This is a genomic window from Streptomyces californicus, assembly GCF_000717645.1.
Lineage (GTDB): Bacteria > Actinomycetota > Actinomycetes > Streptomycetales > Streptomycetaceae > Streptomyces > Streptomyces californicus.
In genome coordinates, this window is the sequence record NZ_JNZZ01000001.1 from 1 (window position 1) to 114,019 (window position 114,019).

At 73.5% G+C, this 114,019-nt stretch carries 100 protein-coding genes, 2 pseudogenes and 2 riboswitches (1 of these 104 cut by a window edge); of the genes and pseudogenes, 37 read left to right on the forward strand and 65 right to left on the reverse strand.

Annotation, left to right across the window (positions count from 1 at the left end; translation table 11 throughout):
• A pseudogene (locus IF19_RS1000000135780) lies at positions 1–114 on the forward strand (electron transfer flavoprotein subunit alpha); the annotation flags it as partial.
• 85 nt (positions 115–199) lie between these two features.
• On the opposite strand, the gene IF19_RS0100010 reads toward IF19_RS1000000135780, so the two are convergent.
• The 3 genes from IF19_RS0100010 to metE form a co-directional block, all read right to left on the reverse strand.
• A complete protein-coding gene (locus tag IF19_RS0100010) occupies positions 200–1,594 on the reverse strand; it encodes a lysine N(6)-hydroxylase/L-ornithine N(5)-oxygenase family protein (protein ID WP_030278063.1) in 1,395 nt (464 codons plus the stop codon).
• Between the two features lie 70 nt (positions 1,595–1,664).
• Positions 1,665–3,194 (reverse strand): pyridoxal phosphate-dependent decarboxylase family protein, encoded by a 1,530-nt coding sequence (locus IF19_RS0100015; protein WP_030278062.1) that lies wholly within the window; start codon positions 3,192–3,194, stop codon positions 1,665–1,667.
• A 318-nt stretch (positions 3,195–3,512) separates the two neighbouring features.
• Positions 3,513–5,837 carry a 5-methyltetrahydropteroyltriglutamate--homocysteine S-methyltransferase gene (metE, locus tag IF19_RS0100020; RefSeq protein WP_030278061.1) on the reverse strand — a complete coding sequence of 775 codons (2,325 nt, stop codon included), beginning with the start codon at positions 5,835–5,837 and terminating at the stop codon, positions 3,513–3,515.
• Positions 5,838–6,003: 166 nt separating this feature from the next.
• A riboswitch (cobalamin riboswitch) is annotated at positions 6,004–6,218 on the reverse strand.
• Between the two features lie 426 nt (positions 6,219–6,644).
• Between metE and IF19_RS0100025 the strand changes: the two genes are divergently transcribed.
• Complete coding sequence (locus tag IF19_RS0100025; RefSeq protein ID WP_030112460.1) at positions 6,645–6,842, forward strand: hypothetical protein; 198 nt, start codon at positions 6,645–6,647, stop codon at positions 6,840–6,842.
• 10 nt (positions 6,843–6,852) lie between these two features.
• Here the strand turns inward: IF19_RS0100025 and cobF are convergent, their stop codons facing one another.
• Positions 6,853–7,692, reverse strand: a complete 840-nt coding sequence (gene cobF / locus IF19_RS0100030) for a precorrin-6A synthase (deacetylating) (protein ID WP_030278059.1) — start codon at positions 7,690–7,692, stop codon at positions 6,853–6,855.
• Between the two features lie 135 nt (positions 7,693–7,827).
• Positions 7,828–8,006: riboswitch (cobalamin riboswitch) on the forward strand.
• 224 nt (positions 8,007–8,230) lie between these two features.
• On the opposite strand from cobF, the gene IF19_RS0100035 reads away from it, so the two are divergent.
• From IF19_RS0100035 to IF19_RS0100055, 5 genes are read left to right on the forward strand one after another with little or no spacing between them, the layout of a single operon-like run.
• The gene (locus IF19_RS0100035; protein WP_030112463.1) at positions 8,231–9,733 is read left to right on the forward strand and encodes a CoA-acylating methylmalonate-semialdehyde dehydrogenase; all 1,503 of its coding nucleotides are present in this window, start codon (positions 8,231–8,233) and stop codon (positions 9,731–9,733) included.
• Positions 9,730–10,884 (forward strand): acyl-CoA dehydrogenase family protein, encoded by a 1,155-nt coding sequence (locus IF19_RS0100040; protein ID WP_030112464.1) that lies wholly within the window; start codon positions 9,730–9,732, stop codon positions 10,882–10,884. The genes IF19_RS0100035 and IF19_RS0100040 overlap by 4 nt, the downstream gene beginning before the upstream one ends.
• A complete protein-coding gene (locus IF19_RS0100045) occupies positions 10,881–11,948 on the forward strand; it encodes an enoyl-CoA hydratase/isomerase family protein (RefSeq protein ID WP_030278058.1) in 1,068 nt (355 codons plus the stop codon). The genes IF19_RS0100040 and IF19_RS0100045 overlap by 4 nt, the downstream gene beginning before the upstream one ends.
• Positions 11,945–12,871, forward strand: coding sequence for a 3-hydroxyisobutyrate dehydrogenase (gene mmsB, locus IF19_RS0100050; protein WP_030112467.1), 927 nt, complete (start codon positions 11,945–11,947; stop codon positions 12,869–12,871). The genes IF19_RS0100045 and mmsB overlap by 4 nt, the downstream gene beginning before the upstream one ends.
• Positions 12,868–13,677, forward strand: a complete 810-nt coding sequence (locus tag IF19_RS0100055) for an enoyl-CoA hydratase (RefSeq protein WP_030112468.1) — start codon at positions 12,868–12,870, stop codon at positions 13,675–13,677. Before mmsB ends, IF19_RS0100055 begins: the two co-directional genes overlap by 4 nt.
• 70 nt (positions 13,678–13,747) lie before the next feature.
• Here the strand turns inward: IF19_RS0100055 and IF19_RS0100060 are convergent, their stop codons facing one another.
• Positions 13,748–14,659, reverse strand: coding sequence for a TIGR04222 domain-containing membrane protein (locus IF19_RS0100060; RefSeq protein WP_030278057.1), 912 nt, complete (start codon positions 14,657–14,659; stop codon positions 13,748–13,750).
• Positions 14,660–14,831: 172 nt separating this feature from the next.
• On the opposite strand from IF19_RS0100060, the gene lplAB reads away from it, so the two are divergent.
• Positions 14,832–15,896 (forward strand): lipoate-protein ligase LplAB, encoded by a 1,065-nt coding sequence (gene lplAB, locus IF19_RS0100065; RefSeq protein ID WP_030187895.1) that lies wholly within the window; start codon positions 14,832–14,834, stop codon positions 15,894–15,896.
• Positions 15,897–15,939: 43 nt separating this feature from the next.
• Complete coding sequence (locus IF19_RS0100070; RefSeq protein WP_030121843.1) at positions 15,940–16,815, forward strand: oxygenase MpaB family protein; 876 nt, start codon at positions 15,940–15,942, stop codon at positions 16,813–16,815.
• 69 nt (positions 16,816–16,884) lie between these two features.
• Here the strand turns inward: IF19_RS0100070 and IF19_RS0100075 are convergent, their stop codons facing one another.
• From IF19_RS0100075 to IF19_RS0100090, 4 genes are all read right to left on the reverse strand, one after another.
• Positions 16,885–18,462, reverse strand: coding sequence for a molybdopterin-dependent oxidoreductase (locus tag IF19_RS0100075; RefSeq protein ID WP_030278055.1), 1,578 nt, complete (start codon positions 18,460–18,462; stop codon positions 16,885–16,887).
• Between the two features lie 156 nt (positions 18,463–18,618).
• Positions 18,619–20,841 (reverse strand): NADP-dependent isocitrate dehydrogenase, encoded by a 2,223-nt coding sequence (locus tag IF19_RS0100080; RefSeq protein ID WP_030112475.1) that lies wholly within the window; start codon positions 20,839–20,841, stop codon positions 18,619–18,621.
• 129 nt (positions 20,842–20,970) lie between these two features.
• The gene (locus IF19_RS0100085; protein ID WP_234310426.1) at positions 20,971–22,632 is read right to left on the reverse strand and encodes an amidase; all 1,662 of its coding nucleotides are present in this window, start codon (positions 22,630–22,632) and stop codon (positions 20,971–20,973) included.
• A gap of 188 nt (positions 22,633–22,820) precedes the next feature.
• Positions 22,821–23,207 (reverse strand): hypothetical protein, encoded by a 387-nt coding sequence (locus IF19_RS0100090; RefSeq protein ID WP_030187884.1) that lies wholly within the window; start codon positions 23,205–23,207, stop codon positions 22,821–22,823.
• A gap of 199 nt (positions 23,208–23,406) precedes the next feature.
• On the opposite strand from IF19_RS0100090, the gene IF19_RS0100095 reads away from it, so the two are divergent.
• Together IF19_RS0100095 and IF19_RS0100100 are read left to right on the forward strand one after the other, a co-directional pair.
• Complete coding sequence (locus IF19_RS0100095) at positions 23,407–24,168, forward strand: hypothetical protein (RefSeq protein ID WP_030112480.1); 762 nt, start codon at positions 23,407–23,409, stop codon at positions 24,166–24,168.
• A 183-nt stretch (positions 24,169–24,351) separates the two neighbouring features.
• The gene (locus IF19_RS0100100) at positions 24,352–25,191 is read left to right on the forward strand and encodes a DUF3626 domain-containing protein (RefSeq protein ID WP_234313223.1); all 840 of its coding nucleotides are present in this window, start codon (positions 24,352–24,354) and stop codon (positions 25,189–25,191) included.
• 92 nt (positions 25,192–25,283) lie between these two features.
• Here the strand turns inward: IF19_RS0100100 and IF19_RS1000000136785 are convergent, their stop codons facing one another.
• The 10 genes from IF19_RS1000000136785 to IF19_RS0100150 form a co-directional block, all read right to left on the reverse strand.
• Positions 25,284–25,736: a hypothetical protein gene (locus tag IF19_RS1000000136785; protein ID WP_136975126.1), complete on the reverse strand. Its 453-nt coding sequence runs from the start codon at positions 25,734–25,736 to the stop codon at positions 25,284–25,286.
• A 191-nt stretch (positions 25,737–25,927) separates the two neighbouring features.
• Complete coding sequence (locus IF19_RS0100110) at positions 25,928–27,292, reverse strand: glycosyltransferase (RefSeq protein WP_030112483.1); 1,365 nt, start codon at positions 27,290–27,292, stop codon at positions 25,928–25,930.
• Complete coding sequence (locus IF19_RS1000000135640) at positions 27,289–29,172, reverse strand: ATP-binding cassette domain-containing protein (RefSeq protein WP_063752359.1); 1,884 nt, start codon at positions 29,170–29,172, stop codon at positions 27,289–27,291. Before IF19_RS1000000135640 ends, IF19_RS0100110 begins: the two co-directional genes overlap by 4 nt.
• Entirely contained in the window at positions 29,169–33,254 is a 4,086-nt protein-coding gene (locus IF19_RS1000000135300; protein ID WP_136975127.1) for a non-ribosomal peptide synthetase, read from the reverse strand. The genes IF19_RS1000000135640 and IF19_RS1000000135300 overlap by 4 nt, the downstream gene beginning before the upstream one ends.
• Before the next feature lie 59 nt (positions 33,255–33,313).
• A complete protein-coding gene (locus tag IF19_RS0100125) occupies positions 33,314–33,655 on the reverse strand; it encodes an acyl carrier protein (protein WP_030277427.1) in 342 nt (113 codons plus the stop codon).
• A complete protein-coding gene (locus tag IF19_RS0100130) occupies positions 33,648–34,658 on the reverse strand; it encodes an OsmC family protein (protein ID WP_030112490.1) in 1,011 nt (336 codons plus the stop codon). Before IF19_RS0100130 ends, IF19_RS0100125 begins: the two co-directional genes overlap by 8 nt.
• Complete coding sequence (locus IF19_RS0100135; RefSeq protein WP_063751371.1) at positions 34,643–36,031, reverse strand: trans-sulfuration enzyme family protein; 1,389 nt, start codon at positions 36,029–36,031, stop codon at positions 34,643–34,645. Before IF19_RS0100135 ends, IF19_RS0100130 begins: the two co-directional genes overlap by 16 nt.
• A gap of 59 nt (positions 36,032–36,090) precedes the next feature.
• Positions 36,091–36,558: an MmcQ/YjbR family DNA-binding protein gene (locus IF19_RS0100140; RefSeq protein ID WP_050493899.1), complete on the reverse strand. Its 468-nt coding sequence runs from the start codon at positions 36,556–36,558 to the stop codon at positions 36,091–36,093.
• A complete protein-coding gene (locus tag IF19_RS0100145) occupies positions 36,555–37,526 on the reverse strand; it encodes a transglutaminase-like domain-containing protein (RefSeq protein WP_030112493.1) in 972 nt (323 codons plus the stop codon). Before IF19_RS0100145 ends, IF19_RS0100140 begins: the two co-directional genes overlap by 4 nt.
• The gene (locus IF19_RS0100150) at positions 37,523–37,921 is read right to left on the reverse strand and encodes a hypothetical protein (protein ID WP_030112494.1); all 399 of its coding nucleotides are present in this window, start codon (positions 37,919–37,921) and stop codon (positions 37,523–37,525) included. The genes IF19_RS0100145 and IF19_RS0100150 overlap by 4 nt, the downstream gene beginning before the upstream one ends.
• A 127-nt stretch (positions 37,922–38,048) precedes the next feature.
• Here IF19_RS0100150 and IF19_RS0100155 point away from each other — a divergent pair, with 127 nt between their 5' ends.
• Complete coding sequence (locus IF19_RS0100155; RefSeq protein ID WP_030277425.1) at positions 38,049–39,254, forward strand: hypothetical protein; 1,206 nt, start codon at positions 38,049–38,051, stop codon at positions 39,252–39,254.
• A gap of 267 nt (positions 39,255–39,521) precedes the next feature.
• Positions 39,522–39,935 (forward strand): VOC family protein, encoded by a 414-nt coding sequence (locus IF19_RS0100160; RefSeq protein WP_199807154.1) that lies wholly within the window; start codon positions 39,522–39,524, stop codon positions 39,933–39,935.
• Between the two features lie 36 nt (positions 39,936–39,971).
• Here IF19_RS0100160 and IF19_RS0100165 read toward each other — a convergent pair whose 3' ends face one another.
• The 9 genes from IF19_RS0100165 to IF19_RS0100205 all read right to left on the reverse strand — a co-directional run bounded on the left by IF19_RS0100165 (position 39,972) and on the right by IF19_RS0100205 (position 50,275).
• Positions 39,972–40,820, reverse strand: a complete 849-nt coding sequence (locus IF19_RS0100165; protein WP_030277423.1) for a DUF4346 domain-containing protein — start codon at positions 40,818–40,820, stop codon at positions 39,972–39,974.
• On the reverse strand, positions 40,814–42,667 hold the full coding sequence (locus tag IF19_RS0100170) for a B12-binding domain-containing radical SAM protein (protein WP_050490802.1): 1,854 nt from the start codon (positions 42,665–42,667) through the stop codon (positions 40,814–40,816). Before IF19_RS0100170 ends, IF19_RS0100165 begins: the two co-directional genes overlap by 7 nt.
• A complete protein-coding gene (locus IF19_RS0100175; RefSeq protein ID WP_050493898.1) occupies positions 42,664–44,052 on the reverse strand; it encodes an alkaline phosphatase family protein in 1,389 nt (462 codons plus the stop codon). The genes IF19_RS0100170 and IF19_RS0100175 overlap by 4 nt, the downstream gene beginning before the upstream one ends.
• Complete coding sequence (locus tag IF19_RS1000000135305) at positions 44,049–45,383, reverse strand: GTP-binding protein (protein WP_050493897.1); 1,335 nt, start codon at positions 45,381–45,383, stop codon at positions 44,049–44,051. Before IF19_RS1000000135305 ends, IF19_RS0100175 begins: the two co-directional genes overlap by 4 nt.
• Positions 45,384–45,457: 74 nt before the next feature.
• Positions 45,458–46,264 (reverse strand): sulfate adenylyltransferase subunit CysD, encoded by an 807-nt coding sequence (gene cysD, locus IF19_RS0100185; protein ID WP_030112503.1) that lies wholly within the window; start codon positions 46,262–46,264, stop codon positions 45,458–45,460.
• Positions 46,245–46,955 carry a hypothetical protein gene (locus IF19_RS0100190; protein ID WP_136975128.1) on the reverse strand — a complete coding sequence of 237 codons (711 nt, stop codon included), beginning with the start codon at positions 46,953–46,955 and terminating at the stop codon, positions 46,245–46,247. Before IF19_RS0100190 ends, cysD begins: the two co-directional genes overlap by 20 nt.
• 152 nt (positions 46,956–47,107) lie before the next feature.
• On the reverse strand, positions 47,108–48,454 hold the full coding sequence (locus tag IF19_RS0100195) for an alkaline phosphatase family protein (protein ID WP_030277418.1): 1,347 nt from the start codon (positions 48,452–48,454) through the stop codon (positions 47,108–47,110).
• Complete coding sequence (locus tag IF19_RS0100200) at positions 48,451–48,741, reverse strand: acyl carrier protein (protein ID WP_030112506.1); 291 nt, start codon at positions 48,739–48,741, stop codon at positions 48,451–48,453. Before IF19_RS0100200 ends, IF19_RS0100195 begins: the two co-directional genes overlap by 4 nt.
• A gap of 13 nt (positions 48,742–48,754) precedes the next feature.
• On the reverse strand, positions 48,755–50,275 hold the full coding sequence (locus tag IF19_RS0100205) for an alkaline phosphatase family protein (RefSeq protein WP_030112507.1): 1,521 nt from the start codon (positions 50,273–50,275) through the stop codon (positions 48,755–48,757).
• Positions 50,276–50,448: 173 nt separating this feature from the next.
• On the opposite strand from IF19_RS0100205, the gene IF19_RS0100210 reads away from it, so the two are divergent.
• Genes IF19_RS0100210 through IF19_RS0100220 form a run of 3 tightly spaced genes read left to right on the forward strand, consistent with a single transcriptional unit; the run spans position 50,449 to position 52,446 of the window.
• On the forward strand, positions 50,449–51,156 hold the full coding sequence (locus IF19_RS0100210) for an HAD family hydrolase (protein WP_050493896.1): 708 nt from the start codon (positions 50,449–50,451) through the stop codon (positions 51,154–51,156).
• Positions 51,149–51,712 (forward strand): type II 3-dehydroquinate dehydratase, encoded by a 564-nt coding sequence (locus tag IF19_RS0100215; protein WP_063751372.1) that lies wholly within the window; start codon positions 51,149–51,151, stop codon positions 51,710–51,712. The genes IF19_RS0100210 and IF19_RS0100215 overlap by 8 nt, the downstream gene beginning before the upstream one ends.
• Positions 51,709–52,446, forward strand: a complete 738-nt coding sequence (locus tag IF19_RS0100220) for a PIG-L deacetylase family protein (RefSeq protein WP_030121821.1) — start codon at positions 51,709–51,711, stop codon at positions 52,444–52,446. The genes IF19_RS0100215 and IF19_RS0100220 overlap by 4 nt, the downstream gene beginning before the upstream one ends.
• Positions 52,447–52,507: 61 nt before the next feature.
• Here IF19_RS0100220 and IF19_RS0100225 read toward each other — a convergent pair whose 3' ends face one another.
• From IF19_RS0100225 to IF19_RS0100255, 7 genes are read right to left on the reverse strand one after another with little or no spacing between them, the layout of a single operon-like run.
• Positions 52,508–53,368: a glycosyltransferase family 2 protein gene (locus tag IF19_RS0100225; protein ID WP_030112512.1), complete on the reverse strand. Its 861-nt coding sequence runs from the start codon at positions 53,366–53,368 to the stop codon at positions 52,508–52,510.
• 2 nt (positions 53,369–53,370) lie between these two features.
• A complete protein-coding gene (locus IF19_RS0100230; protein ID WP_050490807.1) occupies positions 53,371–54,552 on the reverse strand; it encodes a Gfo/Idh/MocA family protein in 1,182 nt (393 codons plus the stop codon).
• Positions 54,549–55,769, reverse strand: coding sequence for a DegT/DnrJ/EryC1/StrS family aminotransferase (locus IF19_RS0100235; RefSeq protein WP_078580860.1), 1,221 nt, complete (start codon positions 55,767–55,769; stop codon positions 54,549–54,551). Before IF19_RS0100235 ends, IF19_RS0100230 begins: the two co-directional genes overlap by 4 nt.
• Positions 55,766–56,782: an ROK family protein gene (locus tag IF19_RS1000000135310; protein ID WP_050493895.1), complete on the reverse strand. Its 1,017-nt coding sequence runs from the start codon at positions 56,780–56,782 to the stop codon at positions 55,766–55,768. The genes IF19_RS0100235 and IF19_RS1000000135310 overlap by 4 nt, the downstream gene beginning before the upstream one ends.
• Complete coding sequence (locus IF19_RS0100245; RefSeq protein ID WP_050493894.1) at positions 56,776–57,639, reverse strand: SDR family NAD(P)-dependent oxidoreductase; 864 nt, start codon at positions 57,637–57,639, stop codon at positions 56,776–56,778. The genes IF19_RS1000000135310 and IF19_RS0100245 overlap by 7 nt, the downstream gene beginning before the upstream one ends.
• Positions 57,636–59,969 carry an AMP-binding protein gene (locus tag IF19_RS0100250; RefSeq protein ID WP_030277416.1) on the reverse strand — a complete coding sequence of 778 codons (2,334 nt, stop codon included), beginning with the start codon at positions 59,967–59,969 and terminating at the stop codon, positions 57,636–57,638. The genes IF19_RS0100245 and IF19_RS0100250 overlap by 4 nt, the downstream gene beginning before the upstream one ends.
• The gene (locus IF19_RS0100255) at positions 59,966–61,072 is read right to left on the reverse strand and encodes a radical SAM protein (protein WP_030112519.1); all 1,107 of its coding nucleotides are present in this window, start codon (positions 61,070–61,072) and stop codon (positions 59,966–59,968) included. Before IF19_RS0100255 ends, IF19_RS0100250 begins: the two co-directional genes overlap by 4 nt.
• A 223-nt stretch (positions 61,073–61,295) precedes the next feature.
• Here IF19_RS0100255 and IF19_RS0100260 point away from each other — a divergent pair, with 223 nt between their 5' ends.
• A complete protein-coding gene (locus IF19_RS0100260; RefSeq protein WP_158706249.1) occupies positions 61,296–62,675 on the forward strand; it encodes a helix-turn-helix domain-containing protein in 1,380 nt (459 codons plus the stop codon).
• A gap of 179 nt (positions 62,676–62,854) precedes the next feature.
• Here the strand turns inward: IF19_RS0100260 and IF19_RS0100265 are convergent, their stop codons facing one another.
• The gene (locus IF19_RS0100265; protein WP_030277412.1) at positions 62,855–63,295 is read right to left on the reverse strand and encodes a hypothetical protein; all 441 of its coding nucleotides are present in this window, start codon (positions 63,293–63,295) and stop codon (positions 62,855–62,857) included.
• Positions 63,296–63,453: 158 nt separating this feature from the next.
• On the opposite strand from IF19_RS0100265, the gene IF19_RS0100270 reads away from it, so the two are divergent.
• The 12 genes from IF19_RS0100270 (at position 63,454) to IF19_RS0100325 (ending at position 76,743) form a co-directional block, all read left to right on the forward strand.
• Entirely contained in the window at positions 63,454–64,458 is a 1,005-nt protein-coding gene (locus tag IF19_RS0100270; protein WP_030112523.1) for a class I SAM-dependent methyltransferase, read from the forward strand.
• Between the two features lie 3 nt (positions 64,459–64,461).
• Positions 64,462–65,523: a dTDP-glucose 4,6-dehydratase gene (gene rfbB / locus IF19_RS0100275; protein ID WP_078580853.1), complete on the forward strand. Its 1,062-nt coding sequence runs from the start codon at positions 64,462–64,464 to the stop codon at positions 65,521–65,523.
• A complete protein-coding gene (locus tag IF19_RS0100280) occupies positions 65,472–66,410 on the forward strand; it encodes a sugar nucleotidyltransferase (RefSeq protein WP_063755092.1) in 939 nt (312 codons plus the stop codon). Before rfbB ends, IF19_RS0100280 begins: the two co-directional genes overlap by 52 nt.
• Positions 66,411–66,427: 17 nt before the next feature.
• Positions 66,428–67,732, forward strand: a complete 1,305-nt coding sequence (gene rfbH / locus IF19_RS0100285) for a lipopolysaccharide biosynthesis protein RfbH (RefSeq protein ID WP_030277408.1) — start codon at positions 66,428–66,430, stop codon at positions 67,730–67,732.
• Positions 67,733–67,885: 153 nt separating this feature from the next.
• The gene (locus tag IF19_RS0100290) at positions 67,886–69,154 is read left to right on the forward strand and encodes a nucleotide disphospho-sugar-binding domain-containing protein (RefSeq protein ID WP_030277406.1); all 1,269 of its coding nucleotides are present in this window, start codon (positions 67,886–67,888) and stop codon (positions 69,152–69,154) included.
• Positions 69,151–70,572: an NDP-hexose 2,3-dehydratase family protein gene (locus IF19_RS0100295; RefSeq protein WP_078580851.1), complete on the forward strand. Its 1,422-nt coding sequence runs from the start codon at positions 69,151–69,153 to the stop codon at positions 70,570–70,572. The genes IF19_RS0100290 and IF19_RS0100295 overlap by 4 nt, the downstream gene beginning before the upstream one ends.
• A complete protein-coding gene (locus IF19_RS0100300; protein ID WP_234310423.1) occupies positions 70,569–71,678 on the forward strand; it encodes a Gfo/Idh/MocA family protein in 1,110 nt (369 codons plus the stop codon). Before IF19_RS0100295 ends, IF19_RS0100300 begins: the two co-directional genes overlap by 4 nt.
• On the forward strand, positions 71,675–73,030 hold the full coding sequence (locus IF19_RS1000000138020) for a DegT/DnrJ/EryC1/StrS family aminotransferase (RefSeq protein WP_030277402.1): 1,356 nt from the start codon (positions 71,675–71,677) through the stop codon (positions 73,028–73,030). The genes IF19_RS0100300 and IF19_RS1000000138020 overlap by 4 nt, the downstream gene beginning before the upstream one ends.
• Positions 73,027–73,824: a class I SAM-dependent methyltransferase gene (locus IF19_RS0100310; RefSeq protein WP_078580849.1), complete on the forward strand. Its 798-nt coding sequence runs from the start codon at positions 73,027–73,029 to the stop codon at positions 73,822–73,824. Before IF19_RS1000000138020 ends, IF19_RS0100310 begins: the two co-directional genes overlap by 4 nt.
• Positions 73,821–74,453: a dTDP-4-dehydrorhamnose 3,5-epimerase family protein gene (locus IF19_RS0100315; protein WP_234310422.1), complete on the forward strand. Its 633-nt coding sequence runs from the start codon at positions 73,821–73,823 to the stop codon at positions 74,451–74,453. Before IF19_RS0100310 ends, IF19_RS0100315 begins: the two co-directional genes overlap by 4 nt.
• Complete coding sequence (locus tag IF19_RS0100320) at positions 74,450–75,529, forward strand: NAD-dependent epimerase/dehydratase family protein (RefSeq protein WP_050493893.1); 1,080 nt, start codon at positions 74,450–74,452, stop codon at positions 75,527–75,529. Before IF19_RS0100315 ends, IF19_RS0100320 begins: the two co-directional genes overlap by 4 nt.
• Complete coding sequence (locus IF19_RS0100325; protein ID WP_030112537.1) at positions 75,526–76,743, forward strand: class I SAM-dependent methyltransferase; 1,218 nt, start codon at positions 75,526–75,528, stop codon at positions 76,741–76,743. Before IF19_RS0100320 ends, IF19_RS0100325 begins: the two co-directional genes overlap by 4 nt.
• 43 nt (positions 76,744–76,786) lie before the next feature.
• Here the strand turns inward: IF19_RS0100325 and IF19_RS0100330 are convergent, their stop codons facing one another.
• The 7 genes from IF19_RS0100330 to IF19_RS0100360 all read right to left on the reverse strand — a co-directional run bounded on the left by IF19_RS0100330 (position 76,787) and on the right by IF19_RS0100360 (position 83,631).
• On the reverse strand, positions 76,787–77,800 hold the full coding sequence (locus tag IF19_RS0100330) for a TIGR03842 family LLM class F420-dependent oxidoreductase (RefSeq protein ID WP_030121805.1): 1,014 nt from the start codon (positions 77,798–77,800) through the stop codon (positions 76,787–76,789).
• Positions 77,801–77,844: 44 nt separating this feature from the next.
• Positions 77,845–79,245: a dihydropyrimidinase gene (gene hydA / locus IF19_RS0100335; protein WP_030112540.1), complete on the reverse strand. Its 1,401-nt coding sequence runs from the start codon at positions 79,243–79,245 to the stop codon at positions 77,845–77,847.
• Between the two features lie 100 nt (positions 79,246–79,345).
• Entirely contained in the window at positions 79,346–80,629 is a 1,284-nt protein-coding gene (locus tag IF19_RS0100340) for an aspartate aminotransferase family protein (RefSeq protein WP_030112541.1), read from the reverse strand.
• Positions 80,626–81,468, reverse strand: coding sequence for a nitrilase-related carbon-nitrogen hydrolase (locus IF19_RS0100345; protein ID WP_030112542.1), 843 nt, complete (start codon positions 81,466–81,468; stop codon positions 80,626–80,628). Before IF19_RS0100345 ends, IF19_RS0100340 begins: the two co-directional genes overlap by 4 nt.
• Positions 81,469–81,694: 226 nt before the next feature.
• Entirely contained in the window at positions 81,695–82,075 is a 381-nt protein-coding gene (locus tag IF19_RS0100350; protein ID WP_030112543.1) for a PPOX class F420-dependent oxidoreductase, read from the reverse strand.
• A 9-nt stretch (positions 82,076–82,084) separates the two neighbouring features.
• Positions 82,085–83,308: an alginate lyase family protein gene (locus IF19_RS0100355; protein ID WP_030277398.1), complete on the reverse strand. Its 1,224-nt coding sequence runs from the start codon at positions 83,306–83,308 to the stop codon at positions 82,085–82,087.
• 56 nt (positions 83,309–83,364) lie between these two features.
• Positions 83,365–83,631: a helix-turn-helix domain-containing protein gene (locus tag IF19_RS0100360; protein ID WP_030112546.1), complete on the reverse strand. Its 267-nt coding sequence runs from the start codon at positions 83,629–83,631 to the stop codon at positions 83,365–83,367.
• A gap of 73 nt (positions 83,632–83,704) precedes the next feature.
• Here IF19_RS0100360 and map point away from each other — a divergent pair, with 73 nt between their 5' ends.
• Positions 83,705–84,472: a type I methionyl aminopeptidase gene (gene map, locus IF19_RS0100365; protein ID WP_030112547.1), complete on the forward strand. Its 768-nt coding sequence runs from the start codon at positions 83,705–83,707 to the stop codon at positions 84,470–84,472.
• Between the two features lie 61 nt (positions 84,473–84,533).
• On the opposite strand, the gene ggt is transcribed toward map, so the two are convergent.
• On the reverse strand, positions 84,534–86,351 hold the full coding sequence (gene ggt, locus IF19_RS0100370; protein ID WP_030277396.1) for a gamma-glutamyltransferase: 1,818 nt from the start codon (positions 86,349–86,351) through the stop codon (positions 84,534–84,536).
• 219 nt (positions 86,352–86,570) lie between these two features.
• Positions 86,571–87,149: an AMP-binding enzyme gene (locus tag IF19_RS0100375; RefSeq protein ID WP_078580847.1), complete on the reverse strand. Its 579-nt coding sequence runs from the start codon at positions 87,147–87,149 to the stop codon at positions 86,571–86,573.
• A gap of 20 nt (positions 87,150–87,169) precedes the next feature.
• Between IF19_RS0100375 and IF19_RS0100380 the strand changes: the two are divergent.
• The 5 genes and pseudogenes from IF19_RS0100380 to IF19_RS0100395 all read left to right on the forward strand — a co-directional run.
• Positions 87,170–88,246: pseudogene (locus IF19_RS0100380) on the forward strand (acetyl-CoA C-acetyltransferase); the annotation flags it as partial.
• Positions 88,247–88,282: 36 nt separating this feature from the next.
• The gene (locus IF19_RS0100385) at positions 88,283–90,433 is read left to right on the forward strand and encodes a 3-hydroxyacyl-CoA dehydrogenase NAD-binding domain-containing protein (protein WP_030112551.1); all 2,151 of its coding nucleotides are present in this window, start codon (positions 88,283–88,285) and stop codon (positions 90,431–90,433) included.
• Positions 90,426–90,968: an NAD(P)H-dependent flavin oxidoreductase gene (locus tag IF19_RS1000000138865; protein ID WP_275589762.1), complete on the forward strand. Its 543-nt coding sequence runs from the start codon at positions 90,426–90,428 to the stop codon at positions 90,966–90,968. Before IF19_RS0100385 ends, IF19_RS1000000138865 begins: the two co-directional genes overlap by 8 nt.
• Complete coding sequence (locus IF19_RS1000000138870; RefSeq protein ID WP_275589761.1) at positions 90,899–91,432, forward strand: NAD(P)H-dependent flavin oxidoreductase; 534 nt, start codon at positions 90,899–90,901, stop codon at positions 91,430–91,432. The genes IF19_RS1000000138865 and IF19_RS1000000138870 overlap by 70 nt, the downstream gene beginning before the upstream one ends.
• 178 nt (positions 91,433–91,610) lie before the next feature.
• Complete coding sequence (locus IF19_RS0100395; RefSeq protein ID WP_030277394.1) at positions 91,611–93,203, forward strand: CocE/NonD family hydrolase; 1,593 nt, start codon at positions 91,611–91,613, stop codon at positions 93,201–93,203.
• 32 nt (positions 93,204–93,235) lie between these two features.
• Here the strand turns inward: IF19_RS0100395 and IF19_RS0100400 are convergent, their stop codons facing one another.
• The 7 genes from IF19_RS0100400 to IF19_RS0100430 form a co-directional block, all read right to left on the reverse strand.
• A complete protein-coding gene (locus IF19_RS0100400; protein ID WP_030112553.1) occupies positions 93,236–94,123 on the reverse strand; it encodes an amino acid ABC transporter permease in 888 nt (295 codons plus the stop codon).
• Positions 94,120–94,764, reverse strand: coding sequence for an amino acid ABC transporter permease (locus IF19_RS0100405; protein ID WP_030112554.1), 645 nt, complete (start codon positions 94,762–94,764; stop codon positions 94,120–94,122). The genes IF19_RS0100400 and IF19_RS0100405 overlap by 4 nt, the downstream gene beginning before the upstream one ends.
• A gap of 14 nt (positions 94,765–94,778) precedes the next feature.
• Positions 94,779–95,708 carry a glutamate ABC transporter substrate-binding protein gene (locus IF19_RS0100410; RefSeq protein WP_030112555.1) on the reverse strand — a complete coding sequence of 310 codons (930 nt, stop codon included), beginning with the start codon at positions 95,706–95,708 and terminating at the stop codon, positions 94,779–94,781.
• A gap of 10 nt (positions 95,709–95,718) precedes the next feature.
• Positions 95,719–96,462 (reverse strand): amino acid ABC transporter ATP-binding protein, encoded by a 744-nt coding sequence (locus IF19_RS0100415; RefSeq protein WP_030112556.1) that lies wholly within the window; start codon positions 96,460–96,462, stop codon positions 95,719–95,721.
• Between the two features lie 149 nt (positions 96,463–96,611).
• Positions 96,612–97,052: a DUF6278 family protein gene (locus IF19_RS0100420; protein WP_030112557.1), complete on the reverse strand. Its 441-nt coding sequence runs from the start codon at positions 97,050–97,052 to the stop codon at positions 96,612–96,614.
• 174 nt (positions 97,053–97,226) lie between these two features.
• Positions 97,227–97,571 carry a hypothetical protein gene (locus IF19_RS0100425; protein WP_030112558.1) on the reverse strand — a complete coding sequence of 115 codons (345 nt, stop codon included), beginning with the start codon at positions 97,569–97,571 and terminating at the stop codon, positions 97,227–97,229.
• Between the two features lie 120 nt (positions 97,572–97,691).
• Positions 97,692–98,501, reverse strand: coding sequence for a hypothetical protein (locus IF19_RS0100430; RefSeq protein ID WP_128647556.1), 810 nt, complete (start codon positions 98,499–98,501; stop codon positions 97,692–97,694).
• A gap of 140 nt (positions 98,502–98,641) precedes the next feature.
• Between IF19_RS0100430 and IF19_RS0100435 the strand changes: the two genes are divergently transcribed.
• Positions 98,642–99,421, forward strand: a complete 780-nt coding sequence (locus IF19_RS0100435; RefSeq protein WP_030112560.1) for an SDR family NAD(P)-dependent oxidoreductase — start codon at positions 98,642–98,644, stop codon at positions 99,419–99,421.
• Positions 99,422–99,632: 211 nt separating this feature from the next.
• Here the strand turns inward: IF19_RS0100435 and IF19_RS0100440 are convergent, their stop codons facing one another.
• The 10 genes from IF19_RS0100440 to IF19_RS0100485 form a co-directional block, all read right to left on the reverse strand.
• Positions 99,633–100,370, reverse strand: a complete 738-nt coding sequence (locus IF19_RS0100440) for a Clp protease N-terminal domain-containing protein (RefSeq protein WP_030112561.1) — start codon at positions 100,368–100,370, stop codon at positions 99,633–99,635.
• 82 nt (positions 100,371–100,452) lie between these two features.
• Positions 100,453–101,232, reverse strand: coding sequence for an exodeoxyribonuclease III (locus IF19_RS0100445; protein WP_030112562.1), 780 nt, complete (start codon positions 101,230–101,232; stop codon positions 100,453–100,455).
• A gap of 63 nt (positions 101,233–101,295) precedes the next feature.
• Positions 101,296–101,949 carry an MBL fold metallo-hydrolase gene (locus IF19_RS0100450; protein ID WP_030112563.1) on the reverse strand — a complete coding sequence of 218 codons (654 nt, stop codon included), beginning with the start codon at positions 101,947–101,949 and terminating at the stop codon, positions 101,296–101,298.
• Between the two features lie 12 nt (positions 101,950–101,961).
• Positions 101,962–103,236 (reverse strand): bifunctional 3-oxoadipate enol-lactonase/4-carboxymuconolactone decarboxylase PcaDC, encoded by a 1,275-nt coding sequence (gene pcaDC / locus IF19_RS0100455; RefSeq protein ID WP_030112564.1) that lies wholly within the window; start codon positions 103,234–103,236, stop codon positions 101,962–101,964.
• A 625-nt stretch (positions 103,237–103,861) separates the two neighbouring features.
• The gene (locus IF19_RS0100460) at positions 103,862–104,458 is read right to left on the reverse strand and encodes a hypothetical protein (protein ID WP_030112565.1); all 597 of its coding nucleotides are present in this window, start codon (positions 104,456–104,458) and stop codon (positions 103,862–103,864) included.
• 71 nt (positions 104,459–104,529) lie between these two features.
• Positions 104,530–105,696 (reverse strand): ROK family glucokinase, encoded by a 1,167-nt coding sequence (locus IF19_RS0100465; RefSeq protein ID WP_030112566.1) that lies wholly within the window; start codon positions 105,694–105,696, stop codon positions 104,530–104,532.
• Positions 105,697–105,829: 133 nt separating this feature from the next.
• The gene (locus IF19_RS0100470) at positions 105,830–106,723 is read right to left on the reverse strand and encodes an ATP-binding cassette domain-containing protein (protein ID WP_030112567.1); all 894 of its coding nucleotides are present in this window, start codon (positions 106,721–106,723) and stop codon (positions 105,830–105,832) included.
• Positions 106,720–107,766: an ABC transporter permease gene (locus IF19_RS0100475; protein ID WP_030187718.1), complete on the reverse strand. Its 1,047-nt coding sequence runs from the start codon at positions 107,764–107,766 to the stop codon at positions 106,720–106,722. Before IF19_RS0100475 ends, IF19_RS0100470 begins: the two co-directional genes overlap by 4 nt.
• Complete coding sequence (locus IF19_RS0100480; protein WP_440211023.1) at positions 107,763–108,773, reverse strand: sugar ABC transporter substrate-binding protein; 1,011 nt, start codon at positions 108,771–108,773, stop codon at positions 107,763–107,765. The genes IF19_RS0100475 and IF19_RS0100480 overlap by 4 nt, the downstream gene beginning before the upstream one ends.
• Before the next feature lie 208 nt (positions 108,774–108,981).
• Entirely contained in the window at positions 108,982–109,740 is a 759-nt protein-coding gene (locus tag IF19_RS0100485) for a GntR family transcriptional regulator (RefSeq protein ID WP_030119921.1), read from the reverse strand.
• Positions 109,741–109,868: 128 nt separating this feature from the next.
• Between IF19_RS0100485 and IF19_RS0100490 the strand changes: the two genes are divergently transcribed.
• Positions 109,869–110,888: a Gfo/Idh/MocA family protein gene (locus IF19_RS0100490; protein WP_030277392.1), complete on the forward strand. Its 1,020-nt coding sequence runs from the start codon at positions 109,869–109,871 to the stop codon at positions 110,886–110,888.
• A 127-nt stretch (positions 110,889–111,015) separates the two neighbouring features.
• Here the strand turns inward: IF19_RS0100490 and IF19_RS0100495 are convergent, their stop codons facing one another.
• The 3 genes in view from IF19_RS0100495 to IF19_RS0100505 are tightly spaced (at most 52 nt apart) and all read right to left on the reverse strand, a layout consistent with a single transcriptional unit that may run on beyond the window.
• On the reverse strand, positions 111,016–112,215 hold the full coding sequence (locus tag IF19_RS0100495) for a cytochrome P450 family protein (protein WP_030112573.1): 1,200 nt from the start codon (positions 112,213–112,215) through the stop codon (positions 111,016–111,018).
• A 52-nt stretch (positions 112,216–112,267) separates the two neighbouring features.
• Positions 112,268–113,440 (reverse strand): cytochrome P450 family protein, encoded by a 1,173-nt coding sequence (locus tag IF19_RS0100500; RefSeq protein ID WP_030112574.1) that lies wholly within the window; start codon positions 113,438–113,440, stop codon positions 112,268–112,270.
• Between the two features lie 52 nt (positions 113,441–113,492).
• A protein-coding gene (locus IF19_RS0100505; RefSeq protein ID WP_030277391.1) for a response regulator transcription factor crosses the window boundary here: on the reverse strand, positions 113,493–114,019 show its 3' portion. 220 nt of this gene lie beyond the right edge of the window; 527 of the gene's 747 nt are visible here — the last part of the coding sequence; its start codon lies beyond the right edge, outside the window; its stop codon occupies positions 113,493–113,495.

Here is a 114,019-nt window from a genome sequence, read left to right on the forward strand (position 1 = left end):
ATCAACAAGGACCCCGAGGCCCCGATCTTCGAGCTCGTCGACTACGGCGTCGTGGGCGACCTCTTCACCGTCGTCCCCCAGCTCACCGAGGAGATCACCACCCGCAAGGGCTGACCCCTCGCTCCCTTCACCACCCGTCCCGGGCCGCACGGTGAACCCCACCGCGCGGCCCGGAGCCGTATCACCGTCGTGGCCGCGCTTACCGCCGCTCCTCGGCCGCGTCGAGCGCGGAGGAACGGTCCTCCTCCGCGTTCCGGGCACCGAGGCCGAACGTGGTGAACGCCGTACGCTCCGGCAGCGGGTAGAACTCCTTGCCCGTGAGCGCGTTCACGATGACGGCGGACCGCCAGGCGGCCAGGCCCAGATCGGGCGCGCCGACTCCGTGCGTGTGCCGTTCGGCGTTCTGTACGAAGACGGAACCGGTGATCTCGGGTGCCAGGACCAGCCGTTGGGCGGCGTCGACCTGGGGCCGCCCGGCCTCGTCGCGGACGATGTACGGGTCGAGCGCGGCGAGCAGCGTGTCGACGGGGCGCTCCCGGTATCCGGTGGCGAGGACGACCGCGTCGGTGGTCAGCCGGCCGCTCGTCTCCTGCTGGCCGTGCTCGACGCGCAGTTCCACGCGCCCCTCCGCCGTGGTGGCCGCGCCGGTGACCTCGATGCCGGGGGTGAGCGTCACGTCGGGCCAGCTGCCGCCGAGGCTGCGCCGGTACAGCTCGTCGTGGATGTCCCCGAGCGTGTCCCCGCTGACGCCCTTGTACAGCTGCCACTGCCGGGGCAGCAGCCGGTCCCGGGTGGCCTGCGGAAGCCCGTGGAAGTAGCGGGTGTAATCGGGGGTGAACTGCTCCAGCCCGATCTTGCTGTACTCCATGGGCGCGAAGGCCGGCGTCCGGGCCAGCCAGGTCAGCCCCTCCGCCCCCTCCGGCCGGGACCGGAGCAGGTCCAGCAGGACTTCGGCGCCCGACTGGCCCGAGCCGACGACCGTGATGTGGCGGGCGGCCAGCAGCCGGTCCCGCTGCGGGAGGTAGTCCGCGGAGTGCAGCACGAGGGCGGCCGGGTCATCCGCCAACCCCCGCAGCGCCGGGGGGACATGGGGCGAGGTGCCGACGCCGAGCGCGAGGTTGCGGGTGTCGGTGCGTACGGTCGCCAGCGCCTCGCCGTCCGGGCCCAGCCGGGTGGACTCGACCGCGAACACGCCGTGTTCCGCGTCCCAGGTCACGGTGTCGACCCGGTGGCCGAAGCGGGTGGAGGGGAGTTCGGTGCTCGCCCAGCGCAGGTAGTCGTCGAACTCCGAGCGGTGGATGTGGAACCGCTCGGCGAAGTAGAACGGGAAGAGCCTGCGGCGGATCTTGACGTAATTGAGGTAGGACCAGGGGCTCGTGGGCTCGACCAGGCTCACCAGGTCCGCCAGGAAGGGCACTTGGAGGGTGGCTCCCTCGATCAGCAGGCCCGGGTGCCAGCGGAAGGCGGGGCGCTGCTCGTGGAAGGCGGTGCGCAGCCCCGGTACGCCGTCGGCGAGCGCGGCGAGCGAGAGGTTGAAGGGCCCCACGCCCACCCCCAGCAGGTCGAGGGGCGGCGTGCGCGGTCCGGGTGTCATCGGGCTCCTCCCGCAAGGATCGCCGGAGCGGTGGGGGTTCGCCCCGGGCAGGTCGTACGCGTCGTCGGCGTCATGGCGACAGCCTTTCCGTCGCGGGGGCCCCGGTACCTTCGGCCGCCGAACTCCCCCGCGCGGCACGGTCGGCCGCCGTCGTGACGAGGTCGAGGAGCGGCAGCAGGTCGGCGGTCGCGGCGTTCGGGTGCAGCAGGGTGGCCTTCAGCCACAGCCGGGCGGGGCCGTCCCCGTCGTCCGCGACCGCGCGGCCGAGGACGGCGCGCCCCTCCGCGAGGAGGGTGCGGCGGACGGCGGCGACCACCGCGTCGCCCTGCTCGCCGGGCAGCGCGTCGGCGGCGGCGGGACGGAACAGGACCGTGCTGATCCCGATGTCGCCGGGGCGGCGGCGCAGCGCCGGGTGGTCGTCGACGGCCCGGCCGAACCCGTGGGCCGTACGGACGCAGTGCTCCACCAGCGCGCCGAGCCCCCGGCGTCCGAGCGCGCGGAAGGTGACGGCCATCTTCAGGGCGTCGGGGCGCCGGGTGGTGCGGATCGAGCGGCCCAGCAGGTCCGGGAGCCCGGCCTCGGTGTCGTCGTCGGCGTTGAGGTAGTCGGTGCGCAGGGCCAGCGGTGCGAGCGTCGCGGCGTCGGCGACGGCGAGCACCCCGGCGGCCACCGGCTGCCAGCCGAGCTTATGGAGGTCGAACGTGACGGTGTCGGCGCGCTCCAGGCCCGCGAGCCGCGGGGCCAGGTGCTCGCTGAACAGCAGCGGGCCGCCGTACGCGGCGTCCACGTGGAGCCGGGCGCCGTGCCGTGCGGCGATCCCGGCGATCTCCGGGAGCGGGTCGATGCGGCCCTCGTCGGTGGTGCCGGCGGTGGCGACGACCAGGAGCGGCGCTCCGGCGAGGGCGGTCAGGGCGCGGTCGAGGGCGGCCGGGTCGATCCGGCCGTCACGGCAGGCGACGACGACCGGGGCGGGCAGGCCGAGCATCCAGGCGGCACGGTGGACGCTGTGGTGGGCGTTGGCCCCGGTCACCACCCGGAGGGCGCCGGGTGACGCGCCTTCCCGGGCGAGGAGCAGGGCGACCAGGTTGGACTCGGTGCCGCCGCTGGTGATGAGCGCGTCCGGTTCGGGTGCGGCGGGGTGGACGAGCCGGGCCAGGGCGGCGGTGGTCAGTTCCTCGATCACCCCGGCGGCGGGGGCCTGGTCCCAGGAGTCCATGGAGGGGTTGAGGGCGGCCCCCGCCAGATCCGCCGCGACGGCCACGGCGAGCGGCGGGCAGTGCAGATGGGCCACACAGGCCGGGTCGGCCGGGTCGGCGGCCCCCTCCGCGACGGCCCGCACCACGTCCGCGAGCGCGACCTCGGGACCCACGCCCTCCTCCGGCAGGACCGGGGAGCAGAGGGCGCGGGTGCTCACGGCCACCGCCTCGGGCCCTCCGGCGGGCAGCGGTCCGCCCCGGGCCGGGACGGCGTCCTCCAGGGCGTCCAGGACGATCTCGGTGAGGGCCCTCAGGTGCTTCGGCCCGTGCGCACCGCCCGCCACGAGGCCGCCCCGTACGCCGCCCGCTTCCGTGCCGGGGCCCGACGCCTCTCCGGTGCTCACGCCCCACGCTCCGCGGAGAGTTCACCGGGGGGCGGAAGGGGCGCGACTGGCATGGCGAAGACCTTCGGTCGTGGTGCGGGCGGAACGCGCGGAAGCGCGCCCGCTCACCGGGCGACACCGGGAGCGGCATGATCCACCTCCGGGGATGTGCTGGTTAGGCTAACCTAACTCCGGAGGTGCGCACGACGCGCGACCCGCCAGGCCATGGAGGCTACTTCGCCTACCGGGCAACCGAGTTGCCGGGTCCCTTTCCCCCTGCGGGGCGCCCCGGGGCCCGGTGCGGGTGCGGGACCGGGCCGCTCCCGCACCGGGCTCGGATCATGCCGGGTCGGCGGGCAGTTCGGCGCGGATCTCCCGCGCGGCGGCGACCAGGTTCTCCAGGGAGGCCCGGGTCTCGGGCCAGCCGCGGGTCTTCAGGCCGCAGTCGGGGTTGACCCACAGGCGCGCGGCCGGGATGGCCTCAAGTCCCTTGCGCAGCAGGGACGCCGCCTCCCGCGCGCTCGGGACGCGCGGCGAGTGGATGTCGTAGACGCCGGGCCCCGCCTCGCGCGGGTAGCCGTGGGCGGCCAGTTCGCGGGCGACCTGCATGTGGGAGCGGGCGGCCTCCAGGCTGATGACGTCGGCGTCCAGGTCGTCGATGGCCTGGACGATGTCGCCGAACTCCGCATAGCACATGTGCGTGTGGATCTGGGTCTCCGGGCGGACCCCGGAGGTGGCCAGCCGGAAGGACTCCGTCGCCCACTCCAGGTACGCGGCCTGGTCGGCGGCGCGCAGGGGGAGCGTCTCGCGCAGCGCGGGCTCGTCGACCTGGATCACCGACGTGCCGTTCGCCTCCAGGTCGTTCACCTCGTCGCGCAGGGCGAGGGCGACCTGGCGGGCGGTCTCGCCGAGCGGCTGGTCGTCGCGGACGAAGGACCAGGCGAGCATGGTGACCGGGCCGGTGAGCATGCCCTTGACGGGGCGTTCGGTCAGCGACTGCGCGTACGCCGTCCAGCGCACGGTCATCGGCTCGGGGCGCGAGATGTCCCCGGCGAGAACCGGCGGGCGGACGTAGCGGGTGCCGTAGGACTGGACCCAGCCGTGCTGGGTGGCGAGGTAGCCGGTGAGCTGCTCGGCGAAGTACTGCACCATGTCGTTGCGTTCGGGCTCGCCGTGCACGAGCACGTCGATCCCGGCCTTCTCCTGGAAGGTGAGGACCTCGCGGATCTCGTCCTTGATCCGCTCCTCGTACCCGGCCCCGTCGATCCGGCCCGCCCGCAGGTCGGCGCGGGCGGTGCGGAGTTCGGTGGTCTGCGGGAACGAGCCGATGGTGGTGGTCGGCAGCGGCGGCAGCCCGAGGTGGGCGCGCTGGGCCGCGGTCCGCTCGGCGTAGGTCTGGGAGCGTCGGCCGTCGGCGTCGGTGACAGCCGCCGTACGGGCGCGGACGGCCGGGTCGCGGGTGAGGGCGGTGCCGGCCCGGGAGGCCAGATCGGCGCGGTTGGCGGCGAGTTCGCCCGCGATGGCGTCCGTGCCGCTGGACAGGCCCTTGGCCAGGGTGACCAGTTCGGCGGTCTTCTGGCGGGCGAAGGCGAGCCAGCGCAGGACCTGCGGGTCGAGGTCGCGCTCGGCGGCGGCGTCGAGCGGGACGTGCAGGAGGGAGCAGGAGGCGGAGACGTCGACCCGGTCGGCGAGGCCGAGGAGGGTGCCGAGGGTGGCGAGCGACTTCTCCAGGTCGTTGATCCAGATGTTGCGGCCGTTGACGACGCCGGCGACCAGGCGCTTGCCGGGCAGTCCGCCGGCGGCGGCGAGGTCGTCGAGGTTGCCCGCGCCGGTCTCGGTGAAGTCGAGTGCCAGCCCGTCGACGGGCGCCTTCGCCAGGACCGGCAGCGCCTCCCCGAGCCGCCCGAAGTACGAGGCGACCAGGAGCTTGGGCCGGTCGGTGAGGGCGCCGAGCCCGCGGTAGGCGCGGGCGGCGGCGTTCAGTTCGGCCGGGGTGCGGTCCTGGACGAGGGCGGGCTCGTCCAGTTGGACCCATTCGGCGCCCGCCGCGCGCAGGTCCGCGATGACCTCCGCGTACACCGGGAGCAGCCGGTCCAGCAGGGTCAGCGGATCGAAGTCGGCGGCGACGCCGGGGGCCGCCTTGGCGAGCAGGAGGTAGGTGACGGGGCCGACGAGGACCGGGCGCGGGGTGTGGCCGAGCGCGCGGGCCTCCCCGAACTCCGCGACCTGCTTGGCGGAGTCGGCGGAGAACACCGTGTCCGGGCCCAACTCGGGTACCAGGTAGTGGTAGTTGGTGTCGAACCACTTGGTCATCTCCAGCGGCGCGACGTCCTGCGTGCCGCGGGCCATGGCGAAGTAGCCGTCGAGGGCGTCGGCTTCCGCCGCTTCCCGGTGCCGTGCCGGGATCGCGCCGACCATGACCGAGGTGTCCAGGACGTGGTCGTAGTACGAGAAGTCACCGGTCGGCACCTCGTGGATCCCGGCGTCGGCGAGCTGCCGCCAGGTGGTGCGGCGCAGTTCGGCGGCGGTCTCCCGGAGGGCGTCCGCGGTGACGCGGCCCTTCCAGTAGCCCTCGACGGCCTTCTTCAGTTCACGGTTCCGACCCTGGCGGGGGTATCCGTACACGGTGGCCCGTGCTGCCGCGGCTGCGGGCTTCGCTGTCACGTGACTCTCCTTCGCGAGCGTGTCTGCGGTGCGGATCCCGGGACGGGACGCGGACGCGAAGGGATGACGCATCGGGCGGACACCGGGCCACGTCGAACCGTGCCCGTCCACCTGATGGTTCCGCCGACCCGCCCACGAGGTCACCGAGATCTCCGCACGCGAACGGGTCGCGTGCGGGCAACGGGCAGGTCTTCGGACTCGCGGGCACGTCTGCCGGGGCAGACACCTACTGGCCGTCGCTTCCCAGACCCGGCCGGGCCCAGTGCGTATGACGGCGGTCGTTCCCGCTCACCGCTGCGGGGCAGTCCCGGATTCCCACCGGGTTCCCTCTTGCGACGCCCTCTCCGGCTGACAGGGCGAACCAGCTGCACCGGTCACCCTACGGGGGCGGCCACCGTGCCGGACACCGTTGTTCACACTTCGGACGGTGAGGTGAGACACGGGGCTCCTTCTCCGGCCGTCGGCGACGCGTCCTGCGGTGGTCCGACGCGCCCTCGCGCTCCCGGCGGCATCGTCGCTGGGGCAGGCGCGAGGAACGCCGTCGCGAGAATTCCCGGCGCCTCGCCGTGGACACCGTCCGAGCGCGCGGCGGCCCGGCCCCGGCCGTTCCGCATCCGTTCGGCCGTTCGTCACGCTTCTCCTGACCTCCGGTCAGTTCGAGCGGCTCGACTGTGCGGTGACAGTGACCCAGATGTAACCGAATGGCGTAGGGACTGCGGAACCACAGAGCGTCACAAGCCGTTCTTCTTCCCACTACACGGCCCGCCGACCTCCGGCGGACCGCTTCGAGGAAACGGAAAACGCCCTATGAAGAAGACAGTCGGGTGGGCCCAGGACGGCGACGACTGGACGATCACCGTGAACGGCACGCAGTACCGCGCGGTCGAGCGGCCGGCCGACGGCCGGGTCCACGACTACCTGGTGCGCGGCGACGACCTGACGGCCGAGTGCCCGAGCCTCGGGCACGGGCTCGGCGTCATCCGGGCGCACGAGTCCCGCCGCTGACCCGGTCCGGTCAGCCGAGCGGGCCGTCCGCCGAGCCGTCCGCGCTTCCCGCCGGGCGGCTCGCCCCCTGCGGCCCGTCCCACCCCTGCCGCAGCAGGTAGGTGTCCATGATCCAGCCGTGCCGCTCGCGGGCCTCCGCGCGCAGCCGGCCGATCCGGTCCGCCACCTCGTCGAGCGGGCCGGAGACCAGGATCTCGTCCGGGGTGCCGATGTAGGCGCCCCAGTGGATCCACCAGCCCCCGCCCACCAGGTGGGTGAAGGTCTCGTGGCCGTCGAGCATGACGACGAGGTCGCAGTCCTCGGGATACCCCTGGGCGAGCCGCCGCCCGGGGGTGATGTGGACGGGGCGGCCGACCCGGTTCAGGGTCGTGCGGTGCCGGGCGGCGAGGGCCGAGACGCTGCTGACGCCGGGGATCACCTCGTGGTCGAAGGCGACCGTGTCCCGCTCGCGGATGTCGTCCAGGATCGCGAGCGTGCTGTCGTACAGGGACGGGTCGCCCCACACCAGGAAGGCGCCCGTCTCCCCCGGCGCCAGCTCGTCGGCGATCAGGCGTTCGCAGATGTCGGCCCGGCGGTGCCGCCAGTCGTGCACCGCCGAGGCGTAGCGGCCGCCGTCCCGCTGGGTGCGGTCGCGCCACGGGTCGTCGGCCTCGACGACGCGGTAGGGGCCGGTGAGGTGCTCGTCCAGGATGTCCCGCCGCAGCCGGGTCAGCGCGTCCTTCTCCGCTCCCTTGCCCAGGACGAAGAAGACGTCCGCCCGGCGCATGGCCTTCACCGCGGCGAGGGTCAGATGATCGGGATCACCGGCTCCGATGCCGATGACGAGGATGTGACGCGGCGCTTCGCTCATGTCTGCCGATCATGCCAGGGGCCGGGCATGTCCGGCCTGTCCGGTCCCGATCCGCAGGACGCGCCCGAGGCGGGGTGGACTTACTAGGACGTCCAACTATATGTTCGTGAGCAGAGGGACGACCGGGAGAATCCGGCCGTCCCGAAGGCCCGTGGTGTCAGGGAAGCCGGTGTGAATCCGGCACGGTCCCGCCACTGTGACCGGGGAGTTCGTCCTCGCAGGACACGCCACTGACGGTGAGACCGCCGTCGGGAAGGCAAGGGGACGCGCGCTGATCCGGGAGTCAGGATACCGGCCGCGGGATGTTCCGTGTTTCCACGAGGATGGAGCAGACACGCATGGCACCGGTCCGCCCGCACGGCCCCGGACGTCCGTCCCGACGAGCGGTTCTCCCCGCCCCCTGACGGCACTGGCCCTTCGCGTCCCCGTCGGCGCTTCCCTCCGCGACCGCATGCCCCCGAGCGTGCGACGCGGCGGGCGCCGCCGCGCGCCATCCCCGGATCTCACCTGACGATCTCACCGACGAGAGCAGGCTTCCATGGTCCGTGAACTCACCCATTTCGTCGCCGGCAAGCCCGTGCCCGGAACCTCGGGCGCGTACGGCGACGTGTACGACCCCAACACCGGCCGGGTCCAGGCCCGGGTCCCGCTGGCCGACCGCGCCGAGACCGAGGCGGCGATCGCGGACGCCGTCGAGGCGCAGCGCGCGTGGGGCGAGTGGAACCCGCAGCGCCGCGCCCGGGTGCTGCTGCGCTTCCTCCAGCTCGTCGAGCGGGAGAAGGACTCCCTGGCCAGGCTGCTCTCCGCCGAGCACGGCAAGACCGTGGCCGACGCGCACGGCGACATCGCGCGCGGGCTGGACGTGGTGGAGTTCGCCGCCGGCGTCCCGCATCTGCTGAAGGGCGAGTTCAGCGACAACGCGGGCGCCGGCATCGACGTCCACTCGCTGCGCAGGCCACTCGGGGTGGTCGCGGGCATCACCCCGTTCAACTTCCCCGCGATGATCCCGCTGTGGAAGGCCGCCCCCGCCCTGGCCTGCGGAAACGCCTTCATCCTCAAGCCGTCCGAGCGGGACCCCTCGGTGCCGCTGCGACTGGCGGAGCTGTTCCTGGAGGCGGGCCTGCCGCCCGGGGTCCTCAACGTCGTCAACGGCGGCAAGGAGGCCGTGGACACCCTGCTGGAGGACCCGCGCGTCAAGGCGCTCGGCTTCGTCGGCTCGACGCCGATCGCCGCGCACATCTACGCCACCGCCGCCGCGCACGGCAAGCGGGCGCAGTGCTTCGGCGGGGCGAAGAACCACATGATCGTGATGCCGGACGCCGACCTGGACCAGGCGGTGGACGCGCTGATCGGGGCGGGGTACGGCTCGGCGGGCGAGCGGTGCATGGCGATCTCGGTGGCCGTGCCGGTCGGCGAGGCCACCGCCGACGCGCTGGTCGCCCGGCTCACCGAGCGGATCGCGGAGCTGCGGATCGGCCGCTCGGACGACCCGGACGCCGACTTCGGGCCGCTGGTGGGCCGGGACGCGGTGGAGCGGGTCCGGGGCTATGTCGACCTCGGCGTCGAGGAGGGCGCCGAACTGGTCCTCGACGGGCGGGACTTCACGCTGGAGGGGCACGAGGACGGCTTCTTCGCGGGCGCCTCCCTCTTCGACCGGGTCACCCCGGACATGCGGATCTACCAGGAGGAGATCTTCGGCCCGGTGGTGTGCGTGGTCCGGGCGGCGGACTACGAGGAGGCGCTGCGGCTGCCCTCGGAGCACCCGTACGGCAACGGCGTCGCCCTGTTCACCCGGGACGGCGACACCGCCCGCGACTTCACCCGGCGGGTCGACACCGGCATGGTCGGCGTCAACGTCCCCATCCCGGTGCCGGTGGCGTACCACACGTTCGGCGGCTGGAAGCGGTCCGGCTTCGGGGACCTCAACCAGCACGGCCCGGACGCGATCCGCTTCTACACCCGGACGAAGACCGTCACCTCGCGCTGGCCCGCCTCCGGGATCCGGGACGGTGCGAGCTTCACGATCCCGACCATGGGGTGAGCGCCGTGACCACACTGCTCACCGACGACCAGATCGCGGTCGTGGAGACGACGCTCGACTTCGCGCAGGAGCACCTGGCCCCGCACGCCGTGGCCTGGGACCAGGACAAGCACTTCCCCGTCGACGTGCTGCGCAAGGCGGCGGGGCTCGGCCTCGGCGGGGTGTACGTACGGGAGGACGTCGGCGGGTCGGAGCTCTCGCGCACCGACGGGGTCCTCGTCTTCGAGGCCCTCGCCACCGGCTGCCCGTCGATCGCGGGCTACCTCTCCATCCACAACATGGTCGGCTGGATGGTCGACCGGTACGGCACCGAGGCGCAGCGCGAGCGGTACCTGCCCCGCCTGTGCGCCATGGAACTGCTGGGAAGCTACTGCCTGACGGAACCGGGCGCGGGCTCGGACGCCGCCGCGCTGCGCACCCGTGCGGTGCGCGACGGCGACGCGTACGTGCTGACGGGGACGAAGCAGTTCATCTCCGGGGCGGGCGCGTCGCACCTGTACATCGTGCTGGCGCGCACCGGTGGGGACGGGCCCCGGGGGATCTCCGCGTTCCTCGTCGAACGGGACGACCCCGGGCTGTCGTTCGGGCCGAACGAGAAGAAGATGGGGTGGAACGCCCAGCCCACCCGCCAGGTCGTGCTGGACGGGGTGCGCGTCCCGGCGGACCGGCTGCTCGGGGACGCGGGTGAGGGCTTCCGGATTGCGATGAGCGGCCTGAACGGCGGGCGGCTCGGCATCGCCGCCTGCTCGCTCGGCGGTGCGCAGAGCGCGCTGGACCGTTCGCTGGCCCATCTCGCGGACCGGGAGGCGTTCGGGGCGCGGCTGCTGGACGCGCAGGCGCTGCAGTTCCGCCTCGCCGACATGGCGACCGAACTGGCCGCCGCCCGCGCGCTGGTGCGCCAGGCCGCCGAGGCGCTGGACCGGAAGGCGGTCGGGGCACGGGAGTTGTGCGCGATGGCCAAGCGCTTCGCCACCGACACCGGCTACTCCGTCGCGGACCGCGCTCTCCAACTGCACGGCGGTTACGGCTATCTGGCCGAGTACGGCGTCGAGAAGATCGTCCGGGACCTGCGGGTCCACCAGATCCTGGAAGGGACCAACGAGATCATGCGCGTCATGGTGGCCCGGAGCCTGACGGGAGCCCTGCGATGAGCGAGGAGCTCGTACGGGTGCGCGTCGAGGGCCGTACCGGGGTGCTGACCCTGAACCGGCCGAAGGCGCTCAACGCCCTCACCCACTCGATGGTGGCGACGATCGCGGCGGCTCTCGACCGCTGGGAGCGCGATCCGGAGGTGGCGGCCGTCGTGCTCACCGGGGCCGGGGAGCGCGGCCTGTGCGCGGGCGGCGACATCCGGTCCATCCACGAGGACGCCCGTGCGGGCGGGCAGGCGTCGGCCGCGTTCTGGCGCGACGAGTACCGGCTCAACGCCCGGATCGCCCGCTATCCCAAGCCGTACGTGGCGATCATGGACGGCATCGTGATGGGCGGCGGCGTGGGCGTGGCGGCGCACGGCAGCGTCCGGATCGTCACCGAGGGCTCGAAGGTGGCGATGCCGGAGACCGGGATCGGCTTCGTGCCGGACGTCGGCGGCACCTATCTGCTGGCGCTGGCCCCCGGTGAGCTGGGCACCCATCTCGCCCTGACCGGTGCGGTCATGGGGCCCGGGGACGCGCTGCTGTGCGGCTTCGCGGACCATTTCGTGGAGCGGGCCCAGCTGCCGGCGCTCCTCGCGGCGCTGCGGACCGCGCCGCCCGGCGAGGTCCTGCACCGCCATGTACGGGACGCCCCGAGCGGGGGACTGCGGGCGAACCGGTCCTGGATCGACGCCTGTTACTCCGCCGACTCGGTCGAGGAGATCGTGGAGCGGCTGCTCGCCTGCGGCGTCCCGGCGGCCGGGGAGGCAGCCGCCACACTCCTCGCCCGGTCCCCCACCGCGCTGAAGGTCACCCTCGCCGCACTGCGGCGGGCCCGCGAACTCGGCCCGCTGGAAAGGGTGCTGGAGCAGGAGTACCGCGTCTCGTGCGCCGCCCTGTCCTCCACCGACCTGGTGGAGGGCATCCGGGCGCAGGTGATCGACAAGGACCGGGCGCCCCGCTGGTCGCCCGGCACGCTCGCGGAGGTGACGGACGCGGACGTGGCCCGGTACTTCGCACCGACCGGCGGCGAGGGGCTGTCCCTCGCCGCGTCCGCATCGTCCAAGGAGGTGCCGTGGTGACCACGACCGTCGCTTTCATCGGGCTGGGCCACATGGGCGGCCCGATGGCCGCCAACCTCGTCGCGGCCGGCCACCGGGTGCTCGGCCACGACCTGGTGGAGAGCTGTCTGGCGAAGGCCGTGGCGAGCGGCGTGGAGGCGGCCGGGTCCGCCGCCGAGGCCGCCGCCGTCGCGGACGTGGTGATCACCATGCTGCCCGCGGGCCGCCACGTCCTCTCCCTGTACGGCCGGGAGGGGCTGCTCGCCGCGGCCCGCCCCGGCACGCTGTTCGTCGACTGCTCGACCATCGACGTGGCCGACTCCCGGGCCGCCCACGCGGCGGCGGAGGCGGCCGGTCACCGCTCCCTGGACGCGCCGGTCTCCGGCGGGGTCGTGGGGGCCGAGGCGGGCACCCTGACCTTCATGGCCGGGGGCGAGGAGGCCGCGTTCGCGCGGGCCGAGCCGCTGCTCTCGGTGATGGGGAGGAAGGCGGTGCACTGCGGCGGGGCGGGGGCCGGCCAGGCGGCGAAGATCTGCAACAACATGATCCTGGGCGTCTCGATGATCGCCGTCAGCGAGGCGTTCGTCCTCGCGGAGAGCCTGGGCCTCTCCGACCAGGCGCTGTACGACGTGGCGTCGGCGGCCTCGGGCCAGTGCTGGGCGCTCACCGTCAACTGCCCGGTGCCCGGCCCGGTGCCGGCGAGCCCCGCCAACCGCGACTACCGGCCCGGCTTCGCCGCCCCCCTGATGGCGAAGGACCTCGCCCTGGCCGCCAACGCCCTGCGCTCGGGTGGCATCGACGCGCAACTGGGGCTCAAAGCCGCGGAGTTGTACGAACGGTTCGCGGAAGGGGCGGGCGCGGAGCAGGACTTCTCCGGCATCGTCCGCGCGATCCGCGCCGCCTCGTCGAAGACCACCGCCCCGCAGGAAGGCACCACCGCATGAGCGAGCACGAGAACACCGCGTCCGCCCCGGGCCCGTACCGCACGATCCTCGTCGAGCGCAGGGGCCGTACCGCCCTGCTGACCCTGAACCGTCCCGAGGCGCTCAACGCGCTGAGCCTGGAGGTGATGCGGGAGACCGTCGAGGCCGCCGAGGCGCTGGACCGGGACCCGGACGTCGGCTGTGTCGTCATCACCGGCAGCGGGGGGAAGGCGTTCGCGGCCGGGGCGGACATCAAGGAGATGCAGCCGCGCGACTACATGGACATGTACCTGAGCGACTGGTTCGCCGCCTGGGACAGGCTCGGCCGTCTCCGTACGCCCACGGTAGCCGCCGTACGGGGCTACGCCCTGGGCGGGGGCTGCGAGTTGGCGATGCTCTGCGACCTGGTCGTCGCGGCGGACACGGCCGTCTTCGGGCAGCCGGAGATCCGGCTCGGGGTGATCCCCGGCATCGGCGGATCGCAGCGGCTGACCCGGGCGGTCGGCAAGGCCAAGGCGATGGACCTCTGCCTGACCGGCCGGACCATGGACGCCCGGGAGGCCGAGCGGGCCGGTCTGGTCTCCCGGATCGTCCCCGACGCCGATGTGCTCACGGAGGCCCTGGCCGCGGCGGACACCATCGCCGGGATGTCGGCCCCCGTGGCGATGATGGCGAAGGAGGCCGTGAACCGGGCCTTCGAGACCACGCTCGCCGAGGGCGTCCTCTTCGAACGCCGCCTGTTCCACGCGGTGTTCGCGACGGCCGACCAGAAGGAGGGCATGCGGGCCTTCGCCGAGAAGCGACCGGCGGAGTTCAGGCACCGCTGACCTCGTCCGGGGCCGCCCGCACGATGAAGGGCTGTCGGCGACGGCCGGCACGGCCGGCCGCAGACGCCGGTCAGTCGCCGCCGCCGCAACCCGACCCGCATCCGCCGCTGCTCGTCCCGCATCCGCCGCCCCACGCACTCCCGCCGTGCCCGGACCCGCTGCCGCTGTTCCGCTCCCGGGGCGGCGGTGACGGCGGCGGGGCGAGCCGCGGGTAGCGGCGGTGGAGCACGGACGGTCCGTACAGGGCGATGCCCCGGGCGAACGCGTCGGCGTCGCCGGTGGCCTCGGAGCGGGAGACGGGATGCTCTTCAGCGGCCTCCCGGACCAGCCGCTCCGAGGTCCTGACCGCCGGCGGGACGAACGACACGGCCGCGATCGCGGCGGCCGTCGTGGCGAGCACCAGCGGGACCGGATCGCCGATGGGCACGATCGCGAGCACCGCCACGACTCCGGCCCCGGCCAGCGCGCGGAGCGGGAGCAGCCCCCTGCGGAACCGTGCCCGTACCGGCGGCCCGTCGAGCAGTCCTTCCTCGCTCAGCGCGTGGCGCATCCGCGCCAGCTCCGCCCGGACCGTACGCGTGTCGGCCAGCGCGCGGACCGACAGTCCCGGCCGGTCGTACCCCGGTCCGCGACGGCCCAGCCGGTGTGCCCGCGCCTCGGCCAGCACCACGCGGTCCAGCGGCTTCGGCGTCGCGTCGGGGTCCGGTTCCCGAGTGGTGAAGGCGCCGTCCCTGACGGTGAGGTCGTTGAAGGTGACGCCGCCCGGGACGGCCACCAGCTCCTCGCGCAGGAGCAGCCCGCCGACGCAGGCCGCCACCGCGTCCGTCCCCCGCCCGCGGCCGCGCAGCAGGGCCAGCTCGGGGGCGTCGAACGCGCGCTCCGGGACGGGCGGGTCCGCCACGGCGGCCCGCGCCCGCCACGCGATCCACCCCGCCCACACCACCGCGACGCAGTACCCACCGAAGACCAGCCAAGGGACCATGGTTACGGAGAGGCCGGAACGGTCCGTTCGGTTCCCCGAAGCCGCGCCGCCGGTGCTCCGGCGCCGGCGGCCCGGGATGATCTCGTCCCGGATGGGCGTTGTATCCGGTGGTGTCCGGCTCGTCCGTCGAGCGGGGCCCGGGCAACGGACTACAGGAGCTGGAGGCGGCGCGGTGCACGGTGAGTACAAGGTTCCCGGCGGCAAGCTGGTCGTGGTGGATCTGGACGTGGAGGGCGGGGCGCTGCGGAACGTCCGCGTCGCCGGGGACTTCTTCCTCGAACCCGACGAGGCGATCCTCGCGATCGACGCGGCGCTGGAGGGCGCGCCGGCCACCACCGACACGGCCGGGCTCGCGGCCCGGATCGAGGCGGCGCTGCCCGAGAGCACGGTGATGCTCGGGCTGAGCGCGGAGGGCGTCGCCGTCGCCGTACGCAGGGCGCTCGCGCAGGCCACGGAGTGGAGCGACTACGACTGGCAGCTGATCCACGACGCCCCGCAGTCGCCCGCGCTGCACATGGCGCTCGACGAGGTGATCACCGCCGAGGTCGCGGCGGGGCTGCGGCCGCCGACGCTGCGGGTCTGGGAGTGGGACTCCCCCGCCGTGATCATCGGCAGCTTCCAGTCGCTGCGCAACGAGGTGGACCCGGCGGGCGTCGAACGGCACGGCGTGAACGTCGTACGCCGCATCTCGGGCGGCGGCGCGATGTTCGCGGAACCCAGCTCCACCATCACCTACTCGCTGGCCGTCCCGCAGTCCCTGGTCTCCGGGCTGTCGTTCGCCGACAGCTATGCCTATCTGGACGACTGGGTGCTGGAGGCCCTCGCGGACATGGGCATCAAGGCGTGGTACCAGCCGCTCAACGACATCGCCACCGAGGTCGGCAAGATCGCCGGGGCGGCGCAGAAGCGGGTGGTGGGCCCGGACGGTGGGCCCGGGGCCGTCCTGCACCACGTGACGATGGCGTACGACATCGACGCCGACAAGATGCTGGAGGTGCTCCGCATCGGCAAGGAGAAGATGTCGGACAAGGGCACCCGGTCGGCGAAGAAGCGCGTCGACCCGCTGCGGCGGCAGACCGGCCTGCCCCGCCAGGTCGTGATCGAGCGCATGATCGACTCGTTCCGCAGGCGTCACGGGCTGACCGGGGGCAGCGTGACCCCCGAGGAGCTGGCGCGCGCCGAGGAACTCGTACGGACGAAGTTCGCGACGCCGGAGTGGACGGCCCGGGTGCCGTAGCGCGGGCCGGACCCGTGCGCCGTCGCCCCGGCATACTGGACGCATGGACAGGGCGACGGCGGGTTCCGGAGTACGAGAACGGCTGGGCCGGGGCCTGTTCGCCCGGGTGGCGGGGCCCTCGGGTCCGGAGAACCGGGCCCGTATCCACGACACCCCCGGCCCCCGCTGGTTCGGTCCGGACCGGCCGGTGCGCCGGGTCCACGGGGACGCGTCCATGTTCATCGGCGGTCTGCGGGCCCTGCTGCTCCAGTCCTTGCACCCGCTGGCCATGGCCGCCGTCGCGGGCCACTCCGGGTTCCGGGGCGATCCGTGGGGGCGGCTCCAGCGGACCAGTACGTTCCTGGCGGTCACCACGTTCGGCACGGCCGAGCACGCCCAGGAGGCGGTGGACCACGTGCGGGGCGTGCACGAGGGGGTCCGCGGGTTCGCCCCCTCCGGCGAGCCGTACCACGCGGCCGATCCGCACCTGCTGTGCTGGGTGCACGTCGCGGAGGTGGACAGCTTCCTGCGCGCCCATCAGCGGTACGGGCAAAGCCCGTTGGACGGGGCGGGGTGCGACGGCTACATCCACGACATGGCGACCGTCGCCCACGCGCTCGGCGTCCCCGACCCGCCGCACGACCGGGCGGAGCTGGCCGCCCGGATCGCCTCCTACCGGCCGGAGCTGCGCGCGACCCGGGAGGCCCTGGACGCCGCCCGCTTCATCCTGCTGCGCCCGCCGCTGCCCTGGCCGGCCCGTCCCCCGTACGCGGTGCTCGCCGCCAACGCCGTGTCCACGCTGCCCCCGTGGGCCAGGAAGCCGCTGCGGCTGCCCCGGGCGCCGGGGGTGGAGGAGGTCTGCGTACGACCGGCCGGCAAGGCGCTGACGGGGGCGATCCGGTGGGCGATGAGCCCGCCGTCGATCCGTACCCGCGCCTGACGCCTGCCGCGAACCTCCGCCGGCTCTCCTCCCTCGCGGGCGTCGGCCCGTACGCGCGCCTGCCGCCGGTCAGTCGACCGTGACGACCACCGAGTGCCATCCGCTGGCCCCGTCGGGGACGGTCTTCGTGCGCTTCTCGGTCTGCGTCTCGCCCGTCCCGTCCGTGGCCCGGACGGTGAGCGTGTGGCTGCCGGGCGTCGCCTTCCAGGGGTAGGACCACTGGCGCCAGGTGTCGACGGTGTCCTGCTCGGCGAGGACCGCGGGGCGCCAGGGTCCGTCGTCCACCCGGATCTCGACCTTCTCGATGCCCCGGTGCTGGGCCCAGGCCACTCCGGCGACCATGACCGTGCCGGCCTCGGGGCGCGCGAACGGCTTGGGCGTGTCGATGCGGGACTGGGTCTTGATCGGGGCCTCGCGCGCCCACGACCGCTTCACCCAGTACGCGTCGTAGGCGTCGAAGGTGGTCAGCTCGATCTCCTCGATCCACTTGCAGGCCGAGACGTACCCGTACAGGCCGGGGACGAGCATGCGGACGGGGAACCCGTGGACGAAGGGCAGCGGTTCGCCGTTCATGCCGAGCGCGAGCATCGCGTCGCGGCCGTCCATGACGTCCTCGACGGGGGTGCCGAGCGTCATGCCGTCCACCGAGCGGGCGATGATCTGGTCCGCCTTCCCGCCCCGGGACGGCGGCTTGACGCCCGCCTCCTTGAGCAGGTCCGCGAGGCGCACGCCGATCCAGCGGGCGTGGCCGATGTAGGGACCTCCGACCTCGTTGGAGACGCAGCACAGGGTGATCTCGCGCTCGATCAGGGGACGGTCCAGCAGGTCCTGATAGGTGAACTCCAGGTCGCGGCGCACGCCCTCGCCGTGGATGCGCAGCCGCCAGCCGTTCGCGTCGACCTTGGGGATCACCAGCGCGGTGTCTACCCGGTAGAAGTCCTTGTTCGGCGTGGTGAACGGGCTGATGCCCCGGACCCGCAGGCGCGCGCCCGCCGGGATCGGCTCGGCGGGCGAGGCCGGTGCGGGCAGTCTCACGGCGTTCCGGGAGGCGACGGCGTCCTGCGCGCTGCGGCCGTTCAGCGCCCGGCCGACGGCCCCGGCCGCGGTGGAGGCGGCGGCCGCGGCGGTGGCGGCGACCAGGAAGCCGCGCCGGTCCCAGCCCGTCTCCGCGTCCGGCGCGTCGGCGGTGGCGGTGAGCCGGCCGGCGAGGACGTACAGCAGGAGGGCGCCGGCGACCGCGCCGACCAGCGACGGCAGCCCGTCCACAACGCCGGTGGAGTCCGGGCGGCTGACGGCGGCGGCGGTGCCGACCGCGCCGAAGACCAGGACGGCGGCCGAGCCGGTGCGGCGGTGGCGCAGGGCCAGCAGGCCGACGGCGACGGCGAAGAGGGCGAGCGTGACGACGATGCCGAGCTGGAGGACGAGCTTGTCGTTCTCGCCGAAGGTGCGGATCGCCCAGTCCTTCACCTGGACGGGCGTGCGGTCGATGGCCGCCCCGCCGACCGCGGTCACGGGGCCCGCCTCGGGTCTGACGGCCGCCGAGACGAGCTCGGCGACGGTCAGGGCGGCGAATCCCGCGAGCAGTCCGCTCAGGGCGGCGAGGGCGTTGCGGGTCAGGGCTGTCCGGTTGATCCTCACGGTCCTCATTCGGAACCGGGGAGCGCCCGGATTGCTCCGGGCACCCGTACGGATCGCACGGGACCACCCGTACGGGGGATCCGACACGCGGACCGCCCCGGCCGGCACGGGGCCGACCGGGGCGGTCCGGGCCGGGGCGGCGGGGCCGCCCCGGCTCACGTCACGTCAGGCGAGCGACGCGATCGCGTCGTTGAACGTGGCGGACGGGCGCATGACCGCCGCGGCCTTGGCCGGGTCGGGCTGGAAGTAACCGCCGATCTCGGCCGGGGAGCCCTGCACCGCGATCAGCTCGGCGACGATGGTCTCCTCCTGCTCGGCCAGGGTCTTGGCGAGCGGCGCGAACGCCTCGGCGAGCTTGGCGTCGTCGGTCTGCCGCGCCAGCTCCTGGGCCCAGTAGAGGGCCAGGTAGAAGTGGCTGCCGCGGTTGTCGATGCCGCCGAGGCGACGGCTCGGGGACTTGTCCTCGTTGAGGAAGGTGCCCGTCGCCCGGTCCAGGGTGTCGGCGAGGACCTGGGCCCGCGCGTTGTCCGTGGTGGTGGCCAGGTGCTCGAAGCTGACCGCGAGGGCCAGGAACTCGCCCAGGCTGTCCCAGCGGAGGTAGTTCTCCTTGACGAGCTGCTGGACGTGCTTGGGGGCCGAGCCGCCCGCGCCGGTCTCGAAGAGGCCGCCGCCGTTCATCAGCGGGACGACGGAGAGCATCTTCGCGCTGGTGCCCAGCTCCAGGATCGGGAAGAGGTCCGTGAGGTAGTCGCGGAGCACGTTGCCGGTGACGGAGATGGTGTCCTCGCCGCGGCGGATGCGCTCCAGGGAGAACGCGGTGGCCTCCTCCGGCGACTTGACGGAGATGTCGAGGCCGTCCGTGTCGTGGTCGGCGAGGTAGGTGTTCACCTTGGCGATCAGGTTGGCGTCGTGCGCGCGGGTCTCGTCCAGCCAGAACACGGCCGGGGTGCCGGTGGCGCGGGCGCGGGTGACGGCGAGCTTGACCCAGTCCTGGATGGGCAGGTCCTTGGTCTGGCACATGCGGAAGATGTCGCCGGCGCCCACGGCCTGCTCCAGCACGACCGCGCCGCTCGCGTCGACGACGCGCACGGTGCCGGTGGCGGGGATCTCGAAGGTCTTGTCGTGGCTGCCGTACTCCTCGGCCTTCTGCGCCATCAGACCGACGTTGGGCACCGAGCCCATGGTGGCCGGGTCGAAGGCGCCGTTGGCGCGGCAGTCGTCGATGACGACCTGGTAGACACCGGCGTAGCTGCTGTCCGGGAGGACGGCGATGGTGTCGGCCTCGTTGCCGTCCGGGCCCCACATGTGGCCCGAGGTGCGGATCATGGCGGGCATGGAGGCGTCCACGATGACGTCGCTGGGGACGTGCAGGTTGGTGATGCCCTTGTCGGAGTCGACCATGGCGAGGGCCGGGCCCTCGGCCAGCTCGGCCTCGAAGGACGCCTGGATCTCGGCGCCGACGTCCGGCAGCGAGCCGAGGCCCTTGAGGATGCCGCCCAGGCCGTCGTTGGGGGTGAGGCCGGCGGCGGCGAGCTGGTCGCCGTACTTGGCGAAGGTGTTCGGGAAGAAGGCGCGGACCGCGTGGCCGAAGATGATCGGGTCGGAGACCTTCATCATGGTGGCCTTGAGGTGCAGCGAGAACAGCACGCCCTCGGCCTTGGCGCGGGCGACCTGCGCGGTGAAGAACTCGCGCAGCGCGGCGACGCGCATGACGGACGCGTCGACGACCTCGTCCTTGAGGACGGGTACGGACTCGCGGAGCACGGTGGTGGTGCCGTCGTCACCGTGCAGCTCGATGCGGAGCGTGCCGTCCTCGGCGATGACGGCGGACTTCTCGGTGGAGCGGAAGTCGTCGACGCCCATGGTGGCGACGTTCGTCTTCGAGTCGGCCGTCCAGGCGCCCATGCGGTGCGGGTGGGCCTTGGCGTAGTTCTTGACGGAGGCGGGGGCGCGGCGGTCGGAGTTGCCCTCGCGCAGCACCGGGTTCACGGCGCTGCCCTTGACCTTGTCGTACCGGGCGCGGACGTCCTTGTCGGCGTCGGTCTGCGGGTCGTCCGGGTAGTCCGGAAGCGCGTAGCCCTGTCCCTGGAGCTCGGCGATGGCGGCCTTGAGCTGCGGGATGGACGCCGAGATGTTCGGCAGCTTGATGATGTTCGCGCCGGGCGTCCTGGCCAGCTCGCCCAGCTCGGCGAGTGCGTCATCGATACGCTGCTCGGCCGTGAGGTGCTCCGGGAAACTGGCGATGATCCGGCCCGCGAGGGAGATGTCACGGCGCTCGACCGTGACGCCTGCGGTCGAGGCGTACGCCTCGACGACGGGCAGGAACGAGTAGGTCGCCAGGGCAGGGGCCTCGTCGGTGTGCGTATAGATGATGGTCGAGTCAGTCACCGGGTGCTCCGCTCCACGTCTGCAACATTGCTTGACATCAAGATATCTCTTCGGGGCGCGGGGCTCCACAAGGCCCCCGCACGGCTTCACGCTCCGCACGGGGGCCGGTGACGGCGGGATCACCCGGGGTTACGGGATCGGCGGCCGGTGCTCGTCCCAGCGCAGGTCGTCCTCCAGTTGGGCGGCGAGGGCGATCAGGCGCTCCTCGCTACGGGAGGGGCCCAGGAGCTGGGCGCCGACGGGGAGGCCGGAGCGGGTGAAGCCGGCCGGGACGTTCACGCCGGGCCAGCCGAGGACGTTCCACGGCCAGGCGTAGGGGCAGGCGGCGGTCATCGCGAGGTCGGTGCGCCAGGCGCTCAGCTGGTCGAACCTGCCGATCCGCGGCGGCGGTGCGGCCGTGGTCGGGGTGAGCAGCACGTCGAACCCGGAGGCGTCGAAGAGGGCGCCGATACGGCGGTGCTGGCGCACCTCGCGGGCGCGGGCGGCCCGTACCGCCCGGCCGCCGAGCCGGGTCCCGGTGCGCAGGGCGCTGCGGGTGCGCGGGTCGAGCAGGGCCGGTTCGGGGTGGCGGGCGGCGAACTCGGCGATGCCCGCGGTGGCCCGGGGCACGAAGGCGAGGCCGATCAGCCCGTACCGGGGGCGGGCCTCCTCGACGTGGTGGCCGAGCCGGGCCAGGGTCTCGGCGAGCGCGGTGACCGCGCGGCGCACCTCGGGGTCGGGCCCGGCGCCGGTGAGGGTGAGCGGGGGCCGCCAGGCCAGCGCGACGCGCAGCCGGCCGGGGTCGCGGCGGGCGGCCTCGGCGGCGCGGACGGCGGGCGGGCGGTGGAGGTCCTCGGGGTGCGGGCCGGCCGCCGCGTCGAGCAGGAGCGCGGCGTCGGCGACCGTACGGGCGAGGGGGCCGTTGACCGTGAGGCCCTGGAAGGCGTCGCTGTGCGGGTGGACGGAGACGCGCCCGCGCTGCGGCTTGATGCCGACGAGGTGGGTCCAGGCGGCGGGGATGCGGACGGAGCCGGCGCCGTCCGAGCCGAGGGCGGCGGGGACGAGCCCGGCGGCGACGGCGGCCGCCGATCCGCCGGAGGAGCCGCCCGGGGTGTGGGCGGTGTTCCACGGGTTGCGGGTGGCGCCGAAGCCGGGGCCCTCGGTGAAGGGCCACTGGCCCAGTTCGCAGGAGTTGGTCTTGCCGACGACGACGGCCCCGGCGGCGCGCAGCCGGCGGACCGCCTCGCTGTCGGCGGTGGCCGGGGGCCGCTCCCCGGCGCAGCCGAAGTGGGTGGGCAGGCCCGCCACGTCGGTGTCGTCCTTGACGGCGACCGGTACGCCGAGGAGCGGCAGCCGCTCCCCCGCCGCGAGCCTGCGGTCGGCCTCGGCGGCCTCGGCCAGGGCCGCTTCGGCGCGCAGGTGGCGGAAGGCGTTGAGGGTGGGCTGGGTGGCCTCGATACGGGCGAGGGCGTCGGCCACCAGGGCGGTGGAGGTGGTGGCCCCCTCGGCCAGGCGACGGGCGCTCTCGGCGAGTCCGGGGAGCGGCGGGGGGACGGGGGCGGTGCGGTGGGCGACGCGGCCGGGGTCCCGTACGGCCGGGGCGGGCCGTCCTGGCCGGGTGGCGGGCCGGCCCGCTCCGGCGGGCTCGGCCGTGGTGGCGGATGCGGCGGGTGCGGGAGCGACTGACGCGGCTCCGGTGGGCTCGGCTGCGGCAGGCGCGGGGGCGGCGGGTGCGGGTGCGGGTGCGGCAAGCTCGGCTGCGACTGACGCGGCCCCGGTCGGGTCCGCTTCGGTGGGCTCCGCTGAGGACATGGGCGTGCCGCCTCCCTGGGGTCGCGGGGCCGGCCGGTCGCCCCGGCTGCACCCCCACGTACTTACTGGAGGGTAACCAGAGGAGGCCACGCGCTCAACCGTTGCGTGCGCACCGGCCGTTGCGCATACGGCCGGTGCGTCCGGAGTGCTGCGGGTGCTTATGGCGCGGGCGTCACGGCGTCACGACGTCACGGGCGGACCTGGATCTCGCCGATGCCGGTGCCGAGGCTTCCGCAGTGGGCGGTGGACTGGCCGGACTGACCGGGCCGGAGCGTGACGCGCTCGCCGTCGACGTCCGGCGACCAGCCGCAGACGAGGTGGACCCAGAACACCTGCGTCTGGCTGCCGTTGTTGCGGCAGAGGGCGAAGCCCGTGTAGTCGTCGATGGCGTGCTTGCCGGTCTCGCAGGAGAGGCCGGGCGGCGTCGCGGCCGGGGCGGCTGTCGCGGTCGCGGCGGTGGCCGGGACCGCCAGCGCGGCAGCCGCGGCCGCGGCGGCGAGCGCCCGCAGGGCGGGCCGGAAGCGATTCCCCGTGTCCGTGCCGCCCGTGCTCCTCGTCCCCGTGAACAGGTTCATGTCGGTTCTCCCTCGTGGTGCGCATCCGTGATCCCGGGCGGGATCCACGGCAGCCTTGCCCACGCTCCGTGGCGGAAAACACCGCCTCGTTTCACTCTCCGTACGCGCGCCGGGCGGCGCCCCCGCTCCCGGCGTACGCTCGAACGTGCCGGTCACCAGGGATCGCGGCCCCTGACCGGGGCCTTTCCGAGGAGGCGACGTGAGCGGACACCGATGGGCCGCGCGGACGGCAGCGGGCGCGGCTGCCGTCGCTCTCACCGTGACGGGTGGCACGCTCGCGCGCGCTGACGACGATCTCGACGGGCTGAGCGCCCAGGAGATCGTCGAACGCTCGCGCGACGCCCTGCTCAACGCGGACTCCCTGCACCTGAGCGCGCGTGGCACCGTCGACGGGAGCGGGCGGGCGATGAGCCTGGATCTGACGCTGGACCGCGCGGGGAACTGCGCGGGCGGGGTCGATCAGGGCGAGGACGGCTCGGTGGAGATCGTGAAGCGCGGCGACGACGTGTGGCTGAAGCCGGACGCCGCCTTCTGGAAGGAGCACGTGCCGGTCGGCGGCTCCACGTTCCACGCGATCCTGGACGGCCGCTACATGAAGGCGGCGGCCGACGACCCCCGGCTGATGGGCGTCACCGACGCCTGCGACCTGGACACCTTCCGCAAGCTGATCGAGGACAACGCCGGCGCGGCGGAGCGCGGCACGCTGACGAAGGGGAAGGAGACCCGGGTGAACGGCGTCCCCGCCGTGCCCGTGACCCGCGTGGAAGGCGGCGAGCGCCTGACCGTCCACGTGGCCGCCGAGGGCACGCCGTACCCGGTGCGGATCACCGTGCGCAACGCCGAGGAGCGGGGCACGGTGGACTTCTCCGGCTTCGACCGGCCGGTGCCCTCGGCGACTCCCCCGCCGGACGAGACGGTGGACGTCACGGCCCTGCTGGGGCGCAGCGTCTCGCCGGTGTGAGCCGTACGGGCCGGGGCGGGCGGAATCCGCGTGCGTCGGCCGCCCGGCGTACGGAAGACTGCGCCGATGGACTCCGCACAGCCCCGCACCGCTCGGGAAGCACAGCCCCGCATCCCGTGGGAAAGGGCCCTCCGCCATGTCGCGGAAGGCGCATCGGGCCCTCCGGTCGCTTCTGACCTGCGGGTGACGCTGAACTTCCACCCGGACCGCCTGCTGGGCACCGGCCCGATCCTGGACGCCATGGCCGAGGACGGCGTCTACCGGTCCCAGTTCGTCACCGGGACGAGCAACGGCGGGTTGACCGCGCACCCGGGCGGTGACCGGTGGATGTGGGAGAGCCGGATCTTCGGCGGGGCGTACGACGAGGCCGGCGCGGAGGAGCGGCCCGTGTACGGGGCGTTGGACTTCCGCCGCAAGCCGGTGGGCGCGGCGCCGAGGTTCGGATCGGCGCACTTCCGGCTCACCGCCGACACCCTGGAGCGCACCACTTTCTGCTATCCGGACAGCTTCCTCGAACCCGCCGACTTCGGTGTGGCGGCCCGCATGGGGCTCGTCGAACTCGCGCTCGCCGACCGGCGGGACGACCTCGACGACTACATCGAGGCGCACGTCCACGGGCCGGTCCGGTTGCGGGAGGACGTGGAGGCGCTGGTCCTGGACCCCTGCTACCGGGACACGGCGGTCGAGGCGGCGGCCCTGCGGCTCGGCTGTGCGGTCGAGTGGCACCCCGGTTTCCGTCTGGAGGTCGGGGAGCTGCGCCGCCATCCCGACTACCGCGGCCAGGAGTACGTCGACCTGGGCGCCCGGATCGCGGTCGGCGGCGTACTCGATCCGGGCGTGCTCGGGGCCGCAGCGCGCGGCGGCGGCCACGACCCCCAGGCGGTCAAGAAGGTGTGGCACTGCCTCGCCCGGTTCGGGGCCCCTTCCGGGCGGACCCTGCTCGCACCACCGGAATCATCACGGCGGCCGCGGTCGTCCGGTCGGCCGGTGGAGCAGCGGTCGGAAGAAGCCGTGCTGCCGTGAAGCGGCGAGATCCGGCCGGAAGGGGACCGGACCGGATCTCTGCCGACGGCGCGGCGGGGCTACACGGGGGGGCAGCTTGCTCGAAGGTGTGGTCACCGCGGGTCGGCGGACACGTCCACATCGATCCACGGCCGCGCGGTCTGCGTGACGGTCACCGTGGGCGCCGGCGCGGGCCGCGCCGTCTCGGTGACCGTGGGCGCGGGCTTGGGCTGCGCGGTGCGCGTCACCGTCACCGTCGGAGCCGGCTTGGGCTTGGCGGTGCGTGTCACCGTCACGGTGGGGGCGGGCTTGGGCTTCGCGGTACGCGTCACCGTCACCGTCGGAGCCGGCTTGGGCTTCGCGGTACGCGTCACCGTCACCGTCGGAGCCGGCTTGGGCTTCGCGGTATGCGTCACCGTCACGGTGGGGGCGGGCTTGGCCTTGGCCGAGGGCGAGGCGGACGGCTGGGCACTGGCCAGTGCGGTCGGCACCAGCACGGCGAGGACCGGCAGCACGACCACACTGGTGATCGCGAGCCCCACACGTCTCCTGCTGACAAGCTTCATGTCTTCCTCCGGCGCTCGATCCACGCGGACAGGTGGATCACGTGCGCGCCATCACAGCAGAACGGACCGCTCCCCAAAGCCTCGTCGGCGTGCTCCGGCGGGGTTTTCACCCGCAGGAGACCTCACTCGAACACAGGCCGTGGGCCCGGCGGCAGCGCCGGGCCCACGGCCTGTGTCACGGCGACAGGGCCTTACGGCGCGGCCCTGTCGGCCCGTGCCGCCTGCTCCGCGAAGACCCGCGCCGCCGCGTTCCGGTCGTGCTCCGCGTGGAGGGCGCGGGCGCAGTCGCGGGCCGCGGCGCGGCGGGGTGCGGCGATGCGGTCCAGGATCGCGGCGGCGATGTCCGCGGGGTCGCTGTCGCGGCGCATCCCGGTCCCCGCACCCAATTCGTCCAGGCGGCGGGCGCTGTTGAACTGCTCCTGGAACGAGCCGAAGATGATCGCCGGCACGCCCCACAGCAGGGCGCGCGTGGTCGTCCCGAAGCCGCCGTGGTGCAGCACGAGGTCCGCGTACGGCAGGTGTTCCTCCAGCGGTACGTAGCCCCGTGCCGTGACGTTCGCCGGCAGCTCGGCGCGGTGGCCGAGGACGCCGCCGAGGAACTCGAACGCGATGTCCGCGCCGTCCTCGGCGGCCCCCACCAGTTCGGCGGCCCGCACCAACGCGTCGACCAGCAGGGCCTCTTCGGGCTGATCCGTGGTGGACAGGCTGACCAGGACCCGGCGGGCCGGACCGGGCAGCCGGGCGGGGACCCGCGCCGGCGGATCGACCTGCGGCCCCACGTAGTGGACCCGGGGCGGGACGGAGGCGGAGGCGGGGTCGAAGCGCGGGTGGCAGGTGACCACCGTGGCGCCGGCGCGCTCGTACTGCTCCTGGGCGGTGGCCAGGGGAGCCAGTCCGAACCGTTCACGCACCTCGTTCAACTGGGGCAGGCCCTGCGCGAGCATGCGGGTGAAGAGATAGGTGAACGGCCCGCTGCGGGCCGCGCGCAGCCCCGCGAGGGCGGCGGTCGGCAGCGGGTAGATGGTGTTCATCAGGACGATGTGCGGCAGGCCGAGCCGTTCGGCCGCGACGAGCGGCCCGAAGAGCGTGTAGTCGGCGGCGAGCAGTTCGGCCCCGCACTCCTCGGCGGCCCGGAGGGTGTCGCGGCAGAGCGCTTCGGCGGGGCCGAACATGACCCGGTCCCGGATCAGCCGCGACGACTCGGCCGGGGTCCGCGCCTCCCACAGCTTGAGGACGTCCGTCTCCCGGCTGCGCGGGTCGTGCCGGGGGCCGAGCCGGTAGGGCGTGAACTCCAGGCCCGCCGCCCGCACCCGGTCCGCCACGGAGTCGTTCGACAGCACGGTCACCCGGGCCCCGCGACGGGCGAGGTCGCCGAGCAGCAACAGGGTCGTGGCGACGTTGCCGCCGCCGTCCCACAGCGCGTACAGGATGCGGCGGCCGCGCAGGGACCGCTCCGTGAGCGCGTCCCGGTCCGGGGCCGACCCCGCGGCCGTGCCCCCGTTCCGGGCCGCCGGGACCGCTCCCTCGCGCCCCGGCGCCACCGGGCCGGCCGTCACATCCGGCTCGTTCCGCGCTTCACCGCGGTCGCCGCCCAGGCCAGCATGAGGACGGCGAAGCCCGCGCCGACGCCCACGCCGGTGGCCAGCTGACCGGCGTCCCAGCCCTCGTTGAGCAGTCCGCGCATCGCCTCCAGCAGGTACGTCGCCGGGTTGACGACCGAGGCGGTCTCGATCCAGCCCTTCAGTTCGGAGGCCGGCATCAGGGCGGGCGAGATGAACAGCAGCGGGAAGAAGATCAGCGTGGCGGCCTGGGCGGCTGCCGCGTTCCCGGTCATGACGGCGGTGGCGGCGGAGTAGCCGGCGATGCCGAGGCCCCACAGCAGGGCGAGGCCGAACACCGCGAGCAGCCCCGGCAGTCCGGTCTCCGGGCTCATGCCCAGGGTCAGGCTGAGCAGGGTCACGATGACCGCCTGGACGAGCACCATGAGGGCGCCGATCGCGGTGAAGGAGGTCATCAGCGCGGTGCGCGACAGCGGCATCGTCAACTGCCGCTTGAGATGGCCCGCTTCGATGTCCTGGACCAGGGTCAGACCGGCCGCGCCGCCGGACAGCGAGGTGAACAGCAGGATCGTCGGCAGCAGGAAGTTCGCGTAGTTGCCGCCGCCGGACGCCTCGGCCGCCGCCGATCCGCCGAGCAGACCGTCGTACACGAAGAGGAAGAACGTGCCGATCATCAGGTTGGGCGCGGTGGCGGCCGGGTTGCGCAGGGCCTCGCGCAGCAGGCGGCGCAGCAGCAGCCCGGTCTGGGTGAGCGGGGACGCGGCCTTGCGGGCCTTCGCTCCGCCCTGGGCGTCCGTCTTCGGGGTGGTCGCCGCGGTGGTCAGCGAGCGCAGCCGCTCCGCCGTCGGCGCGTCCGGCTCGTCGGGCTCGGCCGGGGTGTCGTCGCCGGGGGCGATTCCGTGGCCGGTGAGCGTGATGAACACGTCGTCCAGGCTCGGGCGGCTGACGCGCAGTCCGTGGTGGCGGACCTTCCGGGAGTGCAGGGTCAGCAGCAGTTCGGGGACCGCGGAGTCGGGGTTGCGTACGGAGTAGGCGAGGCGGTTGCCCGTGGCGCGGCCCGCCGTGCCCTCGACCAGGACGTCGGCGGCGAGCGCGGCGGCGCTCCGCTCGTCGGCGAGCACCAGTTCCACGGTGTCGGCGCCGTGTGCGCGCTTCAGCTCGTCCGGGGTGCCCTCGGCGACGATCTTCCCGCCGTCGATGATCGCGACGCGGTCGGCGAGCTGGTCGGCCTCCTCCAGGTATTGGGTGGTGAGCAGCACGGTCGTGCCCGCGTCGCGCAACGCCCTGACCTGGTCCCAGACGCGCCGCCGGGCCACCGGGTCGAGACCGTTGGTCGGCTCGTCGAGGAAGAGCACCTCGGGTCGGTGGACGAGGGCGAGCGCCAGGTCCAGACGGCGCTTCATGCCGCCGGAGTACGTCTTGACCAGGCGGTCGGCGGCGTCCTCCAGGCCGATCAGCGCGAGCAGTTCGTCGGCGCGGGCGGCGGCCTCGTCGCCGCTCATGCCCCAGAGCCTGCCGGTCTGGTGGAGCGCCTCGCGGGCGGTGGCCAGCTCCGCCAGGCCGGTCTCCTGGAGAGCGACGCCGATGCTGCGGCGCACGGCCTCGTCGTCGGTCACGGTGTCGTGGCCCGCGATGCGGACGGTGCCCGAGGTGGGGGCGGCGAGCGTCGACAGCAGCCGGACGGTGGTGCTCTTGCCGGCGCCGTTGGGGCCGAGGAGCCCGTAGATCTCGCCGCGGGCCACCTGGAAGCTGACACCGGTCAGGGCGTGCAGGGGGCCGCTCTTCGACGAGTAGTCCTTGGCCAGGTCGGTCACGTCGATGACGGGGTCCGCGCTGGTCGCCCGGTCCTTCTCGGTGAGGTGCTGGGCGGTTGTCATGGGGTTCCTCGCTCATCTCGGGCGGGTGTGGGGTTCGCCGGTGGTTCGGGGGCCGGACCGTGGGGTGTCAGCAGGTCGGCGAGCGGTCCGCGACGGAGGGGGTCCATCACGGAGAAGTGGTCGCCCGGCACGTCCACGACGCTTGCTCCGGGCGGGAGTTCACGCCAGTGGTCGGCGAGCGGAAGCAGGCCGGGGAAGGCGTCGGGGGCGCCGTCCGCGCAGCGCACCACGTACACCGGCGGGCCCTTCGGCGGGGCGGGCCGGTGGGTCAGCAGTGCTCGGTAGTTGCGCAGGTAGGCGCGGTACGCGGCGTCCAGTTCCGGTGGTACGCCGTCGGCGCCCGGCGGCGGTGTGCCGCCGTGCAGGTCGGCGAGGAAGGCGCGGGCGGCTTCCGGGCCGGAGTGGACGTGGTGGCCGGGGTCGGCCGCGACGAAGCTGTCCACGGCGACGACGGCGGTGACCTCGACGGGGCTGCCGCGCAGCAGCCGGGCGGTTTCCAGGGCGAGCACGCCGCCCATCGACCAGCCCGCGAACACCGCTTCACCGGGGCCGAGTTCGGCGATCAGCTCGTCGGCGTAGCGGGTGGCGAACGCGGTGACGCCGTCCGTCCCGTCGCCGTGTTCGACGGCGTCGGCGGGCGACTGGACGCCGACGACGTGGCGGGGGCCCGGCAGCGCGTCGACGACGTCCCGGTAGCACAGCAGTCCGCCGCCGACGGGGTGGAAGAGCACGAGGCGGGGCGCGCCCGGTTCCTGGCGCAGGACCGCCGTGCAGCGTGGTTCGTCGGTCCTCTCCTCGTCCACCAGCCGGGCCTGTCCGGCGAGCGTGGGGTGGCGGAACAGTCCCGACAGCACGGGGCGCACTCCGCAGGCGGACTCGATGCGCCCGACCATGCGGGCGGCGAGCAGCGAGGTGCCGCCGAGGCGGAAGAAGTCCGCGTCCCGGCCGGGGACGGGGACGCCCAGGACCGACTCCCAGACTCCGGCGAGCAGCGTCTCCGTGCCGGGCCGCGGCGGTCCGCCGTCACCGTCCGGGGAGGCGGGCGCGGCCGCTCCGGCGAAGCGGCGCAGGGCGGCCCGGTCCACCTTTCCGTTGGCGGTGACGGGCAGTTCGCCGAGCGGCACGATCTCGGTGGGCACCATGTACGGGGGCAGCGTGTCGCGGGCCCGCTCCGCAACCTTCTCGGCGAGCGCCGCCCGCTCCGCGCTGTCGCGCACGACGCCCGGGTCGCACACCAGGAACAGGGCGAGGCGCTGCTGGTCGGGCCGCTCCCCCAGGACGTCGGCCACGGCCGTGCGCACCCCGGGCAGGCCGTGTGCGGCGGTGGCGACCTCGGCGAGTTCGATGCGGTGGCCGCGTATCTTCACCTGGGTGTCGGCGCGGCCCAGGAACTCCAGTGTCCCGTCGGGGCGGTAGCGGGCCCGGTCGCCGGTGAAGTACATCCGCTCCCCGGTCACCGGATGGTTCCGGAAGGCGGCGGCGGTCTGTCCGGGTGCACGGTGGTAGCCGCGGGCCAGCCCGGCGCCGGTGATGACGAGGTCCCCGGCCACCCAGTCGGGCACGTGGTCGAGGGCCGCGTCGAGCACGTGGAAGCCCTGGTTGGCCAGCGGGGTGCCGTAGGGGACGCTGGTCCAGTCCGGCGGCGGGGCGCTCTCCGCCAGGTGGATGTTCGACCAGATCGACGCCTCGGTGGCTCCGCCCAGCGCCGCCACGACGGCGTCCGGGGCGAACTCCCGCACCTGTCCCGGCAGTCCGACCGGAATCCAGTCGCCGCTGAGCATCACCAGCCGCAGCGAGTCCAGGCTGCCGTGCGGGTGGCCGGCGTGCAGCGCCATGTCGAGCAGGGCGGGCACCGAGTTCCAGACGGTGACGCCGTGCTCGCGTACGCAGGCGGTCCAGGCGGCGGGGTCGGGCGGGCCGCCGCCGTCGTCGGGCGGCAGCACGAGGGTGCCGCCGGCGGCGAGCGTGCCGAAGACGTCGAAGACGGAGAGGTCGAAGCCGAGCGAGGAGAGTTGCAGGGTCCGGTCGCCGGGACCGATGCGGAAGCGGTCCAGCAGGTCGTCGATGGTGTTCACCGCGGCCCGGTGCTCGATGGCCACGCCCTTGGGCTCTCCGGTGGTGCCGGAGGTGTAGATGACGTAGGCGAGGTCCGCCGGAGAGACGACGGGGGGCGGTGGCGCGGCCGGCTCCGGTCCGGCCGTCGCGCGGAGGTCCAGGGCCAGGACGCCGGGGAGGGGCGCGAAGCCGTCGGGGGCGTCGGTGAGGGCGAACCGGATGCCGGCGTGGTCGATCACGTCGGCGAGCCGCCGGGCCGGGGTGGCGGGCGCCAGCGGCACGTAGGCGCCGCCCGCGTACAGCACGGCCAGGACGGCGGCGATCTGGGCGCGGCTCCTGGCCGCCCGGACCGCGACGAGGTCGCCGGGGCGCGTTCCGGCGGCGGCGAGGCGGCCGGCGAGCGCGGCGGCCTCCGCCCGGAGGTCGCCGTAGCTCACCCGCTCGGCGCCCTGGACGACGGCCGTGCGCTCGGGGTGCTCCCGGCACCGCGTGTCGAAGCCGTCGTGCAGGAGCCGGTCGGGGAGGGGGCGGCCGGTGGCGTTGGCGGCGCGGCGGGCGGCGGTCAGCGGTTCGGGCAGGACGGGGCGCAGCGGCCGGTCCCAGCGGTCCTCGTCCTCGGTGAGGTCGTCGAGCCACTGCCGGTAGGTGGCGAGGAAGCCCGCGCCGAAACCCTCGGGGAAGACGTCCTCCACCAGGTCCACGGTGCAGCCGATCCGGCCGTCCTCGTCCTCGTACACCTGGTGGTCGATCCAGACCTGCGGGGTGTGCAGGGCGCCGCCGAGGGCGCGGGCCCCCGGGAGGGTCGCGGCACCGGGGTCCTCGCGCCGCTGTCCGGGGCCGCCGCCCGGGAGGCCGATGCTGCTGGCGAAGACGACGGGGAGCAGGGCGGGCGCCCCGTCGGCGCGGGCCTTCATCCGGCGCAGCACCTCGACGGCGGAGACGGAGGAGTGCCCGTACGCCTCGTGCAGCCGTCGCTGGAGCAGGCGGGCGCGCTCGCCGAAGGACGCGCCGGGGGCGGCCGGTACGGCGAGCGCGACCGTCGTCCCGTAGTTGCCGACGACCTCGGCGTGGCCCGGGGCGGCCGGGCGGCGGGAGGCGAGCACGGTCAGGGTGAACGTCTCCTGGCCGCCGGAGAACAGGGCGAGCGCACCGGCGTACGCGGAGCACAGCACGGCGTTGACGGACAGGCCGCGGGCGTGGGCCCGGCCGCGCAGCCGTCGCGACCGCTCCGCCGACAGGGTCCAGCTGTGCCGGCGGAAGGAGGCGGAGCCGGCGGGTGCTCCACCGGCGGCGAGGGGCAGGTCGGGCGGTCCGGGGAGGTCGGGCACGCGGGCGGCCCAGTACGCTTCGGCCTCCCGTCGGGCCCGGCCGGTCCGGCGCTCCTCCCGGCGGGCGAAGTCTAGGAACGACGCCTCGGGGGCGGGGAGTCGGAGGTGCGGGTCCCGGTAGAAGGCGGCGAGGTCGCGCACCAGGATGCCGACCGAGGCGGCGTCGAAGGCGAACAGCCGCAGGACCAGGGTCAGCCGGACCCGGCCGGGCATCCGTACGAGGAGCGCGGCGAGCGGCGGGCCCTCGGAGAGCGGGGGCAGAGAGTCCAGCGCCTCGGTCCGCCAGGCGCGCCAGCGGGACTCCGCCCGGGCGGGGCCGGGGTCCTGCTCGGCCTCGGCTTCGGTCTGCCGCGGGTGCGGGCCGGGATCTTGCTCGGCCACGGCTTCGGCCGCTCGCGGGTCGGGGCCGGTGGCGTCCCGCACCGTGAGCGGGATCGGCGCGGTGCCGTCCACGCTCTGTGTGCCGTCGTCCCCGACCCGTACCCGCAGCATGGGGTGACGGGCGGCGCAGGCGTCCAGGGCGCGGCGCAGCGCGGTCGCGTCGAGGCCGGGCAGTTCCCAGTCCACGCAGAGGCGGGCCGGGGTGGAGAGGTCGTACGCGCCCTGCTCACCGAGCCAGTAGGCGTGCTGGAGGTCGGTGAGCGGGGCCGAGGCGTGCGGGGCGGGCTCCGCAGTGGCCGCCGGGGCCGTCGGGTTCAAGAGCGCCGCCGGGCCTCGGGGCGGGGCCGGGCGCGGCGGGGCGCCCGGGCCGGCTTCCGTCACCATGCGGGCCTGCCCGGGTCCGCCGCCTCGTCGTCCGGGGTGGCGAGGAACGCGCGCAGGGCCGTGACGAAGGCCCCGTACCGGCTGTTCTGGAGCAGCAGCCGGACCGGGACCTCCTCGTCGAGGTCCTCGGAGATCCCGCCGGTGACCATGACGGCCTGGAGCGAGGTGCAGCCGACCGCGAAGAAGTCCGCGTCGGGCGCGGGCGGGGCCCCGTCGGGCGAGGCGACCCGGATCCACCAGGCGCGGGCCGCCTCCTCGACGGGGTCGGGGCCCGGTGCGGTCCCGTCCGCCGCCCCCTCGGCGGTCACAATCGCGGTCTCGGCCCGGTCAGTCATGGCCGACCGCCGCCGCGTCGAGGTCGATCTTCACCAGGTGGTCGTCCATCAGCAGCCCGGCGACCGGGGAGGTGCGCACCGCCTCGCGGACCAGGTCCTGCCAGCCGTCGGGCGCGCCGTCGGGAGGGGTGACCTCCAGGACGAGGCGGTGGACCGGGACGACCGGGTCGGGGCCGATGAGGAACAGGCCCCGGATGTCGACCTGTCCGCCCGCCCGGAACCGCCAGGGTCCCGCAGGACGGCCCGCGGCCTCGGACAGGGCCACCGTGCGGCCCAGGACGCACGAGGCGAGGGCCGTCAGCAGGTACTCCTGCGGGTTGGGCCCCCAGTCGACGCCCGCCAGTTGCTTGGGCTGGTCGACCCGGAGCGGGGCCGACGCGTCGTCCGCGGTGGCGAGGAACTGGACGCTGTACTGCCAGTCCACCGCCGCCGCGACCTTCTCGCCGGAGCCCGCGGGCGGCGCCGCCGGTTCGGGGGCCTGCTCGGGGGCTCCGTCGCCGAGGACCAGGGTGAGGGGCTGCCGGTCGATCACGGTGCGGTGGTTGGGGCTCTGCGTCTCCATGCCCGCCACGACCTCGGCGATGTCCACCCCTCCGGTGTCCGCCCGGACCGCGAGGTCGTAGCTGAGGTTGGTGAGCCGGTCGCGGCCCCCTTCGCGGACCCGTTCGGCGCCGACGCCCAGCCGGAGTGACTCCAGGGTGACCCCCCGCGCGCTGCCGCCGCCGACGAAGGTCGTCAGCGCGCAGGCGGCGAGCGCGGTGAGGGCGAGCCGGACCGCCGTGGGCGCGTCGTCCCGGGTGGGGCCCTGCTCCGGGGCGACGGTCAGGTCGTAGCGCCGGGGCGACTTGACGGTGCCCAGCACGGCGGGTTCGTTGTGCGCCCGGATGCCGCGGCCCTCGGACCACCGGGCGACGGCGCCGTAGCGGCAGATCGCCTCGTGGGGCTGGGTCTGGACCTCGTGGACCATCTCGCTGACGCCCGCGATGTTCATGCCGTTGCGCACGGGGTCTCCTCCTGACGGCCGTCACGGGCCTCGTCGTCCGGGCTGTCGGTGGTGGCTTCGGGTGCGGGGTCCTCGTCCAGGAGCGCCAGGGCGGCGTCGAGGTCGTCGACCAGGTCGGCCAGTTCCTCGATGCCGGCCGAGTAGCGGATCAGGCCGGGCCGGATGCCCACCGCGGTCCGCTGTGCCTGGGTCAGCGAACTGTGGGAGGTGTTGAAGGGCATGCTGACCAGGGACTCGACCCCGCCGAGGCTGGTGGCCACCCGGGGCAGCCGCAGCGCCTGGAGGACCCGCAGCGCTGCCGCGTCGCCGCCCGCGACCTCGAAGCTGACCACCCCTCCGTAGCCGCGGGCGCTCTCGCGCAGGTGCGGGTAGGGGTAGTCGGGCAGGGACGGGTGGTGGACCCTGCCGATGGCCGGGTGGCCGGCCAGGAAGGCGGCGATGCCGGAGGCGTTCTCGTGGTGGGCGCGCATCCGCAGCGGCAGGGTCTTGAGGCCGCGTTCCAGCAGGAAGCAGGAGAAGGGCTCCAGGGTGCCGCCCAGCCGCATGGCCTGCGCCCACACCCGGTCGACGAACTTGCGGGGGCCCGCGACCACTCCGGCCGTCAGGTCGCTGTGCCCGTTGAGGTACTTGGTGGCGCTGTGCACGACCAGGTGGGCGCCGAGGTCGATCGGGCGCAGGCAGGCCGGTGAGAGGAAGGTGTTGTCGACGACGAGCAGGATGTCGTGCTGCCGTGCCAGCGCGGCGAGTTCGGCCAGCGGAGGCGCCTTGAGCAGCGGGTTGGTGAGTCCCTCGACGAACAGCATCTGGGTCTCGGGGCGGATGGCCGCCGCGACCGCCGCCGGGTCGGCGGCGTCGACGAAGGACACGTCGCGGCCGAGCGCGTGCAGGTCCTCGCGCATCAGGTTGTACGTGCCGCCGTAGACGTCGTACGCCGTGATGACGTGCCCGCCCGGATTGGTGAGCGCCAGCACGGTCGTGGAGATGGCGGCCATCCCCGAGGAGGTGACCAGGGCGCTCTCGGCGCCCTCCAGCAGGGCGAGTTTCTCCTGGACGCTCCACTGGGAGGGGTTGCCGTAGCGGGTGTAGATCGGCACGTCCCGGGTGACGCCCTCGTGGAAGGCGTCGTAGCTCGTCTCGTCGAGCAGGAACGTGCTGGTCTGGAAGATCGGTGTGCCGACGGCCCGGGTGGTGGGGTCGAGGTAGGTGCCGCCGTGGACCGCCGTGGTCGAGTTCCCGGCCGGGGCCTCCAGGGACTGCTGGTGGGGCGTCCGCGGTCCGGCGGTCCGCTCACGGCGGAGGTCGTTCATCCACCCGGCGTCGGCGCGGGCCCGGGGAAAGGAGCCGATGGCGGTGCCGTCCCGCTGCTCGCTCATGGGGAACCTTCACAATCTCGTTGTTCAGACGTGGAGTTGTCAGGGCCTCGGTCGAGGTGTCAGGCGTCGGACCGGGCGGCGAGTTCGTCGCGGACCTTGCGGGGCAGCTTGGCGAAGACGATCGCGTACGACTCGGAGATCCAGTCGAGGGTCTGCTCGGGCTCGATCCGGCCGTCGTAGTAAACGGTGTTGCTGAGCCTCTTGTTGGAGTAGTAGCCGGGGACCACCGAGGGGTACGTGGCCCTCAGCACCAGCGACTCCTCGGGGTCGTAACTGAACGTCGCGTACTGCGGATCCGCGTCCTGACCGAGCATCAGGAAGATCTTCCCGCCGACCCGGTAGCAGGTGGTCTGCGGGCCGAAGACGTTGTCGTACGTCACGTGGGGCATCGTCATGCAGTGGGCGTGCACCACGTCGGACGGGAGCGTCCCCTCGGGCGCGGGGTCCGTCTCGGCCGCGGCGTCCTGCGCGGGGTCGGAGCCCTGCGGGGCGGGGTCCGGAGCGGGGCCGGCGTTCGGCGTGGTCATGCTGTCCCTCCATGGGCGTGGTACTCGGTGAGGTAGGAGACCCGGGGTTCGTCGGCCGGGTCCTCCGGGGCCGCCGTGCTCCCGTGCGTGGCGGGCGGCACCCACTCACCGGAGATCCGCGTGACCAGCCCGGTGAGCGGCCGGGTCACCGGGGTGTCGTCCGGGACCGAGGGGGACCAGCGGGCCAGCACCTTCATGGTCATGGGGTCCAGCGGCACCCATGCGCCGGCCAGCCTGACCTCGCCCCAGTGGTGCGGGGTGGAGAACGGTTCGGCCACGATGAGGCCGAAGGACCGCCGGGTCTCGTAGCCGAGCCGGTCCGCCCCTTCGAGCAGCAGCGTGGAGCTGCCGCCGCAGTCCGCGATGCCGGTCGTCCGCATGAAGCCGGCGTCCCAGCGGATGGACTCGGCCAGCAGGTAGAACCGGAGTTCGGCGATCTCGTGGCACAACGCGGCGAGGTCGGCCGGGAGTCGCGGGGCAGGCGGGGGCGGGCCGCACTCCAGGGTGACGGCCGGTGGTTCGTCCAGCGGACCGAGGACGGCCTCGCGCAGCTCGCCGCCCGGCAGCGCGAACCGGTAGGCGCACTCCCCCGGGTGGCCGGGGTCGGGGCAGGTGGGCACGTAACGCAGCACGTGGCGGCCCGGCCCTCTGCGCATCCGGGCCCAGGTGCGCCCCCAGGAACGGATCGCGATGCGCCGCACCGAGGACAGGCCGAGGTGGAGGGCGATGTTGCCGAGGTCCAGGCCGTCGTAGCGGCGCTCCCCGTCATCGCCCTCCCGGCTGCTCAGCCCGGCGCGCACGAGACGCTCCAGGAGGTCGGGCCCCACGCCGTGCTGGGACCGGGCCTCCCAGCTCGCGCAGGTGTACCTGCGGTGCTCGTCGGGGATCAGCGCGACGTCGGCCAGCAGCGCGCCGATCATCGCGTCGGTCACCGCGGGCCCCGGCGCCCGCCCGGCCGCGACGGTCACGGGGCGAGCACTCCGGTGATCCGCAGCGTGACGTCCAGGCCCTCCTCGCCGGACTTGCCGATCCGGACGTCGCCGCGCACCTGCCGGTAGATCTCCGTGCCGCCGGTGACGGCGAGCAGCCCGAGCTCGTTCTCGACGAACCCCTGGGCCGTCACGCAGCCGCCGGGCAGCTCCATCGTGACGTTGAGCTGATAGCTCCGGTCCGACGCGAGCGTGCAGACGCCGGCGTCGCGGCCCACGACCGTGCCGTCGGCGTCCTGGAGGTCGTCGTGGAAGACGAAGTGGTCGCCCAGGGTGGTCTTGCCGTCCTCCTGGGCGAAGAGCTGGAAGCCCTTCCCCACCGACAGGTAGCGCAGCACGCGCTCTTCGGTGGAAGGGGGTGTCCCGACGGTCATGATGCTCTCCCCAACTGCCTTGTGACAGGCGCCTGTGCACTGGACCGGGCCAACATAACTGGCATATTGACTATCGTCAATATCGCTCCTAGGGTTCGCTTGACACCAGTTGAAGGGTGGATCACTCATGCAGCTCCGTGCCGCGCGTCTCCAGGTCGTGGGCTTCGGACCCGCGGCTCTCGGCATCCCCATCGCCGCCGACCGCGCCGGCCTCCTCGACGACCTGATGCGGGAGGGCTGCGTCTTCATCGACCGCCGCGCCAGGGGCGAGTGGCGAAGCCTGGACTACGACATCCGCTCCAACTCCGTGGCCGGGGACTTCCTGGAGGGCCTCTCCCCCGACGGCCGGCTGCGTACGGTGCTCCGCTCCCCCGAGGCCCGGGCCCTCCAGGAGGCCCCTGACCAGCCGGTCGCGCTGCGGGTCGCCGCGCGCTTCCTGGCCCGTGCCGCGCGGGAGATCGCCGACTACACGGTGCGGTTCGACGGCGCCCACACCCACTTCTCCACCGTCGTCGACCACCTCCGCCGCGACGCGGACGGGCTGTTCCACAGCCGGGACGCCCGGGGTCGCACCCTCGCGCTGTCGCGGAGCGCGGTCATCGCGGTGGGCGCCCGGCCCCGGGCGGGCGCCGCGCCCCGGACGGTGACCTCGGAAGCGGTGCTGCGACGCGAGTGCGACGCGCGGTGCGAGGCGGCGGCGGCCGCGGGCGTCACGATCGACGTGCTCGGCGGCTCGCACAGCGCCTTCTCGACGGTGGGGCTGCTGCTGCGGGAATGGGGCCACCTGCTGCGGCCGGGACAGATCCGGGTGCACACCCGCAGCGAGGTCCTGGTCTACCGGCCGCAGGCGCGCGCGGCGGCTGCCGACGGCCGTACGGGCGCGGCGGGCGGCACGCCCGGCCCGGGGTCCGCCCTCGCCACGGCCGCCCCCGGGACCCGGCCGCTCCACCGGTTCGCCGGGCTGCGGGGCGAGTCCGAGGCCCTGTACCGCGCCGTGCGGTGCGGCGCCGAGCCCCGCGTACGGCTGCTGCGCCACCCCGAGGAGGCCGGTCCGGCCGCGTCGCCGCTGACCATCGCCGCCACCGGCTACCGGGCCCGCAGGCTGCCGGTGCTCGACGCCTGCGGAGAGCCCCTGTTCCCGCCGGGCGAAGCCGCGGTGGACGACGCGGGGCGGGTGCTGGACGGCCGGGGCCGCCCGGTGCCGGGACTGTTCGGCATCGGCCTCGGCCACTGCTCCCCGGCCGGCCCCGAGGGCGGCGGCGGAGACTATCCGATGGCCGCGGTGAACATCTTCCACGGCCGCACCGCCGACCGGATCACGGCCCAGCTGTAGGACCGCTCCGAAGCCGCCGCACCGGCCGTGGTGGCGCCTCCGCGCGCGCCACGGCTATAGGGTGCGTTCAAGGGCGTCCCGCACTTCCCGGCGGGCGCACGACGACGGCTACGGCACCTCGCCGCGTTGCCGAAACGCCCGAATACATCCAATATGCGGGCGTATCTCCGCCGTGCGATGCACCGCATCCGACGCCGTGCGCTGATCCACCGGGAGTTGCGGGACAGCCCTTGGCGTCAAACAACCACAGCGGCAGGAGAGTTGTTCGTGAAGGATTCCGTGCGGTGCAGTTACGTCCGGCTCATGGTCGACGACTACGAGGCGTGCTTCCTCTTCTACCGGGACGTGGTCGGCTTCTCGGTCCTGTACGGCGACGAGGAGAGCCGGTACGCGGAGCTGGACATGGGTACGGGAACCCATCTGGCGCTCAACAAGCGCGAGGTGATGGCCGAGGCGTTCGGCACCCTGCACGCCGACGCCAAGCTTCCCGGCCAGGACCGCTTCGCGCTGATCCTGGAGACCGACGACGTCGACGCCACCGCCGCCCGGCTGCGGGACGCGGGCGCTGCCGTGGTCAAGGAGCCGCAGGACTGGCCCGGTTGGGGCATCAGGGCCGCGCACTTCCGCGACCCCGACGGCTATCTGGTGGAGGTCAACTCACCGCTGCCCGACGAGGGCTGACCCTCGCGTCGGGCGGCCGCCCACCGGGAGCCGCGCTCACCGCGCGGTCAGCGGCCGGTCCTGGACGTAGTGGAGGCCGAGGCGCGCCGCCGCCTCGGCCTTCGCCAGTTCGGCCCCCAGATAGCCCGCGTGGCTGAGCTCGCCCGGCCCGAGCAGTCCGTGCCGGATCGCGCCGAGCAGCAGGGCCTCCGCGCTGTGGCCGGTGAGCTCGCGGCACTCCGTGAAGTCCTCCCCGAAGTGCCGCAGGACGATGCGCCGCCGGGCCGTCTCCACGGTCACGACGAAGTAGCCGGTCGCCGCCTCCCCCAGCAGCCGGCGCCGCCCGCCGGGGGCCAGGCGCACCACGCGCGGCCCGCTCCCGGCGAGCTCCGCCGCCAGGACCCCGGCCGCCGTCCCCGGCTCCTCCTCGCCCGCCGGTCGCGGGTACGGCTGTTCGTCCAGCGCGGCGGCCAGCCGCTCCTCGTCCGTACAGCCGCGCAGGTCGACCAGGACCAGCCGGCGGCGGAACTCCGCGACCACCGCCGGCCGCAGCGTCCTCAGGTACGGCTCGTGACCGAGCGCGCCGATGATGCGACCCTGCTCGTCCACCCCATGCGCGGCCAGGGCGAGCAGGCTCTGCCCCGGCCTGAACAGCGACGACTCCGGACCCGCGACGATCAGGCGGCGTACGCCCTCCCGCGCCACCACGGCCCGTACCAGCTGCTCGATGCCGACATTGGCCGTGGCCAGCGCGCCCGCCGCCGCGACCCTGGGATGTGCGGCGATCCGGGTCGCGAGCCGCTGGTCGCCCAGCGTGCACACCGCCAGATCGCGGACCTCCGCGGGACCCGGCCCCGCACCGGCGGCGGACTCCCGGCCGGTGGGCGCCGCGGTCCCGTTCACCATGTCGGCGCACCGCCGTTGTAACTGCGCGGGGCGCCGCCCGGCTGCGGCACGGGCAGCTGGGAGCTGATCTCGGCGACGTCCAGGCCCAGGCGGTGGAAGCGCATCCCCGTACGCAGCTGGCGGGTGCGGATCTCGTCGATGCTCCGGCGGAACCGGTCCTCGACCTCGGCGACCTGGCGGCGCTGCCGGGCCGCGTCGAGGCTGCCCGACAGCACGCCCTCCAGGTTGTCCATGAAGAACGCGTAGTTGGCGAGCCCCATCCGCTGCCGCAGTTCGTGCAGGAATCCCTTGAACTCCTCCAGTTCGGCCATCGCCTCCGGCACGTGGTGGAAGCGGCGGTAGAGGCGGGAGACGAACGTCTGCACCACCACGTTGAAGGTCTCGAACTCGAAGACCGCCGACTGGTCGGTGAGCACCCCGCGCTGGTGGTAGTCGTCGTTGTTGTAGAGCGAGGCGTAGTGCACGGCGAGCTTCTGCACCCGCTCGTCCTTGAACCGGTAGTCGTACGGGTCCAGGGACGTGCGGTAGTTGTCGCCGAGGAGCCCGTCGGCGGCCATCTTGGTCTCGATGGTGGTGCCCGGGTACACCTCCAGCCGCTCGGTGAGCCGGCGCAGGTTGTGACCGGCGTGGGAGCGCAGGAACTTCGCGTTCTCCACGAGGGTCTCCACCGTGGCGTACGGGTGGAAGGGGATGAAGCCCATCGCCAGGTAGATGCCGTGCTCGCGCAGCATCCGGATGACGGTGACGTTGTTCTCGACGGTGGCGCGCTTGTCCCACAGGAGCAGTTCCTCCGCGACCCCCGACTCGATGCCCACGTTGACCTTCTCCAGGCCGCTGCGCACCATCAGGTCGAGCAGGTCGTGGTCCTCCGGCGTGTCGTCCCAGTTCTCCGCGCGCATGCAGACGTTGTAGAAGATGTCGAGGCCGCGGTCGAGGATGCCCTGGGCGATGGCGCGGACCCTCTTCTTGCCCACCCGGCCGCCGTCGGGGTCCTCGAAGGTGGAGTCGACGAAGTCCAGGGTGCGGAAATGGTGTTCGCGCACGAGGTGTTCGACCTCGTCCACCACCGATTCGGCGCTGCGGCCGCGCCACGCCTTGCCGGCCTGCACCCGGTTGCCCAGGTTGGGCGCGGAGCAGAAGGTGCAGCGCGCGACGCAGCCGCGGCTGGTGCTGACCCGGACGTACTCCAGCTTGTTGCCGTGCGCCCTGAGCTGGTCGCGTGCGGGGTAAGGGAGGACGTCGAGGTCGTGCACCAGGGGGCGGGGCGCGTTCTGCCGCAGTTCCCCGTCCGCCCTGCGGTAGGCGATGCCGGGGCAGTCCTCGACGCTCTCGCCCAGCGCGAGGCGCTGCACCAGGTCCAGGATGAGCGGCTCCCCCTCGCCCACGGCGACCAGGTCGGCGTACGGGTTGCCGCGCAGGATGTCCTTGCCGGTGAAGGTGCCGGCCGGGCCGCCGCAGGCGATGACGACCTCCGGGAGCCGCCCGCGCATGGCCTCGGAGAACTCCAGGCAGCTCGGCACGTTGAGGCTCATCAGCGTGAAGCAGACGAGGTCGGGGCCGAATCCGACGATCTCCTCCACGGCTTCGTGGTGGCTGCCGTGCTCGACCTCGCGTATCTCGCAGGTGAAGCCGACCTGCCGCAGGACGGCGGCCATGTAGGCGACGCCCAGGTGCTCGGGCGACATCACGAGGTCGCCGTCGAGCAGGATCACGAAGCTGACCCGGAAGGCCGCCGGGTCGGTGATCCGCTCGTCCAGCGCGATGGTGAAGTCGCCGGGCTTGGCCCGGCGCACCGCCTCGATGGGCAGCGAGACCGCGGGGGCGGGCGTCGCGTCGGTCGCGGTCATCCCGCGCTCCTCTCCGTGCCGGCGCCCACGGGCGCCGAGGTGTCCACACCGCGCATGTCGCGGCCCTCCATCGAGGGCGGGGCGGCGATGCCCAGACCCGCGAGCACGGTCGGCATCACGTCGCGCATGTCGACACCGCCGCAGCCGGTGTCGCCGCGGCTCCAGAAGGTGGCGTCGTCGCGGGTGTGCGTACCGGTGAAGGGGCCGGGGAGCACCGGTGCGTCGCTGGACCAGGCGCCGCGGATCTGCACCCCGGGCGCCGGCATCGCCACCAGGTCGGGGGCGCGGTCCGCGACCGGACCCGAGTAGAGCTCCGGCCCGTACAGCACCTCGGCGACCAGGGGCCGCCCCGGGCCGCCCTCGGCGACCGTGCCGTCCTCGGCCAGGCGCAGGGCGAGCAGCGCGCGCCCGATCTCCTCGGCGGTGCCCGGCGCGAGGTCGCGGCCGCGGGGGAAGCGGTCCCGGCGGTTGAGGTGGACGCGGCCCGGGTCGAGGGCGAAGGCGGTGGTGCGCTCGTCGATGTCGGTGAGGGACTCGGCGTCGGCGGGCAGCGCCAGGTAGCCGGCCTGCCGCAGCCAGGCGTTGAGGTAGAACTGCGTGTCGGCGGGGCCGAAGCCGTGGTCGCTGACGAGCGTCAGGGCGCCGTCGTCGCCCGCGAAGGGCACCAGGGCGGCGACCGCCTCGTCGACCTCGCGGTAGAAGTCCATGATCCGGCCGTGCAGGGGGGCGGCCGGGTCGGTGACGTGGCGCCAGAGGAAGTGGTGGATGCGGTCGGTCTCGGTGAACACGCAGAGGGCGAGCGCCCAGGGCTCCTCCGCCAGCAGCCGCAGGTACGCGCGGCGCCGGGCCCGGAGCGCGTCCAGCGCCCGGTCGATGAAGCCGTCGGGGTCGTTCGCCGCGTCGCCCACCTCGACGTCGAGGTGGTAGCCCGCCTCGCGCAGGGCCTCGCGCAGCCGGGGCGGGGAGACGGCCCGGTCGAAGTCCGGGGCGACGAAGCCGGAGACGAGGGCGCCGTGCACGGGCGGGGCGGGGTAGGTGCCGGGCACGTTGAGCACGAGGGCGGGGAGGCCCGCGGCGGCGGTGGCCTGCCAGACCGGGGTGGCCGCGAGGTCGTTGACGTTGGGGAAGCGGGTGCGGTAGTCGCCGGGTTCGGTGTCGATGAACCCGTAGATGCCGTGGCGCCCCGGGTCGGCGCCGGTCAGGAAGCTGGCCCAGGAGGTGGAGCTGATCTCGGGGACGGGGGCCCGCAGCGGGCGCAGCGCGCCGTGCGGGAGGAGCGCGGCCATGTGCGGCATGACGCCCTCGTCGGCGAGCTTCTGGAGCAGCCAGGACGGTACGCCGTCCAGGCCGATCACCAGCGAGCGCGGATGGGTGGCGGTACTCATGGCGTGCCCTTCCCCTGCTTCGTGTTCCGTACGTCCGGTTCCCGCGCCTCGGAGTCCTCCACCCGGTCCACGACGCCCAGCGCCAGCGCCCGGCCGTCCTCGTCGCAGAGCATGAAGCGGCCGAGCTGGACGCAGTCGCGTACGGGGTCGGCGGGGGCGGCGGTGTCCAGCCGCAGCCGGAGGTCCGCGAACTCGGTGAAGCGGACCGGTCCGTCCTCGGTGAGGCGGGCGAGGGTGGAGCTGTTCCAGCGGCTGTCGATGTGCTCGACGTACGCGGGCGCCGAGCCCGCCGCGTACCGGACGACACAGCGGTCGCCCTCCGCGAGCGTCTTCGTGTCGCTGGTGGACAGGATCCGGATGTGCCAGACGCGTCCGGTGGTCAGCGGCTGGTCCGGGGGCGCGAGTACGGTGCCGGGCGCGGGTTCGGCGCCGTCGAAGAGCAGGCCCACGCTGTCGCCGGGCTCGGCCTTCTCCAGCGCGGCCTCGCCGAACCGCTCGATGGTGCGGACGACGCACCGCTCCCCGTCCGTGCCGGTCAGGGTCTGGCCGGGACGCAGGGTGCCGCTCTCCGTCCGGCCCGCGATGCGCCGGGCGCCCGGCGGGCCGACGACGGCCTGGACGGCGAAGCGCAGCAGCGCCGAGCGTGCGCGCTCCTGGCCGATGCCGTGCAGGGTGTCGAGCAGGGGCTGCCCGGTGTACCAGGGGAGCTGGTCGGGGGCGGGGGCGGTGATGTTGTGCCCGGCGACGGCGCTGACCGGGACGGTGGCGGAGAGGCGCAGTCCGCACGCCTCGACGAGCGCCGCCATCTCGTCGGCGACCCGGCGGAAGTCCTCCTCCGCGTATCCGACGAGGTCCATCTTGGTGACCGCGCACACCACGTTGGTGACGCCGAGCAGTTCGAGCACCCGCAGGTGCCGGCGGGTCTGGTCGGTGCCGCGGACGAGGCAGTCGACCACGACGACGCCGAGTTCGGCCCGGGAGGCTCCGGTGGCCATGTTCTTGAGGAGGGCGAGGTGGCCCGGCACGTCGATGAGGACGTAGCGGCGCGCCTCGGTCTCCAGGACGGCCTGGGCGGTGTCCAGGGTGAACAGGTCGGCGCGTTCCTCGCTCAGCCCGTCGAGCAGGAACGCGAGGCCGCCGTCCTCGATGCGGGCGCCGAGCCGGTCGGCCGTGATCGCCCCGGTGTCGTGCAGCACCCTGCCGAGGAGGGTGGACTTGCCGTGGTCGACCTCGCCCACGAAGGCCACGTGCAGGGTGTCGGCATCGACGGGGCCGGCGGGCGGCCCGGCGCTCGGGGCGGGCGGGGAGGAGAGGGTGGGCGGCGTTGTCATGAGGGCTCGATTCCTGTCGGTACGGGGCAACGGGGGCTCACCGGCGGCCCCGGGGGCCCGGGGCTGTCGCCGGGTCACATGTAGCCGAGGGCCCGCAGCTTCTGCATGGACGCGGCGTCCTCCTTGTCCTGCGCGCGCCCGGCCCGTTCGCCGTCGCGGGCGTGCCTGACCTCCAGGACGACGTCGACCACGGTGCTCGCCCGGCTGCTCACCGGGGTGCAGCAGCAGGCGCAGCCGATCGAGCGGTAGCGCTTGTCGTTCTCGGCGAAGTAGAGCCCCGGCACGGGGATGTTCTCGGCCTGGACGTACTCCCAGATGTCGATCTCACGCCAGCGCAGCATGGGGTGGACGCGGATGTGCCCGTCGTCGGCCACGGCCGTCTCGTGCAGGTCCCAGAACTCGGGCGGCTGGTCCTGGTAGTCCCAGGAGAACGAGGCGTCGCGCGGGCTGAAGATCCGCTCCTTGGCCCGTACGCCGTGCTCGTCGCCGCGGATGCCGGCGATGACGGCGTCGTAGCCGCCCGCGGCGATGGCCTGCTTGAGCGCGTTCGTCTTGAGCGCGGTGCAGCAGTCGAGCTTGCTTCCCACCGTGGGGCCCATGCCGGCGGCGAGCGCCTCCTCGTTGCGGTGGACGCGCAGGTCGAGCCCCCACTCCTCGGTGATCCGGTCCCGGAACTCGTACATCTCGGGGAACTTGTACGTGGTGTCGATGTGCAGGACCGGGAAGGGGACCTCGCCGAAGAACGCCTTGCGGATCGCCCAGAGCAGGCTGGTGGAGTCCTTGCCCATCGACCAGAGCAGGGCGGGGCGCTCGAAGCGCTGCTGCACTTCGCGCAGGATGTGGACGGTCTCGTTCTCCAGTTCACGCAGTGCCTGGTGCACCGGCGGTTCCTTCCAGTGAGGTCTCGTTGGGGAGGAGAGGGCTTCCGTCGGCCGGGTGCAGGCCCACCACCAGGGGGTGGCAGCCGCGGAACCGGCCGGGGAAGCGGTGGTTGGGGTGGGTGAGGCCGACGGCGGCGTACAGGAGGGGGGCCTCGGGGCCGGCGGGCAGCGCGATCTCGCCGGGCCCGGCGTCCAGCAGCCTGACGTCGCGGACGATCCAGTCGAAGCGTTCGCCGGTGTTGTCGGTGAACTCCAGGCGCAGGAAGGTCCGTCCGCCGGTGGAGCGCTGGTGGCGGTAGCCGAGCGGGCGGACCGCCACCAGTCCGGCGCTGCGCCCGCCCGCGAAGGCGGTCGCGACGTCCGGATCGGCGACGGCGGCCAGGAGCGCGGCCCGCCGGGCGGGCTCCGCGGGCTGGCCGGCCCGCCGGGGCGCGCCGGCCGCGGCACGGTCCTCGGGCCGGGCGCCGTCGCCGGTGGCCGGTCCCAGCGGCAGCCGTACGGGGTGGTGCACGGCGTAGACCGGGTCGGGTCCCGCGACCTGGGCCGCGGTGACCGGTTCGGGCCGCAGCCACCGCCCTTCGGCGGTGACTCCGGCCACGCAGGCCCCGCCCGCGCCGTCGAGGGTGACCGCCAGCGGAACGAACTCGGTCACCTCCGAGGGGAGTTCCGCGCCGAGAGCGGTCCCGGGCACGGCTGTGGCCATCTCGGGCCCGGCCGCGGCTGTCCCGGACCCTGGCGCGGCGGTCCCGGACCCGGCCGCGGCGGTCCCGGACCCGGCTGCGGCGGTCTCCCCCGCGACGGGCCGGGTGTGCTCGCGGACCGCCGGCTCCCCCGCGGCCCCGGTCATCCGGCGGCTCCCAGGGGGTTGCCGGCCAGGTCGTCCAGCGGCGGCCGGCCGAGCATCCGCAGCACGGTCGGCGCCACGTCGAGCGGGTCCCCGGTGCGCCCGGCGCCGGTGCCGAAGGAGCCGCCGAGGCCGCCCCAGTAGGACTCCCTGCGGTGCCAGCCGCTCTGGAGCCTGCGGTGCACCCGCGCCGACCAGTGGGTGTCGCCGAGCGGCAGGTAGCGCCAGTCGTACGGGACGAGGATCAGGTCGGGCGCCCGGTCGGCGGCCGGTCCGCTGTGCACGTCCTCGGCCCGCAGGACGTCCGCGAACAGCGGCAGCCCGGTGTACGGGTTGAGGTGGGCGAGCAGCGCCTCGCGCACCCGGTTCAGGGTGTCCTCGCGGCGGTGGGGCTCCACGATGCCGTGCTTGTAGCGTCCCGTGGTGTTGACGTTGACGCCCTGGGTGCCCTGGACCGCTTCGAACGCCTCGGTGGCCGTCCAGTCCGGGCGGCCGTCGGCGCGCTTGGTCAGGAGTCCGGCGGCCTCCAGGACGTCGTTGACGGAGACGTACGCGCGCAGCGGGCCGAAGCCGATCTCGGAGAACGCCAGGACCTCGGTGTGCTCGTCGGCGCGGTCGAGGAACGCCCCGAGCACCTCGTCCGTCTGCCGGTACGCCCGGCGCACCGCCTGGTCCTCCTCGGCGACCGGGCTGCCCGGCTCCAGCTCCTGCCAGTAGACGTGCGAGAGCCGGTCGATGGCGGTGAGGTTCAGGACGAGCAGGTCGGGCGGGTCGCCCTGGCCGCCGTCGAACAGGTGCAGGGCGGCGTCCGCGCGGGCCCGGTCGGCGCCCAGCACCTTGCCGGTGAACTCCTCCCGGTCCTGTCCCTCGAACCAGATGTTCACGTCGTGGGCGGGGTGGATGCCCTCCTTTCCGAGGCGTACGGGCAGGTCGCGAGGGTGGCAGGCGTGCAGGGTGCGGCGCATCGGGTAGGCGATGCAGCTGCCGTTGAGGGGCTGGACCGGGTGGGTGCCGAAGACGTTGACGACCGCGCTCGTCAGGTCGGCCAGCTCCGGGCGCTGCCACAGCAGGGGCCGGCGCGGTGAGCAGCTGTCGAGCACGACCGGCTCGTAGTCGGGGCTGTGCGCGTCCCAGTACGAGAAGCAGCCGTGCTCGGCGGGGCCGTGCCCGGTGAACGCGCTGATCAGGCCCGGGGGTTCGTAGGGCACCAGCTCGGAGCGCATGGTGCCCCAGGCGCCCTCGGCCCGCAGCCTGGCGAAGGCCGGCAGGACGTCGGGCCCCCAGCGGTCCAGGAGTTCGGGCGCCGCGCCCTCGGTGACGAGGACGACGGCGCGCCGGCGGGTCATCCGGGGGTTCCCGCGCTCGGTACGGCGTCGGCGGCGGCCAGGCGCTCCTCGACGTAGTCGCCCAGGACGTTCAGCGAGTCGACGAGCAGCACGCTGAGGTCCTCGTCGTCAATCTGTATGCCGAACTCGTTCTCGACCCAGATGAGCAGTTCCAGGCCGGCCACCGAGTCGATGTCCAGCGCTGCGCGCAGTCCTTCGTCGGGCACGGTCGCCGGGTCGCGGTCCAGGCGCAGTGCCTCGACGACCACCTTGCGCAGTCGGTCCTTGGTCTCGGCTGTCGCGGTCATCTCGTGGTTCCTCTCAGAGATAGCCCATGGCGCTGAGCGTCCGGGCTGTCAGGTCGTCCTCACGCAGGCTGCGTGCGATGTCCTTCGGGTGCGGCGCCGGCGCACCCGGGTCGGGCAGGAAGGGCAGCGGTCCGGCGCCCGCGTCGAGCACCTCGGGCACCGGCCGTCCGTGCACGGCGGCCGGGTGGCGCAGTCCGAGGTCGTGCAGCAGCGTGGGGGCGAGGTCGCAGAGCGCGACGGGCTCCTCGCGGCGGCCCGCCGGGACGCGCGGCGAGCGGTAGGCCCACAGGCCGGCGTACCGGTGCATGCCCGTCTGCTCGCTGGGGCGCCAGACGCCGCCGACCGGTCCGGGGTCGGCGAGCACGCCTTCGTCGGCGGGCACGAGGAGCAGGTCGGGCGCCGTGTGGGACATCGCCCCGGGGTACGCCTCCGCGCGGGGCAGTACGGCGGCGAACACCGGCCGTCCCGTGTCGGGGGCCCTCAGCGACAGGAAGAGCTCGCTCACCTCGTCGCTCAGACCGGCGACCTCGTCCTTGCGCACGATGCCGCGGTGCTGGCGTCCGGCGAGGTTGAGGTTGACGCCGTAGCAACCGGGGGTGGGCATGTAGGCGCGGGTGCGGCCGAAGTCGACTCCGCGCCCCTCGCCCTCGAACCAGCCCGCGTGTCCGCCCGCGCCGGGGGCGGTGGCGAGCAGCCCCGCCTCCTCCAGCAGGCTGTTGACGCCGAGGTTCAGGCGCCCCTGCCCCAGGCCGTGGTCGGAGACCAGCATGACGGGGGTGTCGTCGCCGACGGTGGCGAGGATGTCCCCGATCACCGCGTCGACGGCCCGGTGGATCAGCTCCACCGCCCGTCCCCACTCGGCCTGTTCGGGAACGGTGTGGCCGGGGTGGCAGGCGTCGGAGAAGTGCCAGTAGTGGTGGGCGATCCGGTCGATCTCGGTGATGACCGCCATGACCACGTCGGTCTCGTGGTGCTCCATCAGATGGGCGATGGAGCGGCCGCGGGCCGCGACGTTGGCCAGCGCCTTGTCGAGGTAGCCGTGGTCGCCCTGGAACATGGCCATGATGTCGGGCATGAACGGGGCGCCCGCCCTGGAGAGTTCGCCGAGCAGGGTGGGCGGGTCGCTGAACCGCAGGGTCCGCTCCAGCGGCCAGGTGACCTGGTAGCCGGGGAGTTCGCGCGGCGGGTGGGACATCGGCACGTTGATGATCCCGGCGCTCCAGCCCTGTGCGGCCAACCACTCCCAGATCGTGCTGCACCCGAAGTCGCCGGTGCCGGTCAGCCGGTCCCCGTAGTCGGCCTCCTGGGTGCCGAAGAACTGGTAGACGCCGTGCCCGCCGGGGCGGCGCGCGGTGACGAAGGTGCTCCACCCGGGCGCCGTGTGGGCGGGCCAGGTGGTCGTGGTGGCGCCGTGCATGCTCTGGTCGAGCAGGCCGGCCAGATGGGGCAGCAACCCCCGTGCGATGAACGGCTCCATCATCGCCAGGCTTCCGCCGTCGATCCCCAGGATCAGCGCCTTGGGGCGTGCTGTCACGGTGCCTCCCTCCCGTTGGAGGCCGCCTCGCTGCGTGGGCGGCTGCTATCGGGCCCGAGACTAGACAGCACTCTTAACTAGAGTCAATATGAGTCAGCATAAGACAACTATAGTTAGTTTCCTGACGGTGGTCCACGCCCCGTCAGCGCCTCTCCCCGGTGAACGGAGCACGCATGACACCGCCGACTTCCCTGCCGGACACCCCGCCCGGCGCCGTCGTCTTCGACCTGGACGGAGTGCTGCTGGACACGACCGAGAACATGCGCCACGCGTTCGCCGCCGTCTGGGCCGCGGCAGGCCGCCCGGGGGCCGCGCCGTTCGAGAGCTTCCTGACGCACATGGGCGCTCCGCTCCACGTCATCCTGGAGAAGTTCCGCCTCACCGCCGACTACGCACCGGTGTACGCCGCCGCCAGCTCCGCACGCCTGGACCTGGTCCTGCCGTACCCCGGGGTCACCGAGGTGCTGCGCACCCTGCGCACGGCGGGGGTCCCGGTCGGCGTCGCCACCGGCAAGTCCCACCAGCGCGCCGTCGAGGCGCTGCGTTCGGGCGGCCTGTACGAGCTGCTGGACGTCGTGGTGGGCAGCGACCAGGTGTCGCTGCCCAAGCCCGACGCCGAGATCCTGCACACCGCGCTGTCCCTGCTGCCGGGGGCGCCCCACGCCGGGGAGAGGGCCGTCTTCATCGGCGACAGCGTGCTGGACCTGCGCTGCGGGCACGCGGCCCGGGTGCCGACGATCGCGGCGGGCTGGGGGCAGAGCTCCCGGGCGACCCTGCTGGCGGAGGGACCCGGCGCGTTCGCGGCGACGCCGCGGGATCTGGCGGGCCTGCTGGCCCTGTCACCGGCCGGTCCGGGCCTCCGGGAGGTACCCGTTGGCTGAGATCCTGTTGCTCAACGGCCCCAACCTCGGTCAACTGGGCACCCGCAGGCCGGAGATGTACGGCACCACCACCCTCGCCGAGATCGAGCGGGACGTACGCAAGACCGTGGCGGAGAGCGGTCACACCGTGCGCTGCCTCCAGGACGAGAGCGAGGCGACGCTCGTACGGGCGGTGCACGCGGCCGCCGACTGCGTGGGGGCGATCGTCAACCCCGGCGCCCTGATGATCGCCGGCTGGAGTCTGCGGGACGCCCTGGAGAGCTTCCCCGGGCCGTGGATGGAGGTGCACCTCAGCAACGTCTTCGCCCGCGAGCCCTTCCGGCACAACTCGGTGATCTCCCCGCTCGCCTCGGGGGTGCTGTGCGGTCTCGGCGCGTACGGCTACCAACTGGCGGCCCTGGGGCTGGTCCACCGGCTGGCGCAGGACGCCGCGCGAAGCGCCGGCCCCGCCGGCTCCGGCCCCGGCGCGGCCGTCGGCGCTCCCGGTCCGGGTCACGGTCACGGCCTCGGTACGGGCTCCGGCGCCGGTCGCGCCCCCGGGCCCGGCGCGACGTGAGGAGGCTCCTGCTCGCGCCGCACCCGGACGACGCCGTCTGGTCCTGCGGCGGCATGCTGCGGCAGTGGTGCCGCGAGGGCGGCCTCACCGTCGTGACCGTCTTCGACGGGGACGGCCGCGAGGAGGGCGTCGACGGGAGGGGCGATCGCGGCCGGGAAGGCGGGGAGGAGGACGGCGCGCCCGCGCTCCGGCGGGCCGAGGACGCCGCGGCGCTGGCCCGCTGGCCGCTGCGCGCCGTGGGACTCGGCCTGCCGGAGGCGGCGCTGCGCCGCGACGGGGCGGGGCGCAGCCTCTACGCGGGTCCGCTCGCCTTGCGCCGCGCTCCGCACCCGGCGGACGCCGCCCTCACGGTGCGGCTCGCCGGGCTGCTGGGCCCCTTGGTCGAGGACCACGACGAGGTGCTCCTGCCGCTCGCCGTACGCACCCACGCGGACCACCTGCTGGTGCGCGAGGCGGCCGAACTCGCCCTGGGATCACGGGCGGACGGCGCTCCGCAGCCGGTACGGACCCGCTACTACCGGGAGTTCCCGTACGCGCCGCCGCCCCCGCCCGGCGGCTACCGGGAGCGCGCCGAGCCCGCCGACTTCTCCGACTGGCTGCGCGGCGCGCTGATGTACGAGTCGCAGGTGCGCGGCATGTTCCGCGACGCCCGGCCCTTCGCGCGTGTGCTGGCGCGGCGCACGGGTGCGCCGCGCCGCTGCACGTGGACCTCCTGGGTGCGGGACGCCGCGTAGGGCCGGTCCGCCGCCTCCCGCCCGCGAGGCAGGCGGGGGGCGGCGGACCGGCCCGGGTGGCCTACCGGACCGCGGGCGCCGCTCCGGTGCAGGCCGCCACGTAGGCCGCCACTCCCCCGCCCTCGCCGAGCAGCCTGGGCAACTCCCGTACCGCGCGCAGGCCGTGCAGGGCGGTGAAGCGGTCCAGGTTGGCCGCGTGCTGCTCCCAGCGGTCGGGGCGCGCGTGGGTGAGGTGCACCCCGGCCGCCGGGGCCGGGACCACCACGTGCGCCCCGGCGGCGAGCGCCCGCACCCCCAGTTCCAGGTCCTCGCAGCCCCAGCCCCGCCCGAACCCCTCGTCGAAGCCGCCCACCTCCTCGAAGAGCGCGCGGGGCAGCGAGGTGTTGGCCCCCACACAGGCCGCCCAGGGGGCGACGGGCGGCACCTTCCCCTCGTCCATGGCGCAGACCAGCGTCTCCAGGGTGTTGCGCAGCAGCCGGCCCTCCTCCCCTGCCGCCACCCGGGCCGCCGCCGCCGCCAGTTCGGCCGCGTCGGAGGCCGCGTGCCGTTCGAGCCAGCGGCGCGCACCGGGGAACTCCCGCAGCGGCCCGTGTGCCAACGCCTGTGCCTCAGAGAGATCCTGATGTGCGTTCAGGTGTCCGGGCGCGGTGAGGATGTCGTCGTCCAGGAAGAGCAGGCGGCGGCCCCGGGCCGCGGCGGCCCCGGCGTTGCGGGCGGCGGCCCGCCCGCGCTCCGGGCCCTCCACCACCCGGGGCGCGGGCCCGGCCGCCTCCCCCGCCAGGCGGTGCAGCAGCTCCCGCGTCCCGTCGGTGGAGCCGTCGTCGACGACCACCACCTCGTACGGGCCCCGGTGCCCCTGTGCGGCCAGGGCGACGAGGGTGGCCCGGAGCGACGGCGCCTTGCTCCGGGTGGGGATCACCACGCTCAGCACGGCACGACCCCCGCCGGCCGGGCCCGGGCGTCGGACACCAGGGGACGGCCGGCGGCCCGGTAGGCGTCCTCCAGCAGCGACAGCACCTGGGCGGAGCGGTGGAGTTCGGTGCGCCAGGGCAGACTGCGGCGGAGCATGGCCAGGGTGGCGTCGAGCTGGGCGTCGTACTCCTTGCCCGGTGCGGTCTCGACCGGCCACTCGCTCACGCGGTCGCCTCGGCGCGCGCGGAGGACGGGATGGGCGACGCGGTGGGGGCTGAAGCCGAACGTGGTGACCAGTTCCAGGTGGCACTCCTCGCCGTCGGCTCCGGTGCCGTGCACCTCGATGCGGGTCGTGTCCACCTCCACGTCCGTCGCCCAGGCGGCACGGAGCGAGAGCGCCGAGCCGTCGCGGTAGCGGGCCCGCAGACTGCCGTCGGCCTCCACGTCGAACACCCCGCCCTCCTTCCCGCCGCCCGGGGCCGGGGAGTCACCGCGCCAGCCGGCCCCGCGGTGGGCCGACACGTCGTCCGGAGGCAGCAGCCGGGCGTCCAGCGAGGTGCGCCGGGGGTCCGGCAGCAGGCCCTGGGTGACCTCGGCCAGGTGCCAGCCGAGGTCGAGCAGCGCTCCCCCGCCCGCCTGGTCGCGCCGGGTGAACCAGGAGCCGGGCCGGGGCACACCGGAGGACCGCAGCCACTCGGCGTTGATCCTGACGGGCCCCACGCACCACTGGCGCACCAGCGACCGCAGCCGGTCCACGTCGAGCCGGCGCGCCGAGGGCCGGCTGATCTGGAAAGGGGCGCCGGTGCGCCAGGAGCGGGCGTCGAGACGTCGCAGCTCCTCAGTGGAGAGGCACAGCGGCTTCTCGATCAGAGCGGCGACCCCGGCGTCCAGGACGGCCCCGGCGGTCTGTTCGTGCAGGTGGTTGGGCGTGCCCACGACGGCCAGGTCGAGATCGCGGGCCAACAGGTCCTCCAGCCGGTCCGCGATCAGGTCCGGCGGCAGCCCCGCCGCACCGTCCGAAGGCCCGGCGCCGCCCGCCCCCGGGCCGGTGGGGGCCCCGGAGCGGGCGGTGAGCGCCGGGTCGTACACCCCGACCACCTCGAAGTTCCGGTGGGCGAGCAGCCTCGGCAGCCACACCTGGGCGTTGATCCAGCCGAAGCCGACCAGCGCGGTCCGGAACGGTCGCCCCGTCACGGCCGGCCCACCTCGTCCACGGCGGCGGCGATCACCTCGGCGACCCGGTGTACGACCTCGGGGCCGGCGAGCATGATCCGGTGGTGCAGCCACAGGCCGCGGGCGCCGATCAGCTCCGCCTGCGGGCAGCGGGCGGCGAGCTGCGCGACGGTGGTGTCCTCGGTGGCGCCAGCCCAGAAGCCGTCGGTGCGGTAGACCGGCGGGAAGTTGACGCACGCGGGCACGTTGCGCTCCTTGAGCAGGTCGACCAGCCGGTCGCGGGCCTCCGGCCCGAAGCGGTCGCCCTCCAGGGTCAGCAGGTACATGTAGTGCGGGTTGGTGGTGATGCCCGGGTCACGGGTCTGGGTGCGCAGCCCCTCCACGGGCGCCAGCAGTTCGTCGAGCAGCGCGCCGCGCTCCTCCCGGACGCGGGTGTGCTCGGCCATCCGGGTCAGCTGGCTGCGCAGAACGGCACCGGAGAACTCGTTCATCCGCGCGTTCATGCCGCCGGTGACGTGCTGGTACGTGGTGTCCTGCGGGGGCCTGCCGACGGCGTGCAGCAGATAGGCCCGGTCGAAGGACTCCCGGTCCGGGAAGGTGAGCGCACCGCCCTCGCCCGCGGTCATCAGCTTGCCGTTCTGGAAGCTGTAGCAGGCGATCGAGGGGTCGGCGCCGACGAGCACCCCGTCGCGGGCGGCGCCCTGCGCATGGGCCGCGTCCTGGATGACCACGGCGTCGAACTCCGCGGCGATCTTGTGCAGTTCGGGCAGGTCGGCCATGTGTCCGGCCATGTGCACGGGCAGGATCGCCCGGGTGCGCGCGGAGGCGACCGCCCGTACCGCGTCGGGGGTCAGACACTGGTGGCCCGGGTCCACGTCGGCGGGGACGGGGACGGCCCCGGTGTTCTGCACGGCGAGGGAGGTGCTGATGAAGGTGAACGCGGGCACGATCACCTCGTCGCCCGGCCCGATGCCGTGCACCCGCAGCGCCAGTTCCAGGGCGTCGGTGCCGCTGTTGACGGCGAGCGCGTAGGGAGCGCCGTTGTAGGCGGCGAACTCCCGCTCGAACGAGCTGACTTCGCTGCCGCCCGCGCGCCACCACTGGCCCTGTTCGAGGGCGCGCAGCAGTGCGGTGCGCTCGCCGTCGTCCCACTGCGGCCAGGAGGGCAGCTCGTCGGGCCCCAGGGAGAGCACGGGTGCGGCGTCGACTGCGGGCGCGGACTCTTCGCTGATCGTCATGTGCGGGGATCTCCTTCTGCGGTTTCCAGGGTTCTTGCGGTGTCCGCGCCGCCTCTTCGCGCGGCTGCGTCCGGTGCCGGGGGGCGCTCCGGGGGTCCGGCGTGCAGGGCGAGCAGCAGCGCGCCCGCGAGCGAGCCGGCCGTGCCGTGGACGGCCGGTACCACCTCGGGCAGCGTGCTGCCGCGGCGGGTGCGGCGGGGCAGCCGGGCGCTCAGCGCGTCGGCGAGGTCCGCGCGGGTCGCGCCCACCCCGCCGCCGAGCACGACGGTGGCGAACGGCAGCAGTTCGCCGATGGCGGCGACGGCCAGCGCGCAGGCGTCCGCCGCCTCCGCCAGCGCCGCGGCCTCCCCCCGGGCCTCGGCGGCGCGGAGCAGGGCCGGGCCCGACGCGTACGCCTGGAGGCAGCCGTGCTGACCGCAGTCGCAGAGCGGTCCGTCGTCCGGGCGCACCACCAGGTGGCCGGCCTCGCAGGGCCGGAGTTCGTCCGGGCCCTCGGGAGGTGTGTCCGCCGGCCGGGGCGGCAGCCAGGCGCCGCCGACTCCGGTGCCGATTCCCAGGTAGAGCAGGCCGGCCCGGGTACGGTGCCCGGCGCGGGCCTCGGCGTATCCGGCGAGCAGCGCGTCGTCGCGCACGAGGGGTGCGGTGTTCCACCGTGCGGCGAGTTCGGCGGCCGGTCTGCGCCCCCGCCAGGACGGCCGGCCCGGCCAGCGGCTGACGCGGCCCTCGGCGCCGAGCGTGGCGGGCAGGGCGAGTACCGCGGTACGGGGGCGGGTGGCGCCGACGGCGCGCAGGGCCCGTCGCGCGGCGGCGTCGAGGCGCTCGATGTCGTCGTCGAAGTCGGGGGCGCGCGGGCGGCCGGGGGCGTCCCACTCGATGCGTACGACACCGCTGTCGGCCGCCCCGGCCCGGGCCCGCAGCTCCGCCTTCGTACCGCCGATGTCGACGGCGAGCGCGGCGGACGGCGCGTCCGGCGGAAGGGGGGTGCGCGGCTGGGAGGGGGAGGCCGTCACCACCGGGCGCCGCCGTCCACGAGGAGCGTCTGCCCGGTGACGTACGAGGCCCCGGGGGCCGCGAGGAAGCCGACCGCCTCCGCGATCTCGGCGGGTTCGGCGAGCCGGCGCACGGCGGTGCGGCCCGCTGCCCGCTCGTCCTCCTCGGCGGAGTAGACGGGGGCGTCCTCGGGGCGTGCCCGGACCGCTCCGGGCGCGATGACGTTCACGGTCACGCCGAACGGTCCGAGCTCCCAGGCGGCCGATGCGGCCCAGCCGGACAGGGCCGCCTTCGCCGCCGCGTAGCCGGGCTGCCCCGGCATGCCGGTGGCGCCGCCGCGCGAGCCGAAGAGGACGATCCTGCCGAACTTCGCGCGCATCATCCGCTTGGCCGCGGCCGACGCCAACTGCTGTACGGAGCCGGTGTTCAGCTGCCAGAGCCGCTGTTCGGCGGCGGCGTCGTACGCCCCGCCGAGCACGGGGCGGCGGGCGGTGGCGCCGTGGGCGCACACCAGGATGTCCGGGGCGGGGCCCAGTTCCCTGACCCGTCCCAGGAGCGCGGCGGTCTCGTCCGGGTCGGAGAGATCGGCCCGCAGGAGCCGGGCGCCGGTCCCGGCCGTGAGCGCCTCGGCGCGCTCCGAGGGGGTGCGGTGGACGCCGACCACGGCCGCGCCCCGGGCGGCGAGCAGCCGGCAGACGGCGTCGCCGAGCTGTCCGGTGGCGCCGGTGACCAGCGCGGTCCGGCCGGCCAGGGTCGCCTGGTCCGCCGGGGTCCCGGCTGCCGTGGCCCTGGGGGCCGTGTCCTCGGTGGGCGTGGCACTGGAGGCCGTGTCCCCGGTGGGCGTGGCCCCGGTGGGCGACTGCGGGTGGTGAACGGTCATGCGGCCCCCTCGGCCTGCGGTGTCGCACGGGGTTCGGGCGCGGCGACGAGGAGGGTGACGGCCGGCGTCCCGACGTGCACCACGCGGCGGACGGTGAACCCGGCCGCGCCCAGGCCCGCGGTCAGGGTGGACTCCGTGGGCCAGGCCGAGCCTCCGTGGGTGAGCCAGTCGAGCCGGATCTCCTGGGGCAGGCCGCCCGGTGCGTCCAGGAACACGTCGTCGACGAGCAGCCGTCCGCCCGGGGCCAGCCGCGCGGCCAGCTCGCGCAGGTCGCTGCCCGGACCCGGCAGGTGGACGGCGTTGCAGACGACCACCAGGTCGAAGAGCTCGCCGTCCTCGGGCTCCGGTACGGCGGGCGGGCCGTCGGCCGGGGGCCTGTCGCCGGCCCCGTGCGTGGACTGTTCCGCGAGGGTGCCGACCCGCAGCAGCCGGTTGGCCGCGGCTGTTCCGTGCGTGTGCGCGTACCGGCCGGGTCCGCAGGTGATCTCCAGCAGCCGCCCGTCCCGCGCCCCGGCGAGCCGGAGGCCGATGCCACTGCGGCGGTGCGCGGCGGGGGTGTGCATGGCCCGCTGGTAGACCCCGCGCAGGACGTCGTCGGGGCCCTCGGCGTCGAAGGCCCGCGCGGCGGAACCGGTACGGGCGAGAGCGGTGAGCTGCTCCCGGGTCACCCAGGACCGCGAGAGCCGCTCCTCCAGGGCGAGGATGGCCGCCGCACCGTCGGGGGCGTCGGCGGCGGGTCCCGGGGCGGACGTCGCTCCCCCGGCCCCGGCGCTCGGGGGCCGCGCCGCTTCGCGTTCCTCCGGCGGGGCCGCGCGCAGCAGGCCCGCGCTCTCGGCTACCTGGAGCAACTGCTCGCAGACCTCGGCGTCGAGGCCCAGCTCCCCGGCGACGCGCGCGGAGTCGGCCGGTCCCCGCCACAGCAGGTCCAGTACGCCCAACCGCATCAGGGTGAAGAGGAGTTCGCTGCGCTTGTGGCCCTGGGCGCAGGCGATCAGCGTCGCCTCGTCGCCCGGGACCAGACGTCGTGCGGGCAGCAGCTTTCCCGACCGGCCGCGGGGCAGTTCGCCGACCGCCCTGATCCGGTCGGGCACTTTGTGGGGGGCGAGCCGGTCCTGGGCGTGGCGGTGCAGCTCCGCACTGTCCGCACCGGTGCCCCGCAGGCTCACCACCTCGGCGTGCAGCCGTGTCGTGGGACCGGTCGCGGTGCGGCCGGGCACTCCGGTGACCCTGGCCTCCAGCACGTCCCCGTGCGAGCGCAGGACGGTCTCGACCTCTTCGGGGGCCACCCAGCGGTCGCCCCGGCGGACGGCGCGGCCCCGGCGGCCGAGGATCCGCAGCCCGAGCTCCGGGTGGTAGGCCGCGACGTCCCCGGTGGGGCGCCAGCCGTCCTCGGCGTCGCCGGGGCCGGGTTCGCCGGCGACGCGGATCTGGAGTTCGCCCGGTTCGTCGTCGTGGGCGCGGGCCGTGCCCTCGTCGCCGAGGATGCGGAAGCCGATTCCGGCGAGCGGGTGGCCGACCCGCCCCGACGGGGCTCCGGCCGGGGCGCTGAAGAGCGAACCGGTCTCCGAGGAGCCGTAGTCGCGGGCGAGCCCGATGCCCAGGGCCGCCCGGAAGGCGTCGTCCAGTTCGTCGTCGACGACGCCGGCGCCCACCATGGCGAGTCTCAGGGCGGTTCCGGTGAGCGGGGCCCGGCCGGCCCGTGCGGCGAGCAGCCGGGCGACCGCGGGCACCAGGGGCAGGACCGTCGCGCCGTGTTCGATGTCGCGCAGGACGGCTCCGAGCGCGGTCGGCGGGTGCGCCCGTAGTTCGGCCCCGGCCTCCAGGGCGGCGTGCAGCCAGCCCAGGGCGTACGCGTGCCAGAGCGGCAGCGGCAGCAGCACCCGGTCCGAGGCGTTCAGCCCGGCCCACCGGACGTGCCGAAGGCCCTCCGCGCGCAGCGAATCGACGCTGCGCTCCACGAGTTTGGGGCTGCCCGTGGTACCGGAGCTGGGGAGCAGGACCGTGCCGGGCCGCCGTCCGGGGGCGCCGGCCGCCGGGCGGGCGGACGCGCTCCGCGCGCCGGGCGCGTCGAAGAGCGTCCGGTCCCGGGTGTGCAGGAGCCGCCCGCCGCCCGCGCGGGCGAGCCACCGCGCGTGCTCGGCGGCGGGCGCGGCCGGGTCGACGAGCAGCGGGACGGCGCCGGCCTCCCGTACGTCCCGGTAGGCGTCCGCCCAGGCCGCGCCGCCCTCCCCCACCAGGGCCACGACCTCGCCGGGCGCGCAGTCGAGGCTTCCGTGCACGGCGTGGGGAGCGCCGGCGCCCGAGGTCCCCGCGTCGATGGGCGCGGTCATCGGCGCCCGGCCTCCTCCGCCAGGTAGCGGCGCTTGCTCTCGGCTATGAGCGCGCGTATGGCGGGCGGTGAGTAGGTCGGCGCCGAGCAGAGTTCGTCGAGGGTGATCTCGTCGTCGAAGTACATGCTGAGCGTGTCCCAGGGGGTGAAGCAGCCCTTGCAGGCGTCCAGCCGCGGCCGGTCCGCGAGCAGCGCCTGGTAGAGCCCGCTCTCGCCGACCCGGCTCAGGGTGTCCTCCCAGTCGTCCTCCAGCAGGTTGCCCATGTTGGAGAACCAGATGTTGGGGCACGGGGTGACCGCGCCGTCGCTGAAGGTCGAGATCACCATGCGCGGCAGGTGGCAGCGGAAGGTGCGTCCGCTGTTCCGGTAGAAGCTCACCAGCCGGTCGAGGTACGCCCTCGGCGGCAGTACGGAGGCGAACTCCTCGTACCGGGCGGCGAACTCCTCGATGTGGTGGACCTGGTCGGGGCGTACGGCGAACTCCTGGGAGTCCGGTCCGCGCACCGGGAAGGGGAAGAACACCGGGGGCGCCGGGCGGTCGGCGAGCCAGCCCGCGAAGTCGGCCAGCTCGCCCACGCTCCGGTCGTTGAGCACTCCGTAGATCTCGACGTCGAGTCCGCTGTCGAGGATGGCCTCGACCCGCTCGACGACCTTGGTGTGCAGCTTCGCGGAGGCGACGCGGTGGGAGTTGCCCTGGTGCAGATGGCTGTCGAGCGACACCTGGAGCACGACGTTGCCCCACCGGGCCAGCTCCTCCAGGTGGGCGTCCCGCACGAGCACGCCGTTGGTCTGGATGACCAGCACCTCGTGTTCGGCCGCCTGTTCGCGCAGGAAGTCCATGACCCCCGCCACCAGGAAGATCTCGCCGCCGGTCACCTTGAGCAGCGGCACGCGGAAGGTCGAGTCGATCCGCCGGTCGATGATCGGCAACTGCTTGCCGAGCAGGGTCTCCGGGGCGTACCGGTCACGCGTCGGAGGGCGGAAGATCAGCTGCTCGGAGTGCGCCTCCTTCAGATTGCTCTGACCGGTGAGGCAGTACGTGCAGCTCAGGTTGCACGAATCCTCGTTGACCACGAGATCGTTGCCGATGAGCCCGTCAATCATTTCCCGCCACCTTCGGTCGAGTCTGACGCAACGCCCGACCTTGACAGGATACTTGACTAAAGTCAATGCAATCAGGGGCCCGGCGGCTGAAACCTTGACCAGAACGTGGGCAGGGGAAGCCGATGACAGCAACTACAGTTATCTCGAACAACACAAGCGGAACCGGAGGTACTGGATCAGCGCCTCCTCCACGGGACCACCGCCAGGCGAGAGGAGCAGCACGGTGAGGAATCAGCACCCGGACTTCGGGGAGCGCGTCAGGGCACGGCGCCGCGAACTGGGGCTTTCGCAGCAGCAGCTGGCCGGGGATGTTGTGACCTCCAGCTACATCTCGCTGCTGGAATCCGGAAAGCGCGCACCCACCCTGGACGTCATCATCCACCTGGCCGAACAGCTGATGATGCCGGTGGACGAGCTCGTCGGGCAGGGCATCGCGGGCTCGCTCGCCGCCGAGCCCGTGTCGGCGCACAGCGGGGCCGCCCCCGGGCAGGCCGCTGCCGCCCCCGCGGGAGCGGCGGCCGCCCCCCAGACGGCGTCGCGACCGCGGACCCCGCCGCCCCCCGCGAGCCCGTCCCCCACGGCCGTGCGGACGCCGACGCCGCCCAGCCAGATCCTCGCCGTCAACGCCATGCAGAGCAACGACTACGCACGCTCGATCGAGCTGCTGCGCGACCTCTACGCCCAGGTTCTCGCCGAGGGCGACCCGATGAGGAGCATCGAGGTCGGCCTCCAACTGCAGCGGGCACTCCAGACCCACGGCGACCACGATCAGCGGCTCGCCCTCCTGGAGGAACTGGCCGCCACCGCCTCCGACCAGCCCTCCGACGCGGTGCGGGTCGCGGTCCTCACCGAGCTGGGCAGCGCCCTGCGCGACACGGGATACCTCTCGCGCGCCAGGACGCCCCTGGAGAGCGCGCTGGCCCTGCTCAGGCCCGCCCGCCTGCACGGCACATCGGAGCACGTACGCCTCCTGGGGACGCTGGTCTCCGTCCTGTGCGAGCTGAGCGACACGGGCCCGGTGCCGTCGCTGGTCTCCGAGATGCTGGAGCTGGCGGAGTCCGTCGACGCCCCGGGCATACTCGGCCGCTCCCAGTGGGTGGCCGCCATGGCCTACGACCAGCTCGGCAGCGCCGAGGACGCGCATACGTTCATCGTCCGGGCGCGCCAGCACCTGACGCCGGCCACCCTGACCCTGCGGGACTGGCTGCGGTTCTGCCGTTCGACCACGAGCATCCTGCTGAACACCGGGCATCTGGACGACGCGCACGAATGGCTGCTCGGCGCCGAGCAGACGACGTCGCTGATGAACGTCCCGGCGGAGACGGCCGCGCTGGCCGCCCTGCGCGCGCGGCACGAGAGCGCGCTCGGCCGGCACGAGAGCGCCCTGAAGCTCTACGTCGGCCTGACCGGCGAGGACTCGCCGCTCTCCGGACTCCAGCTGGCCCGGGTCTGCCTCGCCAAGGCCGAGGAGCTGAGGGCGCTGAACCGGCCCGAGGAGGCGGCGGAGGCCCTCCGGGGGGCCGCCGCGATCTGCGAGGAGAACGGGGCCTACCAGCTCGCCGTGCAGATGTGGCGCCGGATGGACGAGATCCGCTCGCACTGAGGGAACCCCGCCGGATCCGCTCGCGCCGAGGGCGCCCCGCCGGGGCGGGAGGCGCCCGTCCCGGCGGGGCGGAGACCGCCCTGTTCCACCGGGGCGGAAGGCGGGCCCGCCGGGTACGGCTGAGGGGCGAAGCGTTCTCGCTTCGCCCCTCAGCCGTACCCGTCTCCCCTCGCCCCGGCCTACCAGGGCCAGTCCGTGTTCCCGGCCGTCGCCGTCCGCCACGGCCGGTCCGTGCTCGCGGCGGACGCCTTCCCCGCCGCCCACGGCCAGTCCGCGGCCTCTCTCGCGTCCGTTCTCGCGCGCCACGGCCAGTCGGTGCTGTCGTCCGTGCCCGCGCTCGCGCGCCACGGCCAGTCGGTGTTCTCGTCCGCGCCCGCGCCCGCGCGCCACGGCCAGTCCGTCTCCACCACGGCGCCCTGCCGCGTCGCCGACTGCCGGCCCCGGTCGACCGCGGCTCTCGTACAGTCGCCCGCCCGCTCCGTACAGAGAGCGCCGGACCGCTGGGCGTCGCCCGGTTGCGCCCAGGCGGCCCCCGCCGTCCCGGCCACGGTCCCCGCCGTGAGCACGAACACCGATACCGCGGGGATGAAGCGGGAGGAAAGCTGCGCGATGGGGTTCATTGCGGACTCCTTGGGTTGAGGCTGGGTCGAGTCACGACGGGACGTTACTATAGTCACAGGTTTGGGTATAGAGATTGCCAAGATTCGACTCGTAAGTCAGACTCCCCAGAGATCTCTTGACTATTGTCAAATGACCTCTTACTGAGAGCGAGGGCGTCGTGGCCGACCCGGATCCTCTTTCCCCTCTGCGTTCCGCGCGCAAGGTCCTCGCCGCCGTCGAGGCCGCAGAGGGCATCGGCCTGCTGGAGGCCGTGGCGGGCGGCCCCGTCCCAGCCGGGCAGCTCGCCGACTCCTTCGACCTGCGGCCGGAGCCCCTGCACGCACTGCTGCGCGTACTGCGGTGGCACGGTGTCCTCGACGACACCGGCGCCGCCGGATGGCAGCTCTCCGAGGTCTACCGGGAACTGCTCACGGGCCCGCCCGGCAGCAATGCCCGCGCCCTCCTGCGGATCGAACGCTGGGCCGCCCAGGACCACCTCAACGCGGACGGTGTGACCGCCGCCCTGCGCGGCCGACGGCTGCCCACCGAGATACCGGACGCCGAACTGCCCGCCCTCGCCGACGCGATGCTCACGGGCGCCCGGGCCAGCGCCCCGCATCTGGCCCGCCTCCCCGAGCTGCGCGACCGCACCAGCCTCGCCGACATCGCCGGCGGCAGCGGGGGCTACTCGCTCACGCTGTGCCGCATGTTCCGCGGGCTGACCGCCACGGTCTACGACCGGGCGCCGATGCTGGAGCACGCGGCCCGCGCCGTGAAGGAAGCCGAACTCGGCGACCGCGTACGACTGGTGCCCTGGGACCTGCACCGCGATCCGCTCGCCGGGCCCGAGGCCGGCGAGGCGTCCGGCCCCGCCCACGACGCGGCGCTCCTCTCGCACGTCCTGCACCTGCTCGACCGGCGGGAGCGCGTACGGCTGCTGACCGGCGCCGGCCGCCTCCTGCCCGGCGGCGGCCTCCTCCTCGTCCACGACTTCCTGTACGAGGAACCGCCCGCCGGCTCCGCGCTCGCGGCCTCGGCCGTGGACTGGCTCGCGCTCGGCGCCGCCTACCACCCGGACCGCCGGGCGCTGGCCGCCGAACTCGCCGAGGCGGGCTTCACGCTCCGGCGCACCGTCCCGCTGCCCGCGCTGGGCACGACCGTCGCCGTCGCGACCCGGGACTGAGCCGTGCACATCCTCGTGACCGGCGGAGCCGGATTCATCGGGAGCACCTACGTGCGCGCCCTGCTGAGCGGGGACTACCCCGCGTTCGCGGGAGCCGACGTGACGGTGCTCGACAAACTCACCTACGCGGGCAATCCCGCCAACCTCGCGGCGGTGGCGGGCCGTCCGGGCTTCCGCCTGGTCTCCGGCGACATCGCCGACGCCCCGCTCGTGAGGGAACTGCTCGTCCCGGGCTCCGTCGTGGTCAACTTCGCGGCGGAGACGCACGTCGACCGGTCCATCGACGACGCCGGGTCCTTCGTGCACACCAACGTGACCGGCACCCACGTGCTGCTGGAGACGGCCCTGCGGCAGCGGGCCGACCGCTTCCTCCAGGTGTCCACCGACGAGGTCTACGGCTCGATCCCCACCGGCTCCTGGACCGAGAGCTCCCCCCTGCTGCCCAACTCCCCGTACGCGGCCTCGAAGGCGTCGGCGGACCTGCTGGCCCTCTCCTACTTCCGCACCCACGGCCTCGACGTACGGATCACCCGGTGCAGCAACAACTACGGCCCCCACCAGCACCCGGAGAAGCTGATCCCCCGGTTCACCACCCGGCTGCTGGCCGGGCGCACCGTTCCGCTCTACGGCGACGGCCGCCACATACGCGACTGGCTGCACGTCGACGACCACTGCCGGGGCATCCAACTGGCGCTGGAACGGGGTGAGCCCGGGAACGTCTACCACATCGGCGGCGGCACCGAGCTGAGCAACCGCAGCCTCACCCGCGAACTGCTGGCCGCGTGCGGCGCCGACTGGAGCGCGGTGCGCCACGTCGCCGACCGGCTGGGCCACGACCGGCGCTACTCCCTGGACGACAGCAGACTGCGGGCGCTCGGCTACCGGCCCCGGACCGCGTTCGCCGAGGGCCTGCGCGCCACCGTCGACTGGTACCGGAGCCATCCGGACTGGTGGGCCACCCGTGCGGAGTACGACGCCCGGTACGCGAACGCTGACGAGAGGAGGGACACCCCGTGCGCGGCATCATCCTCGCTGGAGGTTCGGCAACCCGGCTCCGTCCACTGACCCTGGTCTCCTCGAAACAGCTCCTGCCGGTCTACGACAAGCCGATGATCTACTATCCGCTGTCGCTGCTCATCGAACTGGGGCTGCGCGAGATCCTGGTGATCGCCGCCCCGGAGCACCGCGACAGCTACGAGCGGCTGCTCGGCGACGGCAGCCAGTACGGCATCCGCCTGGAGTACGCGGTCCAGGACCTCCCCCGCGGTCTGGCCCACGCCCTGCTGCTGGCCCGCTCCTTCGTCGACGACGGCCCGATGTGCCTGGCGCTGGGGGACAACCTGTTCCACGGCCCGAAGCTGCCCACGCGGCTGCGCGACGCCCTGCTCCGGCACCAGGGGTGCACCCTGTTCAGCCGCAAGGTGGCGAACCCGGAGCGGTACGGCGTGGCCACGGTGGACGCCCGGGGCCGGATCACCCATCTCGTGGAGAAACCCGAGCGGCCCCGCTCCAGCCTCGCGGTCACCGGCCTGTACTTCTACGACAACGACGCCCTGGACAAGGCGGCCGGCCTCACCCCTTCGCACCGGGGCGAGCTGGAGATCACCGACCTGAACCGGAGCTACGTGCGGGAGGGGCGGGCCACCCTGGTGGAACTGGGCGACGACACGACCTGGTTCGACACCGGGACCCCCGACAGCCTCCTGGACGCCGCCCAGTACATCCGGATGCAGCAGCAGTTGCGGGCCGCTCCCGTCGGGAGCCCCGCGGAGTCGGCCCTGCGGGCCGGCCTCATCGACCGGGTGCCCCCGGAGGGGCCCGCGCCCCGCCCCCCGGAGCGGCCCGCTCCCGGGCCCCACCCCGTCGCCGCACCCGCCCGGCCGGCGGGCCCCTCGGGCCGGGCGGGCCCCGCCGGGCACCGGCACAGCCTGCTGGCCGAGCCGCAGCCGTGAACCGCAAGGAGACGACCATGAGCCACCGCAAGGACCGCCTCCTCGCGGAGGTGCGCGCCTACCACCGGGAGCAGGAATCCGGCGGGCGCTTCGAGCCGGGGGTCACCGAGATCTGGCCCTCGGGCGCCGTGCTCGACGCGAACGACCGGGTGGCGCTCGTGGAGGCGGCGCTCACGATGCGGATCGCGGCGGGCTCCGACTGCCGGAAGTTCGAGTCGGCGTTCGCCCGCCGGCTCGGGCTGCGCAAGGCGCACCTGACCAACTCGGGCTCCTCGGCGAACCTCCTGGCGCTCACCGCCCTCACCTCGCCCGTGCTGGGCGAGCGCAGGCTGCGGCCGGGCGACGAGGTGATCACCGTCGCGGCCGGGTTCCCCACCACGGTCAACCCGATCATCCAGAACGGTCTGGTGCCGGTCTTCGTCGACATCGAACTCGGCACCTACAACGCCACCGCCGAGCACGTGGCCCGCGCGATCGGACCGCGTACCCGGGCCATCTCCATGGCGCACGCGCTGGGCAACCCCTTCCAGGCGGCCGAGATCGCCGAACTCGCCGAGGCTCACGGCCTGTTCCTCGTCGAGGACAACTGCGACGCGGTGGGCTCCACCTACCGCGGCCGGCTCACCGGCACGTTCGGCGACCTGTCGACCGTCAGCTTCTATCCGGCGCACCACCTGACGATGGGCGAGGGCGGCTGCGTCCTGACCTCGAACATGGCGCTGGCCCGGGTGGTGGAGTCGCTGCGCGACTGGGGGCGCGACTGCTGGTGCGAGCCGGGCGAGAGCAACCGGTGCCTCAAGCGCTTCTCGTACCAGATGGGCACGCTGCCGGAGGGCTACGACCACAAGTACATCTTCTCGCACGTGGGGTACAACCTGAAGGCCACGGACATCCAAGCGGCGCTGGGCCGCAGCCAGTTGAACCGGCTCGACGAGTTCTGCGCGGCGCGTCGGCACAACTGGCGGCGGCTGCGCGAGGGGCTGGACGGGCTGCCGCACCTGCTGCTGCCCCGGGCCACCGAGGGCAGCGATCCGAGCTGGTTCGGCTTCGTCATGACGATCGGGCCCGAGGCGCCGTTCACGACGGCGGAGCTGGTGGCGTTCCTGGAGGAGCGCAGGATCGGCACCCGCCGGCTGTTCGCCGGCAACCTCACGGCGCACCCCGCCTACCAGGGGGTGGAGCACCGGGTGTCCGGGACGCTGACCAACAGCGACATCGTCACCGGGCGGACCATCTGGACCGGCGTCTACCCGGGGCTCACCGACGAGATGATCGACTACGTCGTCACCTCCATCAAGGAGTTCGTCGCGGCCCGCGGCTGACCGGTCGCCGCCACCCGCCCCCGGCCCGCCGGCTCCCCGCCCCCGGCTCTCCGGCTCCCCGCCACCGGGGAGGGACGGGCCTCCCGACAAGTCCGCCTCCCCGGAAGCCGACCGTCTTCCTACGAGCCCACTTCCTGACGATGGGATCGCCTCGTGCGCGTTCTGTTCTGCGTCTTTCCCCACACCTCCCACCTGCACGCCGTCGTTCCGCTCGCCTGGGCGCTGCAGAACGCCGGCCACGAGGTGCGCGTCGCCCTGCACCCGGACGCGCTGAACCTGGCGACCGATGCCGGGCTGAGCGCCGTGGCCATCGGCACCCGCGAGCACCTCGGGGAGATCGTCGCGGCGAACCCGGACCCGGCCAAGCTGCCGAAGCTCACCGGTTCGATGGCGCTCGACCCGGCCGCGGGGCCGGGCCGCCTGCAGGCCCAGTGGCTGCACTACACCGCCATGCTCGCCCAGTACCGCCCCGTCGTGGACGACCTGGTCGCTCTGGCCCGGCGCTGGCGGCCCGACCTCGTGCTGTGGGACCCGCTGTGCGTCCCGGCCGCCGTCGCCGCCGAGGTGACGGGCGCGGCCCACGCGCGTTTCCTGTGGGGCCAGGACAACATCGCCTGGCTGCGGGCCAAGCAGCTCGAAGCGGCCGCCGCGGCCCCGGCGCCGGGGGCCACCGCTCCCCGGCCGCGCCGGGACCCGGTGCGGTCGCTGATGCGCCCGATGCTGGAGGCGTACGGGCTCGACTACCGCGAGGAGCTGCTGCTCGGCCAGTGGACCGTGGACCCGTCACCGGAGGCCATGCGGCTTCCGGCCGCGCCGGTCTACGTGCCGATGCGCTGGGTCCCGTACAACGGGGGCTCCCCGGTGCCCGCCTGGCTGGACGAGCCGCCCCGTCGGCCCCGGGTCGCCCTGACGCTCGGTGTCGGCGGGCGGGGGAGGCAGCTGTTCGAGGAGGCGGGCGTGACCTTCGCGGAGGTCGTCGCGGCCATCACCGGGCTGGGTGCGGAGGTGGTGGCGACCGGCCATCCGGGGCTGCCGCCGGGCGCGGAGGCGCCCGAGGGGGTGCGGCTGGTCGACTACCTGCCGCTCAACCAGCTCCTGCCGACCTGTTCGGCGGTGATCCACCACGGGGGCGCGGGCAGCTTCGCCGCGGCGGTCGCGCACCGGGTGCCGCAGCTCGTCACTCCCGTGCCGTTCTGGTCGGAGAGCGAGACGGCCCGCTACGTCGAGGAGCGGGGAGCCGGACTGGCCCTGGAGACGGATCAGTTCACTCTGGACGCCTTCTCCGCGCGGCTGCGCAGGCTGCTCACCGAGGACGCCTTCCGGGACGGGGCGCTGATGCTGGCCAAGGAGACGCAAGGCGTGCCAGGCCCGGCGGAGTTGGTGCCGGTCCTGGCCGAACTCACCCTGCGGCACCGCCGATGAGCGCGGCGGTGTGGGCGGACACGCGGGTCCGGGCCGGGGCGGCACGGGGGTTCGACGCGCCGGTCGTCCTGCGCCCGCGTCACGACGTGTCGGTCGCCGAGCGGCTGGCGCGATCGGCGGCGGCCCCCGAGGGGGCCGCGATCGCCACGGAGGACGTGGCGGGCTGGCTGGCCGAGCGGGCGCGGGCGCATCCCTTCGAGGTGACGCGGATCCCGTTCGACGCGCTGGAGGGCTGGGGGTTCGAGGAGGGCACCGGCAACCTGGTGCACCGCAGCGGCCGGTTCTTCACCGTCGAGGGTCTCGACGTGTCGCCCGGCGGAGCCGCGCCGGGATGGCAGCAGCCGGTCATCGTCCAGCCGGAGGTGGGCATCCTGGGCCTGCTGTGCCGGGAGATCGACGGAGTGGCCCACTTCCTGCTCCAGGCCAAGATGGAGCCGGGGAACGTCCACCTGCTCCAGCTCTCCCCCACCGTTCAGGCCACCCACAGCAACTACACCCGGGTCCACCGGGGCGGCCGGGTGCGGTACGTGGAGTACTTCACCGATCCGGGCCGGGGCCGGGTGGTCACCGACGCGCTCCAGTCCGAGCACGGCTCGTGGTTCCTCCGCAAGGCCAACCGGAACATGGTGGTGGAGATCCACGAGGACGTGGAGCCGCACGAGGACTTCCGGTGGCTGACGCTGGGGCAGATCCACCGGCTCCTGCGCCGCGACCACCTGGTGAACATGGACACCCGCACCGTGCTGTCCTGCCTGCCGTTCGCCGATCCGCACGCGGGCGCCCTGCACCGGGACGCGGAGGTCCTCTCCTGGATCACCGGGCGACGCGCGGCGCACCGCCTGCGCTCCCGCCGGATGCCGCTGGCCGCCGTGGCGGGCTGGCACCGGTCGGCCGACCGGATCGAGCACAGTGGGGGCGGCCACTTCCAGGTCGCCGCCGTGGCCGTACGGGCGGGCAACCGCGAGGTCGGTCGGTGGAGCCAGCCGCTGTTCGCCCCGGTCGGGACCGGCGTCACCGCGTTCGTGCTGCGCCGTTTCGACGGGGTGGCGCACGTCCTGGTGCGGGAGCGGCCGGAGGGCGGGCACGGCACCGCCCTCGAATTCGGTCCGACCGTGCAGTGCACCCCCCGGGCGCACCGTCCGCCGCCCGCCTTCCTCGACCTGGTGCTCGGCGCGGCGCCGGAGCGGATCCGGTACGACACGGAGCACAGCGAGGAGGGCGGCCGGTTCCTGGCGGCCCGGACCCGCTGCCTGATCGTCGAGGCGACCGGGGAGGAGGCGCCCGCGCGCCCTCCGGCCGGCTTCCGGTGGGTCACCCCGGGCCAGCTCACCACGCTGGTGCAGCACGGCCACTGCCTGAACGTCCAGGCACGCACCTTGCTCGCGTGCCTCAACTCCCTGGAGGAGGAATCAAGTTGATCCATCTCTCCGCAGAAGCGAAGGAGTCGGAGCGGGAACCGGTGCGGTTCGGGGTGCTGGGGTGCGCCGACGTGGCCCGGCGTCGCCTGCTGCCCGCGCTGCGGGCCGATCCCGGCACGAGGATCACCGCCCTGGCATCTCGCAGCCGGGAGACGGCCGAGGCGTGGGCCCGGGAGTACGGCTGCGCCGCGGAGTACGGCGCGTCCGGCTACGCGGCGCTGCTGGCCCGTACCGACGTGGACGCGGTGTACGTACCGCTGCCCGCGGCCCTGCACGGCCGGTGGGCCGAGGCGGCGCTGCGGTCCGGCAAGCACGTGCTCTGCGAGAAGCCGCTGACCACGGACGGGCGGAGCACGGCGGCGCTGGTCGAACTGGCCGCGGCACGGGGCCTGGTGCTGGCGGAGAACGTCATGTTCGTCCACCATCCGCAGCACGAGGTGGTCCGGGGCCTGGTCGCCGACGGCGCGATCGGTGAACCGCGCCTGCTCAACGCCGCGTTCGAGATCCCGGCGCTGCCCGAGGAGGACATCCGCCACCGGCGGGAACTGGGCGGCGGCGCCCTGTTCGACGTGGGGCTGTATCCGGTGCGGGCGGCCCTGCACCTGGTGCCGGGGCCGCTGTCCGTGGTCGACGCCGAGCTGACGGAGCGGCCGGGCCGGGAGGTGGAGACGGGCGGCTGGGCGCTGCTGCGCAATCCGGCGGGGGTCACCGCCCGGCTGGCGTTCGGGCTGGAGCACCCCTACCGCTGCCGGTACGAGCTGCACGGCAGCGAGGGGAGCATCGTCGTCGACCGGGCGTTCACCCCGCCCGCCGACCACCGTCCGCGGCTGAGGCTGTACCGCGCGGACGGCTCCACGGGCCCGCGGGGGCGGGTGCTGGAGCTCCCCGCGCACGACCAGGTGGCGCACACGCTCGCGGCCTTCACCGCCGCCGTGCGCGCGGAGGGCGGCGCCCCCGCCCCCGACCGGGTCCTGCTGGAGGAGGCGGCGCTCCTCGAAGACATCCGCCGAAGGGCCGCACGGCCCTCGTACGGGCACGCCGCCGCCCCCGCTCCCCTGCCCGCCGCATCCGTATCCGTACCCGTGTCCGCCGGGAGTCCAGAGTGATCAACGTTTTCCAGCCCAGCCTGGGCGAGGCCGAACTGAGCGCGGTGGCCGAGGTGTTCGCCGACAACTGGCTCGGTCACGGTCCGCGCACCGCCGCGTTCGAGGCGGAGTTCGCGGCGCACCTGGGGGTGCCCGCCGACCGGGTCGTCTTCCTCGCCTCCGCCACGGCGGGGCTCTACCTCACGACGGAGCTGCTCGGACTGGGGCCCGGCGACGAGGTGGTGATGCCCAGCATCAGCTTCGTCTCGGCGGCCAGCGCCGTGGCGTCGACCGGCGCGCGCCCGGTCTTCTGCGACGTGGACCCGGACACCCTCAATCCGTCCGCCGAGCAGATCGCGCGGGCGCTGACCGACCGGACCCGGGCCGTGCTCGTCCTGCACTACGGCGGCGGCCCCGGCGACATCGCCCGCATCGCGGAGCTCTGCGAGAGCCGCGGTGTGCCGTTGGTCGAGGACACCGCCTGCGCGGTCGCCTCCCGCGTGGGCCCGCGCGCGTGCGGCACGTTCGGCTCGCTCTCCGTGTGGAGCTTCGACGCGATGAAGGTGCTGTCCACGGGGGACGGCGGCATGCTGTACGCGGCCGACCCGGTGGTCGCGGAGCGGGCCCGGCGGCTCGCCTACCACGGCCTGGCCCAGTCGAGCGGCCTGAGTGCGGCGCGGAACGCCGCGGGCGGCGGCCCCGACGCCGCCGGCGAAGCCCCGGACGCCGCAGCCGGCGACCGGGGTGCGGAGGCCGACGCCAACGGCGGCGGCCCGGACGGCACGGGCACGGGGCCCACGAGCCCGCGCACCGCCCCCGGAGCCCCGGCGCCTCAGCCCGGCGCCACGGGCGCGCGGGTGCCGTCCCGCTGGTGGGACCTCGATGTCCGCGATTTCGGCCGGCGGGTGATCGGCAACGACCTCACGGCGGCGATCGGCAGTGTGCAGCTGCGCCGGCTGGAGGCGATCGTGGACCGGCGCGGAGAGGTGGCCGCCGCCTACGACCGGCTGCTGTCCCCCCTCGACGGGGTGCGGCTGCCGCCGCCGCTCCCACCGGACCACACCACCTCGCACTACTTCTACTGGGTGCGCCTGGATCCGCGGATCCGCGACGCCGTCGCGTCGGAACTGCTCGGACGCGGCGTCTACACCACGTTCCGCTACCCGCCGCTCCACCGCGTCCCTGCCTACGGCCACCACGGACCGCCGCTGCCGCACACGGAGTCGGCGGCGGAGGCGACCCTGCTGCTGCCGCTGCACCAAGGGCTCTCCGACGCGGACGTGGCCACCGTCGCGGCGGAGTTCCGCGCGTCCGTCGAGGCCCGTACCCCTGCCCGGCCGACCGGGCTCCCGAAGGAAGGCGTCCCCGCATGACCACCTCTCCGCCCCGTACGGAGCACACCCCGGACCACGTCCCCGCCCCGGACGCCCAGCACGCGGACGAGGGCGCCGGGACCGCGTACAGCGCCCGGCACGCCGAGATCTACGACCACATCCACGCCGCCCGGGGCCGTGACTGGGACGCCGAAGCCGACGCCGTCGCCCGCCTGGTGTTCGAGCGGCGCCCCGGCGCGCGTTCGGTGCTGGACGTGGCGTGCGGCACCGGCGCCCATCTGCGGCGGCTGCGCGAGCACTTCCCCGTCGCCGAGGGGCTGGAGCTGTCCGGCACCATGCGGGAGATCGCCGCCGCCCGACTCCCCGGCAGCACGGTCCACCGGGGCGACATGCGCGACTTCGACCTCGGCACGGAGTACGACGCCGTGCTGTGCATGTGCTTCTCCATGGGGTACATGGCGTCCACGGTGGAACTGGCGGCCGCCGCACGGTCGTTGGCCCGCGCTCTGGCACCGGGCGGCGTGGTGGTCGCCGAACCCTGGTGGTTTCCCGAGCAGTTCCTCGACGGGTTCGTCACGGGCAGTGTCGCGGAGTCCGACGGCCTCGTCGTCAGCCGGGTCTCCCGGTCGGTGCGGGAGGGCCGGCGCTCGCTGATGACCGTGCGGTACACGGTCGCCGACCGGGCCGGGCTGCGTGCCTTCACCGAGCTGGAGACGTACTCCCTGTTCACCCACGAGGAGTACACGGCCGCGTTCACCGCCGCCGGGCTCGACACCACGTACCTGCCCGGTCCGCCCAACGGACGGGGGCTCTACGTCGGGGTGCGGACGTGACCCGGGTGACCCGGGGACGCGTCCCCGGCGTCGTCGTACTCGAACCGCACCACCTCACCGACGAGCGGGGCGTGTTCTACGAGGGAGTGCGCACCGACGCCCTCACGGCCGTGACGGGCCGGCCGTTCGCGCCCCGGCAGGTCAACTACTCGGTCTCCCGCCGGGGCACTCTGCGCGGTCTGCACGGCGTGAGGGTCCCGCCGGGCCAGGCGAAGCTGGTCACCTGCGTGCGCGGGTCGGTGCGCGACGTGGTGGTCGATCTGCGGCTGGGCTCCCCCGAGTTCGGCACGTACGAGACGACCGCGCTGGACGCGGAGTCGGGGCGCGCGGTGTACGTCCCCGAGGGCGTGGTGCACGGGTTCCTGGCCCTCACCGACGACGCCTGCGTCAGCTATCTGCTGTCCACCCCGCACGTGCCCGGTACCCAGATCGACATCGACCCGCTCGACCCGGACCTCGCCATCGCGTGGACGGCCGGGGCGCCCGCGGACCTGGAGCTGCTGCTGTCGGCGAAGGACCGGGCCGCCCCCGGGGTGCGGGAGGCCGAGGCCGCCGGTCTGCTGCCGTACTGGCGGGGCTCGCGGCACCCGGCGGCGCCCCTGCCCCAGCGGTCGGGGGCTTCCGGGTGACCGCCCCACCGGCAGGCGCGCCCCGGCAGCCAGCGGCCCGGGGCCCGTGGCAGGGCCGGACCGTCCTGGTCACCGGGGCCGCCGGCTTCGTCGGCTCGCACTTCGCCGAGGGGCTGCTGGCCCGGGGAGCCAGGGTGATCGCGCTGCACCGGGGCGACGACCGGGCCGTACTCGGACAGCTCCCCCGCACGCCCCGGCTGCGGCCCGTCCGTGCCGACCTCCTCGACGAGGCGGCCCTGGAACGGGTGTTCGCCGGGGCGCCGGACGGCGTGGACGCCGTGGTGCACTGCGCCTCGCTCACCGGGAACCTCCTCTCGCGGCGCGAGCGTCCGGCCACCTTCCTCGACACGGGCGTCCGCGCGGTGTCGCACATCCTGGACCTCGCCCGCAGGTACGGCGTCCGCGACACGGTCCTGCTCAGCTCCGCCGAGGTCTATCTCTCGGCCACCGAGCACCCCACCCGGGAGGAGGACGACTTCCGCACGGCGCTCCCGTACGCGCCGGACGGCTACTACCTCGCGAAGAACTACGCGGAGATGCTGGCCGAGGCGTACGCCCACGAGCACGGAATGCGGATCTTCCGGCCCCGGCTCACCAGCGTCTACGGGCCGCGCGACGACTTCCGGGCGGGTACCGACCGGGTGGTCCCGCGAATGTTCGCACGGGCCGCGGCGGGCGAGCCCATCGAGATCTGGGGCGACGGCTCCCAGACCCGCACCTACCTGTACGTGACCGATCTGGTCGACGCCACCCTGCGGATGGTCGAGCGGAACACCCACACCGTGCTGAACATGGCCGCCGCCGAGACGGTCTCCCCGGTCCGCCTCGCGCGGCTGGTCTGCGCCGCGCTGGGCCGCCCGGAACTGATCACGTTCAACCGCGCCGCCTCCGGTGGGCGGCCGAACCGCACACTCGACCTGTCCCGGCTGCACGAGGTGATCGACTTCCGGCCGCGGACCCTCCAGGAGGGCCTGCGGGCCACGGCCGCGTGGTACCGGTCGCACCACCTCTCCGCACAGCAGCACCCGCGCCCACTCCCCGAGCCGCCCTCCCCGACAGAAAGCTGCGTGAGATGACTTCGTGCCGTGTTTGCGGTGGCCCCGTGGTCGAGTTCTTCGATTTCGGGCGCCAGCCGGTCTCGGACGTGTTCCCCGCCCCCGCCGACATCGGGACGGAGCACTTCTACCGGCTGGCCGTCGGCTTCTGCACCGACTGCACGATGGTGCAGCAGCTCGAAGAGGTCGACCGGGAGAAGATGTTCCCCGCCGACTACCCCTACCGCTCGTCCGGTTCCTCGCTCATGCGCAGGCACTTCGAGGAGACCGCGGCGCACTACCTGGCGACGGAGCTGGACGGTCCGGATCCCTTCTACGTGGAGATCGGCTGCAACGACGGCATCATGCTCAACTCCGTCCGCGCGGCCGGTGTGCGCCATCTCGGCGTCGACCCCGCCGAGCACGCCGCCCTGGCTGCCGGCGCGACCGGCAGCCGGGTCCACATCGGCTTCTTCGAGGAGGCGGCCGCGCGGCGGATCCGGGAGGCCGAGGGCCCCGCGCAGCTCGTCTTCTCCGCCAACACCATCAGTCACATCGCCTACATCGACTCGGTGTTCGCGGGGGCGCGGGCCCTGCTCGCCGAGGGCGGCGTCTTCGTCTTCGAGGACCGCTACCTGGGCGACATCGTCACGCACACCTACTTCGACCAGGTCTACGACGAGCACTTCTACCTGTTCTCGGTCCGCTCCGTGCAGGCCATGGCGCGGCAGTACGGATTCGACCTGATCGACGTCGAGCACCTCTCCGTCCACGGCGGCACCATGCGCTACACCACGGCCCGCGCGGGCGAGCGCACCGTGCTGCCCGCGGTCGCCCGGTGGCTCGCCCACGAGCACGACCGGAAGCTCTCCGAGCAGGCCACCTACGCCTCGTTCGGCGCGAAGGTCGAGTCCCACTGCACGGAACTGCGCGCACTGCTGACGCGGTTGAAGGACGAGGGCAAGCGCGTGGTCGGCTACGGCGCGACCTGCAAGAGCGCCACGGTCACCAACTACTGCGGCATCGGTCCCGACCTGATCTCCGCGGTGTGCGACTCCACGCCCGACAAGCAGCACCGCGTCACCCCGGGCTCCCACATCCCGATCCTCCCCCCGGAGCACTTCTCCTCCCCCTACCCCGACTACGCGGTGCTCTTCGCGTGGAACCACGCGGAGGAGATCATGGCGAAGGAACAGGAGTTCAAGGCCGCGGGCGGCCGGTGGATCCTCTACGTCCCCGACGTCCACCTGGCCTGACACACGCCCCGGGCCGCCGGGGGCGGCGGCCCGGACGGCCCGGTCAGCGGAGGGCGGGGATGACGGTGGAGCCGTACGCGTCGATGGTGCCCTCGCGGTGGTCGTGCATGTTGTAGACGGCGAACTGATCGACGCCGAGGTCGCGCAGGTGTCGGAGCTTCTCGATGTGGGCCTCGGCGGGGCCGACGAGGCAGAAGCGGTCGATGATCTCGTCGGGGACGAAGGCGGTGTCGGGGTTGCCGGCGCGGCCGTGATGACCGTAGTCGTAGCCCTGCCGGTCCTTGATGTACGCGGTCAGCTCCTCCGGGACCATGCCGGAGTGCTCGCCGTACTTGGCGACCAGGTCGGCGACGTGGTTGCCGACCATGCCGCCGAACCAGCGGCACTGGTCCCGGGCGTGCGCGAGGGCGTCGGGGGAGGCGTCGGCCGTGACGTACGCGGGGGCGGCCACGCAGATCGTGAGGGCGTCGGGGTCGCGGCCGGCGTCGGCGGCGGCCCGGCGGACCGCCTTGACCATCCACTCGGTGAGGAAGGGGTCGGCGAGCTGGAGGATGAAGCCGTCGGCCTTGCGCCCGGCGAGCGCGAGCGCCTTGGGCCCGTAGGCCGCCATCCACACGGGCAGCTTCCCGTCCCTGATCCACGGGATGCGGACCGGGTTGCCGTCCACCCGGGCCTCCCGCCCCTCCGCGAGGTCGCGGATCACCTCGATGGCCTCGCCGAGTCGGGCCAGGGTGTTGGGAGCGCGGCCGGCGACCCGCATCGCCGAGTCGCCGCGGCCGATCCCGCACACCGTGCGGTTGCCGTACATGTCGTTGAGCGTGGCGAAGGTGGAGGCCGTCACCTCCCAGGTACGGGTCCCCGGATTGGTCACCATCGGGCCGACGTGGAGCTTGGTGGTGTGTTCGAGGATCTGGCTGTAGATGACGAACGGCTCCTGCCACAGCACGGCGGAGTCGAAGGTCCAGCCGTAGCGGAAGCCATTGCGTTCCGCCCGGCGCATCAGGCCCACGACCTGGGACGCGGGCGGGTCGGTCTGCAGGACGAGTCCGAAGTCCACGCCAGGACCTCCAAGTTCGTATCGGTACGGGTGGTGTCCGGGCTTCAGCCCAGGTACTGGCAGGTGGAGCGGGGCACGAACGTGCCGTGGCCGGCTCGGCCGGTGTACGTGCCCCGGTCGACGACGACCTCTCCCCGGGACATGACCGTCTCGACCCGGCCCGTGACCGTCCTGCCCTCGTAGGCGGAGTAGTCGACGTTCATGTGGTGGGTCTCGGCCGACAGCACCTGGGTGGCGTTCGGGTCGTAGACGACGACGTCGGCGTCCGCGCCGGGCGCGATGGTGCCCTTGCGCGGGTAGAGGCCGAACATCCGGGCCGGCGAGGCGCAGGCGATCTCGATCCAGCGGCGTCGGGTGATGTGGCCGTCCACGACCGCCTGGTGGAGCAGGTCCATCCGGTGCTCGACGCCCGGCATGCCGTTGGGGATCTTGGAGAAGTCGCCGCGGCCCATCTCCTTCTGGCCCGAGAAGCAGAAGGGGCAGTGGTCGGTGGAGACGACCTGGAGTTCGTTGTTCCGCAGGCCCCGCCACAGGGCCTCCTGGTGCTCCCTGGGGCGCAGCGGGGTGGAGCAGACGTACTTGGCGCCTTCGAAGCCGGGCTCGGCGAGGTTGTCGGTGGAGAGGAACAGGTACTGCGGGCAGGTCTCGCCGAAGACCGGCAGGCCCCGGTGGCGGGCGGCGGCGATCTCCTCGACGGCCTCGTCGGCGGAGACGTGGACGACGTAGAGGGGCGCTCCCGCGACGCGGGCGAGCTGGACGGCGCGGTGGGTGGCCTCGGCCTCCAGGGCGACCTTGCGGACGTCCCCGTGGTAGCGGGGGTCGGTGCGTCCTTCGGCGAGCGCCTGCTCGACGAGGACGTCGATGGCGATGCCGTTCTCGGCGTGCATCATGATCAACCCGCCGTTGCCGGCGGCCCGTTGCATGGCGCGCAGGATCCGGCCGTCGTCGCTGTAGAAGACGCCGGGGTAGGCCATGAACAGCTTGAAGGAGGTGATGCCCTCGGAGACGAGGTGGTCCATCTCCTTGAGCGAGGAGGGGTTCACGTCCGCGAGGATCATGTGGAAGGCGTAGTCGACGGCGCAGTTGCCGTCGGCCTTGGCGTACCAGGCGTCCAGCCCTTCGCGCAGGGAGCGGCCCACGCTCTGGATCGCGAAGTCGACGATGGTGGTGGTGCCGCCCCAGGCGGCGGCCCGGGTGCCGGTCTCGAAGGTGTCGGCGGCGTACGTCCCGCCGAACGGCATCTCCATGTGGGTGTGCGCGTCGACGCCGCCCGGGATGACGTACCTGCCGGTCGCGTCGATCCGCCGGTCGGCGCTCCAGCTCTCGGCGGCGTCGGTGCCGTGGGCGGCGAGCGCGGCGATCCGGCCGCCCTCGACGAGCACGTCGGCGTGGATCTCGTCGGACGCGGTGATGACCAGGCCACCGTGGATGACGGTGCGGCTCATGGGGTCTCCTCAGCTGCGGGCCCGCCCCCGCCGGCCCGGTGGGCGCGGCGCGGGGGCGGCCCGCGCGGTTCGTGTGCGTGACGACCGGTGGGGGCGGGTCTCAGGCCGCCGCGTGCAGGGCGTCCGCGAGGATCGCCGCGCCCTCCTCCGCCTCGGCGACGGTCAGGGTCAGCGGTGGGGCGATCCTGAGGACGCTGGTGTGGTGGCCGCCGCCCTTGCCGATGAGCAGCCCGCCCGCGCGGGCCGCTTCGAGGACGGCCGCCGCGGCCTCGGGGGCGGCCTCGTCGGTGCCGGGCCGCACCAGTTCGATGCCGATCATCAGTCCCCGGCCGCGCACCTCGCGTACGGCGGGGGACGCGGCGGCGACGGAGCGCAGCCGTTCGATGAGGAGCCCGCCGACGCGTCGCGCGTTGCCCTGGAGGTCGTGTTCCAGGAGGTACGAGAGGTTGGCGAGCGACGCGGCCATGGTGACGGGTGAACCGCCGAAGGTGGAGATGGAGTTGGCGTCGAGGCAGTTCATCACCTCGGCGCGGGCCACCACTCCCCCGACCGACATGCCGTTGCCGATGCCCTTGGCGAAGGTGAGGATGTCCGGCGGGCCGTGCTCCGCGTGTGCCTGCCAGCCCCAGAAGTGGTCGCCGGTACGGCCCCAGCCGGTCTGCACCTCGTCAGAGATCCACAGCACCCCGTGCCGGTCCAGGACCTGCCGGAACGCGGCGAACAGCCCGTCGGGCGGAGAGGTGAACCCGCCGACCCCCTGCACCGGTTCGGCGATCAGGGCGGCCGGGACGCGGGTGTGTCCGAGGAGGTCCTCCAGGTCCGCCACGCACGCCTCGATGAACCGCTCGTCGCTCAACTCGGCGTAAGGGCCGCGGGATCGGACGCCGCCGTGAACGTACAGGGTCTGGAGCGGGGACAGACTCGTGGGCGACCACGCCTGGTTGCCGGTGATGGAGACCGTGGAGAAGGAGCGGCCGTGGTAGCTGTTGCGCATCGCGAGGATCTGGTTGGACCCGCGGTACGCGGTGGCGAGCAGCAGGGCCGTGTCGTTGGCCTCGGTTCCGGAGGTGGTGAAGAAGACCCGGGCGTCGGGGATGCCGGAGAGGGCGGCGATCCGTTCGGCCAGCTCCACCATGGGGCGGTTGAGGTAGAGCGTGGAGGAGTGGATGATCCGCCCGGCCTGTTCGGCGACGGCCTTGGTGACCTCGGGCAGGGCGTGGGCGGTCATGGTGGTGAGGATGCCGCCGAAGAAGTCGAGGTAGCGGTTGCCGTCCGCGTCCCAGACGTACCGGCCCTCGCCGTGGGTGAGTTCGACGGGGTGGCGGTAGTAGAGGGCCAGCCACTCGGGGCTGACGGCGCGGTGGCGCTCGTACAGTCCGCTCACGGCTGCACCAGCCCGTCGTAGGCGTCTGGCCGCCGGTCGCGGTAGAAGGCCCACTGGGTGCGAACTTCCTCGATCAGGTCGAAGTCGAGGTCCCGGACGAGGAGTTCCTCCTCCTTGTCGCTGGCGACCTCCCCGACGAACTGGCCGCGCGGGTCGACGAAGTAGCTGGTGCCGTAGAAGTCGTTGTCGCCGTACTCCTCACGGCCGACGCGGTTGATCGCGGCGACGAAGTACTCGTTGGCGACGGCCGACGCGGGCTGCTCCAACTGCCAGAGGTGGCTGGAGAGTCCGCGTGAGGTGGCGGAGGGGTTGTACACCAACTGGGCTCCGCCGAGTCCGAGTTGCCGCCAGCCCTCGGGGAAGTGCCGGTCGTAGCAGATGTAGACGCCGACCTTGCCGACGGCGGTGTCGAAGACCGGCCAGCCGGCGTTTCCGGGCTTGAAGTAGTACTTCTCCCAGAACCCCTTGACCTGGGGGATGTGGTGCTTGCGGTACTTGCCGAGGTAGGAGCCGTCGGCGTCGATCACGGCGGCGGTGTTGTAGTAGAACCCGGACCGCTCGATCTCGAAGACCGGGACGACGATCACCATGCCGGTCTCGCGGGCCAGGTCCCGCATGCGCCGGACGGTCGGCCCGTCCGGGACGGGTTCCGCCCAGCGGTAGTGCTCGGGTTCCTGCACCTGGCAGAAGTAGGGGGCGTTGAACACCTCCTGGAAGCCGATGATCCTCGCCCCCTGCCGGGCGGCCTCGCGCGCGTGTTCCTCGTGCTTGGCGATCATGGACTCGGTGTCGCCGGTCCAGGTGGCCTGGACGAGGGCGGCGCGTACGACGTGGGACATGGGCTGCTCCTTCGACGCGGCGGCGGAGAGCCCTCGGACCCTCTACGCACGTAGACCGGTGCATGGAGGGAGAACGTAAGCCCGTCCGTCCGGCGGGGCAAGACCATCGCCGTGAACCGGTGGAGTCGATCATGTTTCGCACCCGACCGGTCCACAACGGTCAGCGCAGGACATCGCGCCGGCAGCGCCCGGCGGGCCGGAAGGAGAGGAGCGGTTCAGGAGCGGGTCAGAAGGTGACCGCGATCCCCGTGTGCGGACGCTTGCCGAGACGGGCGATCATGGCCGGCCAGTCGACGAGCCAGAACTTCCAGGTGTACTTGCGGGCCAGCAGCTTGCGCACCGCGCGGGTGCCGTCCTCGTCGAGCAGCCGCGCCGTGCCCCGCGCGCTGGGGGCGCCTTCGGCGATCCTGCCCCGTACGTCGCAGACGGTGACGACGACCTCGGCGTTGCCGCGCAGCCGCTTGACCTTCCACGAGTCGGAGCGGGTCCAGACGTACAGCACCCCGTCGTCGGCGGCGGCCCAGACGGGCGTGGCGACCGGGGTGCCGTTCTTCCGGTACGTGGTCAGGCTGACGTACTCGCTGCGTGCGAAGTCCTGGAGGGTCACGGCGCGACCCTACGCGGTCCCGGAGGCGTCCGCCCGGCCGGGGCCGTCCGCGTGGGTCAGGGTCTCCCAGGCGACGAAGAGGTCGTCGGTGCCACCGGGCCGCCGGGAGGCCGCCAGCTTCTCGGTCTCCGGGAGGGCCAGGTGCAGGCGGTGGCCCAGGTGGTTCATGGCGACCTCGACGTCCGGGCCCATGGTCCGCTCGATCCGGCCGCCGCACAGCCATTTCGGCGGTTTCGCGCCGAGCTGGTAGCGGGCGTGGAACTCCAGGGCGGCGCGCAGCCGTTCGGCCTGCTCGGCGTAGAGGTCGACGCCCTGGTGCCAGGCGGTCTCGGCGATGTGCGCGATGGCGGCGAGCGCGTACCCGATGTGCATGAGGTTGCGGCAGGTCTCCTGCCCGAGCCCGTCCACGTACGTGCGCTGCCCGAACCAGTACGTCCGGATCTTCTCGGGCGTGTCGAGGGTGCTGCCGGGCGGGGTCTTGGGCAGCGGGCCGTCGGAGGTCAGGTAGAAGTAGGCGGGCACCCGGTCGCGGAAGCGGCGCAGCGCGTCGGCGAAGACGGCGCGGTCCTCCAGGAAGACGGCGATGCCGATGGTGGCGTCGGTCATGGCCAGTTCCCAGTTGCCGTTGTAGTCGGCCACCGGCGCGGTGACGGCGGGCAGGAACGCTTTGCGCAGCATCCACTTGAAGCGCTCGACGGCGGGCGGCTCCCATCCCGGGTAGGTGGCGTGGACGAGGTCGGCGGCCCTGGCCCAGGTGGATCGGGACCAGGCGGCCTGGAGTCCGGCGTTGCCGTCGCTGTGCCGCTTGAGGACGGCGGACCAGGCGTCCATGATCCGTACGGCCTCGACGGCGTGGCGGCGCTCGCCGGTGAGCCGCCAGAGCAGGGCGTGGGTGTACGCGGCGATGGCGTCCTCACGCTCCGCCAGGCAGGCGGGCGGGCCCGCCTCGGGCGGGCAGGCCACGTCCGCCACGGGGTGCGGGGCGTAGGCGAGGGAGGCGTAGCGGCTGGCGCGCATCGCGTCGAACGCGGACTTCCAGGGCTCCCGCCCCTCCGTGACCCGTTGCCGCACGGCGGCGAGTCCGTCGCCGCCGACCACCACCCCGGGGTGGCGGAACACTCCGGAACCGTTGGCGCCCCGGGGAGCGGCGGAGTCGGGGGCGGCCGGCGCGCAGCCGGGCAGCAGGAACAGCGGGGCGATCAGTGCGGCGATGAGCCGTTTCCGTACGGGCACGCCTCCACGGTGGACCGGGGCGGGGCGGCTCGCAGGATCTGTTGCGCCGCCCGGGGTTACGCGATGAGCGGCTCGGCGGCCTGTTCCGCGCAGCGGCCGAGGATCTCGTCCATGGAGAGGCCCAGCGCGCCGGCGAGGGCGGCCACGGTGAAGAAGGCCGGGGTGGGGGCGCGGCCGGTCTCGATCTTGCGCAGGGTCTCCGCGGAGATTCCGGCGCTCGCGGCGACGGACGCCATGCTGCGCTCCCCGCGCGCCGCGCGGAGCAGGGCGCCGAGCCGTTCGCCGCGCAGGCGCTCTTCGGGTGTCAGAGGGGTGCGGACCATGCGGCCATGGTACTACGGGATGCCATTTCTATACCGTCATTACTATACCGCTCCGACCGGTATAGTAATGGGCATGGTGGACATCAAGACGGACCGACAGATCGAAGCGATGCGCGAGGCCGGCCGGGTGGTCGCGCGGATCCTGAACCGGGCGCGGGAGGTGGCGGCGGTCGGCGTGACCCCGCGCGAACTGGACGAGGCCGCCCGCGAGGTGCTGAGCGAGGCCGGCGCCTCCTCCCCCTTCCTCGACTACAAGCCGCACTTCGCCCCCACGCCCTTCCCGGCCGTCATCTGCGTCTCGGTCAACGACGCGGTGGTGCACGGCATCCCCTCCGCCGAGCCGTTGCGCGACGGAGACCTGGTGAGCGTGGACGCGGGCGCGCTCCTCGACGGCTGGGCCGGCGACTCGGCGATCAGCTTCACCGTGGGCGGGGCCCGCCCGGAGGACGCCCGGCTCATCGCCGCGGCGGAGGAGGCGCTGGCCGCCGGGATCGGCGCCGCCGTGGTGGGGAACCGGATCGGCGACATCGCCCACGCGATCGGCACGGTCTGCCGCGACGCGGGCTACGGCATCCTGGAGGGGTACGGCGGGCACGGCATCGGCCGGTCCATGCACGAGGACCCGTCCGTGCCGAACGAGGGGCGCCCCGGCCGGGGCATGACGCTGCGCCACGGGATGGTCCTGGCGATCGAGCCCATGCTGCTCGCCGGGGGTCTCGACGAGTTCCGCCACGACGAGGACGGCTGGACGCTGCGGACGACCGACGGCAGCCGGGCCTCGCACGCCGAGCACACGGTGGCGATCACGCACGACGGCCCGCGCGTCCTCACCGCGCTCTGACGGCGCCGTACGGCCGACCTCGGCCGCACGGCGCCCGCCGCCCCCGCCGCTTCCGGTCGGGTCAGTGGCGGCCGTCCGGACGGACCACCATGGCCGAGCCGCCGCCCCGGCGCGCCTTCTCCGCCGCCGCGAGCCAGCGGCCGTCCGGCAGCCGCTGCACGCCGGTGGCGGCTCCGATCTCCGGGTTCTGCTTGAAGGCGTGGCCGAGCCTCTCCAGCTCCGCGCGGACCGGGCTGTTCCACAGCGCCGGCTCGATCTCCGTCGTCGGCGCGTTGCGCTGGCTGGCGCGCGGCGCGGCGATCGCGTCGACCAGCGGAAGGCCCCGGTCCAGGTGGCCGGTGAGCGACTGGAGCACCGTCGTGATGATCGTGGCGCCGCCCGGCGAGCCGAGGGCCAGCACCGGCCTGCCGTGATCGAGCACGATGGTCGGCGAGATCGACGAACGCGGCCGCTTCCCCGGGCCCGGCAGGTTCGGGTCGTGGACCGCCGGGTTGGCGGGCGCGAACGAGAAGTCGGTCAGCTCGTTGTTGAGGAGGAAGCCGCGTCCGGGCACGGTGATGGCGCTGCCGCCGGTGGACTCGATCGTCAGCGTGTAGGCGACGACGTTGCCCCACTTGTCGGCCGCCGTCAGGTGCGTGGTGTTCTCGCCCTCGAACGTCGTCGGCGCGGCCGTGCCGCCGCTGCCGCACCGCCGCGGGTTCCGCGGGTCGCCCGGCGCGAGCGGGCTGGTCAGCGCCTTGTCGTCGCGGATCAGGCACTCCCGGGCGTCCGCGAACCGCTGGCTCAGCAGCTCCTTGGTGGGGACGTCCTCGAACGCGGGGTCGCCCACCCAGCGGCCCCGGTCGGCGAACGCGATCCGGCTCGCCTCGATGAGCCGGTGCAGGTACTGGACGCGGTCGGCCCGGGAGAGGTCGGTGGACTCCAGGATGTTGAGGGCCTCACCGACACTGGTGCCGCCGGACGAGGAGGGGGCCATGCCGTAGACGTCAAGGCCCCGGTAGTTCACCCTGGTCGGGTCCTTGCGCAGGGTCCGGTAGGACGCCAGGTCCGCGCGGGTCAGATCGCCGGGCCGGACGACCCGGTCGGCGTCCGGATCGACGGGGGGCCTGCGCACGGTGCGCACGATGTCGTCCGCCAACTCGCCCCGGTACAGCTCCCGTACGCCCTTGCGGCCGAGCTTCTCGTACGTACGCGCCAGGTCGGGGTTCTTGAACACCGAGCCGACGGCGGGGAGTTCGCCGCCCGGAAGGAACAGCTTCGCGGAGGCGGGGAAGTCGGCGAACCGGGCCTGGTTGGCGGCGGTCTGGGAGCGGAAGGTGTCGTCCACGACGAAGCCGTCCCGCGCCAGGCGTTCGGCCGGTTTCAGCAGCGTACGCAGGGACTTGCTGCCCCAGGCGTCCAGCGCCCGCTCCCAGGTGGCCGGGGTGCCGGGCGTGCCCACGCCGAGGCCGCTGGTCACGCCCTCCTCGAACGGGATCGGCTTGCCGTTCTCCAGGAAGAGGGAGGAGTCGGCACTGCGCGGGGCGGTCTCACGGCCGTCGATCGTCCGCACCGTGCGGGTCTTCGCGTCGTAGTGGACGAAGTAGCCGCCCCCGCCGATGCCCGCCGAGTACGGCTCCGTCACTCCGAGCGCGGCGGCCGTGGCGACGGCCGCGTCCACCGCGTTGCCGCCCTTGCGCAGCACCTCGATCCCGGCGGCCGACGCGTCCGGGTCGACGCTCGCCACCGCTCCCCCGTACCCCACCGCCACCGGGGACTTGGGCGGCGCGGGGCGCCCGGCGGTGGACGGCGCCGAGGCCGCCGGGGCGACGGCGCCCACCGACGCCACCACGGCGAGGACGGCCAACAGCGATGTGTTCCGGCCGACGGAACGACGCATACGTACCTCCAGTCAACGGATCTCCCGCCGCAGGGTAGTCGCGGGCGGCCCGGATCGTCAGGACCGCCTCGAAAGGAGTCCGGCCGACCCGGGCGCCGCCCCCGCCCCGCACGTCGGCCGGCGGCGGCGCCCGAGGAGCGCGAAACCCCGAGCGAGCCCGCCGCCCGGCCCCGCCCCGACCGGTCGCTCCGTCGCCCCGCCCCGACCGCGCCCGCTGTGCTACCCCGCCTCGGGCCGCAGCTTCGCCTTGACCACCTTCCCGCCGGCGTTGCGCGGCAGCGCGGGGAGCAGCACCAGGTCCTTGGGGGTCTTGTACGAGGCCAGTCGCCCGCCGAGGAACGCGGTGAGCTGGTCCAGCGACAGGGTGGCGCCCGGCGCCACGGCCGCGTAGGCGACCGGGACCTGCCCCCACCGCTCGTCGGGGCGGCCGACCACGGCGACCTCGCGCACGGCGGGGTGCTCGGCGATGGTGTTCTCCACCTCGGCGCAGTAGATGTTCTCGCCGCCGCTGATGATCATGTCCTTCTTGCGGCCGACGACCCAGACGAAGCCGTCGTCGTCCTGCCTGACCAGGTCTCCGGAGTGGAACCATCCGCCGTGGAACGCCTCCGCGGTCTCGTCCGGCCTGTTCCAGTAGCCCCGGGTCACCGTGGGTCCGCGGTAGACGATCTCGCCGATCGAGCCGGCCGGTACGTCGTTCATCTCCGCGTCCACGATGCGGTACTGGATCGTCGGGATGGGCCGCCCCACCGATCCGAGCCTGCGCAGCGCGTCCTCGCCCCGCAGGACGCAGGTGATCGGCGAGGTCTCGGTCTGCCCTCGACCCCGGCCGGATCGACGACATCGTGCTCGGCGTCGTCTCGCCCGTGGGCGAGCAGGGCGGTGACATCGCCCGTACCGCCGCCCTGGTCGCCGGCCTCCCGCACACCGTCGCGGGCGTTCAGGTGAACCGTTTCTGCGCCTCCGGCCTGGAGGCCGTCAACCTCGCCGCCCAGAAGGTCGCCTCCGGCTACGAGGACCTCGTCCTCGCGGGCGGCGTCGAGTCGATGTCCCGGGTCCCGATCGGCTCGGACGGCGGGGCCTACGCACAGGACCCCACGACCGCGTACGACGGCTACTTCGTCCCCCAGGGCATCGGCGCCGATCTGATCGCGACGATCGAGGGCTTCGGCCGCGAGGACGTGGACGCCTACGCCGCCCGTTCCCAGGAGCGCGCCGACACCGCCTGGCGGGAGGGGCGGTTCGCGAAGTCGGTCGTCCCCGTGCGCGACATGAACGGCGTCCTGCTGCTGGACCACGACGAGCACCGCCGCCCGGGCACCACCGTCGACACGCTCGCCGCGCTCTCCCCCTCCTTCGCCGCCATCGGCGACCGGGCGGGGTTCGACGCGGTGGCGCTGCAGAAGTACACGCACCTGGAGCGCGTGGAGCACGTCCACCACGCCGGCAACAGCTCGGGCATCGTCGACGGCGCCGCCCTCACCCTGATCGGCAACCGCGCGGCAGGCGAACGGCTCGGCCTCACCCCCCGGGCCCGGATCGTCTCGACCGCCGTCACCGGCGCGGAGCCCACCATCATGCTCACCGGCCCCACCCCCGCCACCCGCAAGGCGCTGGCGAAGGCGGGTCTGACCGTCGACGACATCGACCTGTTCGAGCTCAACGAGGCGTTCGCCGCCGTCGTCATGAAGTGGCAGCGGGACCTGAAGGTCCCCGACGAGAAGGTCAACGTCAACGGAGGGTCGATCGCCCTGGGCCATCCGCTGGGCGCCACCGGGGCCATGATCCTCGGCACCGTCCTCGACGAGCTCGAACGCACCGGCGGACGGCGCGGACTCGCGACGCTGTGCGTGGGTGCGGGCATGGGCATCGCCACCGTCATCGAACGCCTCTGACCCCCGACCCCCGCACCGCGAATGGGAGCCATCGCCATGCCCGCATCCGCCATCACCCTCACACGCGACGCCGACGGGATCGTCACCCTCCTCCTGGACGATCCCTCCTCCTCGGTCAACACCATGAACGACGCCTTCATGACCGGTCTCGAAGAGACCGTCCCCCGGCTGGAGGCCGAACGGGAGGACATCACCGGAGTCCTGCTCAGGTCCGCCAAGAGAACCTTCTTCGCGGGAGGCGATCTGAACCGGCTGAGCTCCGGGAGCGCCGACCGAGCGGCCGAGGAGACCGCCTACATCGACCGGATGAAGGACTTCATGCGCCGGCTGGAGCGCCTGGGCCGGCCGGTCGTCGCACTGCTGGAGGGCACCGCGCTGGGCGGCGGCCTGGAGGTCGCCCTCTGCGCCCACCACCGGATCGCCACCGACGCCCCGGACAGCCGTTTCGGCCTGCCCGAAGTGGGCCTCGGCCTCATTCCGGGCGGCGGCGGCATCACCCGTACGGTCCGGATGCTGGGCCTGCGCGCGGCGCTCTCCGAGGTCATCCTCCCCGCCCGCAGGTTCGCCCCGCGCGACGCGCTGGCGGCAGGGCTGGTGGACGAGGTCGTCGCCGACGCCGCGGAGGCGGAGACCCGGGCGCGCGACTGGATCGCCGCCCATCCCGACGCCGTACAGCCCTGGGACGTCAAGGGGTTCCGGCTGCCGGGCGGGGACGTCCGGGATCCCGGGATCGCCGCCGTCCTGCCCGCCCTCTCCGGGCTGCTGCGCAAACGGACCAAGGGGGCGCCGATGCCCGCATCGCGCGCCGCGCTGGCCGCCGCCGTGGAAGGCGCCCACGTCGACTTCGACACGGCGTCCCGGGTGGAGACCCGCTATCTGGTCAGCCAGGTCACCAAGAACATGATCAAGGCGTTCTTCTTCGACCTGCGCAGCATCACCTCGGGCGCGAGCCGGCCGCAGGTGTACGAGCGCTTCGCGGCGAAGAAGGCCGGTGTCGTCGGCGCCGGGATGATGGGCGCCGGAATCGCCTACGTGAGCGCCCGCGCCGGTATCGGCGTGGTCCTCAGGGACGTCACCCGCGAGGCGGCGGAGAAGGGCAAGGACTACGCGCGCGGTCTGGAGGAGAAGGCGGTCGCCGCCGGGCGGAGGACCCGCGAGGAGGCCGACGCGCTGCTCGGCCGGATCACGACGACCGACGAGGCCGCCGACTTCACGGGGGTCGACCTGGTCATCGAGGCGGTCTTCGAGTCGGCCCCGCTCAAGCAGCGGGTGTTCCAGGAGGTCCAGGACATCGTGCGCCCCGACGCGGTGCTCGGCTCCAACACCTCGACCCTGCCCATCTCCCAGCTCGCCCGGGGGGTGAAGCGGGAGAGCGACGTCATCGGCATCCACTTCTTCAGCCCGGTCGACAGGATGCAGCTGGTCGAGATCGTCCGCGGCGTGCAGACCTCCGACGAGACGCTGGCCAAGGTCTTCGACTACGTCCTGCAGATCGGCAGGACGCCCATCGTCGTCAACGACTCCCGCGGCTTCTTCACCTCCCGCGTGATCGGACGGTTCATCGCGGAGGCGGTCGCCGCCGTCGGCGAGGGCGTCGAACCGGCGACGGTGGAACAGGCCGCGCTCCAGGCCGGATATCCGGCGGGCGCACTCCAGTTGCTGGACGAGCTGACCCTGTCGCTGACGCAGCGGATCCGCGTCGAGACCCGGGCCGCCGAGGAGGCGGAGGGCAGGACCTGGGTGGCCCACCCCTCCGAGGACGTTGTGGACTGGATGCTGGAACAGGGACGCGTGGGCCGCCGCGAGCGGGCCGGCTGGTACGACTACGACGACTCGGGCAAGCGGCTCGGCATCTGGCCGGGGGTCCGCGACCGGTACGGCTCGGGCCGCCGGACCCTCCCGCTGCGGGACCTCCAGGAGCGCATGCTCTTCGCCGAGGCCCTCGACAGCATCGACTGCCTGGAGAGCGGCGTGCTCACGAGCGTCGCCGACGCCAACGTCGGCTCCATCCAGGGCATCGGCTTCCCCGCCTGGACCGGCGGCGTTCTGCAGTACGTCAACCAGTACGAGGGCGGGCTGCCCGGATTCGTCGCGCGGGCACGGGAGTTGGCGGCGGCCTACGGAGACCGCTTCCTGCCGTCCGCCTCTCTCGTCGAGCGTGCCGAACGGGGTGAGATCTATGCCTGACCCCGCACCGACCACCCTGCCCGCACCGCGGCTGCGCACCCGGTTCACCGATCTGCTGGGCATCGAACACCCCATCGTCCAGGGCGGGATGATGTGGGTGGGCCGGGCCGAACTGGCCGCCGCCGTCTCGGAGGCCGGCGGACTCGGGATCATCACCGCGCTCACCCAGCCGACCCCCGCCGAGCTGGCCCGCGAGATCGAGCGGACCCGGAAACTCACCGACAAGCCGTTCGGGGTCAACCTCACCATCCTCCCGACGATCACGCCGCCGCCCTACGACGCGTACCGCCGGGCGATCGTCGACTCCGGTGTGACGATCGTGGAGACCGCCGGGTCGAGCCCCGAACCCCACATGGAGTTCTTCGCCGAGCACGGCGTACGGGTGATCCACAAGTGCACCAGCGTCCGCCACGCCGTCAAGGCCGAGCGGCTGGGCGTGGCGGCGGTCTCCATCGACGGCTTCGAGTGTGCCGGGCATCCGGGCGAGGACGACGTGCGGGGCTGGTCCTGGTTCCCGCCGCCGCCGACGCGCTGACGATCCCGTTCGTCGCGTCGGGCGGGTTCGCGGACGGCAGGGGGCTGGCGGCGGCGCTCGCACTGGGGGCGGACGGGATCAACATGGGCTCCCGGTTCCTGTGTTCGGCCGAGGCGCCGGTCGCCGCTTCGGTCAAGCGGCGCATCGTGGAGGCGTCGGAGCTGGACACCCGCCTCGTCTTCCGGGAACTGCGCAACACCGCACGGGTGGCCCGCAACGAGGTCAGCGACGAGGTGGTCCGCCTCCTGGCCGCCGGGGGCGCCTTCGACGACGTGCGGTCGCTGGTGTCCGGGGCACGGGAGCGGCGTGTCTTCGAGGAGGGCGACCTCGACGCCGGGATCTGGTCGGTCGGGCTCGCCCAGGGGCTGATCCGGGATGTCGCGCCGGCCGGGGACCTCGTACGGCGGATCGTCGCCGAGGCGCGGGAGGTGATGCTGCGGCTGGCCGAGCGCACGAGCGGCTGACCGGACCCCGGGCCGGGCGGGAGGCGCCGGCCCGGTAGCGCCGGTTCCGCTCCCCGGGCCCTCCTGACACCACGTCCAACAATCGTTACCTTCACGCAACGCACCCGGTAGTTACCAGCGGTAATGCATCGGGGTTACCGTCGGGTCACTTTGCACTGACACGCGTGAGGAGTGAACCGTGGTACGTCCGAAACCGGCACTGCGCACCACCGCTTCGATCACCACCGCCGCCGTCCTGCTCGCCGGGGCCGCGCTCGGCGCCGCCCCGGCCGCGACGGCCGCCCCCGCCGCGCCCGCGAGCACGACGGCGGGGGGCCTGACCTTCCACGACATCCCCGGGTCCGGTGGCATCACGCTCAAGGGCAACGTCTTCACCCCGGCCGGAGCCGCCGCCGGGGCGAAGCACCCCCTCATCGTCTTCCCGACGAGCTGGGCCATGCCGCAGATCGAGTACCTGGCGCAGGCTCAGAAGCTCGCCGACTCCGGTTACGTCGTGGTGAGTTACACCTCGCGCGGCTTCTGGCTCTCCGGCGGGGAGATCGAGGTGGCGGGGCCGCCGGACATCGCGGACGCCTCCGCCGTCATCGACTGGGCGCTGGAGCACACCTCCGCCGACCCCGACCGCATCGGCATGGGCGGCGTCTCCTACGGCGCGGGGATCAGCCTGCTGGCCGCCGGACACGACCCGCGCGTCAAGGCGGTCGCCGCGCTCAGCGGCTGGGCCGATCTGATCGACTCGATCTACAGCGGGCGCACCCAGCACCTCCAGGCGGCCGCCCTGCTCGGCGGCGCGGGCCTGGTCACGGGCCGGCCGAGCGACGAACTCACGCAGACGCTCAAGGACTTCCTCGGCTCCAAGCTGGAGAAGGAGCCGGAGATGATCGCCTGGGGCAAGAAGCGCTCCCCCGCGACCTACCTGGACGCGATCAACGCCAACGGCGCCGCCGTCATGATGGGCAACGCCTGGGGCGACACGATCTTCCCGCCCAACCAGTACGCCTCGTTCTACGACAAGCTCACCGGCCCCAAGCGGCTGGAGTTCCGCCCCGGCGACCACGCCACCGCCGAGCTGACCGGTCTGTTCGGACTGCCCAACGACACCTGGACGAACACCCGCCGCTGGTTCGACCGCTACCTCAAGGGCGAGCACAACGGCATCGACACCGAGCAGCCGGTCCAGCTCAAGTCCCGTACGGACAAGGGGTACGAGGGCTACCCGGACTGGAAGTCGGTCGGCGCGGCGCAGAACCGCATCCCGCTGGACGGCACCAAGAAGGTGTGGGCGAACGTCGACTCGGGCGCCAACGGCGGCATCACGCTGCTGTCCAACGCGCTGGACCAGTTCCTCAAGCTCCCGCCGATGGTCTCCGTACCGCTGCTGCCGCGCACGTTCGCGAGCGTGTGGCAGTCCGAGCGGTACGGGACCGAGCAGCGCGTCCGGGGGACGTCGCGGCTGCACACCACGGTCACCAGCACGAAACCGAGCGGCACCTTCGTCGCGTACCTCTACGACGTGGGGCCGCTCGGCGTCGGCAAGCTGGTGAGCAACGCTCCGTACACGTTCCACGGGCAGACGCCGGGCCGGCCGTTCCCCGTCGACCTGGAGCTGTACTCCACGGCCTACGACGTCCCGGCCGGACACCGGCTCGCCCTGGTGATCGACACCGTCGATCCGCTGTACATCGAGCACAACCCGACCGGCGCGCAGCTGACCTTCTCCTCGCCCGGCACGGACCCGAGTCATCTCTCGGTCCCGCTGCGCGAGAAGTGATCACCGGCTGCTGCCGGGCGGGCACTGCCCGGCTACTGCCCTCCCGGCAGCAGCGTTCCTGGTTCGGCCGGGCCCACCCCGGCCGCTCGGGTCTTCAGGTTGCGCCGCTCCCTCTTGGCCACCCAGGTGGCGAACCAGGAGAGAAGCATGCACAACCCGATGTAGATCGGTGAGATCACCATCACGACCGGGATGAAGGGAAGATCGTAGTCCAGGTTGGACGCGATGAGCTTCCCCGCGTGGAGGAATTCCTCGTAGGTGATCAGATAGCCGAGCGAGGTGTCCTTGAGCGCGACCACCAGCTGGCTGATGATGGTCGGCAGCATCGCCCGGATCGCCTGGGGCGCCAGGACGAAGGTGGTGACCTGCGTCTTGCGCATGCCGAGCGCGTACGCGGCCTCGCGCTGGCCCCGGTCCACGGAGTTGATCCCGGTGCGGAACACCTCCGCGAGGACCGAGCCGTTGTAGAGCGTGAGCCCGGCGACCAGGGCCGGGAGCGGCTGGACCTTCAGCGCCACGAAGATGAAGAAGATCATCACCAGGACCGGCATGGCACGGAAGAACTCGACCAGCACGGTGGAGAGCCAGCGCAGCACCCGGTGTTCGGAGAGCCGGCCGACCGCGAGGACCGCGCCGAGCGCGAGCGAGAGGACCGCCGCGTACGCGAACGCCTTGAGGGTGTTGCCGAGCCCGCGCAGCAGGAGTTCCTGGATGCCCTTGTACTCGAAGGGCGTCCACTTCTGCGCGGTGAACTGGTCGGTGTCGAACAGGAGGAAGACGATCCAGCCGAGGAGCGCGGCGATCAGGACCGTCGCGGCGATCCCGTACAGCCGGTGGCGTCTGCGGGCCACCGGTCCGGGGATGTCGTAGAGCGCGGTGGCCTCGGGCGCGGACGGCGCGCGGGTGCGGGTCTTGGTCATCGTGCCACTCCCCAGCGCTTCTCCATCACGGTGAACAGCGCGCTGATGGTCAGGGTGATGATGAGGTAGCCGACGGCGATCCAGATGAAGGACCAGATGATGCTGTACCCCAGCTCGTTGAGCGTCTTGTAGGTCCCGAGGAGTTCGGTGACGCTGAACGCGCCGGCGATCGCGGAGTTCTTCGCCAGCGCGATCAGCGTGGAGCCGACCGGCGGGATCACCGACCGGAACGCCTGTGGCAGCACCACGGCGGCCAGGGTCCGCCCGAAGCTCATCCCCAGGCTGCGGGCGGCCTCGCCCTGGCCCGTGGGGACGGTGTTGATGCCGGACCGCAGCACCTCGCAGATGAAGGCCGAGGTGTAGCAGCCGAGCGCGATGACGGCGAAGACCTGGAACGGCAGCACGAGCCCGAAGCGGGGCAGGCCGAGCAGGACGGCGAAGAACAGCAGGGTCAGCGGGGTGTTGCGGAGCACCGTGACCCAGACCGTCCCGAGCACCCGCAGGGCGCCGACGGGGGCGACCCGGAAGGATGCCATGAGGAAGCCGAGGGCGAGCGCCAGCAGCGACGCGTAGACGGTCAGCTGGACCGTCCCGAGGAAGCCCTTGCCGTAGAGGGAGAAGTTCTCTGTCAGTACGTCCATGGGTGGCCGTCCCCTCAGGTCGCCGGGTAGCGGTCGATGGGCGGCGGGTTCGGCGCGGGCGCCCCGGAGAGCCCCAGGGTCGCTTCGTACGCCTTCTTCCAGTTGCCGTTCTTCTCGTTGGCCTCCAGCGCGTCGTTGAGGGCGCCGCGCAGGGCGTTGTCGGCGCGCGGGACGCCGATGCCGTACGGCTCCTGGGAGAACGGCTTGCCGACGACCTTCATCTCGTCGGGCGCCTTGGCCGCGAAGCCCAGCAGGATGGCGTCGTCGGTGGTGACGGCGTCGACCTGGTAGGTGAGGAGGTTGTCGACGCAGATGGAGTACGTGTCGTACGCGACGAGGGTCGCCCGGGGGTAGTCGGCGGCGATGCGCTGGTAGGGCGTGGACCCGGCCGCCGAGCAGACCGTCCGGCCCGCGAGGTCCTGGGGGCCGTGGATGTCGTTCTCGTCGGTGCGCACCAGCAGCCCCTGGCCCGCCATGTAGTACGGGCCGGCGAAGCCGACGAGCTTCTTGCGCATGTCGTTGATGGTGTAGGTGCCGACGTAGTAGTCGATCTGGCCGTTCTGCAGGGCCGTCTCACGGTTGGCGGAGGCGATCGTGCGGAAGCGGAGCGTCTTCGGTTCGAAGCCGAGCGAGGCCGCCATCATGCGGGCGATCTCGATGTCGAACCCGGTGTACGCCCCGCTCGCCGGGTCCTTCTCCCCGAGGTAGGGCTGGTCCTCCTTGGCGCCGACCCGCAGGTAGCCGCGCTGTTTCGCTCGGGTCCAGGTGCGGGAGTCGGGCAGGTCGAAGGCGGTGTCGACCTGGTAGACGGGCAGTTCGTCGGCCTTGGGGCCCTTGACCGGCGGGCTGCCGTCCTTGCCGCAGCCGGCGGCGAGCGCCGCCAGCAGGAGGCCGGTTACGAGGGCGGCGGCCCTGCCCGCACGCGTGTTCTTCGTACGCAACATGGAACCCCCCTCAGTGCTTGAGGATCTTGGACAGGAAGTCCTTGGCGCGGTCGCTCGACGGGGACGTGAAGAAGTCCTCCGGAACGCGGTCCTCGACGACGCAGCCGTCGGCCATGAACACGACCCGGTTGGCGGCGGAACGGGCGAAGCCCATCTCATGGGTGACGACGATCATCGTCATCCCGTCCCGGGCCAGTTGCCGCATGACCTCCAGGACCTCGTTGATCATCTCCGGGTCGAGCGCCGAGGTGGGCTCGTCGAACAGGAGCGCCTTGGGGTCCATGGCCAGGGCGCGGGCGATGGCCACGCGCTGCTGCTGACCGCCGGAGAGCTGGGCGGGGAACTTGTCGGCGTGCGCGGCCAGTCCGACCCGCTCCAGCAGTTCCCGGGAGCGCCGGTCCGCCGCGCCCTTCTTGCGCTTGCGGACCTTGACCTGCGCCAGCGAGACGTTGTCCAGCACGGTCTTGTGCGCGAAGAGGTTGAACGACTGGAAGACCATGCCGACTTCGGCGCGCAGCTGGGCCAGGCCCTTGCCCTCGGCGGGCAGGGGCCGACCGTCGATGACGATGCTTCCGGACTCGACCGTCTCCAGCCGGTTGATCGCCCGGCACAGGGTGGATTTCCCGGAGCCGGAGGGGCCGATGACCACCACCACCTCCCCGCGGCCGACGGTGAGATTGATGTCCTGAAGTACGTGCAACTCCCCGAAGTATTTGTTGACGTCCCTCAGTTCGATCAACGGATCGACGGCCATGCGCTGCCCTACCCACTTGTCGCTGTGTCGAGGTCAGCGCAAACTATCCATCGCGAAAAGGGACTTCGCACCCGACACGCGTATATGGCGCATAAGGCTGTTTATCCCTCTTGGTGATGAACTCCGTGGCCGCTTCCCGCTGCGGGAGGTCAGTTCTCGGCCGACTCCGCGTAGATCTGGGAGAGCTCGGGGCTGCCGGACACGGCCCAGTCCAGCCCGGCCGCGACGACGTCGATCTCCCGGCCGGACTCCAGCCGCACCACGGGCTGCCCGCTCGGCCACACGTCCCACGCGGCGCCGGGGACGGTCCGCACGATCACCGTGCCGAGGTAGAGCCCGGCGTCGTTGCCGAGCCAGGGAAGCTCCTCGGCGTCCTCGCGCCAGCGCGGCGGCAACTGGTCCAGGGCGTCCAACGAGGCGACGCTGTCATCGAGTTCGAGCCCTTGCTGCCCCGCCCGGACACGCAGCAGCTCGCACTCGGCGAGCAGCTCGGCCACCCCGTCGGGGTCGGCCTCGACCGCGGCGGCGAGCGCGGCTCCCTGCGTACCACCCTGACGCTTACGCCAGTTGTCCAAGAAAGGGATGTTCATACCACTAGGGTCCCACCCCGCCCGCGCTCCGCACCACAGGGCGCGCGGGGGTGAGCGAGGACCGCCCACCCGGTACGGGCCGGGCGCCTCGCCGGCGGAGGCCGCGTGTTCCGGTCGGCCCGGCCTAACGCCCTGAGCACGACGACGGCATCACGGGTCGGCGAGTGGCGGTGCTCAGACGGCCGCTTCGGGACTCACCTCGATCAGGACCGCCTCCGGGATGTCCAGCGCTTCGACCAGCCGCTGCGCCGCATCGGCGGAGAAGAGCACCTGATTCGCACTGAGAAGGAACCCGGGTGTGGGCGGATTGTACGCCTCACGCTGGAAGGCGAACACGCCGCCGCCCGGCAGCGCGAAGGCGAAGCACAGCCATTCCGCCAAGCTGTCCAGCCCGACGTCGGGCCTCCCCCAACGCCGGTAGAGCGCGATGAGGTCGACCCGCACCAGCGCCAGATACCGGATGTCCCTCAACGGGAGCTCTCCATCCGGGATGCGGTACAAGCCCGCGAAGTCCGGCATCGTCTCCACCACTCACCTCACGCCCGCGCCGCCTGAGGGGGCGCCCCGCCCGAACAGATTCCCGGGCACAAAGTACCCGGTCCGATACGGTGTTGCGAGCGAAGGGTGGTGCCCGCTCGGCTACTTGCGGACGGTGAAGTAGTAGGTGACGGGCAGTTCGATCCTGAAGACCATCCCGTGCTCGCGGCGCAGATCCGCCACGCTGACGGAGGCGGGCTCTCTGAGGTACCGATGTGTCGGCGGGTCGTGGCGGGTGCTTGGGCCCGGTTCTTCGACCAGCTCGCGCGCTTGCCCACTGCGCACCTGATCCCAGGTGAGCGTGACGGCCCCACCTCGGAAGAGCTTTCTCGGCTCTCCGGTCCCCGGCCCTCGCGGATCCCCCGCTTCGCCTCGGTAGTAGGCGACGACCTCGCGTGCGTAGACGAAGTCGTGGCTGAAATTGATGAGGGAGCAGGCTCTGTCGCCCGCCGTGAGGATTCCCTCCACGGTGTCGGCCATGTGTCGCGGGTCGGCCCCGAAGTAGGCCGTGAGGGACATCATGCAGCGGATCTTGTACCGATCGTCCCCCGTCCGGAAGAACCACTCCGTCGATCTTCCGCGGAGCCACACGTCCTCCAGGACCACCAGTCCCAGCGTGAGCGGCGTTTCGGCGGCCCAGGCCGCGACGGTGTCCAGGCCCTCCGACTCGGCCTTCTGCCGCGCCGCCACCGCTTTCGGGCCGGCGCCCAGCTTGCGCACGGTCTTCTCACAGGGCGCGCGCCCGCGCACCAGAACGAGGGGCAGAAGGGCGAGCCGGAAGGGCAGGCCGAGCAACTCGCATATCCGCGTGCTCTTTTGCCGGCATGTGCCCGGCTCGTCGGCCACGGTCACGGCGACAGCGATCAGAAGCGAGACCAGGGCAATGATCGCGATCGAGACGACGGTCACCATGACGGCCATGGTGCGCCGATCGCGCACACCACCGATATCCGTACTGATACTCAGCGGACCCTGCTTCCGTGGAGAGGGCGGCCACCATTGCCGTCGCCCGCCGCGTGAGACCCCGCGGCGGGCTGTCCTAGAGTTCGCTCATGAGTGCGCAGACATATGTGTCGGAGCTGTTCTCGCTGGACGGGCGGGTCGCCGTCGTGACCGGGGGCAGCTCCGGGATCGGGCGGGCCATCGCGGGGGCTCTCGCCCGGGCCGGGGCGAGGGTGGTCGTGGCGGCTCGGCGGGAGACCGAACTGAAGGACACCGTCGAGGAGTTGACCGCCGACGGGTGCCGGGCCGCCTGGGTCAGCGCTGATCTGGGGGCCAGCGAGGGCGTGCGGGATGCCGCCGAGGGGGCGGTCGCCGCCTTCGGGGAGCCGGACATCCTCGTCAACTGCGCGGGTATCAACCTGCGGCCGCCCATGAGCGATCTCGGCGAGGACGTGTGGGACACCACCATGGCCGTGAACCTCAGGGCGCCCTTCCTGCTCGGGCAGCGGTTCGGGCCCGGGATGGCCGAGCGGGGGTACGGGCGGATCATCCACGTCAGTTCGCAGCAGGCCCACCGCGCCTTCGTGAGCAGCGGGGCGTACGGGGTGTCCAAGGGCGGGCTGGAGTCGCTGGCCCGGTCGCAGGCGGAGGCGTGGTCGCCGTACGGCGTCACCGTGAACACCCTGGTGCCCGGGTTCGTGCTGACCCCGCTGAACGCGCGCCTCCAGTCGGACCCGGAGAAGGTGGCGGCGCTCGCCGCCCGGACCATGGTCGGCCGCAACGGCCTCGCCGAGGATTTCGCGGGGGCCGCGGTGTTCCTGGCGGGCCGCTCCTCGGCGTACGTCACCGGGCAGTCGGTCTTCGTGGACGGCGGGTTCTCGGTGCACTGACGGCCGGCGGCGTCGTGCGGGCGGCGGGCTCGGTCGCCAGGTGTCGGCGCCGCGGGGGTGTCGCTGCCGCGCGGGCGCCGGCGTCGTGCGGGCGGCGGGCTCGGGCCACTGGTCGCCGGGGCTCGGCGGCGCGCTGCTATCGGTGTCGGGCGGGCGGCGGGCTCCGCCGCCCGGCGTCGGTGCCGCGAGAGCCCGCCGTCCGCCTCGGCCCCTACTGGTGCAGGGCCTGGGCCGCCTCGGCCACCGCTCGCTCGACCGCGGCGGACACGGTCTCCTTCTCCAGGCCGAGGCCGGTCAGCACGCCGGAGCCGCCCTCGAACTCCAGCAGGGCGAGCAGGATGTGCTCGGTGCCCACGTAGTTGTGGCCCAGGCGGAGCGCCTCGCGGAAGGTCAGCTCCAGGACCTTGCGGGAGTCCGCGTCGTACGGGACGAGTTCGGGCGTCTCGTCCACGGCGGCGGGCAGCACGGCGGTCGCGGCCGTGCGCAGCGCGTCCGGTGTCACGCCCTGGCCGGTGAGGACGCGGGCGGCGACGGCCTCGGGCTCGGCGAGCAGACCGAGGACCAGGTGGGCGGGGACGATCTCGGCGTGCCGGGCCGTCCGGGCCTCGTTGTGGGAGGCGACCACCACGTTGCGGGCGCGCGGGGTGAAACGGTTGAAGCCCTCGTTGGGATCCAGGTCCGAGGCGCCCTCGTTCTTCTTCGGCACGAAGCGCTTCTGGGCGGCCTGGCGGGTGACCCCCATGCTGCGGCCGATGTCGGTCCAGGAGGCGCCGGAGCGGCGGGCCTGGTCCACGAAGTGGCCGATCAGGTGGTCGGCCACGTCACCGAGGTGGTCGGCGGCGAGCACCGCGCCGGAGAGCTGTTCCAGGGCGTCGTCGTTGGTCTTCTTGATGGCCTCGATCAGGTCGTCGAGGCGTACGGAAGGCGTGGCGGGAAGAGGCTGCGTCATGTGACAACCGTAGGTTGACACCCGGCGGGTGTCAACCTTGGGTTGTCACGCGAATGCGCAGCCTCCGTCCGCCCTCCTCGACTCAGAGGTCGAGGTCGACCACCACCGGCGCGTGGTCCGAAGCGCCCTTCCCCTTGCGCTCCTCGCGGTCCACGTAGCTGTCCTTGACGGCGGCCGTGAAGGCGGCGTTGCCGTACGTCAGGTCGATCCGCATGCCCTTGTTCTTGGGGAACCGCAGCTCGCGGTAGTCCCAGAAGGTGTAGGCGCGGTCGTACTTCAGGGGGCGGGGCAGCACCTCGTCCAGCCCCTCCCCCTCCAGGGCGGTCAGGGCGGCGCGCTCGGCGGGGGTGACGTGGGTGGCGCCCTCGAACAGCGCCGGGTCCCAGACGTCCTCGTCGGTGGGGGCCACGTTGAAATCGCCCAGGACCGCGAAGGGCAGCGGTCCCGGCACGTCGGACGCGACGGCCTCGCGGAGGGCTTCCAGCCAGGCCAGCTTGTACGTGTAGTGGTCGTGCTCGACCTCGCGGCCGTTCGGCACGTACACCGACCACAGGCGCACCGGCCCGCAGGTCGCCGAGATCGCGCGGGGCTCCTGGACGCCCTCGTACTCCGGACCGCCGGGCAGACCGGTGACGACGTCGGTGAGGCCGACGCGGGAGAGCAGGGCGACCCCGTTCCACCGGCCCGTGGCGTTCACGGCGGACTCGTACCCCGCCTCGCGCAGGGCTTCGGCGGGGAACTGCTCGGCCGTGCACTTGGTCTCCTGGATGCACAGCACGTCGGTGCCGCTGCTCTCCAGCCAGGCCAGCAGCCTCGGCAGCCGGGCGGTGATCGAATTGACGTTCCAGGTGGCGATGCGCATGCTCCCCAACCTAGCCGCTCCCACTGACAGGCAGCGAAAACCCGCCGCCCGGCCGCCGTGCCCTCACAGCTCCGTGACGCCGCCCGGGGCCAGCCGGTCGTGGTCCGCGCCGCCCAGGGCCCCGATCTGGTGGTCGTAGACCGGCCGCGCCAGGTCGGTCAGCAGCGCGTCGTGGACGTCGATCGCGCGGCGCGGCTTCACCTCGCGTACGTAGTCGATCACCTCGGAGATCTTGCTCCAGGGGGCCATCACCGGCAGCAGCAGCGTGTCCACGGGCCGCTCGGGAACGGTCAGCGCGTCGCCGGGGTGGAAGACCGAACCGTCCACCAGGAAGCCGACGTTGGTGATCCGCGGGATGTCCGGGTGGATCACCGCGTGCAGTTCCCCGTGCACGGTGACGTCGAACCCGGCCGCCGAGAACGCGTCGCCGTCGCCCACCGTGTGCACCCGGCCCGGGAAGGCGGCCGTGAGCTGGTCGGCGACGCTGCGCAGCGTCCAGATCTCGGCCGCCGGGTTCGCCTCCAGGCCCGCCCGCAGCCGCGCCTCGTTGAAGTGGTCCGGATGCTCGTGCGTGACCAGCACGACGTCCGCGCCGAGTGCCGCGTCGTCCTCGGAGAAGCCCCCGGGGTCGATGACCAGGACCCGCCCCTCCTTCTCGATCCGGACGCAGGAGTGGGTCTTCTTGGTGAGGGTGAGTGCCCCGGGTGATGCGTTCATGGCTCCATCCTGCTACGCGGGCGGTGTGGTTTCCTCCTGGATCACCTTTCCCGCCACGGCGAACGCGGCCCCGGCTGCCGGGAGGCCGCAGTAGACGGCGGTCTGGAGGAGGATTTCCTTGATCTCGGCGGGCGTCAGGCCGTTGCGCAGGGCGGCGCGGGCGTGCGCGGCCAGGCCCTCCGGATGACCCGAGGCGACGAGCGCGGTGAGCGTGATGACGCTGCGGGTGCGGCGGTCGAGGCCGTCCCTGCTCCAGACCTCGCCCCAGGCGTACCGGGTGACCAATTCCTGGAAGTCCTCGGTGAAGGCGTCCGACGCGGCGTGCGCCGCGTCGACGTGGGAGTCCCCCAGCACCTCGCGGCGCACCCGCGTGCCCCGGTCGTACCGGTCGTCGGGCGCCGGTTCGGCGGCGTCGGGCACGGCGGCCGGCGCGATCTCGGCCACCGGGGCGAAGGAAGCGGCGGTGCCGGCGGCACCGGGGGCCTGGGGCAGCACGGGGATGGCGGCCGAGGTGTCCTGCTGCCAGGCGGTGGAGAAATGCGTCAGCAGCAGGTCGCTGACGGCGACGGGCTGTTCGACGGGGGCGAGGTGCGAGGCGCCGGGGACGAGCGCCAGGCGGGCGTCCGGTATCCCGGCGACCAGGGTGCGGGCCTCGGCGGGGCCGGTGACCTGGTCCTCCGCCCCGACCAGCACCAGGGTGGGGACGCCGATCCGGCCGAGTGCGCCGCGGATGTCGAACGCCGCGAGGGCCTCGCAGGCGGCGATGTAGCACCCGGGGTCGGTGGTGCGGACCATCTGCACGGCCCACTCGACGATGGCGGGCTGCGCGGCGGCGAAGCCGGGGGTGAACCAGCGTTCCGGGGCGGTGCGGGCCATCGGCTCCAGGCCGTTGGTGCGGACGATCACGCCGCGCTGGCGGAACTCGTCGGCCGTGCCGAACCGGGGCGAGGAGGCGACCAGCGCCAGCGAGGCGACCCGGTGCGGGTGGCGCAGCGCCAGGTCCGCGCCGACCGCCCCGCCGATCGAGCAGCCCGCGTAGCCGAACCGCTGGACCCCGAGCCCGTCCAGCGTCGCGAGCAGCCGGTCGGCCAGGTCGGCGACGGACGCCGCGGCGTGGGCGGGCGCGCCGCCGTGGCCGGGCAGGTCGTAGCGGAAGACCCGCCAGTGCTGGGACAGCTCGGGTATCTGGCGGTCCCACATGTGCCACGTCGTCCCGAGGGAGGGGCCGATGACCAGGACGGGGGCGTCCTCGGGCCCGTCGAACCGGTACTGGAGCGTCCGGGGCAGCTCGCCCGCGGCATGCGCCCCCTGGCCGCCGCCCGGCGGGACCGGCGCGATCGGCTGGGCCTGCGGATCCTGCGTGGCGTGTGCGCCCGGCGGTATGGGTGCGGCGTGTGCGCCCGGCGGTACGGGAGTGGCCTGCGCGTCCTGCGGTACGGGAGGGGCGAACGGGCCGGAAGAGCCCTGCGGCGCGGGAGGGGCGAACGGGCCGGAGGCACCCTGCGGTACGGGAGGGGCGTGCGCGCCCTGCGGTCCCGGGCCGTCCGCCGTCCCCGGACCCGGCGGCTGCGGCGCGAAGGGCCCCTGCGGGCCGGGTCCGGTCGGCGCCGTGGCCTGCGGGCCGGGCACGCGGCGCTCCGGCTGCGCAGAGACCGGAGCCTGCGGGAAGCCGGGCGTACCACCGCCGCCCGGGACCGGGTAGGTGGGGGCCGGGTCCGGGTACGGCTCCGGAGCGGCCGGCCGGGGCACGGCGTCCGGTCCCCCGTGCGGGGGCGGAACCGGAGCCGCACGGTGAGGCGCTCCGTGGTGCGGGGCGGGCCCGCCCGGGTGGGGGGCCTGCACGGGCTGCGGGGTCGTCTCGCTCACTTCGCTCACTCGCTCCAGGTTACTGAGCGCCCTTCCGGCCCCCGGGTCAGGGGGTCGCCGCCGATACGACGTAGACGACCGGACTGGCCGGATCGGTCATGTTGACGGTGACGGTCTGGGTGGGGCGCGGCTTCGTGTTTCGGTGCGTGGTGCTGGCCCAGCGCTCTCCGGCGCCGAACGACCAGCCGGTGATCTTGATGTCCCGTTGGCTGATGTCGATGGTGTCCGGCTCCAGGGCCGCACGGCCGGTGCCCATGCCGGACAGGAAGCGGTCGAGACCGGCGGAGGTCGTCCGGAACTTCGCGTACATCCGGCTGGCTTTCCAGTTGTTCGTCTCGTAGTACTGCACGCCCTGGCCGTTGCCGGGGATCGGGATCTCGAAGATCCGGCGCTGCATCTTCGAGGGCCAGCCCTCCCGGAGGCCCTGCGCGGACGCCTCCTCCGCCTTGCCCTGGCCCGAGCGACGGCTCTGGCCCGCGGAGATGAGCAGGTAGCCGGCCGGGATGCCGATCAGCAGCACGATGATCGTGGCGGTGATGAAGCGCCGCTTGAACACGCGCCGCGGGTCCTCGGGCGGCTTGCCCTCGCCGTCGCCCGGAGACTCCGACTGGTGCGGCACCACGGGGTGCTCGGCTGCGATCATGATCAGGTGGTCCCTACGGTGCTGCGGTCATGGCGTACGGAGACGGGGACGCCGAGGAGGGCGGCCGCGGTTCAGTCGACGGTACGGGTGGGCCGCGTGTTGCGGATGGTGCTCGCCGCCTGGTCGTAGATCTGGGCGTACCGCTCGTACCGCTCGACGCGGCGCCGGTTGGCCCGGCGGAAGCGGCGGGCGACCAGCCGGGCCAGGTCCGCGGCGCCGACCATACCCGCCTCGGGGCCGAGCTGCGCCTTCGCGATACGGGCCTCGGGGCGGTAGCCGCGGCCGGTGAGGTGGCGTTTGAAGGCGTCGCGGGCGGGGTTGATCAGGAGGTCGTCGGCGGCGCTGACACCGCCTCCGATGACGAAGCAGGAGGGGTCGAGCGCGGCGGCCAGGTTGGCGATGCCGACGCCGAGCCACTGGCCGATGTCCTGGAGGAGTTCGATGCACATCGCATCGCCCTCGCGGGCCAGTTCGGTGATGAGGGGCCCGGTGATGTCGGAGACGTTCCCCTTCACCCGGTCCAGCAGGTAGTGCGCCACCGGGGAGTCGGCGGCGGCCAGTTCCCGGGCCTCGCGGACCAGGGCGTTGCCGGAGCTGTACTGCTCCCAGCAGCCGCGGTTGCCGCAGGGGCAGCGGTGGCCCGAGGGGACCACCTGCATGTGGCCGAACTCACCGGCCACCCCGTACTTGCCGCGCTTGACCCGGCCGTCCTCCAGGATCGCGCCGCCGATGCCCGTACCGAGGGTGATCATGACGAGGTGGTCCTCGCCCCGGCCCGCTCCGAAGCGCCACTCCGCCCAGGCGGCGGTGTTGGCGTCGTTGTCGACCATGACGGGGACGACGAGGCGGGAGGCGAGGGCGTCGCGCAGGGGCTCGTCGCGCCAGGCCAGATGGGGGGCGAACAGCACCTTGGAGCGGTCGGCGTCCACCCAGCCCGCCGCGCCGATGCCGACGGCGTGGACGTCGTGCCGGTCGGAGAGGTCCAGGACCAGTTCGACGATGGTGTCCTCGACGACCTTGGGGCTCTTGGACTTGTCGGGCGTCTCGGTGCGCACCTGCTCCAGGATGGTGCCGTCCGCGTCGACGACGCCCGCCATCACCTTGGTGCCGCCGATGTCGATCCCGACCGTGGGGACCCGGGGGGCGGACAGGTGCGAGCGGCGTTCCTTGGTGCCGACGGTCTTGAGGACGGTGGCGCGGGCTGAGCCGCGGTGTGCGAAGTCGCGGTACGTGCTCATCGTCCCTGCGGGGTCTCGGGGCCCGGTCGCGGTCGCGGCCGGCGGCGGACGGCGCCCGCCGCGGTCGATTCTGCCACTGCCCGGACCCGGCCGACCGACGACCGGGGCCGGCCGCGCCGGAGCGGGCCCCGGGTCAGGGGGTGTCGTCGGTCGCGGTGGACGCGCCCGGGAGGGTGGGGGCCGGGGTGCGTTCCAGCTCGTGGCTGAGCTCCTCCAGCTCGCTGCCGCCCGCCATCTGCCGGGTCAGTTCGTCCAGCGTGATGTCGTCCTTGGTGTGGCTGCCGGACATCACGCCGCGCTTGAGGAGGACGAACCGGTCGCCGACGAGGTGGGCGTGGTGCGGGTTGTGCGTGATGAGGACCACGCCGAGCCCGGCGTCGCGGGCGGCCGCCACGTACTTGAGGACCACGCCGGACTGCTTCACGCCCAGTGCGGCGGTCGGCTCGTCCAGGACGAGGACCTTGGCGCCGAAGTAGACGGCGCGGGCGATGGCCACGCACTGGCGCTCGCCGCCGGACAGGGTGCCGATGGGCTGGTCGACGTCGCGCAGGTCGATGCCCATGCGGAGCAGTTCCGTACGGGTCGTCTCGCGCATCATGCGGACGTCGAGGCGCTTGAAGGGGCCGAAGCCGGTGGTGGGCTCGGAGCCGAGGAAGAAGTTCCGCCAGACCGGCATCAGCGGGACGACGGCGAGGTCCTGGTAGACGGTGGCGATGCCCCGGTCCAGGGCGTCGCGCGGGTTGGCGAGGACGGTCTCCTCGCCCTCGATCAGGAAGCGTCCGCCGTCGTGCCGGTGCAGCCCCGCGATGATCTTGATGAGGGTGGACTTCCCGGCGCCGTTGTCGCCGAGGACGCAGGTGATCTCCCCGGCGTGGACCTCCAGCGAGACGTGTTCCAGGGCCTTGATGTTGCCGTAGAACTTGGAGACGTCGTCCAGCTCGACCAGGGGTCCGGAACCGGTCGGCGGCTCCGCGTCGGCCTGGGCTCCGGCGGTCGCTCCCGCGGTGCTGTCGGGGGTGGCCGTCATGTCGTCGCCTCCGCGCGCTTGCGCACCCACGCGTTGAGCAGGGTGGCCAGGAGCAGCATGGCTCCCAGGAAGAATTTGAACCAGTCCGGGTTCCACTCGGCGTACACGATGCCCTTGCTGGTCATGCCGAAGATGAAGGCGCCGACCGCCGAGCCGATCGCGGAGCCGTAGCCGCCGGTGATCAGGCAGCCGCCGATGACGGCGGCGATGATGTACGTCAGCTCGTTGCCGACGCCCTCGCCGGACTGGACGACGTCGTAGCTGAACAGCAGGTGCTGGCCGGAGACCCAGGCGGCGAAGGCGACGCCCAGGTACAGCCCGATCTTGGTGCGGATGACCGGGACGCCGACCGCGCGGGCGGCGTCTGCCTCGCCGCCGACGGCGAAGATCCAGTTGCCGAAGCGGGTACGGAGCAGGATCCAGGTGGCGACGGCGACCAGGGCGATCCACCACAGGATCGTCACCTTGAGCTGGATGCTTCCGAGGGTCAGTGTGGAGGCGAACAGGGCGTGGGCCGAGTCGAAGCCCTCCATGTCGCCGATGCCCTTGGTGGAGACGGTGCCGCTGATCAGCTTGGTGAAGCCGAGGTTCAGGCCGGTCAGCATCAGGAAGGTGCCGAGCGTGATGATGAAGCTGGGCAGTTTGGTGCGGGTCAGCATGAAGCCGTTGAACGCGCCGATGGCGAGCGTGACGAGCAGCGAGACGAGGACGCCGACCCAGACGTTGGCCGTCATCTGGTAGCTGAACATCGAGGAGACCAGCGCCGAGCTGGTCACCAGGACACCGGCCGAGAGGTCGAACTCGCCGCCGATCATCAGCAGCGCGACCGGGGCGGCCATGATGCCGAGGACGGAGGCCGCGTACAGCACGGTGCCGAAGCTGGAGGCCCGCAGGAAGCTGTCGGCGACGATCGCGAAGAACAGGAAGACGGCGGCGGCGCCGACGACCGAGCCCAGTTCGGGGCGGCCGAGGAGCTTGCGCAGCGGCGAGGTGCGCACCAGGCGTTCGTCGGGACGGTCCGGCGCGGCGGTGGAGCCGCTCATCGGGTGCCCCGCTTGGTGAAGTCGGCGAGGGCGTCGGCGTCGTCCTTGGTGATCACCTGGGGTCCGGTGAGGACGGGCAGGCCGCCGCCGAGCACGTTGCGGTTGTAGCGGTAGAGCCAGAGCAGGTCGACGGCCTGGTAGCCCTGGAGGTAGGGCTGCTGGTCGACGGCGAAGCCGAGCTTGTCGCTCTGGAGGCCGGTGGCCACCTTGGCGTTGAGGTCGAAGGTGTCGATCTCGGCCTTGCTGCCCGCCGTCTGCTTGGCCTGGACGGCCGCGTCGGCGAAGGGGGCGCCGAGGGTGACGACCGCGTCGATGTCCTGGTCGGACTGGAGCTTGGCCTCGATGGACGCGGTGACGTCGGGCATGTTGGTGCCGTCGACGTACAGGTTCTGCAGGGTGCCGTCGAAGGTCTTCTTCGCTCCGGCGCAGCGCTGCTCGTGGCCGACGTTGCCCTGCTCGTGGAGGACGCACAGGGCCTTCTTGCGGCCCCGGGCGTTCAGCTCGTCGCCGACGGCCTCGCCGGCGATCGCCTCGTCCTGGCCGATGTGGGTGAGCGCCCCGAACTCCTTGGACTCGGCGGAGCCGGAGTTGACGGTGACGACCGGGATGCCCGCCTTGACGGCCTTGGCGACCACGGCCTTCATCGCGTCGGGCTTGGCCAGCGAGACGATCAGCCCGTCGACCTTCTTGTCGATCGCGGTCTGGACGAGCTGGGCCTGCTGGTTGCCCTCGTCGTTGTGCGAGTAGATGAAGTTGATGTTGTCCTTGAGGGCGGCCTGCTCGGCGCCCTTCTGGACGATGTCCCAGAAGGTGTCGCCGTCGCCCGAGTGGGTGACCATCGCGAAGGTCCAGCGCGGCGTGTTCACCGCGGACCGCCCCTCGGCGGCGGCGGCCGCGCGTTCCTCGGCGCGCTTGCCGCCGGTGCTGCTGCATCCCGCGAGGGAGGCGACCAGCGCCACTGCCAGCACGGCGCCCATCGCGCGTACCCCTGTCCGAACCCTTGCCACGACGCCCGTGCCCTTCTTCATACTGCTCGCTGTGCGCTTCGCTCGACCGGGCCGGATTGTGTACGGCCCCGGGCCGCTGCCCAAGTATCCCCGAGCGCCCGACGGACACGGAGCCTGGGGCACGGGGCGGCCGAGCGCAACCCGTGTGCCCGGACTGTTTCGGCTCGTACGGCGGCGGGGGACGGGCCTTCGCGCGGGGCGCCGCGCCTCAGGGGCGGGCCAGGAGATGGAACTCGAACGCGTACCGCGTCGCCCGGTAGACGTGTGAGCCGAACTCGACCACCCGCCCCGTGGCGTCGTACGTGATCCGTTCCATCGTCAGCAGCGGCGCTCCCGGCTCCTCGTCCAGGGCGGCGGCCTCCTGTGCGGTCGCGGCGCGCGCGCCCACGGACTGGCGGGCGCTGTGCAGGGTGATCCCGGCCGCCCGCAGCAGGCGGTAGAGGCCGGTCGCCTCCAGCTCCTCGGTGCGCGGGGACAGCAGCCCCGGCGGCAGATGGTTGCGCAGGAGGGCCATCGGTTCGCCGTGGGCGCCGCGCAGCCGCTCGACGAGGAGCACCTCGCTGCCCTCCGCGACGCCGAGCGCGGCGGCAGCCTCGGCGCCCGCCGGTTCCGCGGTGGCGCGCAGCACGGTGGTGGTGGGGCGCTGTCCCGCCTCCTCCAGGTCGTCGTAGAGCGAGCTGAGCTCCAGCGGGCGGCGGACCCGGCGGTGGACGACCTGGGTGCCGACGCCCCGGCGGCGCACCATCAGGCCCTTGTCCACCAGCGACTGGATGGCCTGGCGGACGGTCGGCCGGGACAGGCCGAGGCGGGCGGCGAGGTCGATCTCGTTCCCGAGCAGGGTGCCGGGGGCCAGCCGGCCCTCCTCCACGGCGGCCTCCAGCTGCTGCGCCAGCTGGAAGTAGAGCGGCACCGGGCTGGTGCGGTCCACGCTCAGCGGCAGCGGCCGGTCGGTTCCATGTGCGGTCACGGGGCGAGCGTAGTTCGCTTGTCCGGACAAAGCCATGGCACGTCGGTCCGTGCACCACTGCCGGGCGGACCGCCATTTGTCAGGACAAACGCTTGACATGACGACCGGGCTGACGAGACCTTGGGCCCATGCGCATCGGACTGATCGGAACGGGACGGATCGGCACATTCCATGCGGAGGCGCTGAGCCGCCACCCTGTCGTGGACGCCCTGCTGCTGGCGGACGCGGACCCCGAACGGGCGGCGCGCACCGCCGTACGGACCGGGGCGTCGGCCGTCGCGGTGGAGGACCTGTTCACCGGGGCGGGCGGGGCCCGGGGGCTGCCCGACGCCGTGGTGATCTGTTCGGCGACCTCGGCCCACGCCGGGCTCATCGCGCGAGCGGCCCGCGCCGGGCTGCCGGTCTTCTGCGAGAAGCCGATCGCGCTGGACCTGCCCGGCACGCTGGCCGCCCTGGCGGAGGTCGAGGCGGCGGGCAGCGTGCTCCAGCTCGGCTTCATGCGGCGCTTCGACGCGGGGTACGGCGAGGCGAGGGCGGCGGTGGCGGAGGGGAGGCTCGGCCGGCTGCACACCGTGCGGGCGACCACCTCGGACCCGGCCCCGCCGCCCGCCGCCTACCTCCCGCTCTCCGGCGGGCTGTACCGCGACTGCCTCGTGCACGACTTCGACATCCTGCGCTGGGTGACGGGCCGGGAGGTGGGCGAGGTGTACGCCACCGGGTCCGACGCCGGGCCCGCGATGTTCCGGGCGGCCGGGGACGTGGACACCGCCGCCGTCCTGCTCACCCTGGACGACGGGACGCTCGCCACCGCCACCGCGACCCGGTGCAACGGCGCCGGGTACGACGTACGGATGGAGCTGGCCGGGGAGCTGGACCAGCTCGCCGTCGGCCTGGACGACCGCACGCCGCTGACCTCGGCCGAGCCGGACGGCCCCGGCGCCCCGGCGAAGCCCTGGCCGGGGTTCCTGGAGCGGTTCGCCCCGGCGTACGAGGCGGAGCTGGACGCGTTCCTGCGCGTGGTCCGCGGCGAGCTGGCCAATCCGTGCGACGGGCGAGAGGCCCTGCACGCCCTGCGGATTGCGGAGGCGTGCGAGATCTCCCGCCGGGAGCGGCGGCCGGTCGCCATGACGGAGATCCCCGGCGGCTGAGCCGGACCCGCCCGGGGCCCTCGGGGGCCGGACGAGACGGCGCGGGGCTGTCCCGTGCGGGCAGGGCTATCCGGTGCGGGCAGGCGACGCCCGCCCGCACCGCACCGTCGTGCGGCGGCCGCCCCCGCTACCAGGCGACCGGCAGGGTCAGCGGCCCCCGGATGAGCATCCCCGAGCGCCATTCCAGCGTCGCCGGGTCGGCGGCCGGCCGCAGGTCCGGGCAGCGTTCCAGCAGCGACCGGATCGCGATCCGGGCCTCGATGCGGGCCAGCGGCGCGCCCAGGCAGTAGTGGATGCCGTGGCCGAAGGCGAGGTGGCCCCGGGCGTCACGGGTGATGTCGAACCGTGACCCGTCGGGGTAGCGCGCCGGGTCCCGGTTGGCGTCCGACAGGGCGACAAGCACCAGCTCGCCGCCGCCGGGGATCACCGTCCCGCCGATCTCGACCGGTTCGGTGGTGAAGCGGTACGTGGGGGTCTCCACCGGCCCCTCGAACCGCAGGATCTCCTCCACCGCGTTGTCGATCAGGGAGAAGTCGGCTCGCAGCAGGGCCAGTTGGTCGGGATGGGCGAGGAGGTGGTGCACGCCGTTGGTGATGAGGTTGACGGTGGTCTCGTGCCCGGCGACCAGCAACAGCCAGGCCATGCCGACCAGTTCGTCGCCGGAGAGCTGGTCGCCGTCCTCGTCGGCGGTGTGGATGAGCGCGCTCAGCAGGTCGTCGTCACCGGACTGCGCGCGCTTGTCGTCCAGCAGTCCGGAGATGTACGCGGTCATCGCCTCGGCCGACGCGGCGCGCACGGCGCGGTCGGTGGAGGAGAGCGCCCGGCCGGACCAGGTGCGGAACTTCTCCCGGTCCAGGGACGGGACGCCGAGCAGCTCGCAGATCACCGACATGGGCAGCGGGAAGGAGAGCGCCTCGACGAGGTCCGCCGTGCGGTCCGGGGCGGAGAGCATCGTGTCGAGCAGGGCGTCGGTCATCTCCTGGACGCGTGGCGCGAGCCGCTCCATCCGGCGCGGAGTGAACTCGCGGGCGACGAGTTTGCGCAGCCGGGTGTGGTCGGGGGCGTCCGTGCTGAGCATCGAGGTGCCGGAGGAGACCTTGACGACGCCGAGCGCGGGCGAGGCGCGGCTCCAGTGCTTGGAGAAGCGCTGGTCGGCGAGGAGGGTGCGGCCGAGTTCGTGGCCGACGACGAGCCAGGCGTCCGCGCCCTCGGGGATCCGCACCCGGTGGACCGGGCCCTTCTCCCGCAGCGCGGCGTAGACGGGGTAGGGGTCGCGGGTGAACTGCTCGCCGAACGCGGCGAGATCGGTCAGGGGTTCGGTGGCCAACACGGTTCCCTTCGAGAGGTGTCACATCCCGGACCGGTGGGGGCAGCGGCCCTCACCAGCACACCGGCAGCGTCCGCACCCCGCGCATCAACAGGCCCGGCAGCCAGTCCGGTTCGCCGCCGAACGGGTCGCGGGCGAGGCCGGGGAAGCGTTCCAGCAGGGCGGCGACGGCGATGCGGGCCTCCATCCGGGCGAGCGGTGCGCCCAGGCAGTAGTGCGCGCCGTGGCCGAAGCCGAGGTGCCCCTGGGGCTCGCGCCGGATGTCGAAGGCGTCCGCGTCGGGGAAGCGGGCGGGGTCGCGGTCGGCGGAGGCCAGGGCGACGAGCACCGCCTCGTCGCGCGGGATCACGGTGGATCCGATCCGCACGTCCTCGCGGGCGAAGCGGAAGGTGGCGGTCTCCACCGGGCCGTCGTAGCGGAGCATCTCCTCCACCGCACCGTCGATGAGTTCCGGTTCGGCCCGCAGCAGGGCGAGTTGGCGCGGGTGGTCGAGCAGCGCCCGGACGCCGTTGGCGATCAGATTGACGGTGGTCTCGTGCCCGGCGACCAGCAACAGGAACGCCATGCCGACGAGTTCGGCGGACGAGAGCCGGTCGCCGTCCTCGTCGGCGGCGTGGATGAGCGCGCTCAGCAGGTCGTCCCCGGGCGAGCGGCGTTTGCCGGCGATGAGCTCGACGAGGTAGTCGCTCATCGCACCGGCCGGGTCGGCGTCGCGCTGCTCCCGGGTGGGAGTGACGATGCCGTTCGAGAGCGCCCGGAAGGCGTCGCGGTCGATGTCGGGGACGCCGAGGAGTTCGCAGATCACGGTCATCGGCAGCGGGAAGGCGAGCGCGTCGACCAGGTCGGCGGAGCCCCGGGCCTCCATCGCGTCGAGGAGCTGCCCGGTGACCTCGGTGACGCGCGGGCGCAGCGCCTCGACGCGCCGGGCGGTGAACTCGCGGACGACGAGCCGGCGCAGCCGTGTGTGGTGCGGGGCGTCCAGCTCCAGCATGTTGGCGCTGAGCAGGGCCTCGGACGCCTCCCAACGGCCGGTGGTGCGCCAGTCCTTGCCGAACCGCTGGTCGGCGAGTGCGGCGCGGCCCTCCTCGTATCCGACGATCAGCCAGATCCGCTCCATGTCCTCGGTGCGCACGATGTGCACGGGGCCCTCGGCGCGGAGCTTGGCGTAGTACGGATACGGGTCGGAGGTGAACTCCGGCAGGTTCCGCAGATCGAGCACGGCCATGGTGGGCAGCCCCTCTCCCGTCGCGGGCCCGTCCCGGTCCGGACCGCTGCGGTCAGCGTAGATCGCCTTCCTGTCCGTCCGTGTCGAGGAGGCCCGCGTCGTGGACCAACAGGGCGATCTGGACGCGGTTGTTGAGATCCAGTTTGGCGAGAATCCGTGAGACGTGCGTCTTGACGGTGGCGACGCTGAGGTACAGCGAACCCGCGATCTCGGCGTTGGAGCCGCCACGTCCGACGGCGACGGCGACCTCCCGCTCCCGCTCGGCGAGTTGGTCGAAACGCCTGCGTGCGCGGGCGGCGCGGTCTGCCCGGTCGTCGCCTCCGCCGCCTGCGGCGCGGGCCATCAACTGGCGGGTGACGGTGGGCGAGAGCACCGGGTCCCCGGCGGCGACCCGGCGGACTGAGTCGAGGATCAGGGCCGGCGGGGTGTCTTTCAGGACGAATCCGGCCGCCCCGGCCCGGATCGCCCGCAGCACCTGCTCGTCGGCGTGGAAGGTGGTGAGGACGACGACCTCGGGGGCGTCGGGGCGTCGGCGCAGCCGTTCGGTGGCGGTGAGCCCGTCCATGACCGGCATCCGGA

Excerpts from the sequence above, each read along its gene's own strand:
- IF19_RS0100010 (WP_030278063.1), bottom strand. The coding sequence starts at position 1,594 with ATGACACCCGGACCGCGCACGCCGCCCCTCGACCTGCTGGGGGTGGGC.
- IF19_RS0100025 (WP_030112460.1), top strand. The coding sequence starts at position 6,645 with ATGAAGAAGACAGTCGGGTGGGCCCAGGACGGCGACGACTGGACGATC.
- cobF (WP_030278059.1), bottom strand. The coding sequence starts at position 7,692 with ATGAGCGAAGCGCCGCGTCACATCCTCGTCATCGGCATCGGAGCCGGT.
- IF19_RS0100035 (WP_030112463.1), top strand. The coding sequence starts at position 8,231 with ATGGTCCGTGAACTCACCCATTTCGTCGCCGGCAAGCCCGTGCCCGGA.
- IF19_RS0100045 (WP_030278058.1), top strand. The coding sequence starts at position 10,881 with ATGAGCGAGGAGCTCGTACGGGTGCGCGTCGAGGGCCGTACCGGGGTG.
- IF19_RS0100055 (WP_030112468.1), top strand. The coding sequence starts at position 12,868 with ATGAGCGAGCACGAGAACACCGCGTCCGCCCCGGGCCCGTACCGCACG.
- IF19_RS0100060 (WP_030278057.1), bottom strand. The coding sequence starts at position 14,659 with ATGGTCCCTTGGCTGGTCTTCGGTGGGTACTGCGTCGCGGTGGTGTGG.
- IF19_RS0100070 (WP_030121843.1), top strand. The coding sequence starts at position 15,940 with ATGGACAGGGCGACGGCGGGTTCCGGAGTACGAGAACGGCTGGGCCGG.
- IF19_RS0100075 (WP_030278055.1), bottom strand. The coding sequence starts at position 18,462 with ATGAGGACCGTGAGGATCAACCGGACAGCCCTGACCCGCAACGCCCTC.
- IF19_RS0100085 (WP_234310426.1), bottom strand. The coding sequence starts at position 22,632 with ATGTCCTCAGCGGAGCCCACCGAAGCGGACCCGACCGGGGCCGCGTCA.
- IF19_RS0100090 (WP_030187884.1), bottom strand. The coding sequence starts at position 23,207 with ATGAACCTGTTCACGGGGACGAGGAGCACGGGCGGCACGGACACGGGG.
- IF19_RS1000000136785 (WP_136975126.1), bottom strand. The coding sequence starts at position 25,736 with ATGAAGCTTGTCAGCAGGAGACGTGTGGGGCTCGCGATCACCAGTGTG.
- IF19_RS1000000135640 (WP_063752359.1), bottom strand. The coding sequence starts at position 29,172 with ATGACAACCGCCCAGCACCTCACCGAGAAGGACCGGGCGACCAGCGCG.
- IF19_RS0100125 (WP_030277427.1), bottom strand. The coding sequence starts at position 33,655 with ATGACTGACCGGGCCGAGACCGCGATTGTGACCGCCGAGGGGGCGGCG.
- IF19_RS0100135 (WP_063751371.1), bottom strand. The coding sequence starts at position 36,031 with ATGAGCGAGCAGCGGGACGGCACCGCCATCGGCTCCTTTCCCCGGGCC.
- IF19_RS0100140 (WP_050493899.1), bottom strand. The coding sequence starts at position 36,558 with ATGACCACGCCGAACGCCGGCCCCGCTCCGGACCCCGCCCCGCAGGGC.
- IF19_RS0100150 (WP_030112494.1), bottom strand. The coding sequence starts at position 37,921 with ATGACCGTCGGGACACCCCCTTCCACCGAAGAGCGCGTGCTGCGCTAC.
- IF19_RS0100155 (WP_030277425.1), top strand. The coding sequence starts at position 38,049 with ATGCAGCTCCGTGCCGCGCGTCTCCAGGTCGTGGGCTTCGGACCCGCG.
- IF19_RS0100165 (WP_030277423.1), bottom strand. The coding sequence starts at position 40,820 with ATGGTGAACGGGACCGCGGCGCCCACCGGCCGGGAGTCCGCCGCCGGT.
- IF19_RS0100170 (WP_050490802.1), bottom strand. The coding sequence starts at position 42,667 with ATGACCGCGACCGACGCGACGCCCGCCCCCGCGGTCTCGCTGCCCATC.
- IF19_RS0100175 (WP_050493898.1), bottom strand. The coding sequence starts at position 44,052 with ATGAGTACCGCCACCCATCCGCGCTCGCTGGTGATCGGCCTGGACGGC.
- IF19_RS1000000135305 (WP_050493897.1), bottom strand. The coding sequence starts at position 45,383 with ATGACAACGCCGCCCACCCTCTCCTCCCCGCCCGCCCCGAGCGCCGGG.
- IF19_RS0100195 (WP_030277418.1), bottom strand. The coding sequence starts at position 48,454 with ATGACCCGCCGGCGCGCCGTCGTCCTCGTCACCGAGGGCGCGGCGCCC.
- IF19_RS0100200 (WP_030112506.1), bottom strand. The coding sequence starts at position 48,741 with ATGACCGCGACAGCCGAGACCAAGGACCGACTGCGCAAGGTGGTCGTC.
- IF19_RS0100210 (WP_050493896.1), top strand. The coding sequence starts at position 50,449 with ATGACACCGCCGACTTCCCTGCCGGACACCCCGCCCGGCGCCGTCGTC.
- IF19_RS0100235 (WP_078580860.1), bottom strand. The coding sequence starts at position 55,769 with ATGACGATCAGCGAAGAGTCCGCGCCCGCAGTCGACGCCGCACCCGTG.
- IF19_RS0100245 (WP_050493894.1), bottom strand. The coding sequence starts at position 57,639 with ATGACCGTTCACCACCCGCAGTCGCCCACCGGGGCCACGCCCACCGGG.
- IF19_RS0100250 (WP_030277416.1), bottom strand. The coding sequence starts at position 59,969 with ATGACCGCGCCCATCGACGCGGGGACCTCGGGCGCCGGCGCTCCCCAC.
- IF19_RS0100255 (WP_030112519.1), bottom strand. The coding sequence starts at position 61,072 with ATGATTGACGGGCTCATCGGCAACGATCTCGTGGTCAACGAGGATTCG.
- IF19_RS0100265 (WP_030277412.1), bottom strand. The coding sequence starts at position 63,295 with ATGAACCCCATCGCGCAGCTTTCCTCCCGCTTCATCCCCGCGGTATCG.
- rfbH (WP_030277408.1), top strand. The coding sequence starts at position 66,428 with ATGAGCCACCGCAAGGACCGCCTCCTCGCGGAGGTGCGCGCCTACCAC.
- IF19_RS0100295 (WP_078580851.1), top strand. The coding sequence starts at position 69,151 with ATGAGCGCGGCGGTGTGGGCGGACACGCGGGTCCGGGCCGGGGCGGCA.
- IF19_RS0100310 (WP_078580849.1), top strand. The coding sequence starts at position 73,027 with ATGACCACCTCTCCGCCCCGTACGGAGCACACCCCGGACCACGTCCCC.
- IF19_RS0100325 (WP_030112537.1), top strand. The coding sequence starts at position 75,526 with ATGACTTCGTGCCGTGTTTGCGGTGGCCCCGTGGTCGAGTTCTTCGAT.
- hydA (WP_030112540.1), bottom strand. The coding sequence starts at position 79,245 with ATGAGCCGCACCGTCATCCACGGTGGCCTGGTCATCACCGCGTCCGAC.
- IF19_RS0100345 (WP_030112542.1), bottom strand. The coding sequence starts at position 81,468 with ATGTCCCACGTCGTACGCGCCGCCCTCGTCCAGGCCACCTGGACCGGC.
- IF19_RS0100360 (WP_030112546.1), bottom strand. The coding sequence starts at position 83,631 with ATGGTCCGCACCCCTCTGACACCCGAAGAGCGCCTGCGCGGCGAACGG.
- map (WP_030112547.1), top strand. The coding sequence starts at position 83,705 with ATGGTGGACATCAAGACGGACCGACAGATCGAAGCGATGCGCGAGGCC.
- ggt (WP_030277396.1), bottom strand. The coding sequence starts at position 86,351 with ATGCGTCGTTCCGTCGGCCGGAACACATCGCTGTTGGCCGTCCTCGCC.
- IF19_RS0100385 (WP_030112551.1), top strand. The coding sequence starts at position 88,283 with ATGCCCGCATCCGCCATCACCCTCACACGCGACGCCGACGGGATCGTC.
- IF19_RS1000000138865 (WP_275589762.1), top strand. The coding sequence starts at position 90,426 with ATGCCTGACCCCGCACCGACCACCCTGCCCGCACCGCGGCTGCGCACC.
- IF19_RS0100400 (WP_030112553.1), bottom strand. The coding sequence starts at position 94,123 with ATGACCAAGACCCGCACCCGCGCGCCGTCCGCGCCCGAGGCCACCGCG.
- IF19_RS0100405 (WP_030112554.1), bottom strand. The coding sequence starts at position 94,764 with ATGGACGTACTGACAGAGAACTTCTCCCTCTACGGCAAGGGCTTCCTC.
- IF19_RS0100410 (WP_030112555.1), bottom strand. The coding sequence starts at position 95,708 with ATGTTGCGTACGAAGAACACGCGTGCGGGCAGGGCCGCCGCCCTCGTA.
- IF19_RS0100415 (WP_030112556.1), bottom strand. The coding sequence starts at position 96,462 with ATGGCCGTCGATCCGTTGATCGAACTGAGGGACGTCAACAAATACTTC.
- IF19_RS0100420 (WP_030112557.1), bottom strand. The coding sequence starts at position 97,052 with ATGAACATCCCTTTCTTGGACAACTGGCGTAAGCGTCAGGGTGGTACG.
- IF19_RS0100425 (WP_030112558.1), bottom strand. The coding sequence starts at position 97,571 with ATGCCGGACTTCGCGGGCTTGTACCGCATCCCGGATGGAGAGCTCCCG.
- IF19_RS0100430 (WP_128647556.1), bottom strand. The coding sequence starts at position 98,501 with ATGGTGACCGTCGTCTCGATCGCGATCATTGCCCTGGTCTCGCTTCTG.
- IF19_RS0100435 (WP_030112560.1), top strand. The coding sequence starts at position 98,642 with ATGAGTGCGCAGACATATGTGTCGGAGCTGTTCTCGCTGGACGGGCGG.
- IF19_RS0100440 (WP_030112561.1), bottom strand. The coding sequence starts at position 100,370 with ATGACGCAGCCTCTTCCCGCCACGCCTTCCGTACGCCTCGACGACCTG.
- IF19_RS0100445 (WP_030112562.1), bottom strand. The coding sequence starts at position 101,232 with ATGCGCATCGCCACCTGGAACGTCAATTCGATCACCGCCCGGCTGCCG.
- IF19_RS0100450 (WP_030112563.1), bottom strand. The coding sequence starts at position 101,949 with ATGAACGCATCACCCGGGGCACTCACCCTCACCAAGAAGACCCACTCC.
- IF19_RS0100460 (WP_030112565.1), bottom strand. The coding sequence starts at position 104,458 with ATGATCGCAGCCGAGCACCCCGTGGTGCCGCACCAGTCGGAGTCTCCG.
- IF19_RS0100465 (WP_030112566.1), bottom strand. The coding sequence starts at position 105,696 with ATGAGCACGTACCGCGACTTCGCACACCGCGGCTCAGCCCGCGCCACC.
- IF19_RS0100470 (WP_030112567.1), bottom strand. The coding sequence starts at position 106,723 with ATGACGGCCACCCCCGACAGCACCGCGGGAGCGACCGCCGGAGCCCAG.
- IF19_RS0100475 (WP_030187718.1), bottom strand. The coding sequence starts at position 107,766 with ATGAGCGGCTCCACCGCCGCGCCGGACCGTCCCGACGAACGCCTGGTG.
- IF19_RS0100490 (WP_030277392.1), top strand. The coding sequence starts at position 109,869 with ATGCGCATCGGACTGATCGGAACGGGACGGATCGGCACATTCCATGCG.
- IF19_RS0100500 (WP_030112574.1), bottom strand. The coding sequence starts at position 113,440 with ATGGCCGTGCTCGATCTGCGGAACCTGCCGGAGTTCACCTCCGACCCG.